The following is a 114773-nucleotide window of genomic DNA, read 5'->3' as shown; positions in this document are numbered from 1 at the left end:
GATCTTTTTCTCGCGGGCCTGTTCGGCGATCTTTTCGATCATGGAGGCCTTGTTGACCTGATAAGGCACCTCATCAATCACGATGGCCCAACGGTCTTTGCGGATCTCTTCCACGCGGGTCTTTGCGCGCATGATCACACTGCCACGTCCCTCAAGGTAGGCTTTGCGCGCGCCGGTGCGGCCCAGCATGATGCCGCCCGTGGGGAAATCGGGACCCGGCACATATTCAATTAGCTGCTCAGATGTCAGATCCGGCTCCTCGATCAGGGCCAGACAGGCGTCAATCACTTCGCCCAGGTTGTGGGGCGGAATGTTCGTGGCCATGCCCACCGCAATGCCGCCCGCGCCATTGACCAACATGTTGGGAAAACGTGCGGGCAGGACGGTTGGTTCTTGGTCTTTGCCGTCGTAGTTTGGCTGGAAATCAACAGTTTCCATGTCGATGTCATTGAGCAGATAGGCGGCAGGCTTGGCCATCCGCACTTCGGTATAGCGCATCGCCGCCGGGTTATCGCCATCCATCGAGCCAAAGTTGCCCTGCGGGTCCAACAGCGGCAGCGACATGGAGAAATCCTGCGCCATGCGCACCAACGCATCATAGATCGCGGAATCGCCGTGGGGGTGATATTTACCCATGGCATCCGACACTGGCCGCACGGACTTGCGGTAGGCTTTGTCGTGGGTATTGCCGGCCTCGTGCATGCCGTAAAGGATGCGGCGGTGCACCGGCTTTAGCCCGTCGCGCAGGTCCGGGATTGCGCGGCTGACGATGACGGACATGGCGTAGTCCAGATAGGACGAGCGCATTTCCTCTTCGATGGTGACCGATGGCCCGTCGTAAACAGGCCGCTCAGGCGGCATTTCATCATCGTTTTCAGGAGTTTCTGGCGTGTCGTTCACGTGATCTGCTCAGCCTTTGGACGCATCTATATCTTGCGTTCAAATATAGCAGATTGCGCAGATCATGTGCAATGCCTGTGGCGGTCGCGCACCAATATTTCGCCGCTCCTGCTGCCAAACGCCTGTTTTGGTTGAAAAGTAATCCTTTTGTGACAGCCTGACCTTATGAGCCAAAAAGGGAGATCGAAATGACCCCAAGTGAAACTGAGCTGATGCTGAAAGGATACGGGCTGACCACGGCGGAGTTTTTCTATCACATGCCGGACTATACCCATGTGTTGAACAGCTACATCTGGCAAGACTATGATCTGGCCCCTGATCATCCAAAACTGTTTGAATTTGTTGAGTTTTGGCAGAAAGAAATCGAAGGGCCGCTGCATTCGGTCCGCTTTACACACCGCAAAATGATCTCACCGGGTGAGTGGCGCAACCAGGTGGGTGAGTTCACGCTGCACTAAGGGCTGTGGCCTTTGGTTAACGGTGGTTTCTAACGTGAGTGGCCTGCGGCTGCCGGTCGCGTGACGGCAACAGGCGCGCTGATCCGCGGCACCGCTTGCCAAGTGCCGCAACGTCCGGCGATTTTATGCGCGTCTTTTCCGGCTTGGCTGGCTATCCTGCCACGAAACGCAGGAGGAGTTGGCATGCAGCGCATATTGGTCGGACAGCACAAGATTAACGAAACGCAAATGGATGCGGTGGAAAGCGCGCCGCTGCAAGACGGGCAGGTGCGCGTCAAACTGGAGAGCTTTGCGCTGACCGCAAACAACATCAGCTATGCCGCATCGGGCTTTGCGGTGGGCTACTGGCAGTTTTTCCCCACCGGGGTTGAGGGGCAAGGCCTTGTGCCGGTCTGGGGTGTGGCCGCAGTCACGGAAAGCCGGTCCGCTGATCTGGCGGTGGGTACCCGGCTTTATGGGTTTTACCCGATGGCAGAAGAGCTGGTCATGCAGCCCAAAGTCTCGTCTCGGGGGCGGTGACGGACATGGCACCGCACCGGGTTGAGCTGCCAGCGGTCTATAACAAATACGCGCCCGTGGGTGCCAGCACGCCCGCACAGGATCACGTCCGCGCCCTGTTGCAGCCGCTGCTGGCGACGTCGTTCCTGCTTTCGGATTGGCTGGCGGACAATGACTATTTCGGTGCTGAGCAGGTGATCATCGGCAGCGCGTCCTCCAAGACGGGATTGGGATTGTGCAAATACCTTGCCGAACCTCAGCTGCGCAGCTACCGCATTGTTGGGCTGACCTCTGATCGGAACCGCGAATTTGTAGAAAACCTAAAGGCTTGCGATACGGTCTTAACCTACGATGAAATTGAAAAGCTGCAAGACGTGCCCTCTGTCTACGTGGACATGGCGGGCAATGCGCAAGTGAAAGCGGCCCTGCACACGCACCTTGGCGGGCAGCTGAAACACTCAGCAGCGGTGGGTATCAGCCATTGGGATCAGTTCAATCCCAAGCAGGAATATAGCGGCATCAAGCCCAAGTTCTTCTTTGCGCCCGCACAGATCGCCAAGCGCCGCGAGGAATGGGGGCCGGGGGTGATTGACCGCAAAGTTGAGGAAGCCTTTTGCGCCTCGCAACGGAGGCGTCAGACTGGATGGACGTGAAGGTACACGCAGGACTGAGCGCTGTGCCTGAGGTTTATGCCGCGTTGATTGACGGCTCGCTCAGCCCGCAAGAAGGGCATGTGATCCAGCTTTAGGCAGAACAGCTGGCGCCGCCCAGAACACAGAACTTGGCGCAATGGGGGTGGTTGAGAGCGACGTCTTTCTCTGCCTCCTCCAGCGTCTCGCCCAGCTCAAATTCCGGGCTATAGGGCAGCAGGGTGCAGGCCAGTACCGCGGGCTTGTCGGCACCTTTGCGTTTGACCACCATACGCGATGAGGCACACATCACCGCATCGGGAGATTTATCCAGAATGCCCCAGCAGGCGGTGGTGATCTCCGGCACCTCGATGCGTTCGTCCATTTCGGGAAAAAGGACCGTCATACCAGGGTCTTGCGCGTCGATGTCAAAGTTGTGCTGCGCAAAGAAAGCGGCATAGCCCGCGCGGCTGTCCGCTTCGCTGTCGCCAAAGACAGAGCGGCCCGCGATGGCCATGCGAAAGCCATTGTCGCGCAGCCATTGCATCCCTTCCAGGGTGCGTTCAAACGCGCCTTCGCCACGTTCTGCGTCATGCAGATCAGGGCGGTAGTGATCAACCGAGATGCGCAGCGTCAGCTTGCCAGGGTAGGCGGCGTTCAACCGCATCAGCCCCTCTTGGACGCGCTTGCGCATCATGGGCCGCATGGCATTTGTCAGGATCAACACCTCATACCCGCGCGCCAGCGATGCTTCGGTCATGGCGATCATTTCGGGGTTCATGAAAGGCTCACCGCCGGTGAATGCAATCTCACGGATGGGCCAGGCGCGCGCCTCGATCTGATCCAGATAACCCTCCACCTCGCTTTGCGTGATATAGACCAGCGCATCATTGGAAGGGCTCGACAGGATGTAGCAATTGACACATTCGATGTTGCACAAGGTGCCGGTGTTGAACCAAAGCGTCTCAGGATGGGTCAGCGCAACGGTTGCACGGTCTTCGCCCTTGGCTGTAACGCGGCTGTCCTGGAACTTGCCGACATTGGCCTTGGTGCCGCGCAGGTCCATGTCTTTCATGGTGAGATCCTTAAGATTGCCACTTGTTTCAACGCTTTGCTTGTAGTCAACTTTGCTACGGCAAAGCCGCGCACATGAAAAGCCCTTGGTGCGGTAAAAGCACGGGCTTGTGATGAGGGCGGATATGGCTATGGTAGCGCTAACATTTTGCAGTCACATGGACAGAAAAGCATGAATACCTTGCAAGACGGGTTACCACGTATGGTCTCTCGGGTCATTCCGGTGGAGCCATTCGATCTTGTGATCTTTGGCGGCACAGGCGATCTGGCGCGGCGCAAGATTTTGCCGGGCCTCTTTCGCCGGTTCTGCGCGGGCCAAATGCCCCCAGGCGCGCGGGTTATTGGTGCTGCGCGCACAGCACTTGATAGCGAAGGATACCGCCAGATGGTATCGGAGGCGATTGCCGAGTTTGGCGGTGATATCGGGCAAGACACCGAAAAACTCGCGGCGTTCCTCACCAATCTGTCCTACGTGGCCATTGACGCGCGCGGCGAAGAGGGCTGGGCAGAGTTGCAAAGCCTGATGGCCGGGGATGACCGGGTTGAGGCCTATTACTTTTCCGTCTCGCCCGCGCTCTTTGGCGATCTGGCAGAGCGGTTGCACCATTGGGGCATGGCAGGGCCTGAGGCGCGGATCGTGGTTGAAAAGCCCTTTGGCCGCGATCTGGCCACGGCCAAGGCGCTAAACGCGACGCTGGCGCAGCATTTTGACGAACAGCAGATCTACCGCATCGATCATTATCTGGGCAAAGAGACGGTGCAAAACCTAATGGCCGTCCGCTTTGGCAACATGCTTTTTGAGCCTTTGTGGAATGCGCAATATGTTGACCATATCCAGATCACGGTGGCCGAGACGGTGGGTGTCGGCGGGCGCGGGGAGTATTACGACAAATCCGGCGCGATGCGCGATATGGTGCAAAACCACCTGATGCAGCTTTTGTGCCTGATCGCGATGGAGCCGCCTGCGCGGTTTGATCCTGACGCGGTGCGCGATGAAAAGCTCAAAGTGATCCGTGCGCTGGATCCCGTGCTGCCCTACCACATTAGCCGTGGGCAATATGAGGCAGCGCCGGGCAACGAGGCCGAGCATCCAAGCTACCGCGATGCGGTGGGGGATCCGCGCTCAAAGACTGAGAGCTTTATCGCCATGAAGACCCACATCAGCAACTGGCGATGGGCAGGCACACCGTTTTATTTGCGCACGGGCAAGCGGATGTCTGCGCGCAGCTCTGAAATCTCGGTTGTGTTCAAAGAAACGCCGCATTCGATTTTCGCAGATGATGCAGGCCGGCACCGCAATGTGCTGTCGATCAAATTGCAACCCAACGAAGGTATTACGCTGGGCGTAACCATCAAAGAACCGGGGCCGGGCGGGATGCGTCTGATTGATGTGCCATTGGACATGACCTTTGCCGAAGCCCTGGGCGAGGACAGCGCGCAGGTCGATGCCTATGAACGGCTGATCATGGATGTGATCCGGGGCAATCAGACGCTGTTTATGCGTGGCGATGAGGTTGAGGCCGCCTGGGCCTGGACCGATCCCATCATCCAAGGCTGGGAAAGCCGGGGGGAAGTGCCCAAACCTTATGACAATGGCAGCGAGGGCACGACGGATTCCATTGAGTTGATGCGCAGAGATGGCCGCGAATGGCGAAAGGTAAGCCCATGAATATCGTAGAATATGCAGACCGCGAGATGCTGAACATGCAGGTGGCCAATGATTTGGCGGGTGAGCTGCGCAAATGTCTTGCGGTGCATGAAGTGGCGTCCTTTGCAGTGCCCGGCGGCTCAACACCGGGGCCGATTTTTGATTTGCTCAGTGCAGCAGATCTCGATTGGGGTAGGGTGCATGTCATGCTGACGGATGAACGCTGGGTCGGTGAGGACAATTCACATTCTAACGCGCGTTTGGTCAAAGAACGGATGTTGACGGGGCATGCCAAGGACGCGGTGTTCCTGCCATTCTACCGCGACGGTATGACGGCGACGCAGGGCGCTGCTGCCGTTTGCGACAGTTTGCAAGCTGAGCTGCCGATATCGCTTTTGATGCTGGGCATGGGGGCGGACATGCATACCGCATCGCTCTTTCCGGGGGGCGACGGTTTGGAGGGTGCATTGGCAAATGGGGCACCGCCGCTTTGCCGGGTCAAACCCGCCGCGCAAGATATGGAGCGTGTGACGCTCTCTGCCCCTGTTCTGAAGGGCGCGATGTCCACGCATTTGGTGATCTTTGGCGCAGAAAAGCGTGACGCGCTTGAGCGTGCCCTAAGCTTGCCACCAGAGGAGGCCCCGATTGGTGCCGTATTGGGCGCGGGCACCGTGCATTGGGCGGCATGATGGAGATGTGGGAGAACCTGAAAACCCGCCACGCAGCAATTGGCGACCGGCCTATTCTAGCGCTTTTTGAAGATGCGATGCGCGCGGATGACTTTTGTGTTGAGACCGCGCATATGCGGCTCGATTACGCCAAGACCAACATAGACCGCGACACCCGAGCGGATTTGATCCGTCTTGCCGAAGCTGCTGGCGTGGCTGAAAAACGCGATGCGATGTTCTTGGGGCAGCCGATCAACGATACCGAAGGCCGGGCGGTGCTGCATACCGCTTTGCGCAACCTTGATGGGGTGGACCCGGTGTTGGTGGACGGGCAGGATGTGCTGCCCGGCGTGCGCGCCACGCTGGCGCGGATGCGTGCCTTTGCCGATCAGGTGCGCGCCAGCGACATCACCGATGTGGTGAACATCGGGATCGGCGGCTCTGATCTGGGGCCTGCTATGGCGGTGGCCGCTTTGGTGCCCTATCACGACGGGCCGCGGTGCCACTTCGTGTCCAACGTGGACGGGGCGGATGTAGCAGACACGCTGGCGGGGTTGGATGCAAAAAAGACGCTGATCATCGTGGCCTCCAAGACCTTTACCACGATTGAGACCATGACCAATGCGCGCACCGCGCGGGCCTGGATGATGGATCATGGCGGTGATCCCAAGCGCCAATTCGCCGCCCTCAGCACGGCTGAGGACAAGACAGAGGCCTTTGGCATTGATGCAGGCCAGGTCTTTGGTTTTGAAGATTGGGTCGGCGGGCGCTATTCGATGTGGGGGCCGATTGGCCTCTCCCTAATGATAGCGATTGGGCCGCAGGCCTTTGACGCCTTCCTGCGCGGCGCGCAAGAGATGGACCGCCATTTCTGTGCCGCTGAGCCGCTTGAGAACATGCCATTGATGCACGCGCTTGTGGGCATCTGGCACAACCAGATCTGCGGTCATGCCACCCGTGCCGTGCTGCCCTATGATCAACGCCTGGCGCTGCTGCCTGCGTATTTTCAACAGCTTGAGATGGAATCTAACGGCAAACGGGTGCAGATGGACGGGTCCGAGGCCGCGCATCACACCGGGCCGGTGGTCTGGGGGGCGGCGGGGACCAACGGCCAGCATGCGTTTTATCAGTTGATCCACCAGGGCACGCGGGTGATCCCGTGTGAGTTCATGGTGGCGGCCAACGGGCATGAGCCTGAGCTGGCCCATCACCACCATCTGCTGATGGCCAATTGTCTGGCGCAGTCTGAGGCGTTGATGCAAGGGCGCTCTTTGATGCAGGCGCGGCGGATGATGGAGGAAAAGGGCTTTGCTGGGGATGAGCTTGAACGCCAAGCCCAGCACCGGGTGTTCCCGGGCAACCGCCCCTCAGTCACCCTGGTCTATGAACGGCTCGATCCGTTTATGCTGGGCCAGATCGTTGCCCTTTATGAACACCGGGTGTTTGTCGAAGGCGTGATCCTTGGCATCAACTCCTACGACCAATGGGGCGTCGAGTTGGGCAAAGAGCTGGCCACATCGCTACAGCCGGTGATCGAAGGGGCTGAGGCACCAGACGGCAAGGACGGCTCAACAGCCGCATTGGTGCGATACCTTCTGGCGCACCGGGATTAACGATACGTAAGAGCGGCTTACGCGCCGCTCTTCATGTCGTAGGTGATCCACATCGTCCGGTCAGCGACCTTATCGTATACGCCGCGCCCGCGGTAATTGTCATCTGCTGTGATCCAACGCACCACAGGCCAGCCGTTTTCGCGCGCCACCGCGCCCACGGCCGCAATCAGCGCATCTGCAGCGCCTGAGCCGCGTGCGCTTGGATCGACAAAAAGGTCATCCAAAAAGCAATTGGTCACCGCTTTCAGGCAACTGACAAACGGGCGATAATGGGTGAGGCCAATGATTTTGCCGCTGGCATCTTCGGCCACAAAACCGTTGCTGCCATGCGCTGGGTCCATCAGCCAGCCCCATACCGTATCACGCATCTGAGGCGTCTGATCGACTTTATAGAACGTGGCATAGCCCTGATAAAGCGCATCCCAGGCAGCGCGGTCTTTTTCGGTAACGGGGCGAATGGTCAGGGACATGGGCTATTTCTCCTCTGATGCGCCATCGATGTCGATGAACCGCTGGCGTACGGCGTCTGACAGCGGCTGTTTGCCACTGCCGTCTTGGGTCAGCTGCACCAAAACGCAATCGTAGGTCGCGCGCAATGTCCCACCTGCCCAAAGCTGCTGGGTCAGGGCGTAAGAGTTGGTGCGGAAACTGGCGCAGGCGCAGGTGACGACATAATCCTCATCCATGCGCAATTCCTGCCGGTAGTGGATGGTGCCTGAGCGGATCACGATCCGGGGGTTGGCCGGATTGGAGCCATAATCGGAGATCCCCCAATCCTGGCTATAGCGAATGCGCAGGCGTTCAAACCATTCCATATAAACCGCGTTATTGACGTGGTTCAGAACGTCCAGCTCTGAAAACCGCACGCGGTCCGCCATGGCAAGCGGCTGCACCGGGTCAATGCCCAGGACGGCCTGTTGGGCGGGGCTGAGTGGGGTATGATAGACCAATGCCATGTCAAAATCCTCTCTTGTTGGCGCGCCACGGTCGCGCCGTCCTGCGTGCTTGCAAGAGGTGGCGGCATTGGTCAAGCTGCGGTTCACCGTTTTGAGGAGGACCCCATGCTTGGCCAGATGATGTCGCAGCCCTTGCTGATCTCAAGCTTGATCGCACATGCGCAAAAATACCATTCAACAACACAGGTGTATTCGGTCAACACTGAGGGCGGCACCGAAACCACCACGTGGGGCAATATCGGAGCGAACGCGCGGCGTCTGGCCTCTGCCTTGGTGGGGTTGGGGCTGGCACCGCAAACGCGCTGCGCCACCATCGCCTGGAACAACCGGCGACATCTGGAAATCTATTTTGGTGCAGCCAGTGGTGGCTTTGTCTGTCACACCATCAATCCGCGTCTGTTCCCCGAACAACTGGTCTATATCCTCAATCATGCTGAGGACAAAATTCTGTTCATCGACAGCACTTTCGTCCCCCTTGTCGCCAGCATCCGCGACCAGCTTCCCCATCTGGACCATATCGTGTTGATGGAGCCGGAGGTGGGCGAGGCCGAAAAGCAGCTGCCTGGCATTGTCGCCTTTGAGGATCTGCTGGCGCAGGGCGATCCTGACTTTGACTGGCCCATCTTTGATGAACAGACAGCTTCAAGTCTTTGTTATACCTCAGGAACCACGGGAAACCCCAAGGGCGTGCTTTATTCGCATCGCTCAACCTTGCTGCATGCTTTTGGCGTCAATGTGCCGGATGCGATCGGCTTTTCAGCGTCTGATGTGGTTTTGCCAGTTGTGCCTATGTTTCACGTCAACGCACTGGGGCTCACCCTATTCTTGCGCGATGTCGGGGTCTTCGATGGTGATGCCTGGACCGGGCCTTGACGGTCCTTCGTTGGTGCGGTTGATCGAGGACTACCAGGTGACGCTTGCGATGGGCGTGCCCACGATTTGGCAAGGTCTGTTGGCTGAGGCAAGAAAGAGCGGATCAAAGCTCACTAGCCTCAAAAGAACAGTTGTCGGCGGTTCGGCCTGTCCGCCGTCCATGATCGCCGACTTCCGCGAGGAATTTGACATTGATACCATCCATGGCTGGGGCATGACGGAAATGTCGCCGCTTGGCACCGCCAACCAGCCGCTGGCAAAGCATGCAAAACTGCCCCTCGCAGAACAGCACAAGATGCGGGAAAATCAGGGGCGTCCGGTCTTTGGGGTTGAGCTTGAGATCCTGGGAGAAGACGGCAAGCCGCTGCCGCATGACGGTGTGGCGCAGGGCGATTTGGTGACGCGGGGGCATTGGATCCTTGATGCTTATTTCAAGAAAACCCGTGATGAGACATTGCGGGATGGTTGGTTTGACACCGGCGATGTCGCGACCATGGACCCTGATGGTTATGTCACGATCAAAGATCGCTCCAAGGACATCATCAAATCAGGTGGTGAATGGATCAGCTCAGTTGAGCTGGAAAACATCGCAATTGCGCACCCCAAGCTTGCGGATGCGGCGGTGATCGGGGTGCCGCACCAGAAATGGGACGAACGCCCGCTTTTGGTGGCGGTGAAAGCCGAAGGCGAGGATCCCTCAGAGGCGGAGCTGTTGGCGTTTTTTGATGGCAAGATCGCGAAATGGCAGGTGCCGGACAAGGTTGTGTATCTCGACGCGCTGCCGCGAAATGCCACTGGCAAAGTGTTGAAGCGCGATTTGCAGGGAGACTTTTGCCGATGTGTTGTTGGGTTAGGGTGGTGTTTGAGAGGTTGGTTTTAGATAGGCCGATAAAAATCTGAAATGGCGTTGTTTCATTAAGAGACGCTCGCCGTGCTTACCCCGTCAGCTGCGCCAAATACTTCGATGCCCGCGACATAACTGATTTGCGCCCATCCGATTGCAGTCTTTCCAGATGAGGCAATAAAAACGCTTTCAGCTCAGGCTCGTCCGCAGCCCAACTGCTGAGTGTTTGCATCGTGTTGTTCAGCACGATCCAATCTTCATGTTGGGCCAAGTTGCGTTTCATGATGCCAAGGGCTGCTGCCTCTTGCTGCGCGCTCATGTCCGGTCGGAGTTTGTCGAAGAGAATGGCAAGCGTCCACTGCGCTGATGGCTGATCCAGCGCGCCAATCTCGGTGATGAAAAGGTCAATATAGGGCACCAGCAAGTCATGGCGCACCGCCTCTATACGGCGCATGGCGTTTGATGTGCGCAGGCGGACAACTTCGTTGGTGCTGCGGTAGGTGGCAAAGAGTTCTGCAAAAAGGTTCGTTTCAGCCAGGACCATATCCACAACCTCAATCGTGCGCCCCAGTGAATTTGGGTGCCCGCCGCGCAGCATGTCCTCCAACGCGCCGCTCACGCGCGCCACCGCGCGAGGCGGGGTATGCCACGGGTAAAGAGCCAGGCCATGACCTTTGGCGTGCCCGAGCGCATGAGCGCTTCCATGCATTCTTGCTGAAATTCGGCAACGCTGACGTCAGGATGGCGGAATGCGCCGTCGGCGTAGCAGATGGAACAATAGCGCGTGCTTGGCGTGCCATCGGCCTCTGATCCGCCGCCTTTGGGATCCTTTGACAGTGGCATACCGCAGCTTTGACAGGTGTTTGCCATGGGGTTTCTCCTGTGTGCAGGGCGCAGGGGCTTGACCTGCGCTGTGCCTACCATCAAACTGCAAACCATAGACCATAGTCAACGGTTTTAAGCCATGCGCATCGGTGAACTTGCAAAACGATCTGAGATGAGCCGGGATACGATCCGTTTTTATGAACGGCATGGGTTGATCCGGTCAGAACAGGATCCGGACGCCGTCAACAATTACCGGATCTACCCTGAGGATGCGGTGCTGACGCTTGAGATCATCCGCGACGCGCAGGCCGCCGGGCTGAGCATTGCCGATATCATCATCTTTGTTGGCCAGTTCCTGTCTCAAGATCCTGATGCGGCGGGCGGCGATGCCTTTCTGGAGGAAAAGATCGCCGAAATCTCATCCCGGATCACGGCCAGCCAGCGCTTTCTTGAGATGCTCATCACCACGAAAGAGGCGCTGGCAAAGGCGCCGCAGGACGGTCTGGATGAAATGGAGGCTGGAGCGGGTAACGGGAATCGAACCCGTAACTAAAGCTTGGGAAGCTGCCGTGATACCTTTTCACCATACCCGCACGCTGAGTTTGGGATAGGATGGTGCACCGGTGAGGTCAAGCGGCTTTGCGGGCCGTAAAGATGTTGATCAGCGCCGGGATGCGCAAGCCTTCAGGCGTTTCAAAGCTACGCAAGGCGTCGGCTAGGGCGGTGACCAGCTCAACGCGCATCTCAGGCGTCGCTTCAAAATGGGTCAGGATGCGGTGGGCTGATCCGATGTCACACAAGACATCGGCAACATCCTCAGCCTGTCCGGGTGGCGTCAGCTGCATCGAAATATCCTGGCCGGATATGTCTTGCAGGCCAGCTTGCTCCAGAATCTCTGTCACCCGCGAGATATCGCGAAAGGCAAAGGGGCCGGGGCCGTCGGGGTCCACTTTGGGGACCGGACCAAAGAGCGACGTCGCGGTTCGTGCGGGCAGGGTGAAATAGGGATTTTCCGGGATCGCCCCCCAGCTGGCAAAGGTAACCTGCGCACCAAGGCGCAGCGCAGTCGCCATATTGGCGAAAGCCGCGGTGGGATCCTCAAAAAACATCACGCCGAAACGTGAGATTAGGCTGTCAAACTTGCCGCTCTCAAACGAATGGGTCTGGGCATCCGCCTTGAGGAACGCGGCGTTGGGCGTCTGGGCCGCGACGTCTGTTGCTTTGGCGAGCAAGCTTTCTGAAATGTCGACCCCCTGTGCCAGTGCCATCAGGCCCCACCAGCTTTGCCGCAGCGATGGTGCTGGTGCCCGCGCCGCAGCCGATGTCCATCACCTGCATGCCCGGTTTCAGGTCCGCCGCGTCCAGTACCGCTGTCAACACAGGGGCCAGCGTGTGGTCCATCGCTTGCATTCGGGCAACCCAATAGGGGCCGGCATTGTCGGACCAATAGGTCTGCTGATCAGCGTTCGTCCCGCTCATGCCCGCCGACGCCTGCGGCGCCGCCAGAGGCACCGTCTGCGCCTTCAGCACCGGTGTTAAAGGTCTGACCCGGCAGAGTGACAATGCTGTTCAAAATCGGGAAGGGTTCCACCGCGTTGGGAATGGCTGAGGCGTTCACGAAATGCTCCTGAAAGCGGGGCTCAATCGCGGTCTCAATCTTGTGGATGGCGCGCACGGTGGCCTCAATCTCGCCCCGCGCTTCGGTGTTCAGAAGCGCGATGCGCGCGCCCGTGCCTGCCGCGTTGCCCGCGGAGGTGACCTTGTCCAGATCGCAATCGGGGATCATGCCCAGCACCATGGCGTGTTTGGTAGAGATATGCGCGCCAAAGGCCCCGGCAAGCACCACGCGGTCCACCTGATCAACGCCGAACTTGTCCATCAACAACCGCGCGCCGGAATAGAGCGCGGCTTTGGCCATCTGGATCTCGCGGATATCGCGGTTGGTGACGGTGATCTTGGGCCCACCGGCCTCCGTGCCGTCATAGACCAGGTAGGAATTGGTGCGCCCATCGGCAAAGACATTGGCCGATCCGGTTTGTTCGGCCGTCCCGATCAGGCCCGGGGCGTCCACAATGCCGCGGATGCGCATCTCAGCCACCATCTCAATGATGCCAGAGCCGCAGATGCCGGTCACGCCCGTAGTCGCAATCGCCTCGGCGAAACCATCCTCATCAGACCACAGGTCCGAGCCGATCACCTTAAAGCGCGGCACCTTGGTGGCGGGATCAATCTCCACCCGCTCAATCGCGCCGGGGGCGGCACGTTGGCCGGATGAGATCTGTGCGCCCTCAAAGGCGGGGCCGGTTGGCGAGGAGCAGGCCAGCACCTTATCCTTATTGCCCAACAGGATTTCCGCGTTGGTGCCCACATCGACGACCAGAACAAGATCTTCGGATTTGTCAGGGGCCTCTGACAGGGCCACGGCGGCGGCATCGGCACCGACATGGCCCGCAATGCAGGGCAGCATATAGACATGGGCAGAGGGGTGGATGTTGAGATCAAGATCCGAGGCGCGCAGGCGCATCTCATTTGAGGTGGCCAGGGCAAAGGGCGCCTGACCCAGCTCAAAGGGATCAATGCCCAAAAAGAGGTGGTGCATCACCGGGTTGCAGACAAAGACCGCGTCCACGATGAGCTGTTTGTCGATCTCCGCTTCCGTGGCGATCTGGCTGAAGAGGCCGTTCATGCCTTCGCGCACCGCATCCGTCATCTCATCGGCACCCGAGGCGTTCATCATGGAATAGCTGACCCGGCTCATCAGGTCTTCGCCAAAGCGGATCTGCGGGTTCATCACCCCGGATGAGGCGACAACCTCACCGGTGAGCAGATCACATAGATGCGCCGCGATGGTGGTGGAGCCTAGATCAACCGCAAGGCCATAAAGCGTGCCCTCATAATACCCCGGCCAGATGTGCATGATCCGGTGCGGGTTTTCCGCGTCACCCAGATGCACGGCCACCGTGACCTTCCAAGATCCCTTGCGCAGGATCGGCTGCATCTTTTGCAAGATGCCCAGATCGGCTGACACGTTGTCAAAGCCCCATTGGGTTTTCAGCGCGTCTTGCAAGCGCTCAAAATCGCCCGAAGGGTCGTGCATGTCAGGCTCTGCCACTTCAACGTAGTACAGCTTGGTGGAGGGGTTGAGCACGATGTCGCGCGCCTCAGCCCGTTTGCGGACAACCTGTTTGTGCACCTGGCTTTCGGCGGGCACGTCGATCACCACATCGCCCTGCACGGTGGCCTGACAGCCCAAGCGGCGGCCAGGTTTCAGGCCGCGCTTTTCTTCATAGCGCTGCTCAACCGCGTTCCAGGGCGACAGCGCGTCATCGGCCACGGTCACGCCGTGTTTGGAAAACTCACCATAGCTCGGTGTGATCTGGCATTTTGAGCAGATCCCGCGCCCGCCACAGACCGAGTCGAGATCAACTCCCAACTGCCGCGCCGCTGTCAAAATCGGCGTGCCCAGCGGGAAATGCCCGCGTTTGCCAGAGGGGTGAAAATGACCAGGGGTTCGCTCATGAAGGCCTGCCTTTACCAATTTGGCTGCAACATATCTTCCCCAGCGCCGAGGGAAAGCCAAGGAACGTCATTTCAGGGCCTGAACCCGCCTTTTGCACCGCCGGGCTGCCCATCTCGTGCGCGCATCTGGGCGATGCGACAACCACTTAGGCCGCGTTCACAGCTGGCTGCGGGCGTGGAAGATAAACCCCAGAAAATTCAGCAAAACTTGGGCCGCCAGGATGGAAGTAGACCCGGTGGGGTCATAATCGGGTGCCACCTCTACCAGATCAATGCCCACAATCTCATGACGCTCGGCGGCCATCTGCAAAAGCTCGACCACTTCGTAATACAGAAACCCGCCATGCGACGGCGTGCCCGTGCCCGGCGCGATGGAGGGGCAGAAAGCATCAATGTCGATGGTCACATAAAGCCGCGCGCCTGCGGGGACGTGGCCCAACACCTCGCGCGGCCCCATCTCGCGGGCTTGGCGCACGGAAATGATGTCAGAGCCCATGGCGCGGGCATCGTCATATCCTTCTTTGGCGGTGGAGCTGACATTTCGGATGCCCACCTGGGTCAGGCCGGTCACATACTCCTGCTCAGCCGCGCGGCGCATCGGGTTGCCGTGGCCGTGGCGCACCCCGTGGCGGACGTCTACGAAGTCCAGATGCGCGTCGATTTGCAGGATGTGTATGTCGCCTTGGCCCTCAAACGCGCGGATGCAGGGGATGTTGACCGAATGATCGCCGCCGATGACCACGGGCAGCGCACCCGCCTCTAGGATTGCGCGCACGCCTGCTTCAATATTGGCATGGCTGCCTTCGGTGTCTGTGTGGATGATGTCGGCATCGCCAATGTCCACGATGTTCACACTGCCCGGCAAATAGGTCACGTCATCTTCGTGATCGTACGCGCCGGCATGGCCAAAGCTGAACAGGGTCGATGCCTCGCGCACCCCGCGCGGGCCAAAGCGCGCGCCTGAGCGCCACTGCGTGCCTGCATCAAAAGGCGCGCCCAAGATGGCCACATCTGCATCAAGCTGGCTCCAATCCGCCACATAGGGGCGTTTGCCAAAGGTTGAGATCCCCACAAAGGGCAGGTTCAACCGCCCCGCGTCGTAGCCATGATCTGCCATAATCACTCCCTCTTTTGCGCAGCTATCCAGAAAGGACGCGCCAATACAAGCATGCGAAGGGATTGCCCCTTTCCATCGTGCGCGGAGCATGAGATAGGGACGTGCCAAATGAACCCATGCAGCGAGGTGCGATGATGGAGATTCGTGAGGCTCTTACCTTTGATGATGTTCTGTTGGTGCCTGGGGCATCATCTGTCTTGCCAGCCACGGCAGATCCCCGGACGCGGGTCACCCGTTCCATTGACCTTAATATCCCACTTCTCAGCTCAGCCATGGACACGGTGACCGAAGGCCGCATGGCCATTGCCATGGCCCAGGCGGGGGGCATGGGTGTGGTGCATCGGAACCTGACGATTGATGAGCAAGCCCGCGAAGTGCGCCGGGTGAAACGCTTTGAAAGCGGCATCGTCTATAACCCCATCACGCTGACACCGGACCAGACCTTGGCCGATGCCAAAGCGCTGCAAGAACGCTACCGGGTCACCGGTTTCCCGGTTGTGGATGCAGACGGCCGCGTGCTGGGTATTGTGACCAACCGCGACATGCGCTTTGCCAGCGACGATGACACGCCGGTGAAGGTCATGATGACCTCAGATGATCTGGCCATCCTGCATGAGCCTGCGGACCGGGCAGAGGCCATCAGCCTGATGAAGGCGCGCCGGATCGAAAAGCTTTTGGTGACAGACAGCGCGGGCAAGCTGACGGGGTTGTTGACGCTGAAAGACAGCGAGCAGGCCGTGCTGAACCCGACCGCCTGCAAGGATGCGTTGGGCCGTCTGCGCGTGGCGGCTGCGACGACTGTGGGAGACGCGGGTTTTGAACGCTCAGAGGCGCTGGTGGATGCAGGGGCCGATATGATCGTGATTGATACCGCCCATGGCCACTCAGAAGGGGTTGCCGCAGCGGTGGAGCGGGCCAAGAAGCTCAGCAACGAAGTCCAGGTCGTGGCCGGCAACGTGGCCACCGCCGAAGCCACCCGTGCGCTGATTGATGCAGGTGCGGATGCGATCAAAGTGGGCATCGGTCCTGGCTCCATCTGTACCACCCGCATGGTGGCCGGTGTGGGCGTGCCCCAGCTGACCGCGATCATGGATTGCGCAGCGGCGGCGGGTGATGTCCCGGTGATTGCCGATGGCGGGATCAAGTTTTCAGGCGATTTTGCCAAGGCCATCGCGGCTGGTGCGTCTTGTGCCATGGTCGGCTCAATGATTGCAGGCACGGATGAAAGCCCCGGAGAAGTCATTCTATATCAGGGCCGTAGCTTCAAAAGCTACCGTGGTATGGGATCGCTGGGTGCGATGGCGCGCGGATCTGCAGACCGGTATTTCCAAAAGGATGCCGCCAGCGACAAGTTGGTGCCCGAAGGCATCGAAGGCCAGGTGCCCTACAAAGGCAGTGCAGGCACGGTGATCCACCAACTTGTTGGCGGTCTGCGCGCGGCTATGGGGTATACAGGATGCGCGACCGTTGATGAGATGCGGCGCAACTGCAAATTCGTCAAAATCACGGGTGCGGGGCTGAAAGAAAGCCATGTGCACGACGTACAGATCACGCGGGAAAGCCCGAACTACCGGATTGGATAGCGATATTTATCAATATCTTGTGCGGCAATCTTAAACAAATAGGTGAAGAATGACGCCAGGTGCACGGGTTGCTGCGGCAATTGGGCTTTTGCAAGAGATCGACGATGGGTTGGCCGCTGAACAGGCGCTGACCCGTTGGGCCAGACGCAGCCGTTTTGCCGGGTCCAAAGACCGTGCTGCGATCCGGGATCATGTCTTTGATGTGCTGCGGTGCTTCCGGTCAGCGGCCCATGCGGGCGGCGCTGAAACGCCGCGCGCCCGGATGGCCGGGCTGTTGGCGTTGCAAGGGCAGGATCTGCCTGCGCTCTTTTCCGGCGATGGTCATGCGCCTGCACCGCTGGGGGCGGACGAGGCACCCCACCTTGAGGCCTCAGAGGATCTGGGGGCGCGTTGGGATTTGCCCGATTGGCTGGTGCCTCTGTTTCAAGACAGCCTTGGCGACGATGCGGAGCGCACGGCCATCGCACTGCGCGCGCGCGCCCCTGTGCCCCTCCGGGTCAACGTGCAGCGGACAGATCTGCAGCAGGCGCGGGCGTCTTTGGCCCAGGACGGGGTGGCCGCTCAGGAAAATCCGCTTTGCCCCACAGCCCTTACCGTGACGGAGGGGAGCCGAAAGATCCGCCAATCGACAGCATATGTTGCCGGTCTGGTCGAACTGCAGGATGCCGCCAGCCAAGCCGTTGTGGCCGCGGTACCCGCAGGCGAAAAGGTCTTGGACTACTGCGCCGGTGGGGGCGGAAAGGCGCTGGCGCTGGCGGCGCAGCCTGACCGCGCGGTTTTTGCCCATGATCATGCCCCTGAGCGCATGCGCGATTTGCCGGCCCGCGCCGCGCGTGCCCAGGTGACTGTCACGCAGGTTGATCGTAACACCTTGAGATCACTCGCACCTTTTGACGTGGTGCTCTGCGATGTACCCTGTTCCGGCGCGGGATCCTGGCGGCGCGCACCGCAGGGCAAATGGCAGCTGACGCCGGATCGCCTGACGGAGTTGGAAGGCATCCAAGACCAGATCCTTGAGGATTGCGCGGATTTGCTCAGTGCCGAGGGCACGCTGGTCTATGCGACCTGTTCGGTGCTGAGGTGCGAAAACGAGGCGCGGATCGCGGCCTTTCTGGAGCGGCACCCTGAATGGCACTGCGGGTTCGAACGCCGGTATTCGGTGACGGCGGACGGCGATGGGTTCTATACTGCACACTTGACGCGGCAGTAGCATCTCGTGCATGCAATTAATGCGTGCATTCCTTTAGCGGTTAAATCTGCATTAACCACTCTTGCGCGACATAGGGACACAAACGCGTAAATTGGGAGTTCTTGGTGCAGGAAACCGCCTCGACCCAGGGGCTGATGCAGCCGTTGGGCCGTATCAAGCAAAAGCCGGTGATATGGATCCTGTCTTTGGGCCTGCTTTTGGCGTGCCTTGCCTTTGCCGCGCCTGAACGGAATGCCGTTTTGGCGTTGAGCACGGCGGCCGCAACGCTGCTTTTTGTGGGCCTGGCACTGGCCCTTCGCCGGACCCGGCGCGCGAGCAAACAGCGCGCTGATCTGACCCTTTTGCGCGACATGATCCGGCGCGACGCCACGCCCAGTCTGATCGCGGATCGCAATGGCCGGATTTTTGGCACCAATCCGGCAGCGGCTGAGCGTTATGACATCAAATTAATGCCCACCTTAGCAGGCGTTCTGAAACACAACATCGCCAACCCGGCAGCTCTTATTCGGCGTTTGCAAGGCAAGGCCGCGCAGGTGGGTGGCGCGCAGGAAGATGTCTTTACCCGCAAAGGCCATATGCGTGTCAGCGTGCATGAGGTTCACACGGACCTGTGCATCTGGCGCATTGAGGTCATCGCGGACCGGGACGCGCCGCAAACCACCTATGACGGCCAGCAGTTGCCGATGATCATGGTCGGCCGCAATGACGCGATCCTCTATATGAATGATGCCGCGCGGGCCCTTGTTGGCGCGCGGATCAAATCCCTTGACCGGCTCTTTGCGGCGCTGCCTGTGCCGCTTGGCGTGCGCACCGCGCTGTCCACCAAATCGGGCAGCTGCGATGTGCTTGTTGCGGAAGTGGATGCGGGGGCAGGGCGGCGCGCGCTCTATCTGCTGCCCGCCCCTGAAACATCCGCCACCGCGCTGGGGGAACAGGGGTGGGAAGCGTTCCAGAACCTGCCCGTGCCCTTGATCAAACTGGCACCAGACGGGGCAGTGCAATCGTTCAACAAGATCGCGGCAAAGCTGGTTGGCGTTGGCCTGCGTGAAGGCGCGCATGTGCATGAGGTCATGGAGGGGCTTGGCCGGGCTATCTCGGACTGGATCAACGACACGTTAGAAGACCGGGGCGTTCAGAAGTCAGAGTTTCTGCGGCTTAAACGCAGTGACAAAGAGGTGTTTGTTCAGGTCGTGCTCAGCCGGGTGGAAACAGCCGAGGGGCCTGCGTTGTTGGCAGTTTTGCACGACGCGACGGAGTTGAAGACGCTGGAGGCCAAGTTCGTTCAAAGCCAGAAAATGCAGGCCATTGGCCAATTGGCCGGCGGTGTGGCGCATGATTTTAACAACCTTCTGACGGCGATTTCGGGACACTGCGATCTGCTGCTGCTGCGCCACGATCAAAGCGATCCTGACTATAGCGATTTGGTCCAGATCAATCAGAACGCCAACAGGGCGGCCTCCCTTGTTGGGCAGCTGTTGGCATTCTCACGCAAACAAACGTTACGGCTGCAAACCATTGATTTGCGTGACACGCTGGCCGATCTGACCCATCTGCTGAACCGTTTGGTTGGCGAACGCATCACCCTCACGCTCAGCCATGACCCGCTGTTAAAACCCGTGCGCGCGGACAAGCGCCAGCTGGAACAGGTGCTGATGAACCTCGTGGTCAACGCCCGCGATGCCCTGCCTGCGGGGGGACAAATTCGCGTCACAACGGAGGCGGTGACACTGGAAGAACCGATTGAGCGTGACCGCGTGATCGTCCCCGCCGGTGCCTATGCCACCGTTGTGGTCAGCGATGATGGCACAGGCATCCCTGCGGATAAGCTGCAAAAGGTGTTTGAGCCTTTCTATACCACCAAAAAGACGGGCGAGGGCACGGGCCTTGGTCTGTCAACAGCATATGGCATCATCAAGCAGACCAGTGGTTTCATCTTTGTCGATTCCCGGGAAGGCAAGGGGACGACCTTCACCATTTACCTGCCGGTCTATGAAACCAAACCTGCCAAATCCGCTAAGGTGGTGGCCCCTCAGGCCATGATCGAAACCCCGCGCGAGGATGGCGTGATCCTTCTGGTCGAAGACGAAGCGCCCGTGCGCGCCTTTGCCAGCCGGGCGCTGCGGTTGCGCGGGTATACCGTGCTGGAGGCGGAATCTGCCGAGGCGGCGTTAAAGACGCTTGAGGATGGCGCGCTGAACATTGATGTCTTTGTCACAGACGTGGTGATGCCGGGCATGGACGGGCCGACATGGGTGCGGCAGGCCCTAAAAGAGCGTCCGGATGTCCGCGTGGTATTCGTGTCCGGCTATGCTGAAGAGAGCTTTGGCCAGCAGCAGACCGAGATCCCGAATTCGGTGTTTCTGCCCAAACCCTTTTCACTCGCCGATCTGACAATGACGGTGCAAAGCCAGTTGCACTGACCTGCGCTGGTCCGTGGGTGTTGCGGCGCGCAAGGTTGGATCAGGTTGTTCGTAGGGTGCGGGGCACTGGCTGGATGAGGATGTAAAGACGTGCATTTGTCTGACAGCGCGTTGTTCTTCGCGCAGTTACCTTAGGTAGTTCTGCGCGGCCCGCGGGGGCTGCACGCCTTAACCTCATAGTGCCAACCGTTCAGGGGATTGAGGCGTAGAGGTCAAACTCCTCCGCACATTTGCGGCGAAAGCGGCGTTCTACGTCCGGTGACAAGGTGAGCGCCATCTGGGGCGAGACGTTCTCTTGGCCCAGCGATAGTTTGACCTCCAAACGCTCCTCCAGAAACGCTTGCAGCCGCCCCTGATCTTCGTAGCGGAAGGCGTGGGTGATGCCGGTGCCGTTGGGCTGGGTCTTCATGAACTGAAACTGGCTGCCCACGTCCGCAAAGCCGGGCTTGTTGCCTTTCATATAGGCCAGCACAAAGTCATCAAAGCTGATCCCGTGGGTGCTGTTGGCTTGGCCCTTCATAAAGGGGCGCTGGCGGTAGCGATACCAGCTGCCCAGCCACGAGATGGGTTCGCGCATCACGGCCATCAGCTCCATCTCAGCGCCGCAGACCTTGTCGAACATCGGCCGAATGAATCGGTTATAGCGATAAACTGGCGCATGTTTCAGGGGCGGCGGATCCGTGATCACCATATCGGCCCGGTTCGCCAATGCCTTTTGATAGGCTGTGGTGCCGGTTTTGGGCACCGCCAAAAAGGCCAGACGTTCTTTAAAGAAAACAAGCATTTGGCGGCCAATCCTATTTGGTTTCGCAAGCAATGTGCCTGCGTAAACTACTTCTTAACCCTGCTGGGCAAAAGATGGGATCGAAAGAATTTTATTGAAATGTTCTCATTTTGGTCCCATACGGAACATTAGAAGAACATAAATAGGCCACTGGTGAGCGATTGCCGCGGCCACGACACTATGACACTAAGGGAACAGGCACATGGCAACGGCAGATCTTTTGACAATGGACAGCAAGAAAACAGCAGAAAAGCAAAAGGCGCTGGACAGCGCTTTGGCACAGATTGAGCGGCAGTTTGGCAAAGGCTCGATTATGAAACTGGGCTCTGAGGGGGCCATTCAGGACATCAAGGCCAGCTCAACAGGCTCGCTTGGTCTGGACATTGCATTGGGCATCGGCGGTTTGCCCATGGGCCGGATCATTGAAATCTACGGGCCGGAGAGCTCTGGTAAGACCACGTTGACGCTGCATTGTGTGGCTGAGCAGCAAAAGGCCGGCGGCGTTTGCGCCTTTGTGGACGCGGAACATGCGCTGGATCCGCAATATGCGCGCAAGCTGGGCGTGGACATTGATGAGCTGCTGATTTCCCAGCCCGACACTGGTGAGCAAGCGTTGGAGATCACCGATACGCTCGTGCGCTCCGGTGCGGTGAATATGGTGATCGTGGATTCGGTCGCCGCCCTGACGCCCAAGTCCGAACTTGAAGGCGATATGGGCGACAGCTCCGTTGGCGTGCAGGCCCGGTTGATGAGCCAGGCGATGCGCAAGCTGACCGGCTCCATCGCGCGCTCCAACTGCATGGTGATCTTCATCAACCAGATCCGCATGAAGATCGGCGTGATGTTCGGCTCTCCTGAGACGACAACAGGCGGTAACGCGCTCAAGTTCTATTCCTCCGTCCGCCTCGACATCCGCCGCATCGGATCGTTGAAGGACCGCGATGAGGTTGTGGGCAACGCCACCCGCGTGAAAGTGGTCAAAAACAAAGTGGCACCGCCCTTCAAACAGGTGGAATTCGACATCATGTACGGCGAAGGTATCTCCAAGATGGGCGAGCTGCTGGATCTGGGGGTTAAGGCCGGTGTGGTCGATAAATCCGGTTCCTGGTTCTCTTACGGGGACGAACGGATCGGCCAGGGCCGCGAGAATGCCAAGCAGTTCCTCAAAGACAATGAGGCCATGGCGATGGAGATTGAGGACAAGATCCGCGCCGCCCATGGGCTTGATTTTGAAGGCTCAGAGGCGGGCGATGATATGGACATCCTCGAAGCCTAACGCCAGGGCGGGCAGGGGGCAGGGCCCCGCGATGCCGCACCTCTGAGTGCGAGACACGAGATTTGGGACGCCGGCTGGGCCGCGCGTCCCTTTTTCATGGTCCGGCCCTGTGGACACCCCCGCCCGCAGGGCTATTTGAAAGGCTCTGATCCAGACGCCCCGGAAGGCCATTCAAATGAAGACGCTCAACGATATCCGTTCCACCTTTTTGTCCTACTTTGACAAGCAGGGGCACGCCGTTGTGGCCTCTGGCCCCTTGGTGCCGCGCAACGATCCCACGCTGATGTTCGCCAATTCCGGCATGGTGCAGTTCAAGAACCTGTTTACCGGGGTAGAAACACGCGACTATGTGCGCGCCACCACCGCGCAGAAATGTGTGCGCGCCGGGGGCAAGCACAATGATCTTGATAATGTGGGCTATACCGCGCGCCACCACACCTTCTTTGAGATGTTGGGCAACTTCAGCTTTGGCGATTACTTCAAAGCGGATGCGATCGCCTTCGCATGGGAGTTGCTGACAAAGGATTTCGGCATCGACGCCTCGCGCCTGCTGGTCACCGTTTATCACACCGATGATGAGGCGGCGGAGATCTGGAAGAAGGTCGCAGGCCTGCCCGATGACCGTATCATCCGCATTCCCACCGATGATAATTTCTGGCGGATGGGGCCGACCGGCCCTTGCGGCCCTTGTACTGAGATTTTCTATGACCACGGTGATCACATCCCAGGTGGCCCTCCGGGCAGCCCGGATGAGGATGGCGACCGTTTCATTGAGATCTGGAACATCGTTTTCATGCAAAACGAACAGTTCGAAGACGGCTCAATGAAGCCCCTGGACATGCAGTCCATCGACACCGGCATGGGGCTGGAGCGTATCGGTGCCCTGCTGCAGGGCCAGCACGACAATTATGAAACCGACACAATGCGCAGCTTGATTGAGGCGTCAGGCCACGCGCTGTCGCTGGATCCTTTTGGGACGGGCAATGTGCATCACCGGGTGATTGCGGATCATTTGCGCTCCACGTCCTTCCTGATTGCCGATGGGGTGATGCCGTCCAATGACGGGCGCGGCTATGTGCTGCGCCGCATCATGCGCCGCGCGATGCGCCACGCGCATCTTCTGGGGGCCAAGGACCCGCTGATGCACAAACTGGTGCCCGCCTTGGTGCAACAGATGGGCAGCGCGTACCCCGAATTGGGCCAGGCCCAAAGCCTGATCACAGAGACATTGATGCTGGAGGAAACCCGCTTCAAACAGACCCTGGACCGGGGCCTTAAGCTTTTGGAGGATGAGGTCAGCGGGCTGAGCGCTGGCGCTGATTTGCCCGGGGCTGCGGCCTTTAAGCTTTATGACACCTATGGTTTCCCGCTGGATCTGACCCAGGATGCGCTGCGCGAAAAGGGTTTTGGCGTGGACACCGATGGCTTTGATGCGGCCATGGCCGAGCAAAAGGCCAAGGCCCGCGCGGCCTGGTCCGGCTCTGGAGAGGCAGCGGATGCGACTGTCTGGTTCGACGTGGCCGATCAGCATGGCACCACAGATTTCCTGGGCTATGAACTTGAGACCGCCGAAGGCCAGGTGGCCGCCATCATCAAAGACGGCGCTGCGGCTGAAAAGGCACAAGCGGGCGAGGCGGTGCAGATCGCTCTCAACCAGACGCCGTTTTATGCAGAATCCGGTGGCCAGGTCGGCGACACCGGCCTGATCAAAACCGAAACCGGTACTGTCACGGTCACCGACACCCGCAAAACCGCTGGCGTTTTTGCCCATATCGGCACCGTCACCGAAGGCACGGTTGAGCCTGGCCAGGCCGCAGTGTTGGAGGTTGATCCCGCCCGCCGTACCGCGATCCGCGCCAATCACTCCGCCACCCACCTGCTGCATGAGGCCCTGCGCGCGGCCCTTGGCGATCACGTGTCCCAGCGCGGTTCTTTGAACGCGGCGGACCGGCTGCGCTTTGATTTCAGCCACGCCAAGGCGCTAAGCCCGGCTGAGCTGGAACAGGTTGAGGCCGAAGTGAACGCGTACATCCGCCAAAACGCTCCCGTTGAGACCCGGATCATGACGCCCGATGACGCCCGCGCCCTGGGGGCCCAAGCGCTCTTTGGGGAGAAATACGGCGATGAGGTGCGCGTGGTCTCCATGGGTACCCAAGAGGGGTCCGGCAAGGGTAGCGACGGTGCCACCTATTCGCTTGAGCTTTGCGGCGGCACCCATGTGGCGCGCACGGGCGACATCGGGGCTTTTGTAACCCTGGGCGACAGTGCCAGCAGCGCAGGCGTGCGCCGGATTGAGGCGCTCACTGGTCAAGCAGCGATGGACTATCTGCGCGGCCAGGATCAGCTCTTGGCCCAAACCGCAACAGAGCTGAAAGCCTCCGCCGCAGACGTGCCCACGCGGGTGAAAGCGCTGCTGGATGAGCGCAAGGCGCTTTCTAATGAAGTGGCGCAGCTGCGTCGCGAGCTTGCGATGGCGGGCGGCGGGAGCGCCGCGCCAGAGGCGCGCGAGGTGGGTGGCATCAAATTCATCGCTCAAGTCCTGCAAGGCGTGACCGGCAAAGACCTGCCCGCCCTGGTGGATGAGCATAAAGCCAACCTCGGCTCGGGCGCGGTCCTATTGATCGCGGATACCGGTGGCAAAGCGGCGGTCGCGGGCGGCTTGACCGCAGACCTCACCGATCAGCGTTCCGCCGTTGATCTGGTCAAAGCCGCTGTGGCAGAGCTGGGCGGTAAAGGCGGCGGTGGCCGTCCAGATATGGCACAGGGTGGCGGCGCTTCTGCTGACAACGCCGAGGCTGCCATTGCCGCTGCAGAAACCGTTTTGAAAGGATAAACCGATGGGCGCACTTTGGATTGCACATGTCACCGTGACCGATGAAGAGGCGTATAAGAAATACGCCGCAGGGGCCACGGTCGCCATTGCAGAACACGGCGGCGAATTCATCGCCCGCGGTGGCCGTTTCGTTCAGCTGGAGGGCAAAGAGCGTCCGCGCAATGTGGTCGCCCGTTTCCCCGATGTGGAAACTGCCGAAAAATGCTATCACTCAGACGCTTACCAAGCTGCACTGGAACATGCCCGGGGGGCCTCAGAACGCGAACTTCTCATCGTTGAAACCAACGAATAAGTCCCCCGCCTGACCCGCGTAGAGGATGGCCCCGTCAGCCGCGCTGGCACGGGCACGTCCCCGAACGGCTTCATCTTTCCACTATAATTCCGGGGGTTTGGGGGCTGGCCCCCAATCCTGCCGTCGCATCAAACGTGTCGCTTGAAATCAGCTCGCTTTCGCCATCCGCTTGCGCTCATGCGGATCCAGATACCGCTTGCGCAACCGCACCGCATTGGGCGTTACCTCAACCAGCTCATCATCGTCGATGTAGGCAATCGCCTCTTCCAATGACAATGTCATCGGCGTGGTCAATCGCACCGCTTCATCGGTGCCAGAGGCGCGCACGTTGGTCAGCTTTTTGCCCTTCAGTGGGTTCACTTCCAGATCGTTCTCGCGGCTGTGCTCGCCGATGATCATGCCGGTGTAAACATCCGCCTGCGCGCCGATCATCATCTTGCCGCGCTCCTCTAGGTTCCACAGCGCATAGGCCACGGAGGTGCCGTTCTCCATTGAGATCAGAACTCCCGCGCGGCGGCCCGGGATCGGACCCTTATGCGGGGCCCAGCCATGGAACACGCGGTTCAACACGCCGGTGCCGCGCGTATCAGTCAAAAACTCACCGTGATAGCCGATCAAACCGCGAGAGGGCACATGCGCCACGATCCGGGTTTTGCCCGCGCCGGCGGGCTTCATCTCAACCAGTTCACCTTTGCGGGTGCCGGTGATCTTTTCGATCACCGCGCCTGAGTATTCGTCGTCCACGTCAATGGTGGCCTCTTCGATGGGTTCGTGACGCACCCCGTCAATGTCCTGGAACAGCACCTGAGGGCGCGAGATCGACAGCTCAAACCCTTCACGGCGCATGTTTTCAATCAGCACGCCCATCTGCAATTCGCCGCGCCCGGCAACCTCAAAGGCTTCGCCGCCGGGGGTGTCGCTGATCTTGATCGCCACGTTGCTTTCGGCCTCTTTATAAAGCCGGTCGCGGATCACGCGGGATTGCACCTTTTTGCCATCACGGCCCGCCAGGGGGCTGTCGTTGATGCCAAAAGTGACGGTGATGGTGGGTGGGTCAATCGGCTGAGCGGGGATCGCTTCGCTGACGGATGCGTCGGCCAAGGTGTCGGCCACCGTGGCCTTAGTCATCCCCGCAATGGAGACGATGTCGCCCGCTTCGGCCACATCGATGGCGGTCTGCTCCAGCCCGCGAAAGGCGAGGATCTTGGTGGCGCGGAAGTTCTCAATCAGCGTGCCGTCGCGCGACATGGCTTTCAGCGTCTGACCTGGCTTCAACGTGCCGCTTTCCACCCGGCCGGTCAGCATCCGACCCAGGAACGGATCGGCACCCAGCGTGGTGGCCAGCATGGTGAAGGGGGCGTCGCGATCGGCCATCTGTGCAGGCGCGGGGACGTGGCTGATGATCAGATCAAAAAGAGCGTCGAGGTTTTCGCGCGGGCCGTCCAGCTCATGATCGGCCCAGCCGCTGCGGCCAGAGGCATACATGGAGGGGAAATCGAGCTGCTCATCGGTTGCATCAAGGTTGGCAAAAAGATCAAAACACTCATCGAGCGCGCGGTCAGGCTCGCCATCTGGTTTGTCCACCTTGTTGACGACCACGATGGGCCGCAGGCCCAGCTTGAGCGCTTTGGAGGTCACGAATTTTGTCTGTGGCATCGGCCCTTCGGCCGCATCCACCAGCAGCACAACACCGTCCACCATGGACAGGATCCGCTCCACCTCTCCGCCGAAATCGGCGTGGCCGGGCGTGTCTACGATGTTGATGCGGGTGCCTTTCCATTCCACAGACGTCGGCTTGGCAAAGATTGTGATGCCGCGTTCGCGTTCCAGGTCATTGCTGTCCATGGCGCGTTCACTGGTCGCCTGGTTTTCCCGGAAGGTGCCGGATTGCTTGAGCAATTCGTCCACAAGCGTGGTCTTGCCGTGGTCAACGTGAGCGATGATTGCGATGTTGCGCAGGTCCATGGGATCAGCCTTTTATGGGTTTGCGCCGCGCTTACCGTGCAGGCGCAGCAAAGGCCAGCCCAAAAGCACCCAGTATCTGTTCTACATTTGTCGCAGGGTTAATGGGTGTTGGTTTTCGAAAACACCTGAATGACCACGATCCCCGCAATGATCATGACCAGACCAATCACCGCCGGCAGATCCAGCTTTTGACCAAAGAGCACATAGCCAATGCAGGCAATCAGCACGATGCCCAGCCCCGACCAAAAGGCATAGACGATCCCCACCGGCATATAACGCAGCGCGCCGCCCAGCATGTAAAAGGAGGCCCCGTAGCAGATGACCACGGCAACAGAGGGCCAGAACTTGGTAAACTGGTGGGAGGCTTGAAGTGCTGTGGTGCCCAAGGTCTCAGTCAGCACGGCAAAAAACAGCCAGATGTATTGAACCGGCATGAGGTCTCCTTTCACAGGCACCTGTCAAAGGGGCAGGGCGGTGGTGTCTTTAATCTCTTCCATGACAAAGCTGGCAGAAACGTCAGAAAGCGCAACCTTGCTGATCAGCCGTTGATAGAGCCGGTCATACCCCGCCATATCGGCGACCCTGGCACGGATCAAGTAATCCAGATCCCCAGACATCCGGTAGACCCCCAGAATTTCCGGAAGTGCACGTGTCGCAGCTGAAAAATTGGACAGCCATTCGGGGTCATGCGCGTTGGTGCGCACCTGGATAAAGACGCTCAGCCCCAGGCCCAGCAGGTCCGCATCCAAAAGGGCGACCCGCCCCTTGATCAGCCCGGCCTTTTCCAGCGCACCGATCCGGCGCCAACAGGCGTTGCGCGACAGGCCGACCGCGGCGCCAATGGCATCCAGCGATTGTCCCGCGTCACGCTGCAGAATGTTCAAGATCCGGCGGTCTATGTCATCAATGTCTCGCATATCTTGGCTTGATAGAGATAATTTCCCCATCACGCCAGCGATGATGCGAAAATTTGGGATCACTTCACCCCGGCGCGTGGCTATTTTGTCCCCAAACCAATCAACAGGAGCCCCCATGATCAACCGCATCTTCCTTGACCATCCTGCCAAAGTGGATGAAACCTTTCTTCAACACATGGGCTTTGCGCTGCGCTTTTCAGGGCAGCTTTTGCTGGCCGCCGGTGCCGCGCTGGTGCATGCGCTGATCCCATGTCTGTTTGAAAAGACCGCCAGCCGCATTGTCGGACAGCTGTACGCGCGCACCCATAACCGGGGTCAGTAACATGTGCCGTTGGGCCGCCTGGCAAGGCATGCCGATCTTTCTGAGCGAGATCATCACAGACCCGCAGCATTCCTTGGTGCATCAGGCGCGCGATGCCACTGAGTGCAAGACCGCCATCAATGCCGATGGGTTCGGGCTGGCCTGGTATGATCACCGTCCCACGCCCGGTCTTTACCGTGATGTCTATCCCGCCTGGTCGGATCCCAATCTGCGCGCCCTGGCAGAACAAGTGCGTTCGGGGCTTTTCATGGCGCATGTGCGCGCCTCAACCGGGACAGCGACCAGCCGCAACAACTGCCACCCCTTCGTGTGGGAGAACTGGAGCTTCATGCACAACGGTCAGGTCGGCGGGTTTGAGCAGTTTCGCAAAGCGGTTGATATGATGATCTCGGACGCCCTTTATGCCCACCGCAAAGGGGCGACGGACAGTGAGGCGTTGTTTCTGCTGGCCTGTGGCTATGATCTGAATGCGGCACCGCAGGCGGCACTGGCTAAAGCGGTGGCTGAGCTTGAAGCCGCGTCCCGGCAACGGGGGCGGCCCCCCACATCCGCATGGCAGCGGCCCTTTCTGACGGGCAAAACCTTTTCGCTGTGCGCTATGCCAGCGATGCATTGGCCCCGTCGCTTTATTATCGGTGGGACGTGCGGGCCAAAGGCTGGTCGGTGGTCTCTGAACCCTTTGAAACGCCAGAGCAGGATTGGAAGGAAGTCCCCAAGGGCAGCTTTTGCCGCTTTACCCCCGAAGGGGTTGAGATTTCGCCCTTTGCCCCCGGTGACATGATCGTGGAGGCCGCGGCCTGACGCGCCACCGCTTCGCAATAAAAAGGGGCCGCGCAATAGGCGCGGCCCCTATTTTCTTTTGGCCAAAGGTGTCGCTTAAGAAACTGCCCTTGGTCCCGCAGTGCGGCTGAATTACCCAGCCAGCGCTTTGTTCAGGTTCTCATCCACTTTTTCCAAGAAGCCCATGGTGGTCAGCCACTTCTGATCAGGGCCAACAAGCAGCGCCAGGTCTTTGGTCATGGAGCCGCTTTCAACCGTTTCCACGATCACCCGTTCCAGCGTTTCGGCAAAGTTCATCAGCGGTGCGTTGTCATCCAGCTTGGCGCGGTGCTTCAGACCGCCGGTCCAGGCATAGATCGAGGCGATGGAGTTGGTGGAGGTCTCTTCGCCCTTCTGGTGCTGACGGTAGTGACGGGTCACAGTGCCATGCGCGGCCTCGGCCTCCACGATCTTGCCATCGGGTGTCATCAACTGAGAGGTCATCAGACCAAGCGAGCCAAAGCCTTGTGCAACCGTGTCGGATTGGACGTCACCGTCGTAGTTCTTACAGGCCCAGACAAAGCCGCCGTTCCACTTCATCGCGCAAGCGACCATATCGTCGATCAGGCGGTGTTCGTAGTGGATGCCTGCGGCTTTGAACTTCTCTTCGAACTCTTCCTCATAGACCTGCTGGAACAGCTCCAGGAAGCGGCCATCATATTGCTTGAGGATCGTGTTCTTGGTGGACAGATAGACCGGCCAGCCCAGGTTCAGACCATAGTTCATGGAAGCGCGGGCAAAGTCGATGATGGAGGCATCGAGGTTATACATGCCCATGTAGATGCCAGCCGCAGGCGCATCAAACACCTCGCGCTCATCCACAGTGCCGTCTTCGCCGACAAACTTCATGGTCAGCTTGCCAGGCCCTGGGAATTTCATGTCCGTGGCGCGGTACTGGTCGCCAAAGGCGTGGCGGCCGATGACGATGGGCTGGGTCCAACCGGGCACCAGGCGCGGTACGTTTTGGCAGATGATCGGCTGGCGGAAAACCACGCCGCCCAGAATGTTGCGGATGGTGCCATTGGGCGAGCGCCACATCTTTTTCAGGCCAAATTCTTCGACGCGCGCCTCATCAGGTGTGATGGTCGCACATTTGACGCCGACGCCGTATTTCTTGATGGCTTCCGCGGAATCGATGGTGATCTGGTCATCGGTTTCATCGCGGGCCTCAATGCCCAGGTCGTAGTACTTCAGGTCAATGTCGAGATAGGGCAGGATCAGCTTTTTCTTGATGAAGTCCCAGATGATACGGGTCATTTCATCGCCGTCGAGTTCGACGACCGGGTTTTCAACCTTGATCTTGGTCATGAGGCTTTCCTTCGCTTGTGGCTGGTGTTGGCCCGCGTGTAGCCTATCTGGATGCAAAGGGGAAGACGGTATACAACGGTATGCCGATTTATCTCACTTTACCGCCCGCGTGGCGAAAAAAGCAGCGATGCGGGCCTTGGCGTAAGTCCAGAGAGCCGGTGCGCCGATGGCGATTTTGGCGCCAACTCGGTCGTGGATCTGTTGCTCTGTCACGTCAAAGTCGGTCCAGCTGCCGCCGCCCGATTGCAAGTTTTGCATCGGCGGCTGGAACCGGTCGAGCGATTTTGCAAATTGCGCGGTGGGTGTCTCGGCGGCTTCAAACTCTTCCCAGATGGCGCGAAACGCGGTGTTCAGCTCATCTGGCAGCAGGCCAAAGATGCGGTCTGCGGCGGCCTGCTCCTGTGCGGCGATGGCGGCGTGATCCAACTCAGCAAAGATCGGGTTGTCGCCGGCGTCGATCTCTACCAGATCGTGCAGGATCAACATCTTGATGACGCGGGTGACGTCCACCTCTGGTCCCGCTTGATCGGCCAGAACCATGGCATAGAGCGTCAGATGCCAGGAATGTTCAGCCGAATTTTCATACCGTGAATTGTCGCACAGTTCCGTGGCGCGGATGACCGACTTTAGCTTGTCGGCCTCCACCAGAAACGCGATCTGTCGATCCAGCCGCGTCTCTGCGGTCTCACTCACCTTTGGCGGCCTGCGCGCGGTGATTGGCCAAGGACTGTGCCAGAAACTTGCGCCCGTTGTCGTTGGCCATTCGGGTGCGCACGGCGGTCAAAAACGCCTCTTCCAGCGTCTGAGAAGAGGCCCCAAGGACCTCTCCCAGTTTCATGAACAGCCGGTCTTGCCCGGTTTCTGCCTGCACGGCCAGACATTCTTCGGCTAGTTTGTTGGCCATCTCTGTGACAACGGGATCGGCCATCAGCGCGTGTTCTCAGTCAGGCGGCGTTTGACGTAATCGGTGGTCGTGTCGATCAACGTGTCCATGTGCGGCTCTTCAAAGAAATGCCCGGCACCTTCCACCTCTTCATGGGTGATGGTGATGCCCTTTTGCTCATGCAGCTTGTTGACCAGGTTCACGGTATCGGCAGGCGGTGCTACACGGTCGGCGGTGCCGTTGATGATCAACCCCGATGACGGGCAGGGTGCCAGGAAGCTGAAGTCATACATATTCGCAGGCGGTGAGACTGAGATGAAGCCGGTGATCTCTGGGCGGCGCATCAACAACTGCATCCCGATCCAGCGCCAAAGGAAAACCCAGCGACCCAGCAATGCTTGGAGTTGTTGTTCATGGACTGCAGATAATCCAGCGCGCTTGCCGCGTCGCTTAGCTCTCCGATGCCCTGATCGTATTCGCCCTGGCTGCGCCCGACGCCGCGGAAATTGAACCGCAGTACGGTGAAGCCCATGTTATAAAAGGCGTAATGCAAGTTATAGACCACTTTGTGGTTCATCGTGCCACCGAATTGTGGATGCGGATGCAACACAATGGCGATCGGGGCGTCACGTTCTTTTTGGGGGTGATAGCGGCCTTCAAGGCGGCCTTCTGGTCCGGGGAAAATGACCTCTGGCATGGGTATCCCTGTCTGAAGCTCCAAGCTCAGTTGAGAGTTGACGTCTCTCACCCTGATCTTTAGAACGGTTCTAATCTTGGTGCCCGTGTCTCACGGGTTGAAAAGTCGGTTTAAGCGGATCACGCACGGACGTCAATCAACGCGACGCTTTCGGGAGGGGATGACATGAAGCTTTCCACCAAAGGGCGCTATGCCATGGTCGCTTTGGCCGATATCGCGCTGCAACCTGCCGATCAGTTGGTCACCTTGGGCGAAATTTCCCGGCGCCAGTCGATTTCACTGCCCTATCTGGAGCAGCTGTTCGTGAAGCTGCGGCGCGCGGAGCTGGTGAACTCGGTCCGGGGGCCGGGTGGTGGGTACCGGTTGTCGCGGCCCGCGTCGGAAATTCGCATCGCGGATGTTCTGGGCGCGGTGGATGAGACGGTGGATGCGATGCACAAAGGGGCAGGGGCCTCTGGTGCGGCGTCTGGCAGCCGCGCGCAATCGCTGACAAACCGATTGTGGGAGGGGTTGAGCGCGCATGTTTATGTGTTCCTCCACCAGACGCGCCTGTCAGATGTGATTGAGAATGAGCTTGCTCCCTGTCCCGCGGTGCCAAACCTCTTTGATGTGGTGGACGAGGCGTGAGCGGATTTATGGCGGCATTTAAGGCCGGCCTTGGGCGCGCGGTGTCCTCTGGGCGTGACCAGCGGGGTATTGCCGCACGAACGGTTTGCTTTGCGCAGTCTGAGGTCCGGCACAGGACATGAGAACCTATCTTGATCACAATGCCACCACGCCTTTGCGGGCGGAGGCCCGCAGCGCGATGGCTGCGGCAATGGATATTGTCGGCAACCCATCGTCCGTGCACGCCGAAGGGCGCGCGGCCAAGGGCGTGGTTGAGCGGGCACGGGCGCAGGTGGCAGCCTTGGTCGGATGCACGCCGCAACAAGTGATTTTCACCAGCAGCGCCACCGAAGCTGCGGCGTTGGCGGCGGCGCAAAAGGAACAGCATGGCGGGGGCTTTGGCGCTTTGCCAACGGAGCATGATTGTCTGCGGGTTTGGAGCGATCTGGCACTGCCGTCACTCTACGATGCAAATTGCAAATTTGACGAAGCGGGTTTGCAAACTCTGTCAGATGCCCCTGTTTTATTGGCGATTTCAGCGGCCAACAGCGAAACCGGCATGATGCTGCCCCGCGCGCAGGTTTGTGCCCGCGCAGGTGCCGGGCAGGCCGTGGTGGCAGACATCACGCAGATGGCAGGCAAGATGCCCGTGCATTTTGAGGGGCCTGAGCGACCAGCCTATGCCATCCTATCTGCCCACAAGCTGGGCGGACCGAAGGGTGTGGGCGCGCTGATCAACTTCACCCCTGAGGATCCTGCGCCAATCCTGCGCGGTGGCGGGCAAGAGATGAACCGCCGCTCTGGTACCGAAAACATCATCGGGATTGCCGGATTTGGGGCCGCTGCAGAGGCTGCTGCGCAAGATGTGGCCGCGGGCCGCTGGGACGCCGTTGCGGAACTTAGAAATATTCTAGAAATAAGTCTTGAGGCGGGCGCGAATAAGACTATTTTTGTTGGGTATGACGCGCAGCGGCTGCCAAACACGTCTTGCCTGATTGCCGAAGGCTGGAAGGGCGAGACGCAGGTGATGCAGATGGACCTGTCGGGTTTCGCCATTTCGGCGGGGTCGGCCTGCTCCAGCGGCAAGGTCAAGGCCAGCACCGTGTTGCTGGCGATGGGGTATTCAGAGGCCCAGGCGAGTTGCGCGATCCGCATCTCATTGGGTCTAGAGACAACGAAGGACGACGTTTTGCGCTTTGCGGATGCTTGGCGGGCAAAACGGGACAAACACGCGGCACGTTCAGCTTGAACGGCGCAGAAGAGGGGACGAGATGTTGGACACAACGGCGGTCAAAGAAGACAAAGTAAAAGAAGGTGTTGACCAGGAAACGGTTGATGCGGTCCGCGAAGTTGGGGGCAAGTACAAGCATGGCTGGTCCACCGACATTGAGATGGAATATGCCCCCAAGGGCCTGACCCCGGACATCGTGCGCCTGATTTCTGAAAAGAACGAAGAGCCGCAGTGGATGACCGATTGGCGTCTGGAAGCCTATGAGCGGTGGTTGACCAAAGAAGAGCCTGATTGGGCGATGGTCGACTACCCTGAGATCGATTTTCAGGATCAGTATTACTATGCCCGTCCAAAAAGCATGGCGGTCAAGCCAAAGTCATTGGATGAGGTCGACCCCAAATTGCTGGCCACCTACGACAAGCTGGGCATCCCGCTGAAAGAGCAGATGATCCTGGCCGGCGTCGAAGGTGCCGAAGACATGCCCGCTGAGGGCCGCAAGGTGGCTGTGGACGCGGTGTTTGATTCCGTTTCCGTTGGCACGACCTTTCAGGAAGAGCTGAAGAAGGCCGGTGTGATCTTTTGCTCCATTTCAGAGGCGATCAAAGAACATCCTGAGCTGGTGAAGAAATACCTCGGCTCTGTCGTGCCCGTCTCTGACAACTTCTACGCGACGTTGAACTCTGCGGTCTTCTCTGACGGGTCGTTTGTCTATGTGCCGCCCGGCGTGCGCTGCCCAATGGAGCTGTCCACGTATTTCCGCATCAATGCTGAAAACACCGGCCAGTTTGAACGCACGCTGATCATCGCGGACAAGGGGTCTTATGTGTCCTACCTCGAAGGGTGCACCGCGCCCCAGCGGGACGAAAGCCAACTGCACGCCGCTGTTGTCGAGATCATCATCGAGGAAGACGCTGAGGTGAAATACTCCACCGTTCAGAACTGGTATCCCGGGGATGAGGACGGCAAAGGGGGCATCTATAACTTCGTGACCAAGCGCGCCGATTGCCGGGGCGACCGGGCCAAGGTGATGTGGACGCAGGTGGAAACCGGGTCAGCTGTGACCTGGAAATACCCAAGCTGCATCCTGCGCGGCGACGACAGCCAGGGCGAGTTTTACTCCATCGCCATCGCCAACAACATGCAGCAGGCCGACACGGGCACCAAGATGGTGCACCTGGGCAAGCGCACAAAATCGCGGATCGTCTCCAAGGGCATCAGCGCGGGCAAGGCGCAGAACACCTATCGTGGCCTGGTGTCGATGCACCCTAAGGCCAAGGAATCGCGCAACTATACGCAGTGCGACAGCCTGTTGATTGGCGACAAATGCGGGGCGCACACGGTGCCCTACATTGAGGTCAAGAATAACTCATCTCGGGTAGAGCATGAGGCGACCACCTCAAAGGTGGACGACGATCAGATGTTCTACTGCCGCTCGCGCGGGATGGATGAGGAAGAGGCCGTGGCGCTGGTGGTCAACGGGTTCTGCAAGGACGTGCTGCAGGCGCTGCCGATGGAGTTTGCCATGGAAGCGCAAGCGCTGGTGGCGATTTCGCTGGAAGGCTCTGTAGGCTGATGCAACAGGTTGCCAGCACGATTTTTGTCGCCACGGCGGTGTTTTTCCTGCTGATGCTGGGGTTTGAGCTGTTTCTGCGCGGCTCTTCGCTGAATGCGGAAACGCTGTTTGCGACGGGCTTTAAGACAGCGATCTTTGCGATGGTCTATGCGTTGGTCAAAGTGGCACCGATCATCTTGCGGAAGGATGATCCGGAATGATTGTCACCACGACCAATACCATCGAAGGGCGGCCCATTCGCAGCTATCACGGCATCGTTGTGGGCGAGGCGATTATGGGTGCGAACATCGTGCGTGATTTCTTTGCCCAGGTGACCGACATCGTTGGGGGCCGGTCAGGCCAGTATGAGACAAAGCTGCGCGAGGCGCGGCAGACCGCGATGGCCGAGCTTGAGGATGAGGCCCGCGCGATGGGGGCCAACGCCGTGGTTGGCGTGGATATTGATTATGAGGTGGTGGGCGACTCTATGCTGATGGTTTCAGTGTCGGGCACCGCTGTCACACTAGATTAAGTTTGTGCGCTAAGGCGCTGAGAAGGAATGAAACTATGCTGAGCATCAAGAACTTGCACGTGCAACTGGAAGAAGAGGATAAGCAGATCCTCAAAGGCGTCGACCTGGAGGTTGAGGCGGGCAAAGTCCATGCGATCATGGGGCCAAACGGCTCTGGTAAGTCGACGCTGTCTTATGTGCTGTCGGGCAAGGATGGCTATGAGGTCACAGACGGTGGTGCCACGCTTGAAGGCGAAGATCTGCTGGAGCTGGAGCCAGAAGAGCGCGCCGCGGCGGGCCTGTTTTTGGCGTTCCAATACCCGGTGGAGATCCCCGGCGTGGGCAACATGACCTTCCTGCGCACGGCTGTGAACGCACAGCGCAAGGCGCGCGGCGAAGAAGAGATGTCGGCGGCGGAGTTTCTCAAGGTGGTGCGCGCGAAGGCGAAAGATCTGAAAATTGATGCTGACATGCTGAAACGCCCCGTCAACATGGGCTTTTCGGGCGGTGAAAAGAAGCGCAACGAAATCCTGCAGATGGCCATGCTTGAGCCCAAGATGTGCATCCTGGATGAAACAGACTCCGGCCTGGACGTAGATGCGATGAAGCTGGTTGCCGAAGGCGTGAACGCGCTGCGCAGCGAAGGGCGCGGGTTTCTGGTGATCACCCATTACCAGCGTCTGTTGGATCACATCAAACCCGACGTCGTGCACATCATGGCCAATGGTCGCATCGTCAAAACCGGCGGGCCAGAGCTGGCGCTTGAGGTCGAAAACAACGGATACTCCGACATCCTGGCAGAGGTGGCGTAATGGCAGAGCTTGCCACGGATATGTCGCCGGTTGAGGCGATGATCGCGGGCCGTGAAGTTGCCGCCAAAGGCTGGTCCAAAGCCGCGCGTGAAGATGCTTTGACGCGTTTGCGGGCCATGGGCCTGCCAGACCGGCGCGATGAATACTGGAAATTCACCCGGCCCGACACGCTGGTGCAGCCCAATGCGCCCCAGGCAGCGGTGTTTGAACATGATGAGCTCTCCCCTTTCACGAGGCGGACCGCCTGAAAATTGTCTTTGTGGATGGCGTGTTTGATGCCGATGCCTCAGATGATCTGAGCCTGGAAGGTGTCACCATCGAACGGCTTGCCACTGCAGAAAGCGATCTGCACTGGGCGCGCGATGTCTACGGTGTGCTGGAAGCGCGCGGGCAAAACCCGGTTGAGCGTCCATTTGCTGCGCTGAACACCGCCTGCGCCACGGACGGGATTTTAGTGCATGCGACCGGCAAGGTGAGCAAGCCGATTAGTCTGATTTATCACCATTCATCAGAGACTTCGGACGCGATCCTTCATCATTGCATCAAGCTTGATGCCGGTGCCGATCTGACCATCCTTGAAAACGGCCCCGCCGCCGCTCGGTTTAACAAGGTGATGGAGATTGACGTGGCAGACGGGGCTGCCTTCCACCACGTGCGCACGCAAGGACGCGATCATGAGCGGCGCGCAGTGACCCACGTGTTCGCGCGTCTCGGCACGGAATCGCAGTTCAAATCCTTCACTTTGACCGTGAATGGCGTGCTGACCCGTAATGAGGCAGTGATTGAACTGACGGGCGATGACGCGCAGGCGCACATCGCTGGCGCTTGTGTCGGTGACGGCAACTTTGGCACGTTCCACCATGATGACACTGTTTTCATCACCCATGATGCGGTGAATTGTGAAAGCCGTCAGGTGTTCAAAAAGGTCCTGCGCAACGGTGCCGTTGGCGTGTTCCAGGGCAAAATCCTGGTGAAAGAGGGTGCGCAGAAGACCGACGGCTATCAGATCAGCCAGAGCCTTTTGCTGGATGAGGACAGCCAGTTCCTGGCCAAGCCTGAGCTTGAGATCTACGCCGATGATGTCGCCTGCTCTCATGGCTCAACCTCTGGTGCGATTGACGAAGATGCGCTGTTCTATCTGCGCGCGCGCGGGGTGCCCCACGCGGTGGCGACAGACATGCTGACCCTGTCTTTCCTGGCTGAGGCCGTGGAAGAGATTGAGGATGCAGAACTGCGCGATCAAATTTTGGTGCGGCTCGAAGCCTGGCTGGCCCGACGCCGCGGCTGATGTCAGCGACACGGGATATCGTGGCCACCTATCGGGGGCCCGGCAAGGTCATGCGCAGGTTGCTGGCCCAGGGCGTGCGGGAGGACCGCGCGCTCATCTACCTTATGATCGGTTGTCTGTTGGTCTTTGTCGGGCAAACGCCCCGACTGGCGCGTCAGGCGTTTGAAACCGGCGAAGACCTGAGCATGCTGATCGGGGCGTCGCTGATGGCGCTGATCTTTATCGCACCTTTGCTGCTTTATCTTCTGGCCGGCGTGACGCTGCTGATTGGCAAGGCGCTGCGCAGCAACCTCAGCAGTTTTGGTGCCCGCATGGCGCTTTTCTGGGCTTTCCTGGCGGCCAGCCCGCTGGTGCTGCTTTGGGGGCTGACGGCGGGTTTCGTGGGGCCGGGGGTTGAGCTGTCTCTTGTGGGCATTGTCTGGTGCGTCGCTTTCTTTTGGTTCTGGTTCGCGGGATTGCATGCTGCTAGTCAGGCCGACGTATGATGCAGCAGCTGTTTGTCCCCCTTGTCCAAGAAAGCATCCGTGCGCCCGGCGTGGCCGCACGGCGCGTGCTGGATATGGGCCTGACACGTGACATTCTGTGGACGGCGCTGGCGCTGGCCGCGATCATCAACACGTTTTTGGTGTTCTTGATGGTCAGCTCGTCCTCCACGCCGGTGCCGCTGCCGGGGTATTTTGACCGGCCGCTGGCGCTTTTCGTTCTGATCGCGGGGCTGACGGTTGTCTACGTCCACGCGATGTATTGGTCAGGCAAGGCCATCGGAGGGGACGGCACGCTGACGGATGTGCTGGCTGTCGTGGTTTGGTTTCAGGTCCTGCGCGCCTTAGCGCAGGTCTGCGTCATCTTGGTCTCTTTGGCTTTGCCGGGTCTTGGGGCATTACTATCTCTTGCAGTGGCGGTTTGGGGGTTTTGGATTTTCATGAACTTCCTGTCGACGGCCCTGAACCTAAGCACCCCTTGGCATGCGCTTGCCGTGCTGGCTGTTTCTTTTGTTGGCCTCATCTTGGGGCTCGGAATTCTCACCGCCCTGATCGGGGGCCTCGTTTAAGGAGCCGTTGGCGGATGTATGACATCGACAAGATACGCGCCGATTTCCCCATTCTCAGCCGTGAGGTGAACGGAAAGCCATTGGTGTACCTCGACAATGGGGCCTCTGCGCAAAAGCCGCAGGTGGTGATTGACGCGGTTACCCAGGCCTATGCCCAGGAATATGCCAATGTGCATCGCGGGCTGCATTACCTGTCCAACCTGGCCACTGACAAATATGAGGCGGTGCGCGGCACTGTCGCCAAATTCCTGAATGCAGGGCACGAAGATGAGATCGTGTTCAACTCTGGCACGACCGAAGGCATCAATACCGTCGCTTACGGCTGGGCCATGCCCCGGATGCAAGCAGGTGATGAGATCATCCTGTCTGTGATGGAACACCACGCCAATATCGTGCCCTGGCATTTTCTGCGGGAACGCCAAGGTGTGGTTCTGAAATGGGTCGATGTGGACAGCACCGGTGCGCTGGATCCGCAAGCGGTGATTGATGCGATCACCCCCAAGACCAAGCTGATCGCGATCACGCAGCTGTCCAATGTGTTGGGCACAAAGGTCGACGTGAAAGCCATCACTGACGCCGCCCATGCGCAGGGGGTTGCTGTGCTGGTCGATGGCTCTCAGGCCGCGGTGCATATGCCGGTGGACGTGCAGGACCTTGGCTGTGACTTCTACGCCATTACCGGGCACAAGCTTTATGGGCCCTCGGGCTCAGGCGCGATCTTTATCAAAGCGGACCGCATGAAAGAGATGCGCCCGTTTATGGGTGGCGGCGATATGATAAAAGAGGTGGCCAAGGATGAGGTCATCTATAACGACCCACCAATGATGTTTGAGGCAGGCACGCCTGGCATCGTTCAGACCATCGGTTTGGGCGTGGCGCTGGAGTATATGATGTCCTTGGGGATGGATAACATCGCTGCGCATGAAAACCGGCTGCGGGACTATGCGGTTGCCAAACTTGGCGGGCTGAACTGGCTGCAGGTGCAGGGCACCACACCTGACAAAGGTGCTATTTTCAGCTTTACGCTGGATGGGGCGGCGCATGCCCACGATATTTCAACCATCCTTGATAAACGCGGTGTTGCCGTGCGGGCGGGCCATCACTGTGCCGGGCCGCTGATGGATCATCTGGGGGTGACAGCCACCTGCCGGGCCTCCATGGGGCTTTATAACACCGAGGCTGAGGTTGATACCTTGGTGGATGCGCTGGAACTGGCGCATGAGCTTTTTGCGTGATCTGACCCGGTAAGCGCATCGCACCCCATTGCGGGGGTGCGGGGGCTTATGTATAGGGAGGGCAGGGACCCTTAGCTCAGCTGGATAGAGCGCTGCCCTCCGAAGGCAGAGGCCAGAGGTTCGAATCCTCTAGGGTCCGCCATTTTTTGATTTGGGTTATTTGATACGCGTAACAGAATGACCTCGTCGTCTCGCAGCGGCACGAGGGGTGCGTTACATGCCCTATGTCAAATGATGCCCAGATGTCTTTCCCGAACCGCCTTGCAGGCTCCGCCGCAGAGGATTGGCACACAACCATCCAGCTTTGTGCCCCTTTTCGGCGCGGATGGATTGCCTTCTTCAATGGCAACAGAGCCGCGACCATAACGCCGCGACCCACAGACCGGCTTAGGAAAGCGCGCCCCTAGAAAAGGGCAGGCCCATCACTTGCGGCGCGCGCGATAGGCTTCGCCCATGTACTTCCAGGGGTAACGGCGGGCGTGATCACGTTCCCGCGTCACCTCAGCAAGGCGCTCTTCGAGAGCTTTTGTCTCACTCTTTTCTTCTTCAACTGCGACCGGCGTCCGCCAGCCCATGGCGACATGCCGCGTCAGTCCTTCGCAGAGCTGCCCGTCCTGAAGGGTTGGTGGCTTTGGCGCCAAAGAACCGTCTGGCAAAAAGGAGCTTTCGTAGATCTCAACCCGTGGGAACCCCGCCTCTTTCAGCATGGCCTCAAGAGCGGCGGTGTTTTGGGCGAAAAAGTTCGTGGCGTCTTTGTTCAACGTGTCGCCGGGATAGTAGCGAAACACGGGGTCGGTGATTTCATTATAGGCCGTGACCGTTTCGACAATGATGTGATCATGTGACATGGCGGCGGCGCGCTCAAACCCGCCAATCGGGTCTTTGAGATGATACAGAACACCAAGGAAAAGCACGGTGTCGAAGGTTCCCAGATCTTCTGGGTCCAGGTCAAAAACGTCGCGCGACTTTGACTGGCATTTGGACCCCAAGATGGAATGGGCCAGGTCATAGCCTTCTTTGGTGCCCCAGCCTGGGCCATCCCAGCAATAATAATCCGTCGACATCACGGATTTCGCGCCCCGGCGCTCTGCTTCAAAGGAAAAGAAACCGTCCCACGATCCGATATCCAGAAAGCTCTTGCCCTTTACTTCGTTTTTGAAGAACAGATCCGCTTCTGACGCAAGGATGTGTTCAGATTTGTATCCGGGTGTGACGTTACCGTCTCCAAGATCAATCGAATGAAACCATTTAACTGCATCAATGGCCTTTTGCGTTTTGGCGTTTCCCACTGGCTTCACACCCTCATAAATTGCGTCAGCCTAATACCGGTACCGACAGAGTTAACTCGACGGCAAGTGCTAGCAGATTTCAAATGCAAGTCACATGGAAAATCCCACGCATTGCGTGATTTACGCCGAAAAAGGGCACCGGCATCCGTGTCAAAAAGTGCGCTCAGCGCCATCGCGGATCAGGCCCGGATCATCACAGGTCATCAAGGCGCTTGAACGCAACACCTAAAGATCAGGAACAAATGGCTTCAAACACGTCTCAGGAGCCTCTATCCAGTCTAGGTCTGAAAAACTGTTGGGCCTAAGTCATGAAAACGATTGCTTCTTTCCGGCCCGACATTGAAGGCCTGCGCGCCATCGCCGTGATTGCTGTGATCCTTGGCCATGCCCGCGAAGATCTTTGGCCTGGCGGGTATCTTGGCGTTGATGTTTTTTTGTCATCTCGGGCTTTGTCATCACGCAATCGCTTTTGGGGCGCGGGGATGCCGATCTGAAAAGCCTGGCGGCGGCGTTCTTTTTGCGGCGCGCAAAACGCATCCTGCCGGCGCTGGTGTTTTGTGTGTTGGGCACCGGGCTGATCCTGGTGCTGATTGATCCGTCCCCGACCCAATCTTTGCAAACGGGGGTTGCAGCGCTCTTTGGTTTGTCCAACCTGTTGATCTACGCGCAAGAGCTGGATTATTTCGCCGCCTCCATTCGCTATAACGCCTTTGCCCATACCTGGTCCTTGGGGGTGGAAGAGCAGTTTTACCTCGTCTTTCCGTTCCTTTTTGGCCTGATCGTCCTGCGCGGGGGCGCGCGTCTGACACTGTTGCGGGTCATTTTTGCGCTGTCCGTGCTGTCCTGGCTTTGTTTTGCTGTGCTCAGCAACAGCCAACCCATGGCGGCCTATTACCTCACTCCGTTTCGGTTCTGGCAGATCGGGCTGGGCGCTGTGCTTGCGCTTGCGATGACGCAGCGGGAACCGGGGGGCGGGCTGATAGGGCACCCGGCGTTTCGCTGGGTCTTGGGGGCCGGGCTGATCTTGCTCTTCGTGGTGCCCCATGTCCCTGCGCTGGTACGGCATACGGGGGTGACGTTGTTGGCTGGTGGATTGGTTTGGTCTGGTGGGACAGCTCAGGGGCAGCTGGGGCTGCTGCGCGCCGCACCGCTGCGCTATGTCGGACGGATATCTTACAGCCTGTATCTTTGGCACTGGCCTGCGTTGACGTTCGCTCTGCTTGCGCCCTTTAGCGTGTGGGCCAATCCCCTTGTCACAGCCGGGTTCATGTTTGGCATGGCTGTCTTTTCGTACCATCTCATCGAAAACCCGGTGCGCCAGTGGGCAACACCTGTCCCACGCAAAAGGCATGTTGCTGTTGGACTGGGCGGCATCCTTGGCGCAATTGTGATCGTGGCCGCCGCGAAAGAGGCGCAAGATTTGCGCCCCACACCCCCCTTTGAGGCGGCATTGCGTCCCGCATCAATGCCGTTGCCGCGCCACGGGTTGCCGCACAACCCCACTTGCGTGATTGACCGTCAGGGCAGGCCGCTGCGGGATGAGACGTTTAGCGATTGTACATTCGCGCCCAAGGCAGGCCCGCTGCCCACGCTATGGGCGATGGGGGACAGTCACGCGGGGCATTTGCAGGCGCTGTTGATGGCGCTGCACCAGACCGATGGTCTGGGTTTTCACCTGGTGGAAAGCGTCGGGGCCACCTATCCGGTCAGCCAGGCGGAGCCGTTTCCACAGCGGGAGGCGCTGTTTCAAACCATCAGCAGCAATTGGTCAGCAGGCGATGTGGTGGTCCTTTCGCGGATCTATCTCTACCGGGAACAGCCGTTTCGGGCGCTGCCTGATCTGCCATTGTGGTTTGATCTGGTAGATGCCTTGGCGGAAACGCTTGCCCAAGAGGGGGTGAACCTGCTGTTGGTCGGGCCACCGCCGTTGTTTGAATTTGAAGACATCCGGGCCTGCGCCCCTGATGATGTGCAAAGCTGCGCCGTGCTCCGGCGTGATCTTTTGCCGGTGATAGATGAGGTGACAGCGGGATTGAGATCTGTGGCGGCCAAACATCCCAACACGCGGGTGTTTGAAACCTTTGATCACTTTTGTCCGGCGCATGCGCCGCTTTGCAGTCCGGCGCGCAATGGTGTGTTTTTGTTTCGGGATCGCGATCACCTAAACACCGAAGGCGCCGCAAGCCTCGCGCCCCAGCTGCGTGCGGTTCTGGCAGCGTTTGAATGATCGGTTTGGGCGGTTCGGGTGTGAGGTCTGTTAAGGGAAAGCATGACGCGTAGGGCTGTTGCATCCTGAGCAGTCCGGTGGAGTGATGATGCAACCGCTTTGCCAGACCCCGCACCCAGAGTAATCGCGGAGAAAGAGGATGCCGAAACGTGCAACCAACTACCGCCAAGACCTGCAGCGCTAACCTTTTGTTAAGCCCTTCCTTTCAGGCTGCTTGATCAGGGAAGGGGGCTTTGATGTCGCAAGGCGCGGGGTATTGGGCTGCAAAGCGGGCGTTTGATCTGGCGGGGGCCTTGTTGCTTGCCCCCGTTGTTCTTTGTGTTGCCGCTGTCCTGATAGCCGCAAATCCTTGGTTCAATCCTGGCCCATTGCTGTTTCGCCAGGCCCGCGTCGGCCAGGGGGACCGGTTGTTTCTGGTGGTTAAATTCCGCACCATGCGGGCCGCACCGCCCGCGCCGCGCTTTGCAGATGCAGAGCAGCACCGCATCACGCGGCTGGGGAGCCACTTGCGTCGCTGCCGCTTTGATGAATTGCCACAGATTATCAACATCTTGCGTGGCGAGATGAGCCTGATTGGCCCGCGCCCAGAGCAACCTGAATTTGTGCAGCGGTATGCCAAAGACCTGCCAGGCTATCTGCGCCGCCACAGCCTTCGGCCCGGGATCAGCGGGTTGTCTCAGGTGATGCAGGGCTACACTAGTGACACCGATGGGGCGGCGCAAAAGCTGGCGCTTGACCTGCGGTATATTGACCAGGCCAGCCCAAGGCTTGACGCCTTTATCACCTGGCGCACGCTTGTGACCGTGATCACTGGGTTTGGCGCGCTTTAACCACATCCTCGTCTTTGCCGGGTATTTGCGCTGCAGCGGAACCAGCCGGAGAGAGGCATGCCTGCTCGCATTTTGCTGACCGGCGGGGCCGGGTACATCGGCACGCATACCTATGCCGCGTTGGTCGCGGCGGGGTTTGAGGTGATGATCCTCGATAACCTGTCCAACAGCTTTGCCGAAGGGATGGCTGGGTTGGGCAGGCTTACCGGCGCGCGTGTGCCCTTCCGCCAGATGGATTTGCGCAGCGAAGATGATCTTGAGAGGGTTTTTGACGCTCACCGCTTTGACGCGGTCGTGCATCTTGCGGGCCGGAAATCTGTGCCGCAATCCCATCAAGACCCGCAAGGTTTCTTTGAGGCAAATACCGCCATGCTGCTGACGTTGCTCCGGGTGATGCGCCGACACCGGGTGCGGCGGCTGGTCTATTCCTCCAGCGCGGCGGTCTACGGTCAGCCTGACCGGCTGCCCATCCCCGAAGAAACGCCGCTGCGCTACGCCAGCCCCTATGGTCTGTCCAAGGTGTTGGGCGAACAGTTCGTCCAGCATACCCGGCGCGCGGACCCCGATTGGCGCGTTGGGATCCTGCGGTACTTTAATCCCGCAGGCGCGCATCCCTCAGGTCTGATCGGAGAATCCCCGCGCACGGCGGGTGGCAACCTTTTTCCGGTGCTTGCAGAGGTGGCCTTGCGACAGCGGCCTTTTGTGGAAATCTATGGCAATGGGTTTGAGACGCCGGACGGCACAGCGGTGCGGGATTTTATCCACGTCTGCGACCTGGCGCAGGGGCATGTTCAATCTTTGCAGCATCTGTTGTGGGGGCGCGGTTCTCATGTGCTGAACCTTGGCCGTGGGCAGGGGGCCAGCGTGCGGCAGGTTGTTGAAACCTTTGCAAAAGTTTCGGACCGCCGGTTGCCCTTGCGCTTCAGGCCAGCGCGCCCCGGTGACGTGGCGGCCAGCTGCGCCGATCCGGGGCGGGCGGAACAGATGTTGGGGTTTGCCGCCAAGCGCGATCTTGAGATGATGTGCCGCTCCAGTTGGCAATGGGCGCTGCGGGGGGCTGAGGGTCAGGCACAAAAAAGGCGGCACTCGGCCGCCTGATCCTACGATATGTGCAAACGGGGCCTACCGGCCCCAGTTGCGCACCACGCCGCAATCCATGTGCACGAAGTTTGAACTTGAATAGCTGCCAACACCGCCGCCCTGACAGGCAATCGCCGCCCGCGCCATCTGCCGGACAGAGCGGGAGGACAGGCGCAGATCAGCGGCCTGACCTTTCATGTGGAGTGAATTCTTGGCCACGCCTTTGGAGCGGGAGCGCAGCATCGCGTTTGTCTTTGGGCTGCGATAGCCCGACAGCAGCATGTAAGGTTCGTTCGCGTCCAGCAGATTGTGCGCGGCAGCCATGATGTCCACGGTGCGTAGATCCATGCTTTTGACGTCATTGGTGCGCCAATCCCGCATGAAATAATTTACTTCGCGGACGGCATCTTTGATGTACTTGCCCTCAATCCAATAGATCATATCGATCCGCTCACCTGTGCGGCCCGAATACATCTTGATGCGGCGGATATCGCCGCCGCCCCGCAAAAAGCCTGCGGCATTGGAATAGGTTGGGGCCGCTGTCACTGCTGTCGCTGCAAATGCACCTAGAAGGGCGCGCCGGGTTAGTCCCGATGAGCTAATGCCAGTCATATGGTTTTCTGTCCCGTTCTGCCTCTGTGTCTGTGATGTTACACATTCACAATTTTATAGTCCCCACTGGGCATCTCTATGCCATAGCCTGATTCTTGAACCAAGCCTTTAATTTGTAAGGATCATGGGCGGTCCAAAATTAGGCGAAATTCTGCCCAAAGGGTGAATGTTGCGTTAAATTCCCCCTCCGCCTCCGGTGACCTTTGCGCACCACCTGCAAAAATTTGCCCTGCAGACGGGAATGTTATTGGACAGCCTCAGGGTGGTAAGAGAGACAGGGAGTGACCTTGTTTTGTTGGGGTAAACCATGGCTCGTAAGTTCATATTCTCAAGCATTTTCAGCGCGGCTTTCGCCTTTGCGGCACCCGCTATTGTTGTAACAGCGCCCACAGCGGTTCAGGCGCAGGTCACGGCGTTCAAACAAGCGGTGGCTGAGGCTGCGGCGCGCGATGAAGATATCGCGGCCTTTTACCGTCAAACCGGTTATGCGCCCCTGTGGACGGGGGCCGATGATCTGCACCGGGCACGCCGCGCACAGTTGATGCGCGCGATCACCAGCGCGGATGATCACGGGCTGCCGCTGGCCCGCTACGACGCCGAAGGCCTCATGCAAACGCTGGCTGCGGTGCGCACACCGCGCGACCGGGGCATGGCTGAGGTTGAGCTGAGCCGTGTGTTCCTGAAATACGCCCGCGACATTCAGACAGGTATGCTGATCCCCAACCGCATCGACAGCTCCATGGTGCGCGAGGTGCCTTACCGCGATCGCACCAGCTATTTGACGGGCTTGGCTGCGGAAAAGCCCGCCGCATTCTTCCGCGCGCTGCCGCCCACAAGCATGGAATACAACGCCCTGATCAAAGAAAAGGTCGCGATGGAGCGGCTGTTGGTCTCAGGCGGTTGGGGGCCGACTGTGCCGGCCAAAAAGCTGGAACCAGGTGATCGTGGAAACGCCGTCATTGCGCTGCGTAACCGCTTGATCGCAATGGATTACCTTGATCGGACCAACACGCAAACCTATGACGCGGACATTCAGGCGGCGGTGCAGCAATTCCAGATTGACCACGGCCTGAACCAGGACGGTGTCGCGGGTGCAGCCACCATGACGCAGATCAACGTGGGCGTGGACAAACGCCTGCAATCGGTGATGGTCGCGCTGGAGCGGGAGCGTTGGTTCAACACAGAGCGGGGCAAGCGCCATATCCTGGTGAACATCCCTGATTTCTCAGCCAAGATTATCGACGACGGGAAAATCACCTTTCGCACGCGGTCGGTTGTGGGGGCCAACAAAGAGGATAGGCTGACGCCCGAATTCTCCGATGTGATGGAGCATATGGTGATCAACCCCAGCTGGTATGTCCCACGCTCCATCGTCACCAAAGAATACCTGCCCGCGCTCAAGCGTAATCCGAATGCCGCCAGCCATATTGAAATCACAGACAGCCGGGGCCGGAAGGTAAACCGAGGCGCTGTGAACTGGTCAGCCTTTAATGAACGCAATTTCCCTTACGCGATGCGGCAACCGCCCAGTAAATCCAACGCGCTGGGGTTGGTGAAGTTCATGTTCCCCAACAAGTACAACATCTATCTGCATGATACGCCTCAGAAAAGTCTGTTTGCACGTGACGTGCGCGCCTTTAGCCATGGCTGTGTGCGCCTGGCTCAACCGTTTGAGTTCGCCTATGCGCTTTTGGCGGTCCAGCAAGACGATCCCGAGGGCTATTTCCAGTCTATCCTGCGCACCCGGCAGGAAACCAAGGTTGTGCTGGATGAACCTGTACCGGTCCACCTGATCTACCGCACCGCCGTGACGAACGCGCGGGGCCATACGGAATACCGCGCAGACATCTATGGCCGTGATGCAAAGATCTGGAAGGCGCTTGGCCAGGCAGGGGTGGTCTTGGGCGGCGTTCAGGGGTAAGCCTTCCGGCACGCCAATAGGGGTGCTGGAATGTCCTACACTGTTGCTGAAATTGCCAATTCCCTCGGGGCTGACTGCGCCGGTGACACCGCGCTCAGCATTGCCCGCGCGGCTGAGCCTCAGAGCGCGGGTGCCCATGATCTTGCCCTCGCCATGAGCCCAAAATACGCCGAAGGCTTGGCCCAAGGTCAGGCCCAGGCCGCCATGCTTTGGCCCGGTGCGGATTGGCAAGCGATGGGGCTGAAGGCTGCGATTTTCCCTAGCCGTCCGCGGTTCGCGATGTCGGGCATGACCCGGATGCTGGATGCGGGGCAGGGTTTTGCGCCCGGCATTCACCCGTCGGCCATTATCGATCCCACAGCAGAGCTTGCCGAGGATGTGAGCGTGGGTCCGCTTGCCATCATCTCTGCCCGCGCCCGGATTGGTGCCGGATCGGTGATCGGGCCGCATTGCTTTATCGGTGTTGATGTCACTTTGGGCGCGGATGCTTATCTGCGCGAACAGGTCAGCATCGGGGCGCGCGCCACCATCGGGGACCGCTGCATCATCCAACCTGGCGCGCGCATTGCAGGGGATGGGTTTTCCTTTGTGACGGCCGAACCCTCCACCGTTGAATCCGCGCGCAAAACCCTTGGTGATCAAGGCGAGGCTGAGGCGCAGCCGTGGATCCGCATCCATTCGCTGGGCTCTGTCACCATTGGTGATGACGTCGAGATCGGGATGGGCTGCACCATTGACTGCGGCACCATCCGCGACACCTGCATCGGCAATAACACCAAGCTCGATAACCAGGTTCACATGGGCCACAACGTTGAGATTGGAGAGAACTGCCTGATCTGTGGCCAGGTGGGCATCGCAGGCTCTGCCAAGATCGGCAACAACGTGGTGATGGCCGGTCAATGTGGGGTGAATGATAATATCTTCGTGGGCGACGGCGTGATTGCGGGCGGCGGCACCAAGCTGATGTCGAATGTGCCCGCAGGGCGCACCATGCTGGGCTATCCGGCCACGCAGATGGACAAGCAGGTGGATCAGTACAAAGCCCTGCGCCGGCTGCCGCGCCTGATAAAAGACGTCGCAGCGCTGCGAAAGGCTGTTTCCAAACCCGGTGGGGATGACTAAATCAGCGACAGACGTTGGTTGGGAGGCAGGCTCATGAGCATCAAGGATCAGGTCATCGCCATCATCGCCGAACAGGCCATGCTTGAGGTTGAGGATGTTGAGTTGGACAGCACCCTTGAAAGCCTTGGGATCGACAGTCTTGGACTGGTTGAGAGCATTTTTGCCATCGAAGAAGCCTTTGACATTTCTGTGCCGTTCAACGCCAACAACCCGCAAGCATCCGATTTTGACATCACCAATGTGGCCAGCATCATCGCTGGGATTGAACGGCTGAAGGCAGAACAGGGCTGACCGGGTGAAACGCGTTGTCATCACCGGGGCAGGCACGGTCAATGCACTGGGCCATTCGGTGCCCGCCACTTTGGCCGCCATGCGGGAAGGCGTCTGTGGCATCGGCCCCCTGGAGGTGCGCGATGTCGCCCGGTTGCAGATCCAGATTGGCGGACAGGTGCGCGGGTTTGAGGAAGAGGGGCGCTATAACCGCCAACAGCTTTCCTTGTATGACCGGTTCACGCAGTTCACGCTCACCGCTGCGGATGAGGCGATCACGCAATCGGGGCTGACGTTCTCAGGCGATCTGTCAGCCAGATCCGGCGTGGTGCTTGGCACGGCGGGCGGGGGTGTTTCTACCTGGGATGAAAACTACCGGGCGGTCTATGAAACGGGCAAAAACCGGGTGCATCCCTTTGTGGTGCCCAAGTTGATGAACAACGCGGCTGCAAGTCACGTCAGCATCGCGTGGAACCTTAAGGGGCCGTCGTTTACCGTCTCAACCGCCTGTGCGTCCTCCAATCATGCGATGGCACAGGCGTTTGCCATGGTGCGCTCTGGTATGGCGCCCGTGATGGTGACGGGCGGATCGGAATCGATGCTGTGTTTTGGGGGGTGAAGGCCTGGGAAGGTCTGCGCGTGATGAGCCGTGATGCGTGCCGTCCGTTTTCAGCCAACCGCAACGGCATGGTGCAGGGCGAGGGTGCCGGGGTCTTTGTCTTTGAGGAATATGAGCATGCCAAGGCACGCGGGGCGGATATCCTGTGTGAAGTCGCGGGCTTTGCGATGACATCTGATGCCAGTGACATCGTCATGCCGTCCAAGGCCGGCGCAGCGCGCGCTATGGCCGGGGCGCTGGCGGATGCGGGTATTGACCGATCTGAGGTGGGCTACATCAACGCCCATGGCACGGGCACAGCAGCCAATGACAAGACAGAATGCGCCGCCGTCGCCGACGTCTTTGGCCCCCATGCTGACAGTTTGATGATCAGCTCAACCAAAAGCATGCACGGCCATCTCATCGGCGGCACAGGCGCGGTTGAGCTGTTGGCCTGTATCATGGCCCTGCGCGAAAGCGTGGTCGCCCCGACGATTGGCTATGAAGAGCCTGATCCTGAATGCGCGCTTGATGTGGTGCCAAATACCGCACGCGAGGCTGAGGTGCAGGTGGCGTTGAGCAATGCCTTTGCCTTTGGGGGCATGAACGCGGTGCTGGCGCTGCGCAAGGTTTAGAGCCGGGGCAGCGGGCGTCGTCGTACTGGCCTTCTCCGTTGGTCCCGCCAGGTCAGAGACGCATTGTCCCGCAGCCCTTCATAGCCAAATTATTTCAACGGGTTGCGCGATGCACCGAATGTTCTTGGTGAGGCGCATTTGGCTTTGGCAAAAAGAAAGCCCCGGCGCAGGGGCCGGGGCTGACGGTGTTGTTCAAGAAGCGTGAACGCTTACTGTTCGATCACTGAAACCTGCCCATAGCTTTTGGTAAAGCCACTCAGAGATAGGTTCAGCTCCACTTTCTGATCCGGGGCCAAGGCGGGCACGATGGTGATCACCGCCTCTTTGCCGCGTTTGAACGCGTTCACATCATCAGGCGTCAGCCCAAGGCGCGCGTAGCAGCCAACCGGGTTGCAGAACGCATAAGGATAACGGCGTGCATTGCCGCCATCGACTGAAATGGTCAGCTGCTGGGGCAGAGCAGTTTCAAGCGGCACCACAATGGTTGCACCGGCTTCAGCCTTGCCCCCTGCGGGCAGGCGGAACAGCGATACTTCGGCGACAGGCGCGCCTTGGCCGTCGTCCATCAGCTGATACATCTGACAGGGGTCTTCTTCGGCTTCTGTCTTGATGCAACGCATCTCCCAGGCACCGATGGTTTCTTTGGTATATGGCTGGCCCAGCTCAGGATCGCCGTTGGCGTTTTCGCCAAGGCTCAGTTGATCCTCGATGGACGGGCTTTCGCTTTCATCTGTCGTGGTGGTCTGAGCAGACACAGCAACAGGAGCGGCAAAGGCAAGTGCCGCAAATAGCGGCAGGGCAGTCATAAAATTGCGCATGGTTCATCCACATTTGTTATCTTGCCGCCATCTAACATGGGCGGGCCGGAATGTCAGTGTCGAAGCTGCATTTTTTGATGTTTGAACGGCAAAGAGGCGCCGAAAAAAGCCAGAATGGAGCGCGCATGAAAAAGGGGATGACGCGCATCCCCTTTTCCAAACTTCTCTCCCCGTCGAACTGGGCCGACTTATGATCGCAACGTTACGGAAGGTGTTTGCATCGGTCAACCAACTTTCTGAAAAATAACCACATATTCCGAGGGGTAAAAAATATTCCTGACAAGAAAAAGGGCCGTACCCGAGGGCACGGCCAGTCTGACAGGGAGGAAATGTCCACACTACAAAAGGACCATGCAGCGCGAACAAATCCACTCTGGCACGTAAAGGTTAAGTTTGTATGCTCAGCCGGAACAACGGATGATGGGGCAGGGAGAACCACCTATGACACAAGACATTTTCATCGGTGGCGGCGGGCCGGAGTATGGGGAAAAGCAGTTCCTCAACATTGGCTATGCCAACCGCCACGGGCTGGTTGCCGGGGCCACAGGGACGGGCAAGACCGTGACGTTGCAAATCCTGGCAGAAGGCTTTGCGGCGCAAGGCGTGCCTGTATTCCTGTCGGACGTGAAAGGGGATCTGTCGGGCTTGGCCAAATCAGGAAGTGCTGATCACAAACTGCACGGCGCCTTCACAAGCCGTGCTGAAAAGATCGGCTTTGATGATTACGCCTATGCCGCCTTCCCGGTCACGTTCTGGGATCTTTATGGCGAACAGGGCCATCCTGTGCGTACCACTGTGTCTGAGATGGGGCCGCTGTTGCTGGCCCAGCTTCTGGGGCTAAGCGAGGCGCAAGAGGGCATTTTGAACATTGCGTTTCGTGTGGCGGATGAAGACGGGCTGCCGCTGTTGGACCTCAAGGATTTGCAAGCGCTGCTGGTGTGGATCGGTGAGAACGCCAAGGCGCTGTCGCTGCGCTATGGCAACGTCTCAGCCGCGTCAATCGGGGCCATCCAGCGCCGGTTGCTGGTGTTGGAAAACCAAGGTGCTGCGGATCTTTTCGGGGAACCCGCCCTGGCCTTGGAGGATCTGATGCGCTGTGATGCGGACGGGCGGGGGATGATCAACATCCTGGCCTCAGACAAGCTGATGGCGGCCCCAAAGCTTTATGCTACTTTCCTGCTGTGGTTGCTGTCTGAGCTTTTTGAGGAACTGCCTGAGGTTGGTGACCCGGACAAGCCCAAGCTGGTCTTCTTCTTTGATGAGGCGCATCTGCTTTTTGAAGACGCCCCCAAAGCCTTGGTCGATAAGGTTGAGCAGGTGGCCCGCCTGATCCGTTCCAAGGGCGTGGGCGTGTATTTCATCACGCAAAACCCAGCCGACGTGCCCGAAGACATCCTGGGCCAATTGGGCAACCGGGTGCAGCATGCGCTGCGCGCTTTCACCGCCAAAGACCGCAAGGAATTGCGCATGGCCGCTGAGACCTATCGCGAAAACCCCCGGTTTGAGACCGAAGAGGCCATTCGCGAGGTGGGTGTAGGTGAAGCGGTGACCTCGTTTTTGCAAAAGAAAGGCGTGCCCGGGATCGTGGAGCGGACTTTGATCCGTCCGCCCTCATCGCAGCTGGGACCAATTGCTGCGGACGAACGCGCGCAGCTGATGGCAGCCTCACCCATGTCTGGCAAATACGATGCCCGCCTGGACCGCGAAAGCGCCTTTGAGATCTTGCGCAAACGGGCAGATCAGGCCGCCGCTGAGGCCGCCAAGGCCGAAGAAGAAGCAGAAGAAGCGCCAACGCCAATGCTGCGCGAATTCAACAACGCCCGGCGCTACGCAGGCAAAGGTGTGGCGCGCTCCACCTCCCGCGCGCCGCGGCGCCGGTCAACAGACGGGTTTGGCGATGCCATCGCAACGGCCGTGATCAAAGAGCTGAAAGGCACCACAGGCCGCCGCATCGTGCGCGGCATCCTGGGTGGGTTGTTCAAAGGGCGCTAAGCCGCCCCATGATCATTCTGACAGTCTGATGCCCCGGCGGCTTATCCTACTTCTCAGGGATCAGTCCCCGAGGCGCAAAACGCAGCACCAGTAACAAGACCAGCCCCATCGTCATCAGCCGCATATGCGCCGCTGACCCCAGTAGGTGATCCTTCAGCGCCGAGCCTTCGGGCATGCCGGCCGTGATCGTATTCATCAGCCACAGGCCCATCGGCTCTACCTGGACCCAAAGGAACCAGATCAGGAACCCACCCAGCACAGAGCCCAAGTTGTTGCCGGACCCGCCGACAATGACCATCACCCAGATCAGGAAGGTAAAGCGCAGGGGTTGATAGGTGCCGGGCGTGAGCTGGCTGTCCATGGTGGTCATCATCGCCCCGGCGATGCCGCAAATCGCAGAGCCCAGCACAAAGACCTGTAGGTGACGCGCGGTGACATCTTTGCCCATCGCCTCAGCGGCGACTTCGTTGTCGCGAATGGCGCGCAGCATCCGACCCCATGGGGAATGCAGCGCCCGTTGCGCCATCCACATCAAGATCACCAAAACCACCGCAAAAAGCAGCACATAAAGCAGTTTCACCCAAAGCGTGGACCCCATGACCGGGTCCATCCCCAAGGCTGCGGCACGCTCTACGAAGACGGGGTTGTTTTGCAGATCAATCTCATAGGGCACAGGCCGGGGCACGCCGATCACGTTTTTCACGCCGCGTGTCAGCCAGTCTTCGTTTTTCAGCACCGCAATGATGATCTCGGCAATGCCCAAGGTGGCAATCGCCAGATAGTCTGAGCGCAACCCAAGCGCGGTTTTCCCGATCACCCAAGCCGCGCCCGCCGCAAACAGCCCGCCCACAGGCCAGGCCAAGATAACCGGCAGGCCAAGCCCGCCAAGATAGCCTGTTTGCGCAGGGTTGATATCTTCGATGCGCTCTACCGCAGGGTCCAGAAGGCCCCGGAACACAAAGAAACCAACCACAAGAATGGCGATGATCGCAACATTGCGCGTCCAGCCCGGTGCAATCTTGCGGTAGGCAAAGATCGCCCCGATGATCGTCGCGGCCCCCAAGCCCAGGGCCGCCAGAATGCCTAAACCCCCGGTGGCAAAGGCCCCCTCGGTGGGTGGCATCCCGATCAAGACAGCGGCAAGGCCGCCGAGGGCCACGAACCCCATGATGCCCACGTTGAAAAGGCCCGCAAAGCCCCATTGCAGGTTCACGCCCAGGGCCATGATGGCGGATATCAGCCCCATCGCCACGATCAGCAAGGCCGAGTTCCAGCTTTGCTGAACGCCCACGATGGCAATCAGTAAGGCCACAAAGCCAAACAACAGCGTATTGCGCAAAGTCTCACTCATACCGCTTGCCCCTTGAACAATCCGGTGGGTTTGAAAAGCAGCACGATCAGCAAGATCACAAAGCTCACCGCGAATTTGTAATCCGTGCTCAGCAACTGCACGAGGCCCGAGGGCTCAAGGCTCTCTGGCATCAGATAGGTCAGCACCTTCTTCCAGGCATAAGTGATCGTCACCTCAGAGAAGGCGATCACGAACCCCCCGGCAATCGCACCCAAGGGGTTGCCCAAGCCCCCGACAATTGCGCTGGCAAAGATGGGCAGCAAAAGCTGGAAGTAGGTGAAAGGCTTAAAGCTTTTGTCCAGGCCATAAAGCACCCCTGCAATCGTCGCCAGGCAGGCCACAATCACCCAGGTGATCATCACCACCCGCTCGGGGTTGATACCTGACAAAAGCGCCAGATCCTCATTATCTGAATAGGCCCGCATGGATTTGCCCGCCCGGGTTTTGTTCAGGAACCAGAACAGCAAGATGACGACGATCACCGCCGTCACAATGGTCAGCCCTTGGGTGGTCTTGAAGGCCAGACCCTCACGCAGACCGGTCATCTCTTTGAAATCACGGGCGGAAATGATGAAGCGTTGCCCGTCAAAGAAGTTCTGGTCATCCGTCCCAATGATAAATCGCGTCAGTCCGTTGTAGATAAAGGTGATGCCCAGGCTGACGATCACCAAGATCACGGGCTTGGCCTTCTTCACCCGGTAAAAGCGGTACACCAGCCGGTCCGTGCTAAAGAGAAGCACGATGGTAAAGAGGATCCCAAAGGGCAGGGCCAAAAGCGCAGTGGGCAATACGCCCAATGACAACCCCCAGCTTTGAAACAGCCAGGTGACCAGGACAGTGGCCATCGCCCCCATGGCCATGGTGTCACCATGGGCAAAGTTGGAAAACCGCAGGATGCCGTAGACCAGCGTCACCCCCAGCGCGCCCAGCGCCAACTGCGAGCCATAAGCGACGCCAGGAATGAACACAAAGTTCAAAAAGGCGACGATTGCGTTTAGGAAATCCATGTCTCAGCCCCCCAAGAAGGATTTGCGAACCTCTGGATCCGCCAGAAGTTCTTTGCCCGTGCCGGTATAGGCATTGCGCCCCTGCACCAGCACATAGCCTTTGTCCGCAATCTCAAGCGCTTGGCGGGCGTTCTGTTCGACCATCAGAATGGGAATGCCGGTGCGTGCGACTTCGATGATGCGGTCAAAAAGCTCATCCATCACGATGGGGCTAACGCCCGCTGTGGGCTCATCCAGCATCAACACCTTGGGCTGGGTCATCAACGCGCGGCCCACGGCCACTTGCTGACGCTGCCCGCCTGAAAGCTCACCCGCGGCCTGCAGCCGCTTTTCCTTGAGGATTGGGAACAGGTCATAGACCTGCGCCATGGTATCGCTGAAATCATCGGTGCGAATAAAGGCACCCATCTCCAGGTTCTCCTCCACGGTCATGGAGGTAAAGATGTTTGAGGTCTGCGGCACAAAGCCCATGCCCTTGGCGACCCGCGCCTGAGGGGACAGGGCGGTAATGTCCTCACCGTCCAGCTTCACATGTCCCTGGCGCATGTCGAGCATGCCAAAGACCGCCTTCATGCCGGTTGACTTGCCAGCCCCGTTGGGCCCCACAATCACGGCAATCTCGCCCTCATCCACGGCAATCGTGCAATCATGCAGGATGTCCGGGCCAGCGCCGTAGCCGGCGGTCATGCTGTCGCCAATCAGAAACGGACCGCTCATGGCTTGGCCTCCGGCGCTTCATCTTTCCAATACAATTCTGGGGGTTTGGGGGCAAAGCCCCCATAATATCTGCGCCGCACCGCGACCCCGCCTGCGCGTCTCATCTGTGCTGCACTCACGCTGTCACCTGATCTTTGTTCTTCAAACCGGTGCCCAGATAGGCCTCGATCACCTGTTCATTCGCCTTGATCTCATCCAGCGTCCCCGTGGCCAGCACGCGGCCTTCGGCCATGCAGATCACCGGATCACAAAGGCGGCCAATGAAATCCATATCATGTTCAATCACCACAAAGGTGTATCCGCGCTCTTGGTTCAGACGCAGGATCGCATCGCCAATGGTGTTCAGAAGCGTGCGGTTCACGCCTGCACCCACTTCATCAAGAAACACGATCTTGGCATCGACCATCATCGTGCGGCCCAGTTCCAACAGCTTTTTCTGCCCGCCTGAGATTTGTCCGGCCTTTTGCTCGGCCAGATGCTCAATCGTCAGGAACTCCAGCACCTCATCGGCCTTGGCCTTAAGCGCGCGTTCTTCGTCCGCAATCCGCTTGCGTCCAAACCAGGTGTTCCAAAGTGTTTCCCCCGATTGCCCGCCCGGCACCATCATCAGGTTCTCGCGGCAGGACATGGAGTGAAACTCATGTGCGATTTGAAAAGTGCGCAGCAATCCTTTGTGAAAAAGCGTATGGGGCGGGATGCCGGTGATGTCCTCACCGTCCATCGTCACCCGGCCCGACGTGGGTTTAAGAACGCCCGCAATCACATTGAAAAGCGTTGTTTTTCCGGCGCCATTTGGCCCGATCAAGCCGGTGATCGTGCCCCGTTCAATTGACAGCGACGCGCCATCAACCGCATGAAACCCGCCGAAATGCTTGTGCAGATCGTCCACGACGATCATCTGGCTTTCGCCCATGTCCATTCCCCGTAAGTGAGGGCTTTGCCCTCAGATCATTTGCTGATCTTTATGAAAAAGCAGCCCGCCAATAAGACGGGCTGCTCTTTGTTGTACGTGCAGGCTTTACTTGAAACCGATGGTTTCGTTCTTGCCGTCTTTCACTTCGATCATGCGGTAGTTACCGCCGGATTCGCCCGCGCCAATCAGCTCAACCGCGGAGGCACCGACATAGTCGATGTCCTGGCCGTTCTTGATCATCTCAAGCGCCTTTGCCAGCTCACCTGGGAAGATCTCTTCGCCGGGCGCATTGGCCACATCCATGATCTTGGACTGATAGTCTGCCGGATCGGTGGAATTGGCCGCCTGCATCGCCAGCATCAAAAGCGCTGCGGCGTCATAGGATTCAGGCGCATAGGGTGATGTGCCGTCAAAGCCCGCTTTTTCGGCCATGGCTGCAAAGGTCTCAATCCCGTTGCCGCCTGTACCGGCGATCACACCGTAAGAACCGTTCAGGTCCGGGCCAATTGTCTCTGGCAGGCTGTCACCGATCATGCCGCCAGGCAGCACGAACTGGTCCCACGCACCGGCATCAAGCGCCCCGCGGATAATGCCCGCGCCACCTTGGTCCAGATAGCCCGCAACAACCAGGATGTCGCCACCCGCAGAGGCCAGCGCGCCCACTTCGGCAGAGTAATCGGCCTTGCCGTCTTCATGCGCGGCCACGATTGTCACTTCGCCGCCAGCTTCCTTGAAGGAGCCTTCGATCGCATCCGCAAGACCCTTACCATAGTCGTTGTTGGTATAGGTCAGCGCGATGGATTCCACGCCGCGCTCTTTCAGGATCTCGGCCAAAACCTGACCTTCGCGCGCATCAGAAGGCGATGTGCGGAAAAACAGACCGTTGTCTTCCATCGTGGACAGACCAGGCGAGGTGGCGGAAGGCGAGATCATCACCATGCCGTTTGGAATGGCCACGTTTTGCAGCACGGCACCGGTCACACCGGAGCAATCCGCGCCCACAAGCCCGTTCATGCCATCCGCAATCAGGCGTTCAGCAGCAGCCGTGGCCACCGCGTTGTCGATGCAGGCACTGTCCGCGCGCATTGGCGTGACCTTGGCTGCATCCAGCAGCATGCCGCTGTCGGTGGCTTCCTGCATGGCCAGCTCCGCGCCTGCGGCCATTGGCGGTGTCAGCGATTCAATTGGGCCGGTAAAGCCGAACAGAATGCCCAGTTTCACTTCTTTGGCGTGGCCGCCCGCAAGCGCGCCGGTTGCCATCAATGCTGTGGCGGCAGTGGCCATAAGCAGATGTTTCATGTGTTTCTCCCTTGTTGGAACGTCATGTTCGCCAAAGACGTTATGCGCGCGCCTTTGAAATGAAAAGTGCTTTTTGGCCGCGCCCAGGGGCGGCGACCCGGTCCAAAGGGGGGCATTTGTGGCAAATCGGGACAGAGAAGTTAAATGTGCTGCAGGCCCCCACCTTCTCAGGAGAAATCACATGTCTTTTGTCCCTAGATTGCTGAAAGTCCTGCTGCTGTCGATTGCGGGCAGTGTGATGTTTTTTCTGCCGCCCTTGCGCAAAGTTGGCGGATTGATCCCATTGTCACGGGGCTCGACACACCTTGGGCGGTGGCCGCCTTGCCCGAAGGCGGCGCGCTGGTCACAGAGCGCGGCGGCACGCTGATCCACAGTCTCAACGGCACCAATCGCAAGATTGCCGGTCTGCCAAAGGTGGCCCAGCGCGGGCAGGGCGGCTTGCTTGACATCACGCTGGCGCGGGACTTTGCCCAAAGCCGGGTGCTTTATCTGACCTACGCCAAACGTCAAAGCGGCGGGGGCAGCGGCACAGCACTTGCGCGCGCGGTCTACCCTCAGGGGGCGGACAGGCTGGAAGACCTGCGCGAGGTTTTCGCCATGAAACCCGGCAGCAGCGGCGGACGCCACTTTGGCTCGCGCGTGGTCGAAGGGCGGGACGGCATGCTTTATCTGACCATCGGGGACCGGGGGGACAGACCCTCGGCGCAAAACCTTGCCCAACATGCAGGCAGCGTCATCCGCATCGCACCCGACGGTGCCATCCCAAATGACAATCCGTTCCTCACTACAACTGGCGCATTGGCTGAAATCTGGTCTTACGGCCACCGCAATCCACAAGGGGCTGCCTTGGATCTGCAAGGCAACCTTTGGGTCACAGAGCACGGCGCGCGGGGCGGCGATGAAGTCAATGCCGTGCGCAAGGGGGCCAATTTCGGCTGGCCAGTGATTTCGTATGGCAGGCATTATTCCGGCGCCAAGATCGGCGAGGGGACGGAAAAACCAGGCATGCAGCAGCCTGCCTTTTACTGGGATCCCTCCATCGCGCCCTCTGGTTTGATGATCTATTCAGGCCAGATGTTTCCCCAATGGCAGGGGGATTTCTTCACAGGTTCGCTTAAGTTCGACTATATCAGCCGCCTCTCCGGCACGCCCTTGCGCGAGGTTGAGCAAATCCAAACCAGTGAAACCGGCCGCGTGCGCGACATCATCCAGGCCCCCGATGGCGCGATCTGGTTCATCTCGGTGGGCGAGGGCGCTGTCTACCGCCTCAGCCGGTAAACCCTTCTGGGTCGGAGCCGCCCTTGCGTGCCCTTGGCAGGACGTGCCGGGGGCGGAGCTTCAAGGAAAATCGCCGAGGCTCCGCTGCGTGGATACGGCTATTTTCCTTGAAGCTGCGACACAGGTGCGTCAGGCAAAGGGAGCGCATGGGGGGATCTGAGCCTTCTGGGTTGGTGAGCCCCGCAGCGCCTCTACGCTCTCAAAACCCACACGCCATCCGCGACACCCCGGCGCAGAGCATCGCGATAAGCCCACGCTCTCTGACACATGCCTCAGATCGACAAACGCGCCGCATGTGAGCCCCGTTCGCGGTAGGGGGTCGTTTCATAATGCGCGCGGTAGCATTTGGAGAAATGCGAAGGCGAGGCAAAACCGCAGGCGAGGGCAACGTTGATCACACTCATATCGGTTTGCATCAGCAAGTTGCGCGCCTTTTGCAGCCGCAGCTCCATGTAATACCGCTTGGGCGAGCGGTTCAGATAGCGCCGGAACAACCGCTCCAACTGACGTGTGGACATGCCCACATCCTTGGCCAACAGTGACGGGCTAATCGGTTCTTCCAGGTTGTTCTCCATCATCTGGATCACCTGGCTGAGCTTTGGATGCCGCACGCCAATCCGCGTCGGCACGCTCAAACGCTGGGTATCCTGATCGGTGCGGATGGAGGAATAGATCAGCTGATCGGCCACGGCATTGGCCAGCTCTTCATTGTGATCATCGGCAATCAACTTCAGCATCAGATCAATCGAAGACGTCCCGCCCGCCGTGGTCAGCCGGTTGCCGTCCACCACAAAGACCGATTTGGTCAGGTCCACCTCTTGGAATTCTTCGGCAAAGCTGTCCTGGTTTTCCCAATGAATGGTGGCTTTCTTGCCGTCCAGCAACCCGGCCTTGGCCAGCGTATAAGACGCGGTGCACAGCCCGCCCACAACCAGACCTTTGCGTGCCTCGCGGCGCAGCCAGCCCAGAACCTTCTTGGTGGTCGCTTCCTGAATGTCGATGCCGCCGCAGACCATGATCGTGTCGTCGCGGCTTAGATCACCCAGTTCATCGTCCAGCTGAAACACCGTCCCGGCAGAGCAAGACACGCTTTCGCCGCCTTCGCCTGTCGTCGTCCAGGTATACAGCGTCTTGCCGCTCATCCGGTTTGCGATGCGCAAAGACTCTATCGCTGTGGCAAAGCACAAAAGGCTGAATTGGTTCATCAGCACAAACACAAACCGGCGCGGTTTATCCGTGTCACGCGGGATATGAGTAGCAGAGCGCGAAGACGACATCGCGGCGTCCTTCAATGGTGGTGTTGCACGCAGCGTTCGGGCCGTAGCCCGAGCACCTGACAAAAACCTTGCTCACGAGCCAAGCAAGAGGTCAAGAGGCGGAATTTGCCTGTCCCTTCTGCGGTTCTAAAAAGTGTTCTGGTCAGTCTCATAAGGCTTTTGTATAGAAGGCTCCTGATAGCGCTGACACCCAGCCTGCAAGATCGGAGAAAAGACAATGAGCACTTGGAGCAAATCAAGCTGGCGCGACCTTCCGCGGATCCAGATGCCTGATTATCCTGACGATGCCGCTCTGAAAGCGGTTGAAGCCCAACTTGCACGATATCCGGTCTTGGTTTTTGGCGGCGAAGCACAGCGGCTGAAAGAACACCTTGGCGCTGCCAGCCGAGGTGAGGCTTTCTTGCTGCAAGGGGGCGATTGCGCAGAAAGCTTTGAGCAGTTCAGCTCAGATGCGATTCGCGACACCTTCAAGGTGATGCTGCAGATGGCCATTGTGCTGACACATGGGGCCAAGGTGCCGGTCATCAAGCTGGGCCGCATGGCCGGGCAATTCGCAAAGCCACGTTCGGCACCGACCGAAACCGTAGATGGCGTAGAGCTGCCAAGCTACCGCGGTGACATCATCAATGAGTTGGATTTCACCTCTGCCGCGCGCATTCCAAACCCTGACAAGATGCTGCGCGCCTATACCCAGGCGGCGGCGACGCTGAACCTGCTGCGCGCGTTTTCCACGGGCGGCTATGCGGATGTGAACCAGGTCCATGGCTGGACCCTTGGCTTCACCGATGGCGAGAAGGCCGCGAAATACCGTGAGGTGGCCAACCGCATTTCCGACACGCTGGATTTCATGTCTGCCGCTGGCGTCAATGCAGACACTGCCCACACGCTGCAATCGGTTGAATTCTACACCAGCCATGAATCGCTTTTGCTGGAATATGAAGAGGCGCTGTGCCGTCAGGACAGCTTGACCGGCAAGTGGCTGGCGGGGTCTGGCCATATGATCTGGATCGGCGACCGCACGCGCCAGCCTGACGGGGCGCATGTTGAATTCGCCTCGGGCGTGATGAACCCCATCGGGCTGAAATGCGGGCCCTCCATGACCAGTGAGGACCTCAAAAAGCTGATGGCCAAGCTGAACCCCGAAAACGAAGCGGGCCGCTTGACGTTGATTGCGCGCTTTGGTGCGGGCTCTGTCGGTGAACATCTGCCGCGCTTGATCAAAGCTGTGCAGGAAGAAGGGGCCAATGTCGTTTGGACCTGTGATGCGATGCACGGCAACACGATCAAATCAGCCACGGGCTATAAAACGCGGCCCTTCGACAGTGTGCTGCGCGAAGTGCGTGAGTTCTTTGGCGTCCATGCAGCCGAGGGCACCATCCCCGGCGGCGTGCATTTTGAGATGACGGGCCAGGACGTGACCGAATGTACCGGTGGTGTACGGGCCGTGTCCGAAGAAGATCTGTCAGATCGCTATCACACCGCTTGTGACCCGCGTCTGAACGCCAGCCAGTCGCTGGAGCTGGCGTTTCTTGTCGCAGAAGAGCTGTCTGCGCGGCGCGAAATGCAGGCGGCCAAAGCGGCAAGCTAACGCGCGCGCATATAACCTTGCAAAACGCCGCCGACGTGAAGTTTGGCGGCGTTTTCTTTTGCACAGGGTCTGGCAGCATCTCTGCTCAGAAACCGGCGTTTTCCCTCTTGCAACTGGGGGCGTGGCCAATGTACACCCCGGCCAACGGAGCGGTGGCCGAGTGGTCGAAGGCGCACGCCTGGAAAGTGTGTAGGCGGGAGACCGTCTCCAGGGTTCGAATCCCTGTCGCTCCGCCATCTTACCCCTAACATGATTTCCGGCACCAAACTGCGGGGCAAAAGTCTGTTCTGGTGGTCGTCAGCGCAAGTCAAATCCCCAGCCGCTTAGCCCCCGCATGACAGCATAATTTGCGAAACACTTGCTTTGTTGGGCAAGTTTACCCGACGATACCCCTATTGGAATCAATTTATTTGGGGGGCTGTCTTTTGGACGACGTGCAAGTCAAAGACAAAGAACTGAAGGCCATGCTCCGGTTTTCAAAGAACAAACCGGTCAATTTCGCCTTCAATCCTGGCAAAGACAAAACGGCCCATTTCTTTGGCGCTCACCGTAAGCATGCGCCGAAAAAGCTGGAAAAGCTCGCCCGAGAAGGCGGGGACAGCAAGCGGGTTGCCTATGGCACCTTTCAGGTCAAAGGCAAAGTGCTGCAACTGACCTGTGAGAAAGTGGTCCCGAAACTGGCCAAGGACGTCAAATTCTATCTCAAGACCAACAAGGTCCGGTTGAACGTCGAAATCATGGACGAAAACGGCACGCTGCTTGAGGCCGATGTCGAAGAGTTGCCCGATGAGGACACATTAGACGGCGCACCGGATGAGGCACCGTCCTCGGACACAGCAGCCTCTGAAAGCGCAGCGCCTGAGGACACTACGGATACGGATGAGGAAGACGCGGCGGCAAAGCTCAAAGCGCGGCTCAGGGCCATTCAGGCGGCCTTGGCCGAACTTTCGGACGGCGAGCCTGCGACAAAACTCAAAAAAGCGCTCAAGGTCGCAGCGGCGATGGCCGCAGCAGGGCAGATCGACAAAGGCCATGCGGCGGCAGATCAGATTGAGGCCGGGATCGCTAAGCTGAAACAGCATGATGCTGCCAAGGCTGAGATTGATCCCGATAAGCTCAAGGAGCGGTTGGGGAAATTGGCCACCCAGATCAAAGCGCTGGACCCGGATAAGGGGGCCAAGCTGCGCGATGCGCTGCAGAAGGTGATTGATGCTTTTAAGGCGGGCAAATTTCCTGCGGCCTCCGGCGGGGCGGATCAGATCGAAGCCGCCCTGGCCAAGTTGGCGGGCAAAGCGACGGCACCCGAAGCGCCCGAACCGGTCTTGGATGCTGATGCCAAAAAAGCTTTGGAGGTCGCCCGCGTAATGACGGCGCGCGGCGGGGCATTGACGCCTAGCACGGAACAGGAAGCGTTCCTGGCCGATGTAGCATCCGCGCAGGCCTTGGCCGAAGCGGGGCAGGGTGCCGAGGCGCTGGTGGCGCTGCGTACCTTGCAAGAACGCCTCAAAGCGCTTGAGGCCGCACCTGACGACAATGAAACCGCCGAGGCTGCCCCATCCGGCGATGAACTGGCCTGGCTGCAGGCCTTTGCTCAGTTGGAAAGCGATGTGAACGCCGCCTTGTCGGGCGGTCTGGTCAAGGATGTCGACGGCCTGCGCAAGGACTGGAATTGGGCGACAGCCGAGGCTGCCGATGGCCGCTATACGCAGGCCCTGGACAAAATCCCCGCGGTGCAGGCCTATCTGGCCGACCGGCATGAAGTGGGCTCCACCGCCTTTAGCGAAGAGATTGGGGATGAGGTCAAACCCTTTGCCGATGCCCGCCTGACCTGGAACAAAGCACGGGGGACAATGCGTTCAGAGTTGCGCAAACTGCAGGACGCCATCGTCCAGGAATGCGCAGGCGATGAAGAACTGCAGGATTACGCAGACGGCGTGACGGATTTGACCATGCACATCGCTGATATGGACGAGCGGCTGGAGGTGGCCTTGGACAAGATCGTCAACGCCTCAGAGCCGGAAGCGCGTGAGACCCTAAAGAAATCTGCCATCGGGGTTTTGGATGAATATCAAAACCAATTGGGCAGCCCATTTTTTGAAGCTGTTGATGAAGACAATGGATTTGCCAAGGTGAGCGTGGCTGCAACGGCCCGTAACGCCCTGAACGATATTGAAAAAGTACTACGCGGCTAAGCCGCAACAAGGAGGCATTTGATGCCCTGGAAAGACCTAAGTGACGAAAAGAGAGAATTTTTAAAGCAATTTCTACCTGCCAGACGCCGCAGAATTGGCCGCCGGATCAAACGACGGCAAGACAAAAAAGAACTGTTTGCTGACTATTCGGCGTTTGAAGAAAAGAAGCTTCTGCTGGACAGCGCGCTTTTTGAGATACAGCTGGCACCCGATTACCCGACGCTGCGAGAGGAATTTGACGAAATCAACACCGACACCATGGCCAAGGGCACCTTTGCCCAAGGTGTGGGAGAGCTTGAGACGTTGCTTGGCAAGGTCCGTGCCGCCCGTGATGCGATGCGGCGCGCGGCGTCTGATCCGGAAAACAAACTCGTCCCCTACCAAGAAGCACTGCGGGTCATGGCGGCGCGTGCGGCGGATGATGAGCTTTTGGTGGCCCGGCTTGCCGCGCAACTGTCTGGGGGTGAGGATGAGGGGGACAAAGGTCCGCTCGAGCCCGCTAATCTGCCTCAGGTGATGGCGCTGTCACAGGTGCAAAGAGAAGGGCGCGCTCAGCTCACAGCGCTCTACTCAGGGGATCTGACAGGGGATGCCTATCAAACCGCTCTGAATGACGCGCTCAATGAGATCGGCACGGCGCGGGACGCAGCGCGCGGCGCAATTGAACGCCTGATGCGTTCAGATGAGGAACTTGGAAGCGCGGGTGAAGTCTTGGTCTCGGACCGGGATTACCGCGCTGCGCTGGATGAATGCGAAGCGCTGATGCAGGATCTGGCCTTTTGGGGCCATCCGAAGGCTATGCGGCTGGAAAAGGACCTCACCGGCGTCAGAAAAGACACCCGCGCGACCGGGGCTTATGACGTTGGCGTTTCGGCCTTGGACCTTTGGAAGCGCGACGCGGAGGCCGAAAAGCATCGCTATCTGGCGAAGTTTAATACAGAATTAGAGACCCATAAGACGGAACTGGCCCGTATTGAGGCCATGGTAGAGGGTTTTGGCGGTGCCACGCGCCCCGAACAGCGGGCGGAATACGACGACCTGATTGCGATTGCCAAACAGACCATCGACAACGCCCAAGATGACAGCCGGGGTAAAAACCTGTCGGCGTTGCAGCCTTTGCAGGGCATCTTGGTTTCGGCCTCCGTCCTGGCCAATGAACTGGGCCTGACGGATACGCTCAATCGATCTATCGCGGACCTCATCAAAGAAATTGAACCTATTTTGGGTGGCGTGTCTTCCGAAGGCTCGCCCAAAGGCAAAACTGTTTTGCCCAAAATGTATACGTCGTTGCGCACCAAATTTACGGAGCTGAATGACGATTGGGTGACTATGAGCCCGCAAGATGCACATATGGCCTTTGTGACGCTCAAATCTGAGGCCACTGCCTTTGCCACCAAGGTGGACGAGATGGAGGCCTGGCGTAGGGGGGCGAGCCGTCTTGCGGATCAGGCGGCAAGACGGACTAAAGAACTTGGCCAACTCATCTATGATTTCGGCAAAGATGAACATGGGCGTCTTTCAACCGCGCTGAACCGCGTGTTCAAAGTTACCCGGATCACCTACGAGGGTGCCGCTGCGAAAGAACTTGCTGAGATCCAAGAAAATATACTTTCAGAAGATCCCACAACCCACAGTTTTACAATGACAAAATTGAATGCCCTAAACGCCAAGTTAGAGGGCTGGCTGGCTGCGGCACAGCGCGCACGTGATGCGACGCGGAGCCGCCCACCGACCGCTGTTTCACCGGCTGATCTGAACCTGATTGCCCATGTTCTGGATGATCAGTCAAAAGCAGTGGCAGAGCGGGAAGCGCATGAAGCCGCTGTCGCTGATTTCGTCAGCAAGTCCGAAAAGGTTGAGGAAATGATCGACCGGCTGGCCTCTGATGCGACGCTGTCAGAAGAGACTGTACAGGAATACGGCGACATCAAACGGCTTAGCGAAGCGGCCAAAACCCAGGCCCAGAATGATCTGGAAGCCGCCGAAGAAATGCACAGCCGGGTGAAGTTCCGCATGACCAAGGCGATGGGGGCACCGCCCAAAGCGGTCGATAACTTTGACTGGCTGCAAAAGATGCCCGCCTTCTGGAAACATGCCACGGGCGACATGCGCGACGGTATAGAGCGCTTGATTGATACGGTGAACCGCGAGGCTGTGGATGAGCCGGACATTGATCAAGAGAAGCTCGAAGATGATCTGCGCATGCTCACGGTCGTGTCCGGGATCTTTGCAGATGACGCCTTTGATGCCGCTGCAGCCGTTCTGGGGGACAGATCCACGGCCAGTGATTTGAACCGGCGCAAAAAAGCCAGAGAGGCCGCACTGCGCCAGGTCCGGCTTTACCGGGGATATCTGACGTCAAACATGTTGATGCGTCATGCCATCCGCAACCCGTTCAAGGTGGATGGCATCGGCTCAACTCTGGCGCTCAGCCTGAACAAAATTGAACTTGAAGTATTGCGCGGCATCTAAGCCTGCACGTCCCAGGAGGGATAGCCATGAAAGACGATAAACTTCAGTGGGTTGGTCAGATTACCGATGCCGTGACGAATTCGCGTCAGTCCGAACGCGACCGCGTGCAACGCACCGAGGCGATGGCACTTATTGATGACAAGTTGCTGCAATCAGAAAGTGCCGAACAAGTGCGAGGGGCCTTCGCCAGCGTCCAGGTTGAGCTGGCCAGCGGCAAGAACATGCCGCTGCTGGACATTGAAAATCACGATCCGCTGGCAGAGATTGACACCTATCACGACATGCCAGGCAGCAAGGGCATCAGCGGCGATCAAAAAGAGCTTCTCGATATTGAGTTCGAAAAGATCATGGTCGTTAAACGCGAACTTGCTGAGATGGAGTATTACAAGATCGACCTCGACAAGGCCCCGTTTGTGGATGCCGAAGGCAATTCGATCTACGATCCTGATCTGCCGACCCATGAACAGCAGGCGATGATTGATCTGAAAAACAAGCGCATGGCCGAAGATCTGTGGCAGCCCTTGATGCGCGAAGGGGTGATCCCCGAAAACATGATCCCCGACAAATACTCAGAGGTTGTCAAAACCTTTGCCGGCGCATCTGAGGCCTATGAAGCAAGGCTGCAAGAACATTCGCGCAACATGTCGGATGCCGATATTTTCCTGGAGAAATTCCAACCTGTCAAAGACATCGGCGGCCATGTGATCAAGGCGGCGGGCAGCGTTGCAAGCTTTGCCGGCACTGCCGCTGATCTGGCTGGGAATTCGGAGGTTGTCGCCAGCATCGAAGAGGCCACAGAGATCATTGGCCTGATCGACGTCGCCTTTACCGCCACCTGCGATATCGTGCCGCTGGTGGTGAAAGACCGCGATGGCATCAAGGTCATGGATGTCTTTAACGATGCGCTTGAGAGCGTTCTGAAAGGCGCAGGGGTTGCAGATGAGACGGCGTCCCTCATTCACGGTCTGATCAATGGGGCCACACGGGCGGCCTCAGCTGGAGTGGAACTGGCCAAGGGCAACTTTGAAGCGGCGTTCCAACAGTTCGGAGAGGCGATTGCCTCAAGCTTTGGGGCGACCCAGGATGACACATTGGCAGAGATCGGCAATCAGATCTGTTTCGCAGTGGCCCGAATGGGGGCCGCAGCCAAGGTGGCCAAGGCGCTGTCGAAAAAGCCGCCTGAACCTGGCACCGCCATCAATGTCATGATGGGAGAGATCAGCGTTTTTGTGAAATCGCCCGAGATCAAACTGGTGGTGAAGCTGCTGGGCGAAGGGGCCGAGGCGCTGCAGGGTGCTGTGGTTGAACGTGACGCCTTTAAGGTCACTGATTTCATGGGGGCGGCAGTGGCAGAAGCGCTGGAGGCCGCAGGCGTGGATGCAGATATCGCTTTCGCGGTGAACAACTCCATCAGCGGGGCCATTTCCGGTGCTAAGATCGGCACGAAACTGGCAGACGGAGACTATACCGGTGCGTTTGAGGACATCGGTGCCGCCATCAACACCAACTTGGGCAAGATCGGCAATTCTGATTTGGAGGCCATTGGCGGGCTGATTGAAAGCAACATCCAAACAGCCGTTGCAGGATCCAAGTTCCTGGATGCGATGCGCGCCGATCCGCCAAACCTGGGCGCCGCAGAGGCAGAATTGAACAAGGCGCTGCAATCTGCCCTGGGAAGCACCCGCAGCAATATTGAGGCCTTGGCAGGGGAGGTCGATCCGTCCGATACAGACGCGGCGCTGACCAAGACGCTCGCCAAACTGGATGAGGTCGTCAAAAGCGACGCGGCAGCAGCGGCCAATGAAATGATCACCCTGGCCGGAGACGGTGCATCCGCCATCACCAAAGAGCAGTTGGACGCACTGAAAGCAGCAAAAGAGGCCAGTGATGAAGCCGCAGCGCGCAGTGAAGAGGAACGTCTGCGCGCCTTTATGGCCGAAGACGACGCGCACTTTAACGAGCTGCTGATCACAGGCATGAGCCCGGCGGACGGCGATGCCTCAGAGATTGCGCGCGCCGAAGAACGTCGTCTGAAATCTATTGAGACGATGATCGCCATCGTGCAGCGCGACAAAAAGATGTTCGAACTGGCCCAGAAGATCTGCACCAAGGGGCCGCAGTTGTTGGCGGACATGGTCCCGGGCATGGGGCTGGCCAGTGCCTGCGCTGAGATGGCGTTCAAGATCGCAGAGGCGGTCAAACACGCCGAGCAACTGATCATCTGGACAGAAAACACCGAAGCCGCCAGCAAAGCTGCCACCGTGCAACTGGATGCGATGATGAACCGCTACGGTCTGGAAAAGCGCCATGTGTTGCGGGGCCGGATTGAGATCGGCATCCAGTGCGGTCAAGATCGCCGGTGAGGCCACCAAACTGTCGCCCGCAGCGCCGATTGGCCTGGCCATCAGCTCAGGGGCGGCTGCGACCTCTGCCACCTTTGCGGCGGCCTGGGCGGTGCAGGATTATGCTGAATTCGTAAGGGCTTGGAATACTTACAAAAAAGCATTGGAGAACCCCCAAGACCGTAAAGCCGCGCGCATGGCAATGCGGCGCAATGCGACCCTGTCAAAATACGCTATGGCCTATGGTGCGCTGCATGATGGCAACGTCATCGCCCGCGAAGCCATGCGCAAGTGCAACATCACTGAGGCCACTTTGGCGCAGCCTGAAACCAACGTCGATAAATTGGTCGAATACCTCGAAGCGCTCTATTCGGATGATCCGGTGATCGTCAAAGCTGTCCCCATGAAGAACGATTGGCACCCTGGCGAGGTGGAGCTGAGTTACAAAAGCTTCTGCCGCTTCGTGCTCAAAGCCATGACGGAGGCATCACCGAAGTTGGGCAACAATGACGTCAGCGCGATCAAGGGCTGCCTGTCAGACGCGGACACCGCCTATTTCGAGCTGACCCGCCTGCGCGGTCTGGCCGAACCCGGTGCGGCGGTAGACGAGGCTGTCGAGCGTGCTGCGATCGACAGCGTGGGTGCCCTGGCGCGGGCGCTGAAAGCCTATACGCCGATGGATGAAGCGGGTGAGCGGCACATGGAGATGGGAAAGTATATCGACAGTATGACCGCTATGGCCCAACTGCGGTGGCGTGAGGTGCAAAAGATCGCCAAAGCGGAGCAGAAAAAGCGCGCACATTGACTTCTGGTTGTATTGGGGGCCATGCTTCGTGCATCGCCCAGGCCTCTGGCCCCCACATTTTTAGTTTGGCAAGGGGTACCTAAGCCCACCAGGCCAACCAAGGACGTCATCCCGTTATGCAGATCCCGCTTTTTGAACAGGCAGACCTGGAAAAGCACCAAAAGGATTGGAGCGCTGAGGAAAAGCGCGTGGCGCAAGACCTGCGCACCAAGGGCTATGCGGTCATTGATTTTCCGGAATCTGATTTCGATAGTTTGGCGGATACCATCATTGCTGATCTGCAAGATCAGCTTTGCGGGCCGGGGGAGACCGGAGGCAACAGTGATAAATCCGTGCGGGTGCAAGACCATGATCTGCCCGCCGTCCGGCAGATCGCCGGGAATGAGGCGGTGCAGAACTTGCTCAGCAAGGTCTATGGCCGCAAAGCGTTTCCGTTTCAGACGCTCGATTTCTCCGTTGGCACCCAACAGCCCGTGCATTCAGATGACGTGCATTTTTCGTCCTACCCCAAGGGGTTCATGTGCGGCGTCTGGGTCGCGTTAGAGGACATTCACCGCGATGCCGGACCGTTGGTTTTCTATCCCAAATCTCACCGGTTGAAGAACGTGGATGGCATCGACATGGGCGCGCATCCGTTGGAACACCCCAACGCACAGCCCGCAGAATTCTCAGGTGGCACGCAGAAGGCGGTACAGACGCTTTGGGATCAGTCGCTGGCGGGGCAAGAGATACCGCCGGATCACTTTCTGGCCAGGAAAGGGCAGGCGCTGATTTGGGTCTATAACCTCTTGCACGGGGGCGGCCCGCAAGGATCTCAACCGCACCCGTTGGAGCCAGGTGACCCACTATTATTTTGAGGGCTGTGATTACTACACGCCGCTTTTGTCCGAATATCAGTCCGGCGATGTGCATTTCCGCGACAATGTGGTCGATCTGAAATCAGATGAGCTTAAATCAGCCGTGCCGCAGGCGGTTTTGCCTGCGGACTTTGACCCTGAGCGCTATTTGGCGCTGAACCCGGATGTGCGCGCGCACGCGGCCTCTCCGGATCATCACTGGATGCACCACGGCTTTTTCGAAAACCGCCGTTACAAGTAGCGGTTCACCAAGTTCTCCAACCGTTCCTGACGGCCTGAGCGGGGGGACGGATTTATGTCTTGTGCCCGCACCATCGCGTCGATGCTGCCAAGGTCAGAGTTCATCAGGGATTGCCCCTCTGGCGCGTCCCAGCCTGCATAGCGGGCATCACGCGCCGCCTCCAGCTTGCCATCCTCCAGCATCGCCGCAGCGGCCTTGAGCCCAGCCGCGCAAGCGTCCATGCCGCCCACATGGGCCAGGATCAGATCTTCTGGGTCAAGCGATTGGCGGCGCAGCTTGGCGTCGAAATTTGTCCCGCCCGTGGTGAAACCACCTGCGCGCAGCACCTCATAGAAGGCCAACGCCATTTCCGGCACGTTGTTGGGGAATTGGTCAGTGTCCCAGCCGGACTGATAATCGTTGCGGTTCATGTCGATGGAGCCAAAGATGCCCAGCTCACGCGCCAGCGCCAGCTCATGCTCAAAACTATGGCCCGCCAGGATCGCGTGGCCCTGTTCGATGTTGACCTTGACCTCGTTCTCCAGACCAAAGTCCTTGAGGAAGCCGTACACCGTCGCCACGTCATAATCATACTGGTGTTTCGTGGGTTCCTGCGGCTTGGGCTCAATCAGAATTGCGCCGTCAAAGCCGATCTTGTGTTTGTATTCCACCACCATCTGCAGCATCCGGCCCGCCTGTTGGCGTTCGCGGCCCATGTCGGTGTTCAACAGCGTCTCATAGCCTTCGCGCCCGCCCCAAAGCACATAGTTGGCGCCGCCCAGCTTATGCGTGGCATCCATGCAGGATTTGATCGTGGCCGCGGAAAAGGCAAAGACCTCTGGATCGGGGTTGGTGGCCGCTCCGGCCATGAAACGGTGGTGTGAGAAAAGGTTCGCCGTGCCCCAAAGCAGCTTTGTGCCGGTCTCTTCCATTTTTGCGGCAAAGACATCGACAATCTCATCCAAGCGGCTGGCGTTCTCAGCAAAATTCGCGCCTTCGGGACGGACATCAGCATCGTGGAAACAAAAGAACGGCACGTCGAGGATTTTGAACATCTCAAAGGCCACATCGGCCTTCATCTTGGCCAGCTCCATCGTGTCACCAAACCAGGGCCGGTCGAACGTTTGCCCGCCAAAGGGATCGCCGCCCGGCCAGGCAAAGCAGTGCCAATAGGCGCAGGCGAAACGCAGATGTTCCTTCATAGATTTGCCCATGAGCATCTCATCAGGATTGTAGTGCCGGAAAGCAAAATCGCTTTCCGCCTCAGGGCCTTCAAAGCGGATGTTGGGGATGCCTTGGAAAAAGTCAGTCATGGGGAAGGCCTTTGAGCAGTTGGTAAGCATTACGGTAGGTGGCATGCCCCTCAGCGAGCGTGTCGCAAAGGGCGGGATCTGGATCAACGCTGCGGTCGATCGGGGGCAGGGTGGCCACTTCGGCGCCCGCACCGGTGGCCGCCATCATGCCCAGACGGGCGGCCCCCAGTGGCTGCACCAAAGTCACCGGCTTTGGGCACATCAAGGGTGATGTTCAGCGTGCTTGCCAGCATCTCAACCCAATGGGCGGATTTCGCGCCACCTCCCAGCGCAAGCGCGCGGGTGATCTTGGTGCCGGTCTGGGCAAGCGCGTCTTTGCAATCGGCAAAGGCATAGCTCACCCCTTGCAGGATAGCGCGCGGCAGCAGGCGCATCGGTTGCGTGATCCAAATTCAGGAACTGGCCCCGGATATGGGCGTCGTTGTGCGGGGTGCGCTCTCCGCCGAGGTAGGGCAGGAACAGCGTCTTGCCCGGTGGCTGCACCTTGCCCAGATCAGCCGTCAGCGCGGCGGCGGACTGACCCGTCAGGCGCGACAGCCATTCCAGCGCATCTGTCGCGGCAAGAATAACCCCCATCTGGTGCCAGACATCGCGGTGGGCATGACAAAACGTATGCACCGCAGAGGCCGCATCAGGCCGGTAGCTTTCATTGGCGGCAAACAGAACACCAGAGGTGCCCAGGGACAGAAAGGCGGTGCCCGCCTCAAGCACGCCCGCGCCAATGGCTGCGGCCGCATTGTCACCGCCACCTCCGGCCACGATCGCCTGGGGCAAGCCAAGCGTATCGGCCAGCGATTTGCGCAAGCGGCCGGAGGGCGCTGAGCCTTCGACCAAGCGCGGCATATGCGTGCGGTCCAGATGGCAGGCGTCCAGCAGCGTATCAGACCAGTCGCGTGCGCCAGTATCCAGCCAAGAGGTGCCAGCGGCATCCGACATCTCTGATACATGCTCTCCTGTCAGAAAGAGCCTGAGATAGTCCTTTGGCAGCAGGATCTTGGCAGTCTTATCGAACGTATCTTTTTCATTGCGCCGGACCCATTCGACCTTGGGTGCGGTAAAGCCCGGAAAGACGATGTTGCCGCTGATCTGCCGGAATGCAGGATTTGCATCCATTTCAGCAGCTTCTGCGTGACTTCTGGTGTCATTCCACAACATGCAAGGACGAAGTGGGGTATCATTTTGCCCCACCAAGGTGGCACCATGCATGTGACCAGAAAGGCCAATACCGGTGACGCGGCTGCAATCATGCAGTGATGTCAGGGCCTTAAGCGCCGTCGTTGCTGCATCACACCAGCTTTGCGGGTCTTGCTCCGACCAGCCGTCATGCGGACGCTGAACCGTGAGCGGCACGCTATGTTCGGCCAGGATGGTCTGGGCATCATCGATCAGGATCGCTTTCAGCGATGAGGTGCCCAGATCCAATCCGATGTACATTACGCCGCTGCCTTTGGGTTTTTGCCCAAGATGATCATCGACAGGATGTCATCTTCGGTCACATCTTCAACCCGTTCGGTGCCCACCATCTGGCCGTTTTTCATGACGGCGACACGGTCACACAGCTCCATCATCTCGCGCGTGTCATGCGAGATCAGGAAGATGCCCAGGCCTTCTTTTTTCAGCTCCTGGATCAGCTCGGCCACCATGGCGGTTTCATGCACGCCCAAGGCGGCAGTCGGCTCATCCATGATCAGGATCTTGGCGTTGAAATAGACTGCGCGGGCAATTGCCACCGACTGGCGCTGACCGCCTGAAAGGGCAGAGACCGGTTCTTTCAGCTTTTTGAAATTCGGGTTTAGGCGCGCCATGATCTTGCGCGTCTCTGCCTCCATCCGATCATCATCCACAAAGCCCAAGGCATTGGTCAGCTCACGCCCCAAAAAGAGGTTGGAGGCCGCGTCAAGGTTATCTGCCAGCGCCAGCGTTTGATAGATCGTCTCAATGTTGTACCGGCGCGCATCCCGGGGGAGCTGATCTGCGCTTTGGTCCCGTTGATCCAAATCTCTCCGCTGTCCATCTTATAGGCCCCAGAGAGCATCTTGATCAGCGTTGATTTCCCCGCGCCGTTGTGCCCCAGCAGGCCCACGACTTCGCCGGGGTGGAGGGTAATGCTGACCTTGTCCACAGCCTGCACGCCACCAAAGGCGATGGAGACGTCTTTCATCTCAACTAAGGGCGTCATCATTTGGCTCCCATGCGTTTGCGGTATTGGATATCGATAAAGACGGCCACAACCAGCACGGCGCCCACAACGATGTTCTGCAGCGGCGCGTCCACGCCCACCATGGCCATCCCCGATTGCAGCGATTGCATGATCAGTGCGCCCAGGATTGCGCCATAGATCGTGCCGATGCCACCAGACAGCGCCGTGCCGCCGATCACCGCAGCTGCGATCACACGCAGCTCATCCAGCGTGCCCAGATCGTTTGAGTGGTTGGCCAGCCGCGAGGAGGCCACCACAGCCGCCAGCGCGCACAGCACCCCCATCAGCGTGAAGATCTTAACCGTCAGCATGCGCGTGTTGATGCCAGAAAGCTCTGCCGCGTCCGGGTTGCCACCGGTGGCAAAGATGTAGCGGCCAAAGCGGGTCTTGCGGGCGATCATCGTCATCACAGCGGCAATCGCAATCAGCAGCAAAACAGAGATCGGCAGCCCGTAGACCGGCGTGCAGCCTTCGGCCACCTCGCATCCGTATTTCGCGGGGTCACGGGCCACAACGCGGGCGGGGACGCTGTAACTGGTCAGCACGCCAATAAAGCCAGCGATGGACGCGGTGGCGATCCCCGCCAGTGTGACTTCGGCCCACATGGGTTTGACGGGAAAGCCGTGGGATACTTTGGTGCGGCGGGCATTAAAGATCGCAAAGACCGTGAACAGAATGGCCAGGATGCCGATCACCCAGCTGGCCGTGCCGCCTAAGGTGCCGTTGATCCCGCCGAACATCATAAAGGTCTGGTCCAGCGGGCCAATGGTTTGGCCACCGGTCTGATACCAGCCCACATTGCGCCACACCAGAAAGCCGCCAAGTGTTACGATAAAGGCGGGGATGCCCTGATAGCCAACCAGCCAGCCGTTAAAGGCTCCAATCAACGCGCCCAGGGCAAGGCCCACGGCAATCGTGATCCATGGAATGGCCCAGTGCCCCAGCTCAAGCCCCATGGTGCCGGGCAAAAACCGCACCTGCGTCATGGCCATCAGCGCCGAGCAGGCGGCCAGAACGGCGCCCACGGACAGGTCGATGTGGCGTGTGACGATCACAAACACCATCCCAGTGGCCATGATCGCCACGCTGACGGTCTGAATGGTCAAGTTGAAGATGTTGCGCGGTGTCAGGAACCGTCCATCGGTCAGCACATTAAAGATAAGGGCGACCAGGATGAAGGCCCCGATCATGCCAAGCAGGCGCGTATCGAGCTCTAGAGTTTGAAACAGGCTGCGCTTTGGGGCGGCCCGAGGGGTGTCAGTGGTTTCTGCGGACATTGCCTATTCCTCCCGTGCCTGAGATGTCAGGCCGGTTGAAGGTGACGTATCTGAGTGGAAAAATCGAGGGGTCTGGCCCGCAGCAGGTGCTGCGGACCAGTAGGGGAGTTTAGTTACAAGGGGCGGGGCCGTTGCTTACACCCTGGCAAAGTGCGTCTTTACCGATCCAACCAGCATCGACCACGACGGACAGGTTGTCAGCCGTGACCGGCACGGGTGCCAGGAAACGGGCCGTCATCTTGGTGCCACCGGGGCTTTCCCATTCGATGGCGTCACCGACGGCGGACATGTCGCCATCGCTGCCTGCCAAGGACACGGCAATCTCACCTGCGGCTTTGCCCAGCTCGCGCGCGTCTTTCCAGACAGACACGGTCTGCGTGCCCAGTGCCACACGGTTCAGCGCGGCGTGATCGCCGTCCTGGCCGGATACTGGAATGCCTTCCATGCCCTGAGCGGTCAGCGCCGCCACAACACCGCCGGCAGTACCGTCGTTGGAGGCCACAACCGCGTCAACGCCGTTGTCGTTTGCCGTCAGGATCTGTTCCATGTTGCGCTGCGCGTTGGCGGGCAGCCAGCCATCAGTATAGGCCTCATCAACGATGGTGATCTTGCCTGCATCAATCGCGTCCTGCAGCACCTCTTGCTGACCACCGCGCAGGAAGTCTGCGTTTGGATCGGTGGGAGAGCCTTTGATCATGACATAGCGGCCTTCAGGCTGCGCTGCGAGCACGGCGCGCGCCTGCATGCGGCCCACTTCGACGTTGTCGAATGTCAGATAAAAGGCGCGGCTGTCTTCGATCAGACGGTCATAGCCCACAACTGGAATGCCTTCCGCAGCGGCTGCGTCAACGGCTGGACCGATGGCGGCGCTGTCTTGGGCCAGGATGATCAGGGCATCAACGCCTTGTGCGATCAGGCTTTCAACATCCGAAAGCTGTTTTGCCGAAGAGGATTGCGCGTCTGCGGAGATGTATTTGGCCCCCGCGGCGTCCAGTGCAGCCTTGATTGCCGCTTCGTCTGTTTTCCAACGTTCTTCCTGGAAGTTCGACCAGCTTACGCCAACCGTCATACCGTGACCGTCAGCGTAAACGGTTGTCCCCAGGGACGTCGCCGTCAACGCAGCTGCCAAAAGCAGTTTCTTCATAAGTCTCTCCCTTGTTTGTATCGCCTGTCTCTCCTCAGGCGGTGCGAGTCGTCAAACCCGTCGCAGTAACCTCCCTTAAATTAATTTAGCTGTCAAAATAAAAAATTACAAAATCGCAAAATTTTTCTCGCCAACTGAAAATTTGCTGCCTAATCTGCGCGCAGAGGGCGAAATATTCGGTCTTGTGGTGAGGATTTAGCTTTGTCGGTAAATTTAATCTCAGAGAGTGTGCCAGACACCCAGGGCGAGGGCTGTGGCCCGCTGCTGCGGCACGGCCAACATTCACCGCGTCCTTTGCGCCAGCAGGTTTTTGAACTGGTTCGTGCCGAAGGCCACATCGCGCGAGCTGATATCACCAACGCCTTGGGGATCAGCGCAGGCTCGGCCACCACCCTAACGGCGGATCTGATCGCGGCTGGGTTTTTGCGTGAATTTGAACGTCTCCCCCGCGAACAGGGGCGGGGCCGGCCCAAGGTGGCCCTTGAGGTGGTGCCAGAAGCCGCCTTTGTCATTGGCGTGAAGCTCGCGTTCAAACGTCATACGGCAGTGTTGACTGATTTTGCGGGCCATGTCGTGGCCGATGCTGAGTTGCCGTCGTCAGACACACGGCGGTCTGTGTCGCTGCTGCTGGATGAAACAGAGGCCTTGATCCGAAAGCTGCTGGAAGGTGCCAACAAGACGCTGCGGGACGTCAAAGCGGTGGGCATTGGTCTGCCCGGTATCGTCGATCACCACTCCGGCAATGTGGTCTGGTCGTCGCTTTTGCAGACCCGCGAAGAGAATTTCATGACCGTGTGCCGCGACCGTTTGGGCCTGCCGGTGATGCTGGATAACGATGCCAACATGCTGACGCTGGCTGAGCTGTGGTTCGGGCAGGGGCGGGCGCTGTCTGATTTTGCGGTTGTTACTGTGGAAAGCGGCGTTGGGATGGGGCTGGTCCTGGGCAACCAGATTTACCGCGGGGCCCATGGCATGGGGCTGGAGCTTGGCCACACTAAGGTTCAGTTGGATGGCGCGCTGTGCCAATGCGGCCAACGCGGGTGCCTGGAGGCCTATTTGGCCGACTACGCGCTCACCCGTGAGGCGGCGACGGCCCTGGGGCAAAGCTTTGATAATTCCGAAAGCAACGCTGAAATTCTGGCCACCTTGTTTGCAAAAGCAAAAGAGGGCCATCCGGGCGCTGACACGATCTTTCGCAGGGCCAGCCGGTATTTGTCTTTGGGGCTGTCGAATGTGGTGCAACTCTTTGATCCTGCGCTGATTATCTTGTCTGGTGGGCGGCTGCATTATGCGGAGTTCTATGCCGAAGAGCTGATGGCCTCGATGCGGGATCTGACCCTGAACGAAGGCTGTCGGCCCTGTCAGGTGGCGATCAACGCCTGGGATGATTTGGTGTGGGCGCGGGGTGCCTCTGCTTTGGCATTGTCTGAGATGACCGCAACACTGATCGGCGGTGAGGCCCGCGCCGCGTGAGGCGGATGGCGCTGATCCTGGCGGTACTGGGGCAGGGGGCCACAGCGGCACCGCTCTTTGAAGACCGCTCCGATCAGGTGGCAGCGCATGTCTATGGCGGCGGATGGGAGCATTTCGTGGGCGGTGGATTGGCCGTTTTCGACTGCAACGCAGACGGCCTGCCCGAGATGTTTGCCGCAGGCGGTGCCAACCCTGCATCCCTGTTCATTAACAAGGGCGATTTCACTTTCGACCGTTTGGAACAAACCGATCTGACGGGCGTAACCGGGGCGTATCCGCTCAATGTCGACGGGGATGCGCATATGGATCTTTTCATCCTGCGCGCCGGACCGAATGTGCTGTTGCGGGGGCAGGGCAGCTGCAGGTTTTATGATGCTAGCGCTGAGTGGGCCCTTCCTGCGCTGCCGCAGTGGAGCACGGCGTTCACCGCCTGGTGGGATGTCGGTGCTGCTTTGCCCACCATGGCCATTGGCAACTATGTCGACCGGACGGATGCGGATGGCCCGTTTGAGGCCTGCGATACAAATCAAATCCTGCGCCCCAAAGATGGCGTCTATCAGTCCGAGGTGCTTGCACCGGGGTTTTGCCCCTTGTCCATGCTCGCCGCGCGCGACGCACGGGGACGGTTGAGCCTGCGGATTTCCAACGACCGACATTATTATGTGAAGGGCGGATTTGAGCAGATGTGGGACATCTCAGAGCGCCGCTTCTTGAATGAGGCCGACGGTTGGCCTGAGGTGTCGCTCTGGGGCATGGGGATTGCCAGCCGGGATTTGAACGGTGATGCCCGGGATGAGGTTATGCTGACCTCCATGGGGGATCAGGTGCTGCAGCTGGCCCAGCCCGATGGCAGCTATGTGGCGGCGCCTTTCGATATTGGCACCTATGCGCAACGGCCCCATACTGGCGGCGATGGGCGCCCTTCAACCGGTTGGCATGCGGAATTTGGCGATATTGACAATGATGGTCTGCCGGATTTGTTCCTGACCAAAGGCAACGTGGATCAAATGCCTGGCATGGCCACGCGTGATCCCAACAACCTGCTGATGCAGCAGCCAGATGGCCGGTTTGTAGAAACCGCGGCTGAGGCTGGCATCGCAAGCATGGCGCGATCGCGTGGCGGTGCCTTGGCCGATTTTGATGGCGACGGTCGGCTGGATATCGCGGTGGTGAACCGCCGTGCGGGCATGGAGCTTTACCGAAACGTTACGCAAGATGTTGGCAGTTGGATCGGTATCTCTTTGCGTCAGGTTGGACCGAATGTGGACGCCATCGGCGCGCGGATCAGCGTATCAGGGCAGGGCGCGCCGCAATCCGTTCAGGTTGTTGTAGGCGGAGGGCATGGGGGCGGCAAAACGGGCCCGCAGCACTTTGGTCTGGGCGATGATAAGGTGGTTGATGTCACGGTAATCTGGCCGGATGGCACGGAGAGTGTGCATCGGTTGGACTCCGGTGAAAATCACGTGATTTCATACCCCTAAGGGGCATATCTAAGGTATCGCAAGGCCGCTCGGTACGCGTTCCGGTATGCCTAGGCGGCCCTCGATTGCGGCGGGGTCGGTCAAGCTGTCCAGAAAGGCAATGATCGCTGCGATGTCACCATCACTTAAGGAAACGGGGGCGTGCTGTACCGCGTCCTTGATCGCCTGAGTTTGCTGTGGGTCATTGAGGATATCAAAGTCTGAGCCTTCAAAATCCGGCAGCACCGCCTGGGCCGGATCATAGCTTTCCAACCCTTTCACAGGATCCGCGTGGGCGGCAATGAAGACAGCCAGGTCCTTGTGCGCGCCCGCATGGCCATACGGCGCTGTCATCGTCACGTTGCGCAGCGACGGGGTGCGAAACGCATAGAGATCTTTGGGCGCACCAGTGACACGGAACCGGCCTTCATCCCGCTTGTGGTCTTGGAAATCGGCGGCTTTGCCCGGACCAATCTGTGGCGCACCCATCGCGTGAAACCTGTGATCTGTCTGGAATTTGCCCGCATGGCATGTGGCGCATTCAGCGGGGCCATAGAACAGATCCATCCCAGCTTGGGCCTGCGCGCTCAGCGTTGTTTCACCGCGCAGATAGGCGTCAAAAGGTGCGGTGTCTGAGCGCCATTCAAAGGCCATGAAAACCGCAATGGCGTTTGAAATATCCGTAAAACCAATGTCTTCCGGGCCATCTATATGCGGATAGACAGTCTGAAACTGTTGCGCATATTGCTCTATGCCGCCCACGCGGCGCGCCAAAAGATCCCATGCGCCACCGGGGCCTGCGATGCGGCCTTGGCGTACGGCTTTGGCCACATCGTTTTCCTTGTAGGATCCTGCCATCTCATCCCGGCTAAGCACCGGAAACATCGTTTGCGCCGACAGCACAGACGCGAAGCCCGCCGTCATGTCCGCGTCCATCGGTGTGCGCATGCCGTTGGGATGATCTGGATCGGCTTGCAAACGGCCATCATGAAACATCACCGTGAATTCCCGCGCGCCGAGGTTGAACAAGCCGGGCGCATTGCGCGGGATGCGTTTCTCTGGCCAATTGTCAGGATCGGCGCGGCGCGCCGGTCCCAGGCCGATGCCGCCATCGCCAAAGGACAGCGACACGCCATCAGCCGTCGCGAACTTGGGGTGATGGCAGGTGGCACAGGCGACGGTGCGGTTGCCTGACAGGATGGGATCATAAAACAACATCTGACCCAAGAGCGCTTCTTCGTAGCGGACGGGCAGATAATCGGCATCGGTGATGGCGTCGGGCAATCCATTCGCCACCGCGCCAGTCGCGGACATAGCAAAGCAGAAAGAGATCAGTGCAACGCGCATATCGAAGCCCTTGTTGTTTCTTCGCGAAGGTGCCCAATGGCGCGCGGGCAATCAATCCCATTTGCTGTGCATATTGCGGCTTTGCACGGATGGTGCATTTCAAAACGTCTGTTTTGATCTATGTTAGGGGCAGATAGGCGAAGGCCTTGGTTTCAAGGCCATTTCTACACAGGTTAAATTTACATAATACTGATTATTCGATTTAGATGTTGGATCCGTGGCACATCCCCCATCCAAATCTCACATCCTCTGGACAGGTCATCAAGTGCGGCATTAACGTCGCGAAAACGCTGTGAGCCGATATGTCCTCAATTCTGATTCTAAACGGTCCAAACCTCAACCTGCTGGGAACACGCCAGCCAGAGGTCTATGGCACGACAACGCTGGCTGACATCGAAGCGATGTGCCACCAGGCCGCCGAAGGTCTGGGTGTTGAGGTTGCTTTCGCGCAAAGCAATCACGAAGGAACGCTGATAGATCAGATACATGCGGCCAAAGACAAACATGCTGGCATCGTGCTGAACGCTGGCGCTTATACACATACCTCCATCGCTTTGATGGATGCCATCGCCAGTGTGGAACTGCCCGTGGTTGAGCTGCATCTGAGCAATGTCCACGCGCGTGAGCCGTTTCGGCACACATCCTACATTGCCCCTGTGTCACTTGGTCTTATTTGCGGGTTCGGCGCGCATGGCTATGTTCTGGCGCTGACGGCTATCACAGAACATGTATCAAAAGCATGAGCTTACGAGACTATCTTCACACTATTGCGCATTGCCCCACAATCGAAGAGCTGTGGGACGCGCATGTGGTCAAAATGGCCGACTATGGCTTTGATCGTCTGATCTATGGTTTCACAAGATACCGCACGTCCACCTCCCTCGGCGATCCTGAGGATTTTGTCATTCTGACCAACCACAGCCGCGACTATACGGATGAATTTCTGGGCGGCGGGCTGTATTACCATGCGCCCATGGTGCGGTGGGCCCTCACCCATGATGGGGCCTGCAGTTGGACGGTCATGCACGATATGGCCCGCGAACGGGCGATGACAGCGGCAGAGCAAGCTGTGGTGGCCTTTAACCAACGTATGGGCGTGACGGCCGGGTATACGGTGAGCTTCAAGTCGATCTCCAACCGCTCCAAAGGGGCGATTGCGCTAACGGCCAAGGAAGGCATGTCGCAAGAGGATGTCGACAAGGTGTGGGCCAAACATGGGGACGACATCAAATTGATGAATGACATCGCTCATCTCAAAATCCTCACCCTGCCCTACACCGCGCCCAACCGCACCTTGACCCGGCGCCAGCGCGAAGCGCTTGAATGGGTTGGGGATGGCAAAACCATGCAGGACATCGCGGTCTTGATGGGGTTAACGGCTGCCACGGTGGAAAAGCACCTGCGCCTCGCGCGCGAAGCGCTGGCGGTTGAAACGACCGCACAGGCTGTGATGAAAGCCGCTTTCGCCAATCAGATGTTCATCATGGATGCCTGAGGATCGTCAGATCTGACAAAAGCTGCGGCTTATTCCCCTTGGTTTCTCAAATTTTACCAAAGGGTAAGGAATCCCTGACTGGTGAGAAGCATGGTTCTGACGCAAGGTTAACCTGTTCCGTCCAACGGGTTAAACTCTGGGAACAACTGCTCGTAACCCCTTGTGATTGCAAGGCTCTTGCGGGTACCGGATGTGTCTGGGTGTATTGATCCGCCTAGACCGCCGGAACAAATAAGCATCGGGGTCCCCGCCCCGGTCAAAGGCGGATCCTGCGGCAGCGGGGTCCGTCTTTTCGTTTTGAGCTGGCTTTGGCCAAGCAGGGTCCCGTCCCCTCTCCCGGTCAAGTCACACAACAAAAAAGGGCGGCACCCGAAGGTCCCGCCCTTTTGGAAAATATCGGATCAGGCTTAGCCCTGAGCAGCTTTTGCCACCTCAGCGGCAAAGTCTTCTTTAACCACTTCGATGCCTTCGCCCACTTCCAGACGTACGAAACCAGTGATCTTGGCCCCTGCTTCTTCGGCGGCTGCGGCCACTGTCACGTCGGGGTTCACGACGAATTGCTGGTTGACCAGCGTGATCTCGGACATGAATTTCTTCATGCGGCCCACGATCATCTTTTCGATGACCTGCTCGGGCTTGCCGGATTCGCGGGCGATGTCCATCTGGACCTGCTTTTCCTTCTCAACCACCGCTGGGTCGAGGTCATCTTCGGACAAGGAAGCAGGGTTGGTTGCGGCGATGTGCATCGCAACCTGCTTACCGAACGCCTCGTCGCCACCGGTCATTGCGACCAGCACGCCGATGTTGCCCATGCCAGCCGTTGCTGCGTTGTGCACATAAGAAACAACGGTTTCGCCATCGACAGACGCCATGCGGCGCAGGGTCATGTTCTCACCCACGGTGGCAATCGCGTCTGTCACAACGGTCTCAACGGGCTTGCCGTCGATCTCAGCTGCTTTCAGTGCGTCAACGTCAGCCACACCCATGGCCGCATCTGCGATGCTGGCAACCATGGCTTGGAAGTCGGCGTTTTTCGCAACAAAGTCGGTCTCAGAGTTCACCTCAACCGCAACACCGTGACCGCCTTCAACCTTAACGGCCACCAGGCCTTCGGCTGCGGTACGGCCGGATTTCTTGGCCGCTTTGGCCAGACCCTTGGTGCGCAGCCAATCTACCGCTGCTTCCATGTCGCCATCATTCTCAGTGAGCGCCTTTTTGGCGTCCATCATGCCTGCGCCCGTGCTGTCGCGCAGTTCTTTCACCATAGATGCTGTAATCGCCATCTCTTGGTTCTCCTGTTCGTAAGTGATTTGGAGGCAGGTATCCCCTGCCCCCGTTTCAAGCGCGTGACAGCCGAGTTATTCGGCTGTTGCTTCTGCTGGGGCTTCGGCGGGGGCCTCTTCGGCCAGCGCTTCCTCAGCGGGAGCTTCTTCCATTGCACCCAAATCAACACCGGCGGCACCCAGCTGAGCGGACATGCCGTCCAGGGCTGCGCGCGCTGCCAGATCGCAGTAAAGCGAGATGGCGCGGGCCGCGTCGTCGTTGCCTGGGATGATGTAGTCGATGCCATCGGGCGAGCAGTTGGTGTCAACCACAGCCACAACCGGGATGCCCAGTTTGTTGGCTTCGGCCACGGCCAGCGCTTCTTTCTTGACGTCGATGACGAAGATCAGGTCAGGACGGCCGCCCATTTCGCGGATACCACCCAAAGACGCCTGCAGCTTGCCCTGGTCACGTTCCATGCCCAGACGCTCTTTCTTGGTTAGGCCTTCAAAGCCACGCTCAGCCTGCTCATCAATCGCTTTCAGGCGGTTGATGGACTGGGACACGGTCTGCCAGTTGGTCAGCGTGCCACCGAGCCAGCGGTGGTTCATGTAATACTGTGCGCATTTCTCTGCCGCCTCAGCGATGGGGCCAGAGGCCTGACGCTTGGTGCCAACAAAGAGGATGCTGCCGCCCTTGGCGACGGTGTCACGGATCGCTGTCAGCGCCTGGTCCAGCATTGGAACAGTTTGCGTCAGGTCCATGATGTGGATGCCATTGCGCGCGCCATAGATGAACGGACCCATGCGGGGGTTCCAACGCTGCGTCTGGTGGCCGAAGTGTACGCCTGCTTCAAGCAATTGGCGCATGGAGAACTCTGGAAGAGCCATGTCTCATTTCCTTTCCGGTTTAGCCTCATCGGGGGTATGAACCAAGTGGTCCAACCGGCGGACGTTTAAGGATGTCTCCCTCAAAGGCCCAACCCCGACTGCGGGTTTGAATGCGCGGCGTATAAGACACCCGCGCGTTTCGCACAAGGGCAAAACGCCCGCCTCCGCGACCCCCGCGATTTCCATAGACAGGGCGACAGATTCAGCGCAGTGTTTTCCCGATAATTAACGAAATCCGAGGATGCATCACCCCATGTTCACACGTGCCCTATCCCTAACAGCGTTTCTAATGGCCGGAAGCGCATTTGCCGCCCCCGTTACGCTGACCCCGGCAGATCCCCAACCCTCTGCGGGCCAACTGGCCCAAGGTTTGGCTGTTGAATATGCCTATCCAGGGGATGTGCGCACGCTGGCGGATGCAAACAAGGCTCTGCGCAAAGGCAAGGCAGGGCCGCCGCTGAAAGGTCTGTCCTATCTGGATAACGATGAGGGTGATTTGGCGTTGACGTCAAAGAAGGCCCAAAAAGTCGCGGCCTCCATCAGCGGCTATGTCCGTTTTGACACCGCAGGCACCTATGAAATCGAATTCGTCAGCAATGACGGCATCGCAGCCAGCATCGGTGGCCAGCCTGTGGCGCTTTACGATGAGATCCATGCCTGTGAGCCTGCTGGCGTCCAAGAGGTGATCGTGCCCACCGCCGGTTGGTATGCGCTGGAGGCCACTTATTTTCAGCGCAAAGGCACGGCCTGTCTGATGATGGACTGGAATGTAGGTGGCCGCATGGGCCCGGTGCCAGACAGCGCCTTTGCCTTCAAGAAGTAACGTTTTCAGCCGCATTCAGATGCCCGCGCCGAACTGCATCTTCGCAGGCGCGGGCTAGTGCTTTGCGGTCGGGATAATCTGACACTTTCAAGGGTGGGTGATAGACCACAGTGATCCGCCCCTGCCGCACTGGTGCAAGTGTGCTCAGCAGATGCGGCGCAAAATCCATATCCCCCCACCAGCCATAAAACCGCTTATCCGCCCCTTTGGGCGCTTCAAAATTCACGGTGACCGGCTGGATTGAGATCTCATCTCTCAGCCCTTCGGCCATGAACGCCTCAAAAAGTGTGGTCTTGAAGGGCAACACCCGCAGGCCATCGGTGCTGGTCCCTTCTGGAAAGAACAGCAGCTTGTGCCCGGCCAAGAGCCGTTCTTGAAACAGTTCCGTCTGTTCCTTCGCTCGGGTGCGGTTGCGTTCGATAAAGACCGTGCCCGTGGCCCGCGCCAGCCAGCCGATGCCCGGCCATCCCGCCACTTCGGATTTGGAGACAAAGTAGATCCGCTTGGCGGCGTTCAGCGCAAAGATGTCGAGCCATGAGGAATGATTTGCCACCACGCCGCCCCTGCCCGTCATGGGCTGGCCTTGCACCGCGTAGCGGATGCCCAGGATCATCAGCGCGCCCCGGCAGACCGCTTGGGTAATATAGGGCGTCACAGGTCGGTGCCAGCCGCAAATCGGGCGTTCCACCAGCCGCACTGCCAGCAACAGCGCCAAACCGCCAAACACCAGCACCGCCAGCGGAGGCGCGCGCAAGGCCACACGCAGCCATCCTAGGGCGGTGATCCGGCTGTCTGTCGGGGGCTCGTTATCGTTCCAGGTTGTGCTCATGATACACCACCATAGATCCGGGCCTGACGTTCGGGCATATCTTGCGTGTCGAGGATCAGGCAGACGTCGGTGGTGTTGAATTCATGATCAATAAACGCGCCCTCGCCCACTTTGCCGCCTGCGCGCAGATAGGCTTTGATCAGGCTTGGCATCTGTAGCAGCGCCGCCTTGCGGTCGATGTCTGCGGCGGGCAGCAGATCCATCGATTGAAAAGCCGCCTCATGCGCTTTGACCCGCAGCTGCGGTGCGGCCAGGTGGCTGTGGTGTAGAAAGGACAGCGGCTGGCGCAGGGCCGCGGCGTCCGTGCCGTGAAAGCTGGCCACACCAAACAGCACTTCGATATCGTGGGTTTTGGCATAGCTGTGCAGCCCCGACCAAAGCGCGTGCAAACCCAACCCGCCCCGATAGGGCTTTTTCAGACAAGACCGTCCCAATTCCAGTATTCGCCGCCCCGAAGCCATGAGCGGTGCCAGATCATATTCAGCGGCAGTATAGTAACGCCCCGCCTTTGCCGCCTGTTCGGGCCGCATCAAACGGTATACGCCCACAACCTCTTGGGCGGGCTGGTCAATCAACAGCATGTGGTCGAAATAGGGATCAAGCGCATCCCGTTCCAACCGCTCATCGTGGTTCACCAGATGCCCGCTGCCCCCCAGCTCTTCGACAAAAACCTCATAGCGCAAGCGTTGTGCTGCGTGCAGATCGGCCTCCGTTTCAGCCAGCCGGACAAGAAAGTCTGTGGAGGTCATCGGTGCATGGCCCAGCGTTGATCTGTCGGAGCGTGGCGCGGTGATAGGTAAATCACGCCAAGATCGCAACACTTGCAAGGTTCGTCAGAATGATGCATCTTAAAGTTGAGTAAACAGGAGGCGTTTCGCCATTAACCATTTGGCAAGCATCTTCAGTCATCAAAAACCGGGAGAAGGCCAATGCGGAAACTGTCGATGACGATCTTACCTTCATCCCTGAAATTGACGGTGATCCGGCCCGCAATGTTGCTTTGCACCTGCCCCACACCCCAATCGGGCTGGTCTGGGTGGCGCACAAGCATGCCGGGCGTCAGCATTGCATTCAGATCGTCCATGCGTCTCTCCTTTTGCCGCGTGCCAATCTGATGGGGGCCGAGGCGACAAATCTGGCGGCGCTGATTGGCAGCCGCATCTGTCACGATCTCATATCCCCGATTGGAGCCATCAACAACGGGTTGGAATTGCTCAGCATGTCGGGCAACCCGGCGGGTCCGGAAATGGGGCTGATCGGTGAAAGCGTCGACAACGCCAGCGCGCGCATCCGTTTCTTTCGCGTGGCCTTTGGGGCGGCGGGCGAACAACTGCTGGGCCCGGCTGAGGTTCGCTCAATCCTGCGCGATCTTTACGAAGGCGGTCGGCTCAACATCCACTGGCGTGTTGAACCCCCAGCCCCGCGTGCCGAGGTGAGGTTGGTGTTCCTAGGGCTTTTGTGCATGGAAAGCGCCCTGCCCTATGGCGGCGATATCACCATCACTGAGCAAGAAGGCAGCTGGCTTTTGGCCGCCACTGCCGACCGGGTGAATGCCGATCCGCTCTATTGGGGCCATCTGACGGGCCAGGTTCAAGATGGTGAGATCCTGCCCTCGCACGTCCAATTTGCGCTGTTGCCCTTGCTGGTGGCTGATATGGATCGTGCGGCTTCGTTTGAGGCGACAGAAACCAAGCTGTCGCTGACGTTCTGAGGCTATAAACCCTTTGGGTGGCGCTTGCGAAGCGCCCCGCAAGCTGCCGAAAACACTGTATGTTGATAGGCTTTCAGGGCGCGTAGCTATTCACCCTTCTTTAAATCCAAACTTAAAAGCCATTTGATATCAACGACTCCAACGGCTTCGTTGATCTAACACATTCACCCCGCACCAGACCGCGCTTTACGCGCGGACCGTGCCATCACCGCGCACCAGGTATTTGAAACTGGTCAGCTGTGCCGCGCCCACTGGACCGCGTGCATGCATCTTGCCGGTCGCGATGCCAATCTCAGCCCCCATGCCGAATTCCCCGCCGTCGGCGAATTGGGTCGAGGCGTTGTGCATCAAAATGGCGGAATCCAACTGGTTCATGAAACCCGCGGCAACGCCCGCGTCCTCAGTGATCACGCAATCGGTGTGGTTGGATCCAAATCTGCGGATGTGGTCGATGGCCTCATCCAGATTTGCCACTGTTTTGGCGGAAATGATCATGTCCAGATGCTCTTTGCCCCAGTCATCCTCAGTGGCGGGAGTGACGCCTGCGATGTCTTGCAAAGCCGCATCGCCGCGCACCTCAACCCCAGCGTCCATCAAGGCCCGCACAACGCCCTGGCCGATCGTCTTGGCGATGTCTTCATGGATCAACAAACACTCAGCCGCGCCGCAAATGCCCGTGCGTCGGGTTTTGGCGTTCAAAACGATCTTGAGCGCTTTTTCAGGATCGGCAGCAGCATCGATATAGATGTGCACAATCCCTTCAAGGTGTGCAAAAACAGGAACCCGCGCTTCGCGCTGAACCAGTCCAACCAGCCCCTTGCCGCCGCGTGGTACGATCACATCAATGGTGTCAGTCATGGTCAGCATTTCCTGAACCGCGGCGCGGTCACGGGTGGGCACCAGCTGTACCGCATCCTCAGGAAGGCCAGCGTCGCGCAACCCTTGCTGCAGGCAGGCTTGAATGGCGCGTGAGGAATGCAGGCTTTCAGAACCGCCACGCAGGATGACCGCGTTGCCCGCTTTCAAACACAGCGCCCCGGCATCGGCTGTGACGTTGGGCCGGCTTTCATAGATCACGCCGATGACACCCAAGGGCGTGCGCACGCGTTCAATGCTCAGACCCGTTGGCTGTTCCCAGCTGGCGATCACCTCGCCTACGGGATCGGCTTGTTCGGCAACGCTGCGCAGCCCGTCCACCATGCCTTGCACGCGCGCCTCATCCAGCATTAGCCGGTCCAGCATCGCATCTGACAAACCCTTGTCCCGGCCAAACTCCATGTCCTTGGCGTTGGCCTCCAGGATGTCTGCGCGGTTTTTCCAAACGGCCTCAGCCGCGCTGACCAGTGCGGCGTGCTTTCGTTCAGCGGTGGCGCTTGCCAAAACAGCCGCCGCCGCCCTGGCGCGCGCGCCAAGGTCCGCCATCAGTTCGGAGATATTATCGTTATCTTTCATTGGCCTGCGCCTCTTATCTAAAGTATCAAGTGAAGTGCGGTTTGCCTATGGGTCGAGCGAGAGTGCCATATCATCGCGGTGAATCAAAGCGGCCCGTCCCGGATAGCCCAGCAAATTCTCAATCTCAGCGCTTTGATGGCCTGCGATTTTGCGCGCCTCCTCAAAGGCATAGCGGCTGAGCCCGGAGCCAATGGTGCGCCCCGCCGGATCAAGCAGCGCGATGCTGTCGCCGCGTCCAAAGGGCCCGGTCACCTGTGTCACACCCGCAGGCAGCAGCGATTTCCCCCGCTTGAGCGCGCCCACAGCCCCCGCATCGAGCGACACCGCACCGCGCGGTTTCATCGCCGCGATCCAGCGTTTGCGCGCGGCTTGTGGGTCGGTCTGCGCGGTAAACCAAGTGGCCTGCGCCCCACCCTGCAACGCTTGCAACGGCCGCATAACGGATCCTTCGGTGATGGCCATCGCACAGCCTGCCGCAGTGGCCGTCTTGGCCGCCATCAGCTTGGTCTTCATGCCGCCCTTGCTTAGGCCAGAACCGGCATCACCGGCCATCGCCTCAATCTCGGGCGTGATGGCATCGATGACGTCATAGCGCGTCGCCGCAGGATCATCGGCGGGGTTGGCAGAGTAGAAGCCATCGACATCAGACAGCAGGATCAGCCGGTCCGCCCCCACGGTGACAGCAATCTGCGCGGCCAGTCGGTCATTGTCGCCAAAGCGGATTTCATCGGTGGCGACGGTGTCATTCTCATTCACGATGGGCACCACGCCAAGGCTGAGCAGTTGCTCCAATGTCGCGCGACTGTTGAGATAGCGCCGGCGGTCGGCGCTGTCCTCAAGCGTGACAAGCACTTGGGCCGTTGTGATGCCGTGGGGGGCGAGCGCCTCTTCATAGGCGCGGGCCAGCCGGATCTGGCCTACGGCGGCGGCGGCTTGGGATTGTTCCAATGCCAAGGGGGTTGGCGGCAGGCCCAAAACCCCGCGCCCCAACGCGATGGAGCCTGAAGACACCAGCACAACATCGCAGCCTAAGCCCTTGAGCCAATGCACATCTTTTGCCAAGGCGCGCAGCCAATCGTCGCGCAGATCACCGCTTGATTTATCCACCAACAGCGCAGAGCCGATTTTGACGACAATGCGCTTGGCTGCCGTCAGGGATGCCATGGCTCTGTGTCCTCAACAGGTTTTTGGCGCAACCGGTCTTCATCAATCTCAGACCGCAGGGCGCGGAGCACTTCCGTCACGCCGTCACGGGCCACACCTGACATCATCATCACGGGGCCACTTACAGCATTTTCCAATTCTTTACAGGCCTCTACACGCTCTTCCTCATCAAGCGCATCAATCTTGTTCAAGACGGTGATCCGAGGCTTTTCGGCCAGATCGCCGCCGTAGGCTTCAAGCTCTGTGATGATGGTCTGGTAATCCTCGGCAATCGTCTCCGACGTGCCGTCAACCAGGTGCAGCAGAACGGCGCAGCGCTCCACATGGCCCAGGAACAGATCACCCAGCCCCCGCCCCTCAGAGGCACCCTCGATCAGGCCGGGGATATCGGCCACGACAAATTCCGCATTGTCCACGCCCACCACGCCCAGGTTGGGATGCAGCGTGGTAAAGGGGTAATCGGCGATCTTGGGCCGCGCATTGGAGGTGGCGGCCAGAAAGGTGGATTTACCCGCGTTGGGCAGGCCCAGCAGGCCCACATCCGCGATCAGCTTCAGGCGCAGCCACAGCGTCCGTTCCACCCCGTCTTGACCGGGGTTGGAGCGCCGTGGCGCTTGGTTGGTGGCAGATTTAAAGTGCAGGTTGCCCCAGCCCCCGTTCCCGCCGCGCGCCAGCTCAACACGCTGGCCGACTTCGGTGATGTCCGCGATCACGGTTTCCTGATCTTCGTCCAGGATCTCAGTTCCCACCGGCACGCGCAGCACGATGTCATCGCCATCCTTGCCGGTGCGCTGTTTGCCCATGCCGGGCTGGCCGTTCTTGGCAAAGAAATGCTGCTGGTAGCGAAAGTCGATTAGCGTGTTCAACCCGTCCACGGCTTCAACCCAGACCGAGCCGCCTTTGCCGCCATCCCCGCCATCGGGGCCGCCGTACTCAATGTATTTTTCGCGCCGGAACGAAATACAGCCGCCCCCGCCCGCGCCGGAGCGGACATAGACTTTGCACAGGTCAAGGAACTTCATGGGATGGCCTTTCGAGGGCTGTCAGAGCTTGCGGCTATAGGTCCAGGTGGGTACGGCAGCCTGCCGCGCCAGACAATAGGTTTCCGCATCACCCAGATAAACAAAGCCCGCATTGGTCAGGACTTTGGCAGAGGCGGGGTTGTCATGAAGGACCGCCGCGAACATCGCCTCATTGCCCAAAGGGTTGGCCGCGACCAGCGCTTGCACCGCCTCAGAAGCCAGATGCGTGTTCCAAAACGCAGGGGCCACCCAATAGCCCACCTCAGATTGGTTGCGGTCCAGCCGGATGAGAGAGATCACGCCCATCACCTCAGCCCCCTGGGATTTCAGACCATCCATCACCCAGACATCCTCCACCCGGTCTTGGGCCATGGCACGGGTGATGAAAGCCTCAATCGTGCCGGGGGGCAGAGGATGGGGAATAGATGTGGTGTTCTGTGCCACACGGGGGTCGCTGGCGTACATCTCAATCAGCCCCTGGTCTGAACGCCGCAAGGGGCGCAGATCAAACCGAGGGGTTTCGATCACCGGTTGGTTGATGATGGTTTGCATTTGCATGTGCTTATCCTCCTCCGAATAGCACGAACAAGACAGAGGCGACGGTCAGGGTTGCCAATGTCCACATCAGGTAGGGTTCGGCCCGTGTGCCCGCGACGGTGCGGGCAATGGCGTCCCCTGCCAGGGTCCAAATGGGGTGCAAGATGATTTGGCAGGCCAAGAGCACCGCCGCGATGGTGGCGGTTGCCTCCCATGTGGGGGTGCCGGGGGCGACAAAGGCGGTGAAACCGCCCACGATCATCGCCCAGGCCTTGGGGTTGAGGGGGTGGACAATCAGCCCGGCCAGAAAGCCGGGGGCTGCGGAGGCGTCTCTGCCGGTGCCCAGACGCAGGTTCGCGACCTTCCATGCCAGCCAGATGATATAGGCGGCCGAGATATACTTGAGCGCGGCAAAGACACCGGGGGCAGCTTCGGCCAGCTCCATCAGGCCAAAGCCGATGGGCCAGATGATCAGCTGTTTGCCCAGGGCCACACCCGCAACAAAAGGCAGTGCCGCGCGAAAGCCAAAGCGCGCGCCCGTGGCCATAAGCGCCATATTGGCAGGCCCCGGCGTGCCGACCTGAGAGGCTGCGAAGATGGCGAAGGAGGCGATTGCGACGCTCATTGCCGTGCCCTCCAGCGCTCAGCCGTGAGCGCCATCTTTTGCTGGCGGCGCACTTCACCCGTGATCTTGTGCGCGCGGTCAACGACCGCAGTGTCCGCGAAACCCATCTTTAGCAAGACCTGCCGCGAACGCGTGTTGCCAACGGCATGGCCGCTTTCCAAGGCGGTGTCTTGTGCGCCAAAATGCCAATCCAGAACCACCTCAGCTGCCTCAGACATCAGGCCCTGCCCCCAATGAGGCCGACCCAGCCAGTAGCCAAATTCGCCAACGGTTCCGATGCAGCCGATGACCGTATCATCGCGGCACATCATAAACGTCTGGCCTGAGGTTTGCCGCGCGATAAAGGCTTCGGCATCCTGCATCGCGTAAGGAAAGGGCACCTGCGACAGCCAGCGTGTCACTTCGACATCGTTCACGGCCCGCACAATGTCGGCCGCATCCGACATGCGCGGGGCGCGGAGCGTCAATCGCTCAGTTTGAAGTGTCTGAGGCATGCAAGCCTCCTGTGAAAACGAGAAAGGGACCGGCGTTTCCGCCGATCCCCTGAATTTTTAAAAACCTTTTCGGGTACGGCTTACTCTGCGGCCTCGGCCACCGGCATGACGGAAATGAACGTGCGGTTTTTCAGGCCCTTGTGGAACTGAACTGCACCGTCGGCTGTTGCAAAGATTGTGTGGTCTTTGCCCATGCCAACACCTTCACCAGGCCAAAACTTGGTGCCGCGCTGACGCACGATGATGTTGCCAGGGATCACAGCTTCGCCGCCGTATTTCTTTACGCCAAGACGACGACCCGCTGAGTCGCGTCCGTTACGGGATGAGCCGCCTGCTTTTTTATGTGCCATGTGCTCTCTCCTTAGCCTTTAGATTTTTCTTTGGCCTGTTCGATCCAGCCTTCACGCTCGATCCGGCCTTTGAAAGACAGTTTCTCGTCCATAGCAGCTACGTCTTCCTCAGTCCATGCTGCGATCTGAGCGAAGGTTGTCACGCCAGCGGCGTGCAGCTTCTTCTCTAGGGCTGGGCCAACGCCAGACAGCTCTTTCAGATCGTCCGCACCGGAAGCATCCGCTGCTGCAGCTTCCTTCTTGGGCGCTGCTTTCTTCTCGGCCTTAGGCGCTTCGGCCTTTGGCTCAGCTTTTTTCTCCGCCTTGGCAGGCTTGGCTGCTTTTGCAGGCTTGGCCGCTTCTGCTGTCGCACCGGACAGCGCTGCCACTGCCGCTGCGGATACGGAACCCGTGCCAACCGCTGCCATCACCTTGGACTTGCCCGCACCTGTTGCCAGGATGTCGGTGATCTTGACCAATGTCAGCTTCTGACGGTGGCCCTTGGTCCGCTTGGAGGAGTGCTTACGACGGCGCTTGACGAAGTTGATGGTCTTTTCGCCTTTGATCTGATCGACCACTTCGGCCTGAACCGCAGCATCGTCGATCAGAGGCGCGCCCACCTGTGGCTTGTCACCACCCAGCATCAGCACGTCGTTGAATTGAACTTTTTCGCCAGCGCTTGCTGCAATACGTTCCACCCGCAGCATATCGCCGGAGGCTACCTTATATTGCTTACCGCCAGTCTTGATGACCGCAAACATCGCGTCTTCCTTCACATTGCCGCGTTCTTTGGCCCCCGGATGGGTGTTTCGGATTGGCCCTATGCCAGATCCACCTCGAACAGCGCGCCCTTAGGGCGTCATTAAAAATGGTCCCGAAGCAGACATGTCCGCCGGGATGCGGGCTTATTGATGGATTGGACGCACAAGTCAAGCGCGAAACCTGGGTTTTCGGCGCTAAAGTTCCTGGACGTTCATGTTCAACGCCACGGCGCGGCCCAGAGCATAGGAAATATCCTCATAGGCCTTGCCAAAGCCGTTGAACAGAGCGGTGTTCAACGCCTGCCCCGCAGAGGTTTCAGAAAATGCCAGGTAGAGGTCCAGCTCTTCATCGCTGAGCGGGTGATAGGCCAGCAACAGAAAACTAAAAAGCCAACCGGTGGTGTCCTGGGTTGTTGCTTCAAGATCGCCAGCGGCATCGGCCAGCATCTCTTCTTCGGTCATCTCAAGCGCACCGCCGTCTGCAAGGCCGCGCAGGAATTGGAAGTTGGAGTTGATGGCACTCATCACATTGCGGCTGATCATGTCCCCGCTGTCGATATAGGCTGCGATCTGGGCCAGACGCGGATCATCCCCCGCCGCCTCCAGCTCTGCATGGCGCGCGCGGGCGGCGTCTTCTACGTCGGGTTCCTGAATGGCGACGCGCGCCGTGTTTTCGAGCGATACGATTTTGTCGCCCAGATCACTGGCAAAAAAGGCGATCACCTGCTCCAGCTCTTCGCCTTCAAGTTCTTGCGCCAATTCCGCCCGGACCAGTTCAACCATCAGTGCAGGCGCATAGATCTGGGCCACTTGTTGTTGCCAGCCTGCCCCGCCCTGCCCGCCCAACATCTCAGTGTTAAGATCTTGAGCTTGGCCAATGCCTTCATCGCTGAGGATCTGCGCCGCCTCTGGCAGGCGCAGTACATCGACCAACACGCTCAACCGCGCGTCCGCCCAGGCCATGACGCTGGTGAGCGCAACGAAAACCGGGGCCAGAAACACTGCGCGGCGCATCATAGATCCTGACTGGGCTGCATGGAGGACAGCCGAGCGGCCACTTCTTCAAACCGGTTGGCCATGATTTCATACTGCACAGCGTTCATCAGGGCATAGACCTTTTGCATCTTCGGATGGGCCAGCGCGTCGGCATAGGCCGCCATCTCATCATCGGAAAAAGCCTGATAGGTATAGGCAGAGTTTGCCAGCGCATTGGCCTTGATTGAGGTACGCATGTCGCCCTCTTGGCGCTTTAAGGCCTCGCGCAGGTCAGGCTCATCCATCTGCAACTCAATCACCCCAGCGCCCGCTGCTGCCATCAAAAACCGTACCTGAACTTCTTGAATGGCCCGGATGGAGCTGTCTTCGACATCGCTGGCCTCAGTCAGTCGCTTGAGGATTTCCACCCGCGGCGAGCCAATCCGCACCAGCCCTGCGATAATCGCCTCCCCGCTTTCGGATTTCAGCGCGTCGTCTTCTTTCATGTGGGACGCGTTTTCCGCCGTGACCAGCCGTTGGCCCAGATCAGTGGCGTAAAAATCAGCGGCATGGGTTAACAGATCATCCTCCAGCGCACGGCCCAGGATTTGCATGGCCATATCGTGCATCAACGCGGTCTTAAACACCTCTGACACCAGACGCTTCCACTCAGACCCGAAGTCATCCGCTTGCAGGCCCAGCATCTGCGGGGCGGAATCGGCGGACAGCCGGATGCTTTCCAGGGCGACGTCAAAGCCCGTGACTTCCAAAAACGCTTCCAGCTTCTCTGTCTCAGTGGCCCGGAGCGGTTGCGATGGCAAGACCATGGCCAAAAGGGCGATGAAAGAGAACACCAACATCGGTGCGCGGAACAAGGCGTGCATGATCGGTCCTTTCGCGGCTCAACGCTTACTTATGTATGTAGGCATCAAGCTACGGCTTCCAAGTCAGGACGCAATCCCTATCATTGACGCAATGAGGTGATAACGGCACAGAAACGCAGCCTTTTGGCGGGGGAGGCGCAGGCGAAGGTCAGAGTCGGCAATGCGGTAGCTTCAAGTGATGTTGCAAGAAGTTAGCGTAATTAATTGAAATTGATCACAATTTCTCTTTTTTCGGCCAATATAGACTTAGCAACCACCCTGCCCGCGCCGCTGCCCGCTCAGAACATCAGTGGGTCAATGTCCTGCAGCAACAGCAGGTTAATCTGACCGTCTGTGGCACCGTCAGATGCATCAAACAGCGCAAGCTTGTCTTCGCCCCCCAGCACAACATAGCTTGCGCCTGCGGCGTCCTCACCACCGGGGTCAGCCTGGCTTGCCCCGATGAGGATGTCATTTACGCCATCCCCGTTCACATCCCCCGCCCCTGCGGTACCAAAACCGGCGGCGTCGCCCGTACCACTGCCGTTAAAGACATAGCCGTTGGTGCCATCGAATGCTGTAAGATCGATGGTGGCATCAAAACCACCTGCCGTCGCTGTCTCCTTGCCGAAGATAAGATAGACTTCGCCCGCGTCGGTGATCCCGTTCGGATCGCCCCTCTGGGCGGAAACCAGGATGTCGGCCAACCCGTCCCCATTTACATCCCCGGCACCCGAAACGATTTGGCCCAGTCGGTCAGATGGGTTTAAGCCCTGAAGCTGGAAACCGTTGGTCCCATCCAATGTTGTCAGATCGAAGCTGGGGTCAAAGTCACCCGCCGTGGCTGTATCTTTCCCAAATACGACGTAAGCAGCGCCCGTTTGCCAGCCAAGAGCGCTGCTGGCTAAGCCGGCCCCGACAATGATATCGTCGATACCGTCCCCGTTTACGTCGCCCGCGTTTGAAACGGAAACGCCCAATTGGCCAGCGTCGGTTATGCCGGGAATGGCGAATCCTGTGGTCCCGTCGAGGGTTGAAAGGTCTATGGACGCGGCAAAGTTGCCGTCTGCCGCCGTGTCCTTTCCAAACACGACATAGCTTTCACCGGTGCCGATGACCCCATTCGCTCTGGCAATGAATGCCCCGATGAGGAAATCATCAACGCCGTCACCGTTCACATCACCGGCGGCGGAGACAGAAGACCCAGCTGAGTAGTTTTCATCTGGGCCGTTCAGGACAAATCCGGTGGTGCCATCGAGCGTGTCAAGGTCAATGGACGCTGCAAAGCCACCGTTGTTCGCCGTCTTTTTGCCAAACAGAACATAGGTTTGTCCAACATTAAAGGTACCATTCAGGTCGGCGGTTGGCGCCCCGATCACGACGTCATCCACCCCATCACCGTTAATGTCCCCAGCGCCAGCGACAGAATAGCCAGAGGAACCGCGAGCATTTGCGCCGTTCAGGACAAATCCATCCGTGCCGTCCAGTGCACCAAGGTCAATGGAGGCTGCAAATCCGCCCGCTGTCGCCGTGTCCTTGCCGAATATGACATAGGTCTCACCGGCTTGCCTTTGGTCATTCGCACGGGCGTACGGTGCGCCGATGAGGATATCATCCACCCCATCTCCGTTCAAATCCCCCGCACTTGCGATAGAGAACCCTGCAAAATCAGATGCGCTCACGCCTTTAAGGACAAAACCTGTTGAACCGTCGAGCGTTTCAAGGTCAATGGCGGTCGCAAATTCGCCAGCAGCAGAAGTGTCTTTGCCAAAGACCACATATGTTTCGCCCGCACGGTCCTTACCGTCAGGGTCGGCTTGGTGTGCCCCCACCAGGATGTCATCCACGCCGTCGCCGTTTATGTCGCCAGCGCTCGCGATAATTGAACCAGATTGATCCCCATTATCCACACCGCGCAAGATGAAGCCAAATTCACCCACTGGGATGTCTCGTAGCGCTGAGTTTGGATCGTTTCTTATTCCTGAAAGATTAATCTCGCCATCCTGGAGGCCATCCGCAAAATCAAAAAGGGCTAGAGATAAATCACCGCCAAAGACGACATAGCTTGCACCAACGCTAACTCCCTCGTCGTTTTTAGCCGAGTAGGCCCCGATGAGGATGTCATCTAAGCCATCTCCATTCAAATCTCCGGCACCTGAGACGGATCTACCCGAATTATCGCCACTGCCTGTGCCGTCGAACACATAGCCTGTGGTACCATCAAGCGTGTCCAGATCAATGGAGGCTGCAAAATCTCCTGCAACCCCTGTATCCTTGCCGAAAACCAGATAGGTCTTACCGCTTGAACCCTGGCCGTCCGCAGCTGCCAGATCGTCCCCGATCAGGATGTCGTCCACGCCATCGCCGTTCACGTCCCCTGCATTGGCAACCGACGTGCCCAACGTCCCAAACGCATCGTCGGCCTTCAGGGCAAACCCGGAACTGCCGTCTAGCGTGTCAAGATCGATGGAGGCTGCAAACGCACCAGACAGGTTCGTATTCTTGCCAAATAAAACATAGGCCTCTCCCCCCCACGAAAGTTATCACCAACATCGGCATTTCGCGCGCCGATTATGATGTCATCCACACCGTCGCCGTTGATGTCGCCCGCATGGGCGACAGAGCTGCCTGAACGATCCGCAGGTCTTACCCCATTCAGGACAAAACCATTGGTGCCATCAAGTGTCGATAAATCGAACCAGGGCGCAAAGCTGTCACCACTCGCCGTGTCTTTGCCAAAGACCACAAAGGTTTCGCCTGCGTTCGATCTCCCGATCGGGTCGCCTGAGTACGTGCTGATGAGGATGTCATCGATCCCGTCGCCGTTCAGATCTCCTGCTGAGGACACCGAAGTGCCCAAGGCATCACCCACAGTCAGACCCTTCACGCCAAAGCCCGTGGTGCCATCAAGCGTGTGCAGTGAGAGTGAGGCTGCAAAGTCCCCTGCCACTTCGGTGTCCTTACCGAATACGACATAGGTTGCGCCAAACTCATTTAGGAATCCGGATGAAAAGCTTTCAGGTTCCGCGATAATGATGTCATCCACCCCATCCCCGTTCACGTCCCCTGCGCTTGAGACTGCGGCACCAGACTGTCCTCGTTGTTCGCCAGTCACGGCAAAGCCATTGGTGCCATCGAGTGTTTCAAGGTCAATAGAGGATGCAAATCCGCCCTCATTGGCGGTGTCTTTGCCAAATATGACATAGGTTTCGCCTGAAAAGGTGTTTCCATTCGGGTTGCTGCGCGGTGCTCCAATAACGATGTCATCCAGGCCATCGCCGTTCACGTCGCCTGCGTTGGCGACTGACCTGCCGGACAGATCTCCGCTATCAATTCCCTGCAGGGCAAACCCATTCGTGCCATCCAGCGTTTCAATATCAAAAGAGGGTGCAAAGGCGCCTGAGGTGGATGTCACTTTGCCAAACACGACATAGGTTACACCAGTTGAATAGAAGCCGCCTAACTTCTCACCGAATGCACTAACAAGGATGTCCTCCACCCCATCGCCATTCACATCGCCTGCGTTGGAAACGGAATAACCCAAATAATCATGCTGATTTTTACCGTTCAGCACAAAGCCGAAACTGCGGTCGGCATTTGTCCAATCCAATTCATCCGTAACCGTGATCGCCACCTGCCGCGTTGTGGTGTTCACACCGTCAGAGGCCGAGATCTCAATATCGTAGGTGCCGTCAGCCCCGGCGTCGATCCGCGTTTCAAAATCTGGCACGTTTTTGAAATACACTGCTCCTGTCGTGGCATTGATGCTAAAAAGGGCCGCATCTGCACCGCCTGCGATGGCATAGCTGACCGCTGGGCTATCCTCGTCTGTGGCCGTGGCTGTGTAGGCGGTAAGCCTGTTTTCCACCGCATTGGCGGTTGCAGCGGAAGTGAACACAGGGGCCTCATTGATCACATCTGTGATGGTGATTTGCAGGTCAGCAGTATCATCCGGTGACGTCCCGACCGTGACATCATCAACCGTGACCGTCACGTTAAGGGCCGTTTGGGTTTCAAAATCCAACGCCGTATCGGCCTTCAGGAAAAGCTCGGTGCCGTCAATTTCAAAAACTGCGGCATCGTCGCCTGTCAGCCCCAGAGTCTCCGACCCCAAACCGTCGTCGCTGACCACGATGTCTGCCACTTTGGTGCGCGATGTCGTATCTGCATCCTCGGCCAGGGCCGCGACGCTGCTGACCAAGGTGACGGCTGGTGCCTGATTTGCTGGCAGAACAGGCGTCGGCGTGGCAACAGGCGTGTCCGGTTCTTGGGACCTGACAGAGACGGAGATATCAGCCGAACTTTCAGGTCCGCCCGCAATGGTCGGGTCATCCAGCTCAAGCCGGACAGTGAGCGCGCCGCCGGTTACGGATGACAGATCGGCACCTGCTGTCAGAAAGACCTCATTGCCGATGATTTCAAACAAACCGGCGTTCTGGCCAGCGATTGAGACGGTGTTTGTGCCCAGCCCGTCATCAGTAATGGTAAATTGTGCAACCCGTATGGGGGCGCTGTTGTCTTCGTCGCCTTGAAAACCGCTGACAAACTGCACGACCTCAATTTGTCCGGGATCGTTGAAAAACTGCTCGGTCAGCTCTTGCTGTTGTTGCTCTGAGCCGGGCTGGTTGGCGGCGTCGATGGCCGTCCTGGATGCGGCAATCGCCTCCAGCGTCAGTTCAAATTCAGGTTCTTCCTGCGCAAGGCCCAACCACGTCTCTGCAACGTCGAATTTACTGGCCAAGATCGCGATGTCATCGCCTGTGGCACCCTCAATGATGTCCAGGATGATGCCCCCAACAGACCGTCCACTGGCCAGCACATCGAGCCAAAAGGCCAGCCCTTCTGCGTCTGGAAGCCGGTCAAAGAGGTTTTCGTAAACCGATGTCAGCAGGGATTGGTAATCGGGTGTCGCACCTGTCGCCAGCTCTGGATAAAGCGCCAGCGTCTCGGGTTGGGTGGCGAAATCCTCGGCGATGGCTGGCACTGGAAAGCCGCTGTTGAACACGTCGAGCCAAAAATCATAGCCTTCGGGGTCGGGTGCACGTCCAAAATAACCAAGGTACAGTTTTGTAATGATAGATACGTCAAACACTTTAAATAACCTACGCTCATGCGCCAAGCGGCGCTTAAATTAATAAATCAATAGCGGGGAGCATAAGTTTGAATTTTCAAAAGAAAAGCACGAAATTGGTGAAGTTGAGCTGGCGTGCCAAATTGAAATGATTTGTTAAAATAACCCGCTGATTGAAGTCTTAGGACCGTAGCAATAGGTGACGGGGCCGCGGCGCTCTCCTGTGCAGTCTGCCGATCTTTCGAACATTCAAACCAACGTGGTGTTCGGTGCACTCACTTGGGCACGCGGTGGCAATAATACCCACAGCTCTCCCCCCTTGCTCTTGAACTTCCGGCTCCAGCGCGGTCAAAAAGCATGAAACCGGCTGGAAGGAACGCACGATGGAGCTAAGCACTCTCACCCCCTTTACCCCCCTAATGTCCCTGACGGGGGGCGTTTTGATTGGATTAAGCGCCGTGATGGTCATGTGGCTCTTTGGTCGGATCGCGGGGATATCCGGGATCACCTTTGGTGTACTGGCCGGTGCAACTGGCGCGGGGCCGCGCGCGGATATAGGCTGGCGCATCGCCTTTTTGGCAGGGCTTATCCTGGCACCGCTTCTCTACGGGGCTGCGACGGGCGCGGCTGTCAGCCAGACGGTCCCTAGCTCTTGGATCGGGATGGCGCTGGCAGGCATCATCGTCGGGATCGGGGTCAAACTGGGGTCTGGCTGCACATCGGGTCATGGGGTGTGTGGTCTGGCGCGGCTGTCCCCGCGGTCTTTGGCGGCAGTGCTCACCTTTATGGCGACGGCGGGGATCACCGTTTTCGTCCTTCGGCACGTGATATAGGGGGCGGACCGATGCATATTCTCTTTGGTCTTTTTGCCGGGTTGCTTTTCGGCATTGGTCTTATCGTTTCTGGCATGACGGACCCCGCGAAGGTTCTGAACTTTCTGGATGTGGCGGGCACCTGGGATCCGAGCCTTGCGTTTGTGATGGGCGGTGCCTCTGTTGTGACGTTCATCGGATACAGATGGGTGTGGCGGGCCCCTGCCCCGAAGCTGGCGCAGGGGTTTGCTTTGCCGACGCAAGCCCGGATTGACGCGCGCCTGCTGGGCGGTGCGGCGCTTTTTGGTGTGGGATGGGGCATCGGAGGGTTCTGCCCCGGACCGGCTTGGTCTGCGCTGTTGCTGGTGGCACCGGGGACGTTGATCTTTTTGCCCATGATGCTGGTTGGCCTATGGATTGGGTCAAAGATCTGATGCGGCTTTTTCGGGATTGTGACTGACCGACAGCGCCCCGTGGTGGCACTTTTCGTCAAATTCGTAAAATAGAGTATCTAAAAACCTGCCCGCAATTAACCGATCGCAGGAGAAATCCTGGGATGGTGACGCAGGCGATTGCCCGCGCAGTACCACCGCGGCACCGGGAGAATACGGACCGTCTGTCCTGTCGCCAACGTGCTTTATCCGCAGTTGGTGTCTTTCTCGATGTCACGAATGGGTTTTGCGCATGGATTTCACAGTTACCACATCCAATTGGAACGATCCGAATTTCTGGGCGGGCATCGATGCATCCGCGCCAGGCCATGTGTTGGATTTCACCGCGTTGACAAGTGATTACACGGTGTCCGTAGACAAGACCACCGCACGGATCACGCTGAGTGATGGGGCCACGACCTTCACCGTAGGAGAGCCCGGGACAACAGGGGTAGATGCCACTTTGGGGGGCAGCACGCAGCTGGCCTATCTGGACGACATCGTGGGTGGGGACGGTGTTGAAGCGGTCGTCTTTGACGGACCTTTTGAGGATCACGAGATCCGGTCCGATAACGCGGGCGGGGCGATTGTTACCGCGCCGGACGGTACAAAAACATACGTGAGCGACGTTGAGGCGCTCGTCTTTGACGGGGCGGAATATGGGATAACCTACCCAGAGACAGATGAGATTACGCTTGTTTCTCCGGATGCCGACACGCTTCGCTTTGCCAGCGACGACGGCTCTGACATCTACCTGCAAAGCGGCGACGTCGGTCAGGGCGGGGATGGCGATGACATCTTTCGCAGCGGGTTCTCGAATGCCTACACTGCGCATGGCGGTGAGGGCGATGATGTTCTTGACGGTGCAAACTCCAGCCAGGCGCTTTATGGCGAAGAGGGTAATGACACCCTGACCGGCGGGAGTGACTATGGGACAAGCAACCCCGACACCCTTGACGGCGGCGCGGGCGATGATCTGATCCAATCCGGGTTTACCGGCACAACGGCGTTGAACAGTGGCGACATCATGGACGGTGGCACCGGCAATGACACCATCGAAGGCGGCACCGCCTGGGACGACATCGCGGGCGGGCTGGGGTCGGATACGATCACCGGCGGCGGTGGCAATGACCATATCACCGGCGGCACAGAGGGAGAGCTGACCTATACCGCCGTCGAAGACGCAAACCTGATCGCCAACGGGTCTTTTGAGGACGACGATGATGTGGCCGGGTACGGATACGTTCCTACGGGGTGGACCAAAGGGGGCACCGCAGACAATAGCAGCGTCGTCGTTATTTCGGGCAGAGAGACAGAGGGCGATCAGTTCTATGCCATGGGCGCAGGAGGTGTCACCACTGGCTCTACCCTCAGCCAGGTTGTCAGCTTGCCGGGCAATGACAGCTATACGCTTGGTTTTTCGGTCAGAAATGGTGGCTCGGGTACTGGCGCTGTTCGGATCGAGGTGATCGCGGCGAGTGGCGCGGTTTTGGTCGATCAAGAAATCTCCATGCTAGATAACTCAGATCAATCGCCCAGCTTTACCTTTACCGGTGACGGCGACGTGACGGTGCGCTTTACCCATACGCAGGGTGCCAGCTCTTTCGATGTGGACCTCGACGCCATCTATCTGGTGCCAACGGCACTGTTTGAGGACGATGACACCATCGACGGCGGCGCGGGCGACGATCTGATCTTTGGCGATCAGGGCGATGATGTCTTGTTCGGCGGCGATGGGGACGACGTGATCGAAGGCGGTGACGGCGACGATTTCATCAAGACCGGTCAAGGCGATGACGAGGCTTATGGTGGCGATGGCGACGACACGCTGATGAACTCTGCGGGCGATGATCTGCTTGTGGGCGGCGCGGGTGATGATCTGATTGTCGCGACCCAAGGCAACGACACGCTGGAGGGCGGTGACGGCAACGACACGCTGATGGGCGGCACCGACGATGATGAGCTGGACGGCGGCGCAGGCGATGACCTGCTGCTGGGCGATCTGGCGGGTGTGACGTTTAACGAGACGGGCAGCGACGGGGTTGGCCTCGCGTCCAACATCACGGATTTCCCGACGACTGCGCTGACCTATGAACTGACGTTCTCCAGCACCGCTGACATCAGTGCCCTGTCCGGTCACGACCTTATCACGCTTGCCTCATACGCAACCCCGGGTGATGACAACGAGCTCCATTTTTTCATTCAGTCGGGACAAATCCAATTTACCATGGGTGACGCGCTTGGCGGTGGATCCGGTTATGATCCCTCTGCCTTGTTTGATGGTAATATTCACACCCTGGCGTTTACGTGGGACAGCGCATCCGGCGCGTTCGAAATCTTCGCTGATGGAACAAGTGTTTACGCAGGAACTTATGCAACAGGTGAAACCCTCGATCAGGGCGGGACTTTTACGCTCGGGCAAGAGCAAGACAGCGTTGGTGGCGGATTCTTAGCGAACCAGATCTTTGAGGGCACGATCTATGGCGCGCGCCTTTACGACGATGTACGCACTCCGGCCGAGGTCGCGGACACCGTCCATGCTCCGGTGGCTGACATCTCCGACGCGAACCTGATTGCGAACTGGGTTGCTGACCCTGACAGTGCGACCTTCTCGGATCAGACTGGCAACCACGCGATGGAGACGTCGGGCGACGTCGGGTCCACCTGGTCCGATGGCACCGACACGCTGCTGGGTGGTGGCGGCACTGACACGATCTACGGCGGCGACGGCGACGATCTTATCTATGGCGATCAGGGCAATGATGTCTTGCTTGGCGGTGATGGGGACGACGTGATCGAAGGCGGCGACGGCGACGATTTCATCAAAACCGGCCAAGGCAATGACGAGGCCTATGGTGGCGATGGCGACGACACGCTGATGAACTCTGCGGGCGATGATCTGCTTGTAGGCGGCGCGGGCGATGACAGGCTGATCGCGACCCAAGGCAATGACACGCTGGAGGGCGGTGACGGCAACGACACGCTGATGGGCGGCACCGACGATGATGAGCTGGACGGCGGCGCGGGTGATGACCTGCTGCTGGGCGATCTGGCGGGGGTGACGTTTAACGAGACAGGCAGCGACGGGGCGGCACAAACCGCTGCGATGGCCGATGCGCCAACGACAAGCCTGACGTACGAGCTTACCTTTGCATCCGACAGCCAGGATTTCCCGACCGCACTTGCCTCCTATACCGGCGATGATCCGCAAGGCAACGATTTCGTTGTCGATGTAGACGCTGGCAATATCCGGGTGATGATCGACACAAACGGCGCGGGCGGTCATGTTGATACGGGCATTCCAGCAACCAGTTTGTTTGACGGTGATATTCATACTCTAGCCGTGACTTGGGACAGTGCCACCGGCGCGCTTGAGGTCTATGTTGACGGGGCCAGCGCCTACTCCGGCACGCATTTTCAGGGCGCTGAGATTGCGCAGGGCGGCACCTTTGCTTTGGCGCAGGACCAAAACGCCGACGGCAGTCACTTTCATCCGCACGCGTTCGAAGGCACGATCTATGGCGCGCGCCTTTACGACGATGTGCGCACTCCGGCCGAGGTCGCGGACACCGTCCATGCTCCGGTGGCTGACATCTCCGACGCGAACCTGATTGCGAACTGGGTTGCTGACCCGAATTCCGCCACCTTTACTGACCAAACCGGCAACCATCCGTTGACCATGTCTGGCGATGTGTCGGCCACCTTCTCTGAGGGCGACGACGTGCTGAAAGGCGGCACCGGCGACGACACGATCTATGCCGGCGGCGGTGATGACACGATCATCGTCGAAGACGGCTTTGGCAACGACAGTGTCTTTGGCGGTGAGGATACCGATGGGTCGGATATCGACGTGCTTGACCTGAGTGCGCTGGGTGATGGGGTCACGGTGACCTACACCGGCGACGAGTCCGGCGTTGTGTCCGACGGCAATGGCAATATCATCCAGTTCTCTGAAATTGAGAAGATTATCCTGACGGATCAGGATGACGCAGTTGACGGGTCGGCCAGCACAAGCGGGCTAAACATCGACGGCTTGGATGGCGATGACACCATCACCGGCGGCTCGGGCGATGACACTATCACCGGCGGCGCGGGCAAAGACAGCATCATCGGCGGCGCGGGCGACGACACCATCGACGTAAGCGATGACGTTGTTTTTGGTGACAGCTGGACAGACGTTGTCGATGCGGGTGACGGGGATGACTCCATCACGATGGGATACGAGGACACCGTGTACGCGGGCGATGGTAATGATACCATAACCGCCGACTCCCGTGGTGATGGATCGGGCTGGTCGCATGGTGCTGTGGCCGATGGCGGTGACGGCGACGACCTTATGGTCGGGGCCAATGGCGTGCAAAATTTCACCGGCGGCGCGGGTAACGATACGCTGTCTGGTGGCTACGACTATGGCACCCAAGATGTTGACATGCTGGATGGCGGGGGGGCGATGACAGGATTTCATCGGGCTTCACCAACACCGCCGAGTCTGACCATTATGGCGATATCTTAATCGGTGGCGCAGGCAATGACACCATCGAAGGGGGTGCCGCGCGCGATACCATTGATGGCGGCGCGAACAACGACAGCATCGACGGCGGCGAAGGCGACGATAGCATCGATGGTGGCGGCGGCGATGACACCATCATCGGCGGTGGCGGCGATGACACGATTGAAGGCGATGGTGCGCCGGGCGACCTGATCACCAACGCTACCTTCGACACCGATGCGTCAGGCTGGGACGTCACAAATGGCGGCCACATCGACAGCGCGGGTCTTGCCATTGGCGGCACGAACGGTATCGGCGGCAACGGCGATGGCAGCGCCACCCAGACCATCACGACCGAAGCCGGCGAATCCTATACGCTTGAGTTTGACTATGCGTTCCGAAGCACCTCGGGCGGCACGGAGGATATCGGCACGCTAGAGGTTGTCGTGGATGGGGTCGTGGTTGCGACCTACAATTCCGGCAATGGCGCAGATGACCAGACCATCGACTTCACCGCGACGGGTCCCACCACGGATATCGAGTTCCGCTATGTGGACGATCCCGGCTCAACTGAGCTAGGAGCGGTGTCCATCGACAATGTCAGTGTTTTAGACATACCCGGTGACGATAGCATCGACGGGGGCGACGGATCCGACACGTTTTTGGTATCGGATGGGTTTGGCAATGACACCATCGTCGGCGGCGAAGATGGCGATGGGTCGGATATCGACGTGCTTGACCTGAGTGCGCTGGGTGACGGGGTCACGGTGACCTACACCGGCGACGAGTCTGGCGTTGTGTCCGACGGCAATGGCAATACCATTCAGTTCTCTGAAATTGAGAAGATTATCCTGACGGATCAGGATGACGTGGTGGACGGGTCGGCCGACAGCGCGGGCTTGGATATCGATGCACGAGACGGCGACGACATAATCACCGGCGGCGCGGGTGATGACTCTATTGGCGGGGGTTCGGGCAATGACACGATCACTGGCGGGGCGGGCGATGACAGCCTTGAGGGCGGCGCTGGCGAGGATCTGTTTGTTATTCAGGACGGCTTTGGCGACGACACGATAGCGGGCGGCGAAACCGGTACCGACAACGATCTGATCGACCTGAGCGGGCTGAGCGGCCCGGTCACCGTCACCTCTACCGGCGACGAAGAAGGCACGATCACCGACGGCCCCGACACCGTTTCCTTTTCTGAGATTGAGCGGATTATTCTGACGGATCAGGACGATGTGGTGCATGGCGACCTGGACACCACTGGGCTGGAGATTGACGGCCAAGGTGGCAACGACTCAATTGTCGGTGGCTCTGGCAACGACACGCTGATCACGGGGGATGGACAAGACACGATCCGGGGTGGTGGCGGTGACGACAGTCTGGTTTCCAACAACACCGAAAGCGATGGATACGCAAACCTTGAGGGCGGAGCGGGAGCGGACACGTTAGATGGCTCTGCAGGCAACTACGACATTGCCAGCTATACGTCTTCCGGATCGGGCGTGAACATTGACCTGACCGATGGTGCCGCCGAGGCTGGCGGGGACGCGGCGGGTGATAGGTTGATCGGCATTGAGCAGATTGATGCCTCCAACCACGACGATACGATTGTGCTGGACAACTCCGGTATGCAGGTCACGGCCCGGGACGGCGATGATATAGTCACCGGCGGCAGCGGCAACGACACAATTCAGGCCGGAGACGGTTCAGACAGTGTGACCGCAGGCGATGGAGATGACACCCTCAAAGGCGGCACCGGCGATGATGTTCTGACGGGCGGTGATGGTGACGATACATTTGTCTTCAACGTTGGCGATGGTGCCGACACGATCACCGACTTTAACAGCGGCAATTCCGGCGCGCTGGGTGATGGGGATACGACGAACAACGATTTCGTCGACCTCAGCAGCTACTACACCAACCTTGTCGAGCTGCGTGCCGACTTTGACGATGATGGCGCGTTGAACCAATCAACGGGCGATTATAGCGATAATACTGAGATGGCGGACGGCGACAGTCTGGCCTTTTCAAACGCCGAACGGTCTTCTTTCAGGGCAGACAACACAGGCGTGGTTTGCTTTACCACCGGCACGCTGATTGCCACGCCGCGGGGCAACGTGCCGATAGAACAGTTGCGCCGCGGCGATTTGGTGCTGACCCGAGACAACGGGCCCAAGGCCATTCTTTGGCTGGGAAGGCGTCACCTGGGGCCAGATGTGCTGGCGCAACACCCGCATCTCAAACCCGTCTGGTTGGGGCCAAAACTGCTTGGGACAGCGCAGCCTTTGCAGGTCTCTCCTCAGCATGGGGTGCTGCTGTGTCAGGATGGGGAAGAACGGCTCTTTCGGGCAAAACACCTCGCGGGTTTAAACGGTGGTGCCGCGCGGGTGGCCAAGGGCACAAGGCGCGTCACATATGTGCATATGCTGTTTGATGCGCACCAGATTGTCTTCGCAAACGGCGCCCCGTCTGAAAGCTTCTATCCCGGCCCCCAAGCGCTTGCAGCGCTGCAAGGCAACGCGCGCCGGGAAGTGATGACGCTCTTTCCTCAATTGCGCGGGCACGGGCAAGACGCTTTTGGCGCGCGGGCACGACATTTCGCAAAGCGAAGCACAATTCCACGTCATTTGAACGGCTTATCGCAAGTTTCTGATGTACTGGCACTGGCCTAATGCGTGGCTGCCGGGCGTACTCCGATTGGCAAAGTCCAAGGATGCCGGGCGTTAACCACTCATCCAAATGCCGCGTCGCGGACCTAAGGCAGACACATTTTCCTGTCATGCTATGCTGCAACAACAAGGAACTGACGTGATGACGACGCCATCTGCAAACCCTCATAACCGCCACGCGCGGGTGTTTGCGCTGCTGCGGCAAAAGCAAGTGGGCAGCACCCTGGCTGAGCATTCGGCACCCGCGCGGGCGCGCTATCTGGATGAGGCGACAGCGATGCCCTTGATCAATTCCGCCGTGGCTTCATTGCGGGCGCCCGGATCCGTCCGCGCGCCCGTCTCAGGCAAGCCATCGCTTGCTGATATCTTTGATCAACGCTCAATAGAAGGCTGACGCGTCAAGCCCCACGGTGATCGCGCCTACCACGTTCCCACTGGCGGGATCCGTGACCGAGAATGAGACCTGGCCCTGATAGGTTTGCGTGCTTTGATCCAGCTGGATCTCGTCAATGAAAACCGCGCCTGAGCCTTTCAGATAGGTTTCCTGCCATTTCGCCTCATCCCCTTGCCAATAATCGGACGTCACATCGCTTGCCGCGACGTTGAGGCCTTGGCCATCCATCACGATCACTTCGGTGATGCGGCCTGCGGATTTTTCCTGATGTTCTCGCAAGAACGTAGAAAGCGGGGCGTTCAGGACGGCATCAATCATCGGTGTGGCTGCGGCCCCAACCTCGGCCCGCCAGGCATCATCCTGGTCGCGCACGTCGCCTTCGCTGAAAGTGCCGGTTTTGCGGTTCTGCTCTGTCACAGCGGCGACGATGCGGGCGTCGTTCACCCAGGCCATCAGATCGTCGTAGATGTATTGCGACATCGCCGGCGGCACGTCTGATGCATAGGCCGGAAAGGACAACAGGGAAACAAAGAGCGCTTTTTTGAACATGGCGAAACCTCAGATTGATTGGGATGACATCCGTTGACGGATGCCCTTCCCTACGCAAAAGCGCGCTAATCTTAGGTTAATTCCGGGGTTCGTTTCTCAGCCCCGAAAGCCGGTGGCGACCACGAATTTTTCAGAACTGTCAGAGCGGCTGGCCGGTGGTTTAATGTTGGCCACCTTTGCAAAACGCTGTTTGAGAAGCTTTTGCAAATCCCCCTCCGCGCCGCCTGCCAGAACCTTGGCGACAAAGGTGCCGCCTTCGTCGAGGACGTCAAAGGCGAAATAGGCGGCCGCCTCACACAACGCGATAATCCGCAGGTGATCCGTTTGCTTGTGCCCCGATGAAGCTGCGGCCATGTCGGACATCACCACATCCGCCTTGCCGCCCAGCCATTCCTTGACCTTGAGGTCTGCGTCATCTTCCATGAAATCCAACTGATGCAGCTCGCAGCCTGCGATGGGTTCCATTTCCTGCAAATCCACCCCCAGGATCGTGCCCTGAGCTTTGCCGCTTTTCTCGCCCAGGACGTTGCAGCGCTTGACCGCAACCTGGCACCAACCACCCGGTGCCGCCCCCAGATCGACAATCCGCGCACCGGGCACAAGGAAACGGTATTTGTCGTCCAATTCCATGATCTTATAGGCCGCTCTTCCACGATAACCTTCGGCTTGCGCGCGTTTGACATAAGGGTCGTTCAGCTGCCGCTGCAGCCAGCGGGTTGAGCTGAGCTTGCGGCCACGGGCGGATTTTACTTTCACCTTCAGCTCGCGCTGGCCGCGGCCTGAGGTGTTTTTGCCTGACGGTGTCTTTGCCATCTCAGAATTTTCCCTTTGTCAAAACGCCGTCCGCGCTCATTTGTGCATAAAGCAGTCCCTCGCGCAGGCCGCGATCGGCGACGCTTAGGCGTTCGGTGGGCCAGACCCGCATCAAGGCCTGCAAAATCGCCGCCCCTGACATGATCAAGGCGGCGCGGTCTGATCCGATGCGCGGATCGGCGCGGCGCCCGTCCGGGCCCATCGCCAGATAGGAATGGATCACCTTATCGATCTGCTCAGAAGTCATGCGCAACCCGTCAATCTTGGTGCGGTCGTAGCGTTTGAGCCCCAGGTGGCTTGCCGCGACAGTTGTGACCGTGCCCGAGGTGCCGACGATTTGAAACCGCTCCTGGGTCTGTGGCGATTGGTAGGGCTTAAAATCCTGCAGATTTTCTTCAAAAAACCAGCTCATCAGGGCAAAACGTGCAGCGTCATCCTCAACATCGTTGAATTGGTCGCGCAGGGTGGCCACGCCCAGCGGGACTGAGATCCAGTCCACCACTTTGGCCGACGGCAGCTCCGTCTTAACCTGATCAAAGCCCGCGTGCAGGCGCATGATGCTGTGCGCGCGGTCTTTCTTGGGCACTCTTGAAATGTCGATCCAAACCAGCTCAGTTGAGCCGCCGCCAATATCGACCACCAACAAGTTCTCAGTTTTTCGGCTGACCAGCGGCGCGCATGAAATGACGGCAAGCTGTGCTTCTTCCTGGGGTGAGATGATATCCAGGGTCAGACCCGTTTCGCGCTGGATGCGGCGCATGAATTCAGCACCGTTGTGGGCACGGCGACAGGCCTCTGTCGCGACCAAGCGCATGCGCTTGACCTTGTTGCGGCGCAGTTTTTGCTGGCAGATGCGCAGGGCTTGTACGGTACGCGTCATGGATCCGCGCGACAATCGCCCGGTTTTCTCAAGCCCTGCCCCCAATTGGACGGACTTTGAGAAGCTATCCACCACATGAAAGCCGTTGCCTTCTGGCCGGGCGATCAACATGCGGCAGCTATTTGTGCCCAGATCAAGGGCTGCATATAGCTCGGACGATCTGGGCGGAACTGGCGCGGGGCTCAGAGCCGGTTTTCTGTCCTTATCGAGCGCGCCCGCACCTTTGGGACGCTGTGGCGCCATCTTACGCGCCTTTCATATCGAGTTAGCCCTAACGTAGTGG

At 58.9% G+C, this 114773-nt stretch carries 100 protein-coding genes, 3 tRNA genes and 9 pseudogenes (1 of these 112 only partly in view); 58 read left to right on the top strand and 54 right to left on the bottom strand.

Annotation, left to right across the window (positions count from 1 at the left end; all coding sequences use genetic code 11):
* On the bottom strand, positions 1-861 hold the beginning of the coding sequence (gyrA, locus tag ACZ1HM_RS11860) for a DNA gyrase subunit A (protein WP_472744611.1). The gene continues 1845 nt to the left of window position 1, outside the view; 861 of the gene's 2706 nt are visible here — the first part of the coding sequence; the start codon lies at positions 859-861; its stop codon lies off the left edge, out of view.
* Between the two features lie 227 nt (positions 862-1088).
* Here gyrA and ACZ1HM_RS11855 point away from each other — a divergent pair, with 227 nt between their 5' ends.
* From ACZ1HM_RS11855 to ACZ1HM_RS11845, 3 genes are all read left to right on the top strand, one after another.
* Positions 1089-1358, top strand: coding sequence for an usg protein (locus ACZ1HM_RS11855; protein WP_472742953.1), 270 nt, complete (start codon positions 1089-1091; stop codon positions 1356-1358).
* Between the two features lie 183 nt (positions 1359-1541).
* Complete coding sequence (locus tag ACZ1HM_RS11850) at positions 1542-1877, top strand: DUF2855 family protein (RefSeq protein ID WP_472742952.1); 336 nt, start codon at positions 1542-1544, stop codon at positions 1875-1877.
* A gap of 5 nt (positions 1878-1882) precedes the next feature.
* Entirely contained in the window at positions 1883-2509 is a 627-nt protein-coding gene (locus tag ACZ1HM_RS11845) for a DUF2855 family protein (RefSeq protein WP_472742951.1), read from the top strand.
* 91 nt (positions 2510-2600) lie between these two features.
* Here ACZ1HM_RS11845 and ACZ1HM_RS11840 read toward each other — a convergent pair whose 3' ends face one another.
* Complete coding sequence (locus ACZ1HM_RS11840; protein ID WP_472742950.1) at positions 2601-3560, bottom strand: radical SAM protein; 960 nt, start codon at positions 3558-3560, stop codon at positions 2601-2603.
* A 201-nt stretch (positions 3561-3761) separates the two neighbouring features.
* On the opposite strand from ACZ1HM_RS11840, the gene zwf reads away from it, so the two are divergent.
* From zwf to pgi, 3 genes are read left to right on the top strand one after another with little or no spacing between them, the layout of a single operon-like run.
* Positions 3762-5228 carry a glucose-6-phosphate dehydrogenase gene (zwf, locus tag ACZ1HM_RS11835; RefSeq protein WP_472744610.1) on the top strand — a complete coding sequence of 489 codons (1467 nt, stop codon included), beginning with the start codon at positions 3762-3764 and terminating at the stop codon, positions 5226-5228.
* Entirely contained in the window at positions 5225-5896 is a 672-nt protein-coding gene (gene pgl, locus ACZ1HM_RS11830) for a 6-phosphogluconolactonase (protein ID WP_472742949.1), read from the top strand. Before zwf ends, pgl begins: the two co-directional genes overlap by 4 nt.
* A 5-nt stretch (positions 5897-5901) precedes the next feature.
* Entirely contained in the window at positions 5902-7488 is a 1587-nt protein-coding gene (pgi, locus tag ACZ1HM_RS11825; protein ID WP_472742948.1) for a glucose-6-phosphate isomerase, read from the top strand.
* A 17-nt stretch (positions 7489-7505) separates the two neighbouring features.
* On the opposite strand, the gene ACZ1HM_RS11820 is transcribed toward pgi, so the two are convergent.
* Both ACZ1HM_RS11820 and ACZ1HM_RS11815 read right to left on the bottom strand, forming a co-directional pair.
* Positions 7506-7958, bottom strand: coding sequence for a GNAT family N-acetyltransferase (locus ACZ1HM_RS11820; RefSeq protein WP_472742947.1), 453 nt, complete (start codon positions 7956-7958; stop codon positions 7506-7508).
* A 3-nt stretch (positions 7959-7961) separates the two neighbouring features.
* On the bottom strand, positions 7962-8444 hold the full coding sequence (locus tag ACZ1HM_RS11815; protein WP_472742946.1) for an acyl-CoA thioesterase: 483 nt from the start codon (positions 8442-8444) through the stop codon (positions 7962-7964).
* On the opposite strand from ACZ1HM_RS11815, the pseudogene ACZ1HM_RS11810 reads away from it, so the two are divergent.
* Positions 8427-9690, top strand: a pseudogene (locus ACZ1HM_RS11810) (AMP-binding protein); the annotation flags it as partial. The gene ACZ1HM_RS11815 and the pseudogene ACZ1HM_RS11810 sit on opposite strands and share 18 nt — an antisense overlap.
* Positions 9691-9810: 120 nt before the next feature.
* Positions 9811-10197 carry an AMP-binding enzyme gene (locus ACZ1HM_RS11805; RefSeq protein ID WP_472744609.1) on the top strand — a complete coding sequence of 129 codons (387 nt, stop codon included), beginning with the start codon at positions 9811-9813 and terminating at the stop codon, positions 10195-10197.
* A gap of 55 nt (positions 10198-10252) precedes the next feature.
* On the opposite strand, the gene ACZ1HM_RS11800 is transcribed toward ACZ1HM_RS11805, so the two are convergent.
* Positions 10253-10780 (bottom strand): hypothetical protein, encoded by a 528-nt coding sequence (locus ACZ1HM_RS11800; protein ID WP_472742945.1) that lies wholly within the window; start codon positions 10778-10780, stop codon positions 10253-10255.
* The gene (locus ACZ1HM_RS11795; protein WP_472742944.1) at positions 10777-11031 is read right to left on the bottom strand and encodes a zinc ribbon domain-containing protein; all 255 of its coding nucleotides are present in this window, start codon (positions 11029-11031) and stop codon (positions 10777-10779) included. The genes ACZ1HM_RS11800 and ACZ1HM_RS11795 overlap by 4 nt, the downstream gene beginning before the upstream one ends.
* Positions 11032-11125: 94 nt before the next feature.
* On the opposite strand from ACZ1HM_RS11795, the gene ACZ1HM_RS11790 reads away from it, so the two are divergent.
* Positions 11126-11539 (top strand): MerR family transcriptional regulator, encoded by a 414-nt coding sequence (locus tag ACZ1HM_RS11790; RefSeq protein ID WP_472742943.1) that lies wholly within the window; start codon positions 11126-11128, stop codon positions 11537-11539.
* On the opposite strand, the gene ACZ1HM_RS11785 is transcribed toward ACZ1HM_RS11790, so the two are convergent.
* The 5 genes and pseudogenes from ACZ1HM_RS11785 to speB form a co-directional block, all read right to left on the bottom strand.
* Positions 11506-11579 (bottom strand) — tRNA-Gly (locus ACZ1HM_RS11785). The genes ACZ1HM_RS11790 and ACZ1HM_RS11785 overlap by 34 nt on opposite strands.
* 36 nt (positions 11580-11615) lie before the next feature.
* Positions 11616-12254, bottom strand: a complete 639-nt coding sequence (locus tag ACZ1HM_RS11780) for a class I SAM-dependent methyltransferase (RefSeq protein ID WP_472742942.1) — start codon at positions 12252-12254, stop codon at positions 11616-11618.
* Entirely contained in the window at positions 12136-12387 is a 252-nt protein-coding gene (locus ACZ1HM_RS11775; protein ID WP_472744608.1) for an SAM-dependent methyltransferase, read from the bottom strand. The genes ACZ1HM_RS11780 and ACZ1HM_RS11775 overlap by 119 nt, the downstream gene beginning before the upstream one ends.
* Positions 12388-12461: 74 nt before the next feature.
* A pseudogene (locus ACZ1HM_RS11770) lies at positions 12462-14505 on the bottom strand (ASKHA domain-containing protein).
* Positions 14506-14662: 157 nt separating this feature from the next.
* Entirely contained in the window at positions 14663-15622 is a 960-nt protein-coding gene (speB, locus tag ACZ1HM_RS11765; RefSeq protein WP_472742941.1) for an agmatinase, read from the bottom strand.
* 134 nt (positions 15623-15756) lie between these two features.
* Here speB and guaB point away from each other — a divergent pair, with 134 nt between their 5' ends.
* The 3 genes from guaB to ACZ1HM_RS11750 all read left to right on the top strand — a co-directional run bounded on the left by guaB (position 15757) and on the right by ACZ1HM_RS11750 (position 20835).
* Positions 15757-17205 (top strand): IMP dehydrogenase, encoded by a 1449-nt coding sequence (gene guaB / locus ACZ1HM_RS11760; protein ID WP_472744607.1) that lies wholly within the window; start codon positions 15757-15759, stop codon positions 17203-17205.
* 49 nt (positions 17206-17254) lie between these two features.
* Positions 17255-18415: an RsmB/NOP family class I SAM-dependent RNA methyltransferase gene (locus ACZ1HM_RS11755; protein WP_472742940.1), complete on the top strand. Its 1161-nt coding sequence runs from the start codon at positions 17255-17257 to the stop codon at positions 18413-18415.
* A 134-nt stretch (positions 18416-18549) separates the two neighbouring features.
* Positions 18550-20835 carry a hybrid sensor histidine kinase/response regulator gene (locus ACZ1HM_RS11750; protein ID WP_472744606.1) on the top strand — a complete coding sequence of 762 codons (2286 nt, stop codon included), beginning with the start codon at positions 18550-18552 and terminating at the stop codon, positions 20833-20835.
* A 190-nt stretch (positions 20836-21025) separates the two neighbouring features.
* Here the strand turns inward: ACZ1HM_RS11750 and ACZ1HM_RS11745 are convergent, their stop codons facing one another.
* Positions 21026-21619 (bottom strand): gamma-glutamyl kinase, encoded by a 594-nt coding sequence (locus ACZ1HM_RS11745; protein WP_472742939.1) that lies wholly within the window; start codon positions 21617-21619, stop codon positions 21026-21028.
* A gap of 202 nt (positions 21620-21821) precedes the next feature.
* Between ACZ1HM_RS11745 and recA the strand changes: the two genes are divergently transcribed.
* The 3 genes from recA (at position 21822) to ACZ1HM_RS11730 (ending at position 26020) form a co-directional block, all read left to right on the top strand.
* Positions 21822-22895: a recombinase RecA gene (gene recA, locus ACZ1HM_RS11740; RefSeq protein WP_472742938.1), complete on the top strand. Its 1074-nt coding sequence runs from the start codon at positions 21822-21824 to the stop codon at positions 22893-22895.
* Between the two features lie 175 nt (positions 22896-23070).
* On the top strand, positions 23071-25728 hold the full coding sequence (alaS, locus tag ACZ1HM_RS11735; RefSeq protein WP_472742937.1) for an alanine--tRNA ligase: 2658 nt from the start codon (positions 23071-23073) through the stop codon (positions 25726-25728).
* Positions 25729-25732: 4 nt separating this feature from the next.
* Positions 25733-26020 carry a DUF1330 domain-containing protein gene (locus tag ACZ1HM_RS11730; RefSeq protein WP_472742936.1) on the top strand — a complete coding sequence of 96 codons (288 nt, stop codon included), beginning with the start codon at positions 25733-25735 and terminating at the stop codon, positions 26018-26020.
* Between the two features lie 147 nt (positions 26021-26167).
* On the opposite strand, the gene typA is transcribed toward ACZ1HM_RS11730, so the two are convergent.
* The 3 genes from typA to ACZ1HM_RS11715 form a co-directional block, all read right to left on the bottom strand.
* A complete protein-coding gene (gene typA, locus ACZ1HM_RS11725) occupies positions 26168-27985 on the bottom strand; it encodes a translational GTPase TypA (RefSeq protein ID WP_472742935.1) in 1818 nt (605 codons plus the stop codon).
* Positions 27986-28083: 98 nt separating this feature from the next.
* Complete coding sequence (locus ACZ1HM_RS11720) at positions 28084-28419, bottom strand: DMT family transporter (protein WP_472742934.1); 336 nt, start codon at positions 28417-28419, stop codon at positions 28084-28086.
* A 24-nt stretch (positions 28420-28443) separates the two neighbouring features.
* Positions 28444-28902, bottom strand: coding sequence for an Lrp/AsnC family transcriptional regulator (locus ACZ1HM_RS11715; protein WP_472742933.1), 459 nt, complete (start codon positions 28900-28902; stop codon positions 28444-28446).
* A gap of 115 nt (positions 28903-29017) precedes the next feature.
* On the opposite strand from ACZ1HM_RS11715, the gene ACZ1HM_RS11710 reads away from it, so the two are divergent.
* Together ACZ1HM_RS11710 and ACZ1HM_RS11705 are read left to right on the top strand one after the other, a co-directional pair.
* Positions 29018-29224: a DUF6356 family protein gene (locus ACZ1HM_RS11710; protein WP_472742932.1), complete on the top strand. Its 207-nt coding sequence runs from the start codon at positions 29018-29020 to the stop codon at positions 29222-29224.
* Position 29225: 1 nt separating this feature from the next.
* Positions 29226-30025: pseudogene (locus tag ACZ1HM_RS11705) on the top strand (class II glutamine amidotransferase).
* A 111-nt stretch (positions 30026-30136) separates the two neighbouring features.
* Here the strand turns inward: ACZ1HM_RS11705 and ACZ1HM_RS11700 are convergent.
* From ACZ1HM_RS11700 to ACZ1HM_RS11685, 4 genes and pseudogenes are all read right to left on the bottom strand, one after another.
* Complete coding sequence (locus ACZ1HM_RS11700; RefSeq protein ID WP_472742931.1) at positions 30137-31351, bottom strand: NADP-dependent isocitrate dehydrogenase; 1215 nt, start codon at positions 31349-31351, stop codon at positions 30137-30139.
* A 93-nt stretch (positions 31352-31444) separates the two neighbouring features.
* A complete protein-coding gene (locus ACZ1HM_RS11695) occupies positions 31445-32044 on the bottom strand; it encodes an HD domain-containing protein (RefSeq protein WP_472742930.1) in 600 nt (199 codons plus the stop codon).
* On the bottom strand, positions 32037-32279 hold the full coding sequence (locus ACZ1HM_RS11690; RefSeq protein ID WP_472742929.1) for a hypothetical protein: 243 nt from the start codon (positions 32277-32279) through the stop codon (positions 32037-32039). Before ACZ1HM_RS11690 ends, ACZ1HM_RS11695 begins: the two co-directional genes overlap by 8 nt.
* Positions 32279-32931, bottom strand: a pseudogene (locus ACZ1HM_RS11685) (alpha/beta hydrolase). Before ACZ1HM_RS11685 ends, ACZ1HM_RS11690 begins: the two are co-directional and overlap by 1 nt.
* A gap of 165 nt (positions 32932-33096) precedes the next feature.
* On the opposite strand from ACZ1HM_RS11685, the gene iscR reads away from it, so the two are divergent.
* The 11 genes and pseudogenes from iscR (at position 33097) to ACZ1HM_RS11630 (ending at position 41359) form a co-directional block, all read left to right on the top strand.
* Positions 33097-33558 carry a Fe-S cluster assembly transcriptional regulator IscR gene (gene iscR, locus ACZ1HM_RS11680; RefSeq protein WP_472742928.1) on the top strand — a complete coding sequence of 154 codons (462 nt, stop codon included), beginning with the start codon at positions 33097-33099 and terminating at the stop codon, positions 33556-33558.
* 118 nt (positions 33559-33676) lie between these two features.
* Positions 33677-34786, top strand: coding sequence for a cysteine desulfurase family protein (locus ACZ1HM_RS11675; protein ID WP_472742927.1), 1110 nt, complete (start codon positions 33677-33679; stop codon positions 34784-34786).
* A 22-nt stretch (positions 34787-34808) separates the two neighbouring features.
* Entirely contained in the window at positions 34809-36341 is a 1533-nt protein-coding gene (gene sufB, locus ACZ1HM_RS11670; RefSeq protein ID WP_472742926.1) for a Fe-S cluster assembly protein SufB, read from the top strand.
* Positions 36341-36541, top strand: a complete 201-nt coding sequence (locus ACZ1HM_RS11665) for a hypothetical protein (RefSeq protein WP_472742925.1) — start codon at positions 36341-36343, stop codon at positions 36539-36541. Before sufB ends, ACZ1HM_RS11665 begins: the two co-directional genes overlap by 1 nt.
* Complete coding sequence (locus ACZ1HM_RS11660) at positions 36538-36852, top strand: heavy metal-binding domain-containing protein (RefSeq protein WP_472742924.1); 315 nt, start codon at positions 36538-36540, stop codon at positions 36850-36852. The genes ACZ1HM_RS11665 and ACZ1HM_RS11660 overlap by 4 nt, the downstream gene beginning before the upstream one ends.
* Before the next feature lie 35 nt (positions 36853-36887).
* A complete protein-coding gene (gene sufC, locus ACZ1HM_RS11655) occupies positions 36888-37643 on the top strand; it encodes a Fe-S cluster assembly ATPase SufC (protein WP_472742923.1) in 756 nt (251 codons plus the stop codon).
* Between the two features lie 20 nt (positions 37644-37663).
* Positions 37664-38931 (top strand): annotated as a pseudogene (locus ACZ1HM_RS11650) (SufB/SufD family protein).
* Positions 38931-39416: a YIP1 family protein gene (locus tag ACZ1HM_RS11645; RefSeq protein WP_472742922.1), complete on the top strand. Its 486-nt coding sequence runs from the start codon at positions 38931-38933 to the stop codon at positions 39414-39416. Before ACZ1HM_RS11650 ends, ACZ1HM_RS11645 begins: the two are co-directional and overlap by 1 nt.
* Positions 39413-39982, top strand: a complete 570-nt coding sequence (locus ACZ1HM_RS11640) for a Yip1 family protein (protein WP_472742921.1) — start codon at positions 39413-39415, stop codon at positions 39980-39982. The genes ACZ1HM_RS11645 and ACZ1HM_RS11640 overlap by 4 nt, the downstream gene beginning before the upstream one ends.
* Before the next feature lie 14 nt (positions 39983-39996).
* Positions 39997-41217 (top strand): cysteine desulfurase, encoded by a 1221-nt coding sequence (locus ACZ1HM_RS11635; RefSeq protein WP_472742920.1) that lies wholly within the window; start codon positions 39997-39999, stop codon positions 41215-41217.
* A 65-nt stretch (positions 41218-41282) separates the two neighbouring features.
* Positions 41283-41359 (top strand) — tRNA-Arg (locus tag ACZ1HM_RS11630).
* Between the two features lie 280 nt (positions 41360-41639).
* Here ACZ1HM_RS11630 and ACZ1HM_RS11625 read toward each other — a convergent pair.
* Positions 41640-42506 carry a class I SAM-dependent methyltransferase gene (locus tag ACZ1HM_RS11625; RefSeq protein ID WP_472742919.1) on the bottom strand — a complete coding sequence of 289 codons (867 nt, stop codon included), beginning with the start codon at positions 42504-42506 and terminating at the stop codon, positions 41640-41642.
* Positions 42507-42814: 308 nt separating this feature from the next.
* Between ACZ1HM_RS11625 and ACZ1HM_RS11620 the strand changes: the two genes are divergently transcribed.
* The 4 genes from ACZ1HM_RS11620 to galE all read left to right on the top strand — a co-directional run bounded on the left by ACZ1HM_RS11620 (position 42815) and on the right by galE (position 46661).
* Positions 42815-43000, top strand: a complete 186-nt coding sequence (locus tag ACZ1HM_RS11620) for a hypothetical protein (RefSeq protein WP_472742918.1) — start codon at positions 42815-42817, stop codon at positions 42998-43000.
* The gene (locus tag ACZ1HM_RS11615) at positions 42976-44733 is read left to right on the top strand and encodes an acyltransferase family protein (RefSeq protein ID WP_472742917.1); all 1758 of its coding nucleotides are present in this window, start codon (positions 42976-42978) and stop codon (positions 44731-44733) included. Before ACZ1HM_RS11620 ends, ACZ1HM_RS11615 begins: the two co-directional genes overlap by 25 nt.
* A 236-nt stretch (positions 44734-44969) precedes the next feature.
* Positions 44970-45563, top strand: coding sequence for a sugar transferase (locus tag ACZ1HM_RS11610; RefSeq protein WP_472742916.1), 594 nt, complete (start codon positions 44970-44972; stop codon positions 45561-45563).
* A gap of 57 nt (positions 45564-45620) precedes the next feature.
* Positions 45621-46661 carry a UDP-glucose 4-epimerase GalE gene (galE, locus tag ACZ1HM_RS11605; protein ID WP_472742915.1) on the top strand — a complete coding sequence of 347 codons (1041 nt, stop codon included), beginning with the start codon at positions 45621-45623 and terminating at the stop codon, positions 46659-46661.
* 24 nt (positions 46662-46685) lie between these two features.
* On the opposite strand, the gene mepK is transcribed toward galE, so the two are convergent.
* On the bottom strand, positions 46686-47255 hold the full coding sequence (gene mepK / locus ACZ1HM_RS11600) for a peptidoglycan L,D-endopeptidase MepK (RefSeq protein WP_472742914.1): 570 nt from the start codon (positions 47253-47255) through the stop codon (positions 46686-46688).
* Positions 47256-47562: 307 nt separating this feature from the next.
* Here mepK and ACZ1HM_RS11595 point away from each other — a divergent pair, with 307 nt between their 5' ends.
* The 4 genes and pseudogenes from ACZ1HM_RS11595 to ACZ1HM_RS11580 all read left to right on the top strand — a co-directional run bounded on the left by ACZ1HM_RS11595 (position 47563) and on the right by ACZ1HM_RS11580 (position 51801).
* Positions 47563-49176 (top strand): L,D-transpeptidase family protein, encoded by a 1614-nt coding sequence (locus ACZ1HM_RS11595; RefSeq protein WP_472742913.1) that lies wholly within the window; start codon positions 47563-47565, stop codon positions 49174-49176.
* A gap of 30 nt (positions 49177-49206) precedes the next feature.
* Positions 49207-50298: a UDP-3-O-(3-hydroxymyristoyl)glucosamine N-acyltransferase gene (gene lpxD, locus ACZ1HM_RS11590; RefSeq protein WP_472742912.1), complete on the top strand. Its 1092-nt coding sequence runs from the start codon at positions 49207-49209 to the stop codon at positions 50296-50298.
* A gap of 33 nt (positions 50299-50331) precedes the next feature.
* Positions 50332-50589, top strand: coding sequence for an acyl carrier protein (locus tag ACZ1HM_RS11585; RefSeq protein WP_472742911.1), 258 nt, complete (start codon positions 50332-50334; stop codon positions 50587-50589).
* A gap of 4 nt (positions 50590-50593) precedes the next feature.
* Positions 50594-51801 (top strand): annotated as a pseudogene (locus ACZ1HM_RS11580) (beta-ketoacyl-[acyl-carrier-protein] synthase family protein).
* Positions 51802-52010: 209 nt separating this feature from the next.
* Here the strand turns inward: ACZ1HM_RS11580 and ACZ1HM_RS11575 are convergent.
* Positions 52011-52619, bottom strand: coding sequence for an invasion associated locus B family protein (locus ACZ1HM_RS11575; RefSeq protein ID WP_472742910.1), 609 nt, complete (start codon positions 52617-52619; stop codon positions 52011-52013).
* A gap of 441 nt (positions 52620-53060) precedes the next feature.
* On the opposite strand from ACZ1HM_RS11575, the gene ACZ1HM_RS11570 reads away from it, so the two are divergent.
* Positions 53061-54611, top strand: coding sequence for a helicase HerA-like domain-containing protein (locus ACZ1HM_RS11570; RefSeq protein ID WP_472742909.1), 1551 nt, complete (start codon positions 53061-53063; stop codon positions 54609-54611).
* A 46-nt stretch (positions 54612-54657) separates the two neighbouring features.
* On the opposite strand, the gene ACZ1HM_RS11565 is transcribed toward ACZ1HM_RS11570, so the two are convergent.
* The 5 genes from ACZ1HM_RS11565 to ACZ1HM_RS11545 form a co-directional block, all read right to left on the bottom strand.
* Positions 54658-55962 (bottom strand): ABC transporter permease subunit, encoded by a 1305-nt coding sequence (locus ACZ1HM_RS11565; protein WP_472742908.1) that lies wholly within the window; start codon positions 55960-55962, stop codon positions 54658-54660.
* On the bottom strand, positions 55959-56969 hold the full coding sequence (locus tag ACZ1HM_RS11560) for a branched-chain amino acid ABC transporter permease (RefSeq protein ID WP_472742907.1): 1011 nt from the start codon (positions 56967-56969) through the stop codon (positions 55959-55961). The genes ACZ1HM_RS11565 and ACZ1HM_RS11560 overlap by 4 nt, the downstream gene beginning before the upstream one ends.
* A gap of 3 nt (positions 56970-56972) precedes the next feature.
* The gene (locus tag ACZ1HM_RS11555) at positions 56973-57686 is read right to left on the bottom strand and encodes an ABC transporter ATP-binding protein (protein WP_472742906.1); all 714 of its coding nucleotides are present in this window, start codon (positions 57684-57686) and stop codon (positions 56973-56975) included.
* Between the two features lie 115 nt (positions 57687-57801).
* On the bottom strand, positions 57802-58584 hold the full coding sequence (locus ACZ1HM_RS11550; RefSeq protein WP_472744605.1) for an ABC transporter ATP-binding protein: 783 nt from the start codon (positions 58582-58584) through the stop codon (positions 57802-57804).
* A 120-nt stretch (positions 58585-58704) separates the two neighbouring features.
* On the bottom strand, positions 58705-59898 hold the full coding sequence (locus tag ACZ1HM_RS11545; RefSeq protein ID WP_472742905.1) for an ABC transporter substrate-binding protein: 1194 nt from the start codon (positions 59896-59898) through the stop codon (positions 58705-58707).
* A 312-nt stretch (positions 59899-60210) separates the two neighbouring features.
* Between ACZ1HM_RS11545 and ACZ1HM_RS11540 the strand changes: the two genes are divergently transcribed.
* On the top strand, positions 60211-61176 hold the full coding sequence (locus ACZ1HM_RS11540) for a PQQ-dependent sugar dehydrogenase (RefSeq protein ID WP_472742904.1): 966 nt from the start codon (positions 60211-60213) through the stop codon (positions 61174-61176).
* A 272-nt stretch (positions 61177-61448) separates the two neighbouring features.
* Here the strand turns inward: ACZ1HM_RS11540 and ACZ1HM_RS11535 are convergent, their stop codons facing one another.
* On the bottom strand, positions 61449-62453 hold the full coding sequence (locus tag ACZ1HM_RS11535) for a GlxA family transcriptional regulator (protein ID WP_472742903.1): 1005 nt from the start codon (positions 62451-62453) through the stop codon (positions 61449-61451).
* A 217-nt stretch (positions 62454-62670) separates the two neighbouring features.
* On the opposite strand from ACZ1HM_RS11535, the gene ACZ1HM_RS11530 reads away from it, so the two are divergent.
* The 8 genes from ACZ1HM_RS11530 (at position 62671) to ACZ1HM_RS11495 (ending at position 72950) form a co-directional block, all read left to right on the top strand.
* A complete protein-coding gene (locus tag ACZ1HM_RS11530; protein WP_472742902.1) occupies positions 62671-64041 on the top strand; it encodes a class II 3-deoxy-7-phosphoheptulonate synthase in 1371 nt (456 codons plus the stop codon).
* Positions 64042-64187: 146 nt separating this feature from the next.
* Positions 64188-64277: transfer RNA gene (locus ACZ1HM_RS11525), tRNA-Ser, on the top strand.
* A 228-nt stretch (positions 64278-64505) separates the two neighbouring features.
* On the top strand, positions 64506-66233 hold the full coding sequence (locus ACZ1HM_RS11520) for a hypothetical protein (RefSeq protein ID WP_472742901.1): 1728 nt from the start codon (positions 64506-64508) through the stop codon (positions 66231-66233).
* 21 nt (positions 66234-66254) lie between these two features.
* Positions 66255-68705 (top strand): hypothetical protein, encoded by a 2451-nt coding sequence (locus tag ACZ1HM_RS11515; protein ID WP_472742900.1) that lies wholly within the window; start codon positions 66255-66257, stop codon positions 68703-68705.
* A 26-nt stretch (positions 68706-68731) separates the two neighbouring features.
* Positions 68732-71068, top strand: coding sequence for a hypothetical protein (locus ACZ1HM_RS11510; protein ID WP_472742899.1), 2337 nt, complete (start codon positions 68732-68734; stop codon positions 71066-71068).
* The gene (locus tag ACZ1HM_RS11505) at positions 71031-71852 is read left to right on the top strand and encodes a hypothetical protein (RefSeq protein ID WP_472742898.1); all 822 of its coding nucleotides are present in this window, start codon (positions 71031-71033) and stop codon (positions 71850-71852) included. The genes ACZ1HM_RS11510 and ACZ1HM_RS11505 overlap by 38 nt, the downstream gene beginning before the upstream one ends.
* 116 nt (positions 71853-71968) lie before the next feature.
* On the top strand, positions 71969-72709 hold the full coding sequence (locus ACZ1HM_RS11500) for a phytanoyl-CoA dioxygenase family protein (RefSeq protein ID WP_472742897.1): 741 nt from the start codon (positions 71969-71971) through the stop codon (positions 72707-72709).
* Positions 72690-72950, top strand: a complete 261-nt coding sequence (locus ACZ1HM_RS11495; protein ID WP_472742896.1) for a hypothetical protein — start codon at positions 72690-72692, stop codon at positions 72948-72950. Before ACZ1HM_RS11500 ends, ACZ1HM_RS11495 begins: the two co-directional genes overlap by 20 nt.
* On the opposite strand, the gene xylA is transcribed toward ACZ1HM_RS11495, so the two are convergent.
* The 5 genes and pseudogenes from xylA to xylF all read right to left on the bottom strand — a co-directional run bounded on the left by xylA (position 72941) and on the right by xylF (position 78863).
* On the bottom strand, positions 72941-74242 hold the full coding sequence (gene xylA, locus ACZ1HM_RS11490) for a xylose isomerase (protein WP_472742895.1): 1302 nt from the start codon (positions 74240-74242) through the stop codon (positions 72941-72943). The genes ACZ1HM_RS11495 and xylA overlap by 10 nt on opposite strands.
* Positions 74235-75676: pseudogene (gene xylB, locus ACZ1HM_RS11485) on the bottom strand (xylulokinase). Before xylB ends, xylA begins: the two are co-directional and overlap by 8 nt.
* Positions 75676-76424: pseudogene (locus ACZ1HM_RS11480) on the bottom strand (ATP-binding cassette domain-containing protein). The pseudogenes xylB and ACZ1HM_RS11480 overlap by 1 nt, the downstream one beginning before the upstream one ends.
* Positions 76421-77719, bottom strand: coding sequence for a sugar ABC transporter permease (locus tag ACZ1HM_RS11475; protein ID WP_472742894.1), 1299 nt, complete (start codon positions 77717-77719; stop codon positions 76421-76423). The pseudogene ACZ1HM_RS11480 and the gene ACZ1HM_RS11475 overlap by 4 nt, the downstream one beginning before the upstream one ends.
* Positions 77720-77828: 109 nt before the next feature.
* Positions 77829-78863 (bottom strand): D-xylose ABC transporter substrate-binding protein, encoded by a 1035-nt coding sequence (xylF, locus tag ACZ1HM_RS11470; RefSeq protein ID WP_472742893.1) that lies wholly within the window; start codon positions 78861-78863, stop codon positions 77829-77831.
* Positions 78864-79064: 201 nt separating this feature from the next.
* Here xylF and ACZ1HM_RS11465 point away from each other — a divergent pair, with 201 nt between their 5' ends.
* Positions 79065-80336 carry an ROK family protein gene (locus ACZ1HM_RS11465; protein WP_472742892.1) on the top strand — a complete coding sequence of 424 codons (1272 nt, stop codon included), beginning with the start codon at positions 79065-79067 and terminating at the stop codon, positions 80334-80336.
* Positions 80337-80341: 5 nt separating this feature from the next.
* Positions 80342-81817, top strand: a complete 1476-nt coding sequence (locus tag ACZ1HM_RS11460) for a CRTAC1 family protein (protein ID WP_472742891.1) — start codon at positions 80342-80344, stop codon at positions 81815-81817.
* Positions 81818-81826: 9 nt separating this feature from the next.
* Here the strand turns inward: ACZ1HM_RS11460 and ACZ1HM_RS11455 are convergent, their stop codons facing one another.
* Complete coding sequence (locus tag ACZ1HM_RS11455) at positions 81827-83143, bottom strand: cytochrome-c peroxidase (RefSeq protein WP_472742890.1); 1317 nt, start codon at positions 83141-83143, stop codon at positions 81827-81829.
* 302 nt (positions 83144-83445) lie between these two features.
* Here ACZ1HM_RS11455 and aroQ point away from each other — a divergent pair, with 302 nt between their 5' ends.
* Complete coding sequence (gene aroQ, locus ACZ1HM_RS11450) at positions 83446-83886, top strand: type II 3-dehydroquinate dehydratase (RefSeq protein WP_472742889.1); 441 nt, start codon at positions 83446-83448, stop codon at positions 83884-83886.
* Positions 83883-84638, top strand: coding sequence for a LuxR family transcriptional regulator (locus ACZ1HM_RS11445; protein WP_472742888.1), 756 nt, complete (start codon positions 83883-83885; stop codon positions 84636-84638). Before aroQ ends, ACZ1HM_RS11445 begins: the two co-directional genes overlap by 4 nt.
* 407 nt (positions 84639-85045) lie before the next feature.
* Here the strand turns inward: ACZ1HM_RS11445 and tsf are convergent, their stop codons facing one another.
* Together tsf and rpsB are read right to left on the bottom strand one after the other, a co-directional pair.
* Positions 85046-85921 (bottom strand): translation elongation factor Ts, encoded by an 876-nt coding sequence (tsf, locus tag ACZ1HM_RS11440; RefSeq protein ID WP_472742887.1) that lies wholly within the window; start codon positions 85919-85921, stop codon positions 85046-85048.
* A gap of 75 nt (positions 85922-85996) precedes the next feature.
* Entirely contained in the window at positions 85997-86791 is a 795-nt protein-coding gene (gene rpsB, locus ACZ1HM_RS11435) for a 30S ribosomal protein S2 (protein ID WP_472742886.1), read from the bottom strand.
* Positions 86792-87080: 289 nt separating this feature from the next.
* Between rpsB and ACZ1HM_RS11430 the strand changes: the two genes are divergently transcribed.
* Complete coding sequence (locus ACZ1HM_RS11430) at positions 87081-87614, top strand: PA14 domain-containing protein (protein ID WP_472742885.1); 534 nt, start codon at positions 87081-87083, stop codon at positions 87612-87614.
* On the opposite strand, the gene olsA is transcribed toward ACZ1HM_RS11430, so the two are convergent.
* The 3 genes from olsA to ACZ1HM_RS11415 form a co-directional block, all read right to left on the bottom strand.
* Entirely contained in the window at positions 87604-88443 is an 840-nt protein-coding gene (gene olsA / locus ACZ1HM_RS11425; RefSeq protein ID WP_472742884.1) for a lyso-ornithine lipid O-acyltransferase, read from the bottom strand. The two genes, ACZ1HM_RS11430 and olsA, sit on opposite strands and share 11 nt — an antisense overlap.
* A complete protein-coding gene (gene olsB, locus ACZ1HM_RS11420; RefSeq protein WP_472742883.1) occupies positions 88440-89192 on the bottom strand; it encodes an L-ornithine N(alpha)-acyltransferase in 753 nt (250 codons plus the stop codon). Before olsB ends, olsA begins: the two co-directional genes overlap by 4 nt.
* A 152-nt stretch (positions 89193-89344) precedes the next feature.
* Positions 89345-89527 carry a DUF3553 domain-containing protein gene (locus ACZ1HM_RS11415; RefSeq protein ID WP_472742882.1) on the bottom strand — a complete coding sequence of 61 codons (183 nt, stop codon included), beginning with the start codon at positions 89525-89527 and terminating at the stop codon, positions 89345-89347.
* A gap of 12 nt (positions 89528-89539) precedes the next feature.
* Here ACZ1HM_RS11415 and ACZ1HM_RS11410 point away from each other — a divergent pair, with 12 nt between their 5' ends.
* Positions 89540-90154: a histidine phosphotransferase family protein gene (locus ACZ1HM_RS11410; RefSeq protein WP_472742881.1), complete on the top strand. Its 615-nt coding sequence runs from the start codon at positions 89540-89542 to the stop codon at positions 90152-90154.
* 186 nt (positions 90155-90340) lie between these two features.
* Here the strand turns inward: ACZ1HM_RS11410 and ACZ1HM_RS11405 are convergent, their stop codons facing one another.
* The 12 genes from ACZ1HM_RS11405 to ACZ1HM_RS11350 form a co-directional block, all read right to left on the bottom strand.
* On the bottom strand, positions 90341-91606 hold the full coding sequence (locus ACZ1HM_RS11405; RefSeq protein ID WP_472742880.1) for a glutamate-5-semialdehyde dehydrogenase: 1266 nt from the start codon (positions 91604-91606) through the stop codon (positions 90341-90343).
* A 45-nt stretch (positions 91607-91651) separates the two neighbouring features.
* Positions 91652-92770, bottom strand: a complete 1119-nt coding sequence (gene proB, locus ACZ1HM_RS11400; RefSeq protein ID WP_472742879.1) for a glutamate 5-kinase — start codon at positions 92768-92770, stop codon at positions 91652-91654.
* Entirely contained in the window at positions 92758-93792 is a 1035-nt protein-coding gene (obgE, locus tag ACZ1HM_RS11395; RefSeq protein WP_472742878.1) for a GTPase ObgE, read from the bottom strand. Before obgE ends, proB begins: the two co-directional genes overlap by 13 nt.
* Before the next feature lie 21 nt (positions 93793-93813).
* Positions 93814-94350 (bottom strand): GNAT family N-acetyltransferase, encoded by a 537-nt coding sequence (locus tag ACZ1HM_RS11390; protein ID WP_472742877.1) that lies wholly within the window; start codon positions 94348-94350, stop codon positions 93814-93816.
* Positions 94351-94354: 4 nt separating this feature from the next.
* Positions 94355-94954 (bottom strand): LysE family translocator, encoded by a 600-nt coding sequence (locus ACZ1HM_RS11385; RefSeq protein WP_472742876.1) that lies wholly within the window; start codon positions 94952-94954, stop codon positions 94355-94357.
* The gene (locus tag ACZ1HM_RS11380; protein WP_472742875.1) at positions 94951-95448 is read right to left on the bottom strand and encodes a GNAT family N-acetyltransferase; all 498 of its coding nucleotides are present in this window, start codon (positions 95446-95448) and stop codon (positions 94951-94953) included. The genes ACZ1HM_RS11385 and ACZ1HM_RS11380 overlap by 4 nt, the downstream gene beginning before the upstream one ends.
* Positions 95449-95528: 80 nt before the next feature.
* Positions 95529-95798 (bottom strand): 50S ribosomal protein L27, encoded by a 270-nt coding sequence (rpmA, locus tag ACZ1HM_RS11375; protein ID WP_472742874.1) that lies wholly within the window; start codon positions 95796-95798, stop codon positions 95529-95531.
* 11 nt (positions 95799-95809) lie between these two features.
* Positions 95810-96538, bottom strand: coding sequence for a 50S ribosomal protein L21 (locus ACZ1HM_RS11370; RefSeq protein ID WP_472742873.1), 729 nt, complete (start codon positions 96536-96538; stop codon positions 95810-95812).
* A gap of 195 nt (positions 96539-96733) precedes the next feature.
* A complete protein-coding gene (locus tag ACZ1HM_RS11365) occupies positions 96734-97552 on the bottom strand; it encodes a DUF2059 domain-containing protein (protein ID WP_472742872.1) in 819 nt (272 codons plus the stop codon).
* Positions 97552-98397 carry a DUF2059 domain-containing protein gene (locus ACZ1HM_RS11360; protein ID WP_472742871.1) on the bottom strand — a complete coding sequence of 282 codons (846 nt, stop codon included), beginning with the start codon at positions 98395-98397 and terminating at the stop codon, positions 97552-97554. The genes ACZ1HM_RS11365 and ACZ1HM_RS11360 overlap by 1 nt, the downstream gene beginning before the upstream one ends.
* Positions 98398-98675: 278 nt before the next feature.
* Positions 98676-100748, bottom strand: a complete 2073-nt coding sequence (locus ACZ1HM_RS11355) for a beta strand repeat-containing protein (RefSeq protein WP_472742870.1) — start codon at positions 100746-100748, stop codon at positions 98676-98678.
* 77 nt (positions 100749-100825) lie between these two features.
* Positions 100826-103468: a hypothetical protein gene (locus ACZ1HM_RS11350; protein ID WP_472742869.1), complete on the bottom strand. Its 2643-nt coding sequence runs from the start codon at positions 103466-103468 to the stop codon at positions 100826-100828.
* A 362-nt stretch (positions 103469-103830) separates the two neighbouring features.
* Between ACZ1HM_RS11350 and ACZ1HM_RS11345 the strand changes: the two genes are divergently transcribed.
* The 6 genes and pseudogenes from ACZ1HM_RS11345 to ACZ1HM_RS11320 all read left to right on the top strand — a co-directional run bounded on the left by ACZ1HM_RS11345 (position 103831) and on the right by ACZ1HM_RS11320 (position 112248).
* The gene (locus tag ACZ1HM_RS11345) at positions 103831-104280 is read left to right on the top strand and encodes a YeeE/YedE family protein (RefSeq protein WP_472742868.1); all 450 of its coding nucleotides are present in this window, start codon (positions 103831-103833) and stop codon (positions 104278-104280) included.
* 11 nt (positions 104281-104291) lie between these two features.
* Positions 104292-104693 carry a DUF6691 family protein gene (locus ACZ1HM_RS11340; protein WP_472742867.1) on the top strand — a complete coding sequence of 134 codons (402 nt, stop codon included), beginning with the start codon at positions 104292-104294 and terminating at the stop codon, positions 104691-104693.
* Between the two features lie 250 nt (positions 104694-104943).
* A complete protein-coding gene (locus ACZ1HM_RS11335) occupies positions 104944-109203 on the top strand; it encodes a hypothetical protein (RefSeq protein ID WP_472742866.1) in 4260 nt (1419 codons plus the stop codon).
* Positions 109149-109334, top strand: a pseudogene (locus ACZ1HM_RS11330) (hypothetical protein); the annotation flags it as partial. The gene ACZ1HM_RS11335 and the pseudogene ACZ1HM_RS11330, both read left to right, overlap by 55 nt.
* 291 nt (positions 109335-109625) lie before the next feature.
* Positions 109626-111857: a Hint domain-containing protein gene (locus tag ACZ1HM_RS11325; RefSeq protein WP_472742865.1), complete on the top strand. Its 2232-nt coding sequence runs from the start codon at positions 109626-109628 to the stop codon at positions 111855-111857.
* Between the two features lie 139 nt (positions 111858-111996).
* Positions 111997-112248 (top strand): hypothetical protein, encoded by a 252-nt coding sequence (locus ACZ1HM_RS11320; RefSeq protein ID WP_472742864.1) that lies wholly within the window; start codon positions 111997-111999, stop codon positions 112246-112248.
* Here the strand turns inward: ACZ1HM_RS11320 and ACZ1HM_RS11315 are convergent.
* The 3 genes from ACZ1HM_RS11315 to ACZ1HM_RS11305 all read right to left on the bottom strand — a co-directional run bounded on the left by ACZ1HM_RS11315 (position 112234) and on the right by ACZ1HM_RS11305 (position 114733).
* Positions 112234-112797 (bottom strand): hypothetical protein, encoded by a 564-nt coding sequence (locus ACZ1HM_RS11315; RefSeq protein WP_472742863.1) that lies wholly within the window; start codon positions 112795-112797, stop codon positions 112234-112236. The two genes, ACZ1HM_RS11320 and ACZ1HM_RS11315, sit on opposite strands and share 15 nt — an antisense overlap.
* 96 nt (positions 112798-112893) lie before the next feature.
* On the bottom strand, positions 112894-113610 hold the full coding sequence (locus tag ACZ1HM_RS11310) for an RlmE family RNA methyltransferase (protein WP_472742862.1): 717 nt from the start codon (positions 113608-113610) through the stop codon (positions 112894-112896).
* 1 nt (position 113611) lies between these two features.
* Complete coding sequence (locus ACZ1HM_RS11305; protein WP_472742861.1) at positions 113612-114733, bottom strand: Ppx/GppA phosphatase family protein; 1122 nt, start codon at positions 114731-114733, stop codon at positions 113612-113614.
* Positions 114734-114773 lie beyond the last annotated feature (40 nt).

This window comes from Sulfitobacter sp. GN1-4 (assembly GCF_055693825.1).
This window is presented reverse-complemented; position numbering and strand designations above follow the sequence as displayed.

Excerpts from the sequence above, each read along its gene's own strand:
- ACZ1HM_RS11855 (WP_472742953.1), top strand. The coding sequence starts at position 1,089 with ATGACCCCAAGTGAAACTGAGCTGATGCTGAAAGGATACGGGCTGACC.
- ACZ1HM_RS11850 (WP_472742952.1), top strand. The coding sequence starts at position 1,542 with ATGCAGCGCATATTGGTCGGACAGCACAAGATTAACGAAACGCAAATG.
- ACZ1HM_RS11845 (WP_472742951.1), top strand. The coding sequence starts at position 1,883 with ATGGCACCGCACCGGGTTGAGCTGCCAGCGGTCTATAACAAATACGCG.
- ACZ1HM_RS11840 (WP_472742950.1), bottom strand. The coding sequence starts at position 3,560 with ATGAAAGACATGGACCTGCGCGGCACCAAGGCCAATGTCGGCAAGTTC.
- zwf (WP_472744610.1), top strand. The coding sequence starts at position 3,762 with ATGGTCTCTCGGGTCATTCCGGTGGAGCCATTCGATCTTGTGATCTTT.
- pgl (WP_472742949.1), top strand. The coding sequence starts at position 5,225 with ATGAATATCGTAGAATATGCAGACCGCGAGATGCTGAACATGCAGGTG.
- pgi (WP_472742948.1), top strand. The coding sequence starts at position 5,902 with ATGTGGGAGAACCTGAAAACCCGCCACGCAGCAATTGGCGACCGGCCT.
- ACZ1HM_RS11820 (WP_472742947.1), bottom strand. The coding sequence starts at position 7,958 with ATGTCCCTGACCATTCGCCCCGTTACCGAAAAAGACCGCGCTGCCTGG.
- ACZ1HM_RS11815 (WP_472742946.1), bottom strand. The coding sequence starts at position 8,444 with ATGGCATTGGTCTATCATACCCCACTCAGCCCCGCCCAACAGGCCGTC.
- ACZ1HM_RS11805 (WP_472744609.1), top strand. The coding sequence starts at position 9,811 with ATGGACCCTGATGGTTATGTCACGATCAAAGATCGCTCCAAGGACATC.
- ACZ1HM_RS11795 (WP_472742944.1), bottom strand. The coding sequence starts at position 11,031 with ATGGCAAACACCTGTCAAAGCTGCGGTATGCCACTGTCAAAGGATCCC.
- ACZ1HM_RS11790 (WP_472742943.1), top strand. The coding sequence starts at position 11,126 with ATGCGCATCGGTGAACTTGCAAAACGATCTGAGATGAGCCGGGATACG.
- ACZ1HM_RS11780 (WP_472742942.1), bottom strand. The coding sequence starts at position 12,254 with ATGGCACTGGCACAGGGGGTCGACATTTCAGAAAGCTTGCTCGCCAAA.
- ACZ1HM_RS11775 (WP_472744608.1), bottom strand. The coding sequence starts at position 12,387 with ATGGACCACACGCTGGCCCCTGTGTTGACAGCGGTACTGGACGCGGCG.
- speB (WP_472742941.1), bottom strand. The coding sequence starts at position 15,622 with ATGGCAGATCATGGCTACGACGCGGGGCGGTTGAACCTGCCCTTTGTG.
- guaB (WP_472744607.1), top strand. The coding sequence starts at position 15,757 with ATGGAGATTCGTGAGGCTCTTACCTTTGATGATGTTCTGTTGGTGCCT.
- ACZ1HM_RS11755 (WP_472742940.1), top strand. The coding sequence starts at position 17,255 with ATGACGCCAGGTGCACGGGTTGCTGCGGCAATTGGGCTTTTGCAAGAG.
- ACZ1HM_RS11750 (WP_472744606.1), top strand. The coding sequence starts at position 18,550 with ATGCAGCCGTTGGGCCGTATCAAGCAAAAGCCGGTGATATGGATCCTG.
- ACZ1HM_RS11745 (WP_472742939.1), bottom strand. The coding sequence starts at position 21,619 with ATGCTTGTTTTCTTTAAAGAACGTCTGGCCTTTTTGGCGGTGCCCAAA.
- recA (WP_472742938.1), top strand. The coding sequence starts at position 21,822 with ATGGCAACGGCAGATCTTTTGACAATGGACAGCAAGAAAACAGCAGAA.
- alaS (WP_472742937.1), top strand. The coding sequence starts at position 23,071 with ATGAAGACGCTCAACGATATCCGTTCCACCTTTTTGTCCTACTTTGAC.
- ACZ1HM_RS11730 (WP_472742936.1), top strand. The coding sequence starts at position 25,733 with ATGGGCGCACTTTGGATTGCACATGTCACCGTGACCGATGAAGAGGCG.
- typA (WP_472742935.1), bottom strand. The coding sequence starts at position 27,985 with ATGGACCTGCGCAACATCGCAATCATCGCTCACGTTGACCACGGCAAG.
- ACZ1HM_RS11720 (WP_472742934.1), bottom strand. The coding sequence starts at position 28,419 with ATGCCGGTTCAATACATCTGGCTGTTTTTTGCCGTGCTGACTGAGACC.
- ACZ1HM_RS11715 (WP_472742933.1), bottom strand. The coding sequence starts at position 28,902 with ATGCGAGACATTGATGACATAGACCGCCGGATCTTGAACATTCTGCAG.
- ACZ1HM_RS11710 (WP_472742932.1), top strand. The coding sequence starts at position 29,018 with ATGATCAACCGCATCTTCCTTGACCATCCTGCCAAAGTGGATGAAACC.
- ACZ1HM_RS11700 (WP_472742931.1), bottom strand. The coding sequence starts at position 31,351 with ATGACCAAGATCAAGGTTGAAAACCCGGTCGTCGAACTCGACGGCGAT.
- ACZ1HM_RS11690 (WP_472742929.1), bottom strand. The coding sequence starts at position 32,279 with ATGGCCGATCCCGTTGTCACAGAGATGGCCAACAAACTAGCCGAAGAA.
- iscR (WP_472742928.1), top strand. The coding sequence starts at position 33,097 with ATGAAGCTTTCCACCAAAGGGCGCTATGCCATGGTCGCTTTGGCCGAT.
- ACZ1HM_RS11675 (WP_472742927.1), top strand. The coding sequence starts at position 33,677 with ATGAGAACCTATCTTGATCACAATGCCACCACGCCTTTGCGGGCGGAG.
- sufB (WP_472742926.1), top strand. The coding sequence starts at position 34,809 with ATGTTGGACACAACGGCGGTCAAAGAAGACAAAGTAAAAGAAGGTGTT.
- ACZ1HM_RS11665 (WP_472742925.1), top strand. The coding sequence starts at position 36,341 with ATGCAACAGGTTGCCAGCACGATTTTTGTCGCCACGGCGGTGTTTTTC.
- ACZ1HM_RS11660 (WP_472742924.1), top strand. The coding sequence starts at position 36,538 with ATGATTGTCACCACGACCAATACCATCGAAGGGCGGCCCATTCGCAGC.
- sufC (WP_472742923.1), top strand. The coding sequence starts at position 36,888 with ATGCTGAGCATCAAGAACTTGCACGTGCAACTGGAAGAAGAGGATAAG.
- ACZ1HM_RS11645 (WP_472742922.1), top strand. The coding sequence starts at position 38,931 with ATGTCAGCGACACGGGATATCGTGGCCACCTATCGGGGGCCCGGCAAG.
- ACZ1HM_RS11640 (WP_472742921.1), top strand. The coding sequence starts at position 39,413 with ATGATGCAGCAGCTGTTTGTCCCCCTTGTCCAAGAAAGCATCCGTGCG.
- ACZ1HM_RS11635 (WP_472742920.1), top strand. The coding sequence starts at position 39,997 with ATGTATGACATCGACAAGATACGCGCCGATTTCCCCATTCTCAGCCGT.
- ACZ1HM_RS11620 (WP_472742918.1), top strand. The coding sequence starts at position 42,815 with ATGAAAACGATTGCTTCTTTCCGGCCCGACATTGAAGGCCTGCGCGCC.
- ACZ1HM_RS11610 (WP_472742916.1), top strand. The coding sequence starts at position 44,970 with ATGTCGCAAGGCGCGGGGTATTGGGCTGCAAAGCGGGCGTTTGATCTG.
- galE (WP_472742915.1), top strand. The coding sequence starts at position 45,621 with ATGCCTGCTCGCATTTTGCTGACCGGCGGGGCCGGGTACATCGGCACG.
- mepK (WP_472742914.1), bottom strand. The coding sequence starts at position 47,255 with ATGACTGGCATTAGCTCATCGGGACTAACCCGGCGCGCCCTTCTAGGT.
- ACZ1HM_RS11595 (WP_472742913.1), top strand. The coding sequence starts at position 47,563 with ATGGCTCGTAAGTTCATATTCTCAAGCATTTTCAGCGCGGCTTTCGCC.
- lpxD (WP_472742912.1), top strand. The coding sequence starts at position 49,207 with ATGTCCTACACTGTTGCTGAAATTGCCAATTCCCTCGGGGCTGACTGC.
- ACZ1HM_RS11585 (WP_472742911.1), top strand. The coding sequence starts at position 50,332 with ATGAGCATCAAGGATCAGGTCATCGCCATCATCGCCGAACAGGCCATG.
- ACZ1HM_RS11575 (WP_472742910.1), bottom strand. The coding sequence starts at position 52,619 with ATGCGCAATTTTATGACTGCCCTGCCGCTATTTGCGGCACTTGCCTTT.
- ACZ1HM_RS11570 (WP_472742909.1), top strand. The coding sequence starts at position 53,061 with ATGACACAAGACATTTTCATCGGTGGCGGCGGGCCGGAGTATGGGGAA.
- ACZ1HM_RS11565 (WP_472742908.1), bottom strand. The coding sequence starts at position 55,962 with ATGAGTGAGACTTTGCGCAATACGCTGTTGTTTGGCTTTGTGGCCTTA.
- ACZ1HM_RS11560 (WP_472742907.1), bottom strand. The coding sequence starts at position 56,969 with ATGGATTTCCTAAACGCAATCGTCGCCTTTTTGAACTTTGTGTTCATT.
- ACZ1HM_RS11555 (WP_472742906.1), bottom strand. The coding sequence starts at position 57,686 with ATGAGCGGTCCGTTTCTGATTGGCGACAGCATGACCGCCGGCTACGGC.
- ACZ1HM_RS11550 (WP_472744605.1), bottom strand. The coding sequence starts at position 58,584 with ATGATCGTCGTGGACGATCTGCACAAGCATTTCGGCGGGTTTCATGCG.
- ACZ1HM_RS11545 (WP_472742905.1), bottom strand. The coding sequence starts at position 59,898 with ATGAAACATCTGCTTATGGCCACTGCCGCCACAGCATTGATGGCAACC.
- ACZ1HM_RS11535 (WP_472742903.1), bottom strand. The coding sequence starts at position 62,453 with ATGTCGTCTTCGCGCTCTGCTACTCATATCCCGCGTGACACGGATAAA.
- ACZ1HM_RS11530 (WP_472742902.1), top strand. The coding sequence starts at position 62,671 with ATGAGCACTTGGAGCAAATCAAGCTGGCGCGACCTTCCGCGGATCCAG.
- ACZ1HM_RS11520 (WP_472742901.1), top strand. The coding sequence starts at position 64,506 with ATGCTCCGGTTTTCAAAGAACAAACCGGTCAATTTCGCCTTCAATCCT.
- ACZ1HM_RS11515 (WP_472742900.1), top strand. The coding sequence starts at position 66,255 with ATGCCCTGGAAAGACCTAAGTGACGAAAAGAGAGAATTTTTAAAGCAA.
- ACZ1HM_RS11510 (WP_472742899.1), top strand. The coding sequence starts at position 68,732 with ATGAAAGACGATAAACTTCAGTGGGTTGGTCAGATTACCGATGCCGTG.
- ACZ1HM_RS11500 (WP_472742897.1), top strand. The coding sequence starts at position 71,969 with ATGCAGATCCCGCTTTTTGAACAGGCAGACCTGGAAAAGCACCAAAAG.
- xylA (WP_472742895.1), bottom strand. The coding sequence starts at position 74,242 with ATGACTGACTTTTTCCAAGGCATCCCCAACATCCGCTTTGAAGGCCCT.
- ACZ1HM_RS11475 (WP_472742894.1), bottom strand. The coding sequence starts at position 77,719 with ATGTCCGCAGAAACCACTGACACCCCTCGGGCCGCCCCAAAGCGCAGC.
- xylF (WP_472742893.1), bottom strand. The coding sequence starts at position 78,863 with ATGAAGAAACTGCTTTTGGCAGCTGCGTTGACGGCGACGTCCCTGGGG.
- ACZ1HM_RS11460 (WP_472742891.1), top strand. The coding sequence starts at position 80,342 with ATGGCGCTGATCCTGGCGGTACTGGGGCAGGGGGCCACAGCGGCACCG.
- ACZ1HM_RS11455 (WP_472742890.1), bottom strand. The coding sequence starts at position 83,143 with ATGCGCGTTGCACTGATCTCTTTCTGCTTTGCTATGTCCGCGACTGGC.
- aroQ (WP_472742889.1), top strand. The coding sequence starts at position 83,446 with ATGTCCTCAATTCTGATTCTAAACGGTCCAAACCTCAACCTGCTGGGA.
- ACZ1HM_RS11445 (WP_472742888.1), top strand. The coding sequence starts at position 83,883 with ATGAGCTTACGAGACTATCTTCACACTATTGCGCATTGCCCCACAATC.
- tsf (WP_472742887.1), bottom strand. The coding sequence starts at position 85,921 with ATGGCGATTACAGCATCTATGGTGAAAGAACTGCGCGACAGCACGGGC.
- rpsB (WP_472742886.1), bottom strand. The coding sequence starts at position 86,791 with ATGGCTCTTCCAGAGTTCTCCATGCGCCAATTGCTTGAAGCAGGCGTA.
- ACZ1HM_RS11430 (WP_472742885.1), top strand. The coding sequence starts at position 87,081 with ATGGCCGGAAGCGCATTTGCCGCCCCCGTTACGCTGACCCCGGCAGAT.
- olsA (WP_472742884.1), bottom strand. The coding sequence starts at position 88,443 with ATGAGCACAACCTGGAACGATAACGAGCCCCCGACAGACAGCCGGATC.
- olsB (WP_472742883.1), bottom strand. The coding sequence starts at position 89,192 with ATGACCTCCACAGACTTTCTTGTCCGGCTGGCTGAAACGGAGGCCGAT.
- ACZ1HM_RS11415 (WP_472742882.1), bottom strand. The coding sequence starts at position 89,527 with ATGGACGATCTGAATGCAATGCTGACGCCCGGCATGCTTGTGCGCCAC.
- ACZ1HM_RS11405 (WP_472742880.1), bottom strand. The coding sequence starts at position 91,606 with ATGAAAGATAACGATAATATCTCCGAACTGATGGCGGACCTTGGCGCG.
- proB (WP_472742879.1), bottom strand. The coding sequence starts at position 92,770 with ATGGCATCCCTGACGGCAGCCAAGCGCATTGTCGTCAAAATCGGCTCT.
- obgE (WP_472742878.1), bottom strand. The coding sequence starts at position 93,792 with ATGAAGTTCCTTGACCTGTGCAAAGTCTATGTCCGCTCCGGCGCGGGC.
- ACZ1HM_RS11390 (WP_472742877.1), bottom strand. The coding sequence starts at position 94,350 with ATGCAAATGCAAACCATCATCAACCAACCGGTGATCGAAACCCCTCGG.
- ACZ1HM_RS11385 (WP_472742876.1), bottom strand. The coding sequence starts at position 94,954 with ATGAGCGTCGCAATCGCCTCCTTCGCCATCTTCGCAGCCTCTCAGGTC.
- ACZ1HM_RS11380 (WP_472742875.1), bottom strand. The coding sequence starts at position 95,448 with ATGCCTCAGACACTTCAAACTGAGCGATTGACGCTCCGCGCCCCGCGC.
- rpmA (WP_472742874.1), bottom strand. The coding sequence starts at position 95,798 with ATGGCACATAAAAAAGCAGGCGGCTCATCCCGTAACGGACGCGACTCA.
- ACZ1HM_RS11370 (WP_472742873.1), bottom strand. The coding sequence starts at position 96,538 with ATGTTTGCGGTCATCAAGACTGGCGGTAAGCAATATAAGGTAGCCTCC.
- ACZ1HM_RS11365 (WP_472742872.1), bottom strand. The coding sequence starts at position 97,552 with ATGCGCCGCGCAGTGTTTCTGGCCCCGGTTTTCGTTGCGCTCACCAGC.
- ACZ1HM_RS11360 (WP_472742871.1), bottom strand. The coding sequence starts at position 98,397 with ATGCACGCCTTGTTCCGCGCACCGATGTTGGTGTTCTCTTTCATCGCC.
- ACZ1HM_RS11345 (WP_472742868.1), top strand. The coding sequence starts at position 103,831 with ATGGAGCTAAGCACTCTCACCCCCTTTACCCCCCTAATGTCCCTGACG.
- ACZ1HM_RS11340 (WP_472742867.1), top strand. The coding sequence starts at position 104,292 with ATGCATATTCTCTTTGGTCTTTTTGCCGGGTTGCTTTTCGGCATTGGT.
- ACZ1HM_RS11335 (WP_472742866.1), top strand. The coding sequence starts at position 104,944 with ATGGATTTCACAGTTACCACATCCAATTGGAACGATCCGAATTTCTGG.
- ACZ1HM_RS11320 (WP_472742864.1), top strand. The coding sequence starts at position 111,997 with ATGACGACGCCATCTGCAAACCCTCATAACCGCCACGCGCGGGTGTTT.
- ACZ1HM_RS11315 (WP_472742863.1), bottom strand. The coding sequence starts at position 112,797 with ATGTTCAAAAAAGCGCTCTTTGTTTCCCTGTTGTCCTTTCCGGCCTAT.
- ACZ1HM_RS11310 (WP_472742862.1), bottom strand. The coding sequence starts at position 113,610 with ATGGCAAAGACACCGTCAGGCAAAAACACCTCAGGCCGCGGCCAGCGC.
- ACZ1HM_RS11305 (WP_472742861.1), bottom strand. The coding sequence starts at position 114,733 with ATGGCGCCACAGCGTCCCAAAGGTGCGGGCGCGCTCGATAAGGACAGA.